The organism is Clostridium beijerinckii (assembly GCF_036699995.1).
Lineage (GTDB): Bacteria > Bacillota > Clostridia > Clostridiales > Clostridiaceae > Clostridium > Clostridium helianthi.
In genome coordinates this window covers 1968083-2083425 of sequence record NZ_CP144906.1, presented here as the reverse complement: position 1 = coordinate 2083425, position 115343 = coordinate 1968083, and the positions used below count along the sequence as shown (strand labels likewise).

Here is a 115343-nt window from a genome sequence, read left to right as displayed (position 1 = left end):
ATCTAGCATTTACTCTTAAATTATTAGATTTACTTTTAGCATTTGCATCTATACATATTATTTGAGTACATATAAGAATTAGTGCTATCAATGAAGTGCATTTACTAGTACCTTTTCGCATAATTAATCACCTTCTAAACTTACTATTTGGTTCTAGTTTACCTTTAAAATTATTTTTTAAACCTAATTTTGATAATTTTCTAGGTTTATTTTTTTATTATTAGTCAATAATTATGGAGTAGATATAGTTTGGAGGAATTTTATGAAATTATTTTATGTCTTTTTAGTGGTCTTATTAATATTTTTTATTCCTATCCCTATTAAATTTAGTATTTACTATTCTACAATAGATTATTATATAAAATTATATGGATTTAATCTTATCTCTAGAAATAAGAAAAGAGCGACACGTATAAAAAAACTCAAAAATTCGCCTTTAATTAAAAATAAGCATAAATTTTTTTCAAAAATTAATAGTAAAATAAATTTCAAGCATCTGATTTCTACTTTAAGTAGTTTAAAATACAAGCCACTGTTAAAAATAAATTTGTCCTTGGACTATTCCCTAAACGATGCTGCAAGAACTGCAATTTTCTATGGAATTATATATAATACAACATCATTAACTTATATTCTCCTTAATTACATTTTTAATATAAAGAGATTTAATTTTAAAATAACCCCTCTATTTGAGGATAAATTTTTACTAAAAATTGAAACTTCAAGTATAATTTTCTTATCACTTGCAAACATTATATATATAATAATTAATTTGTTAAAAAACAATGAGAAACAAGGGAGGTGACCCCTTAGTAAAGGGGATTTATTATGTCAAGTGAACAACATGTCGAAAACTTAATGAAAAGTACTATGGAAAATCTTAAGGATATGATTGATGTAAACACAGTAATAGGGAAAGCTATAGAAACAAAAGATGGAACTTATATCGTTCCAGTTTCAAGATTAAGCTTTGGATTCGCTTCTGGTGGAAGTGAATGTCTAAATTTAAAGCAAAATATCACAAGTACAACATTTCCTTTTGGAGGCGGCTCTGGAGCAGGGGTTTCTGTTAAACCTGTAGCATTCCTAGTTGTTAAACAAGATGGTGTTAGAATGCTACCTGTAGATCAAGATACTACATATGATAGAATTGTAGATACAGTTCCTCAAATCTTAGATATTGTAAAAAGTTTAGTAAAAGATATATGTGGAAAGAATAAAAAATCTGCTACTGTCAATACTACTACTGTTGATAATAATTCCGAAGAATGTTATTGCAGTGATAGCGATAATATTTAAATTGCTCCTAATTTTTAATTCAAGAGAGAAGTAGTTGTTCAATAATACACTATTTCTCTCTCAAATTTAATAAAATAAATGCAAGAAATTTAAAAATAAATTTTATTGTTTTTTAAAATTTCAAATATTAATATATTTATTACTTCCGATAATATATCCTTAAATTTTATTCCTGTCCATGATCTTCCTGAACATCTTCTTGCCCAAATAAATCTAAAGAAGGAAGTTCCTTTAAATCTTTCAATTCAAATTGTCTTAAAAATTCATCTGTTGTTCCATATAAGATTGGTCTACCAGGCACTTCTAGTCTGCCGACCTCTTTTATAAGATCTTTTTCTAAAAGTCTTTGAAGAGCACTCTCTGATTTAACGCCTCTAATTTCGTCAATATCAATTCTTGTTATAGGCTGCTTATAAGCAATTATGGCTAAACTCTCTATAGATGCTTGGGATAAAGATTGTCTTTTGTTTTTCTTTAGAAGCTTCTGTATATAATCTGAATTTTCAGCTTTCGTAACTAACTGGTAACTTCCTTTAATACATATTATTTTTATTCCTCTATTATTATTTTCGTATTCTTCCATCATTTCATGGATGATAATTTCAATAAGTTTATTTTTTTCTTCAAGATGGTTAACCAAATCCTGTAAACTCAATGGTTCTCCACTAGCAAATAACAAAGATTCTATTGCGGATTTTAAAGAATCTTTTTTCTTGTCATCTATAAATGGAATTTGAATCCCTTTATCATTACTCATCATCTGTTCTCCTTTCAATCAATATATTGCTAAAATTTTCGCTTTGATATACTTTGATCATCCTCTGTTTAATCATCTCTAGCAATGCCAAAAATGTCACAACACACTCTAATTTGCATTCACAATTTTCAATAATTTTGTGAAAGCTACTTACCTTCTCTGTTTTTAACTTGTCCATAATATATTCTAACTTATCTTCTATTTTATATTTATCCACATATATTTTTTTCTGAATTATGTTATTTCTATTTTGCTTATTATTGTATATCTCAAGTAAATTATTATATATATTAAACAATTCTATAAGACTTATATTTTTTAATAAATCTTTTTTATCAGTATCATCTCTTTTTTCTTCTATTACCTCTGGTTTCTTTCCATATATCTCGCCAGCACTAGTATATCTGTCTTTTAAAAATACTGAAACCCCTTTTATTTTCCTATAAAGAATAAGTTTTTCTAAAAGCTTTTTCTCATCATCTTCTTCATCATCTTCTTGTTTTTTAAGCTTCGGCAACAAATTCTTAGATTTAATTTCTATTAAGGTAGCCGCTACTACAATAAACTCAGAAGTTATTTCTAAATCCATCTTTTTCATTTCATTAATATAATTCAGATACTGATTAGTTATTTCATATATTTTCACATTATATATACTCATTTGATTCTTTCTTATTAAATGTAATAGAAGATCAAACGGGCCTTCAAAATCATTAATTTTAATCTTTGGAAGTTCCATATATATCTTTTTTACCTCCATTATGAATTATACTTAAATTATAACTTTAAATCTAAATAATAAGTACTATAATATATAATAACAAGTAATAACACCTAAAACAAGAATCATTAATTTATATATATGTTGCATTTCACAATGCACATTTCACAATTCATAATTACGGCTAAAATTCTTGCAATATTTTTAGAATTATAATGAAGAATTATTTCTGCAATATATATACTTTGAATAATAAATTTACGCTTGAAATTTTAGTAAGTTAAACATTTCATTTAGTAGCAATATATAGAGACTTATTAAAAATATACATATCATAAAAATACAAAACAAGCATAGCTAAATAAATTTAATTAAATTTATTCTTCAACTATGCTTGAATTATTTCTTATTTATAGTTTTACAAGAAAAATATAAAATTCATAATATTTTTTTATTGAGGCTATACACCTTTTTCGAATAAGTTTTTAATATTATATTTTATATTGTCAATTATATTGCCTTTCTTGACATCTCTATCGCAATATATATCTACCTCTCCTACTTTTTCGCTACCCAAATAAACTTCACATTTTCCAACTATATCTCCTGCTTTGTATTCTTTTTTTAGCTCATCTATAACAATTTTTTTCTCTAAATCCTTATTGTCACCCTTAGGAAGTATGACATTTAAGTCATCTTTAGCCATTGCCATAAAGAACTTATCTGTTTGTTCATCCATATATACTTTATCTATTTCTTCATCTTTAGATACAAGCTTTTTGCCTTCATACTTTGAAAATCCATAATTAAGTAAAACACCTGCATCACGATTTCTTATTTTATAAGTTGGTGCTCCCATTATTACAGATAGCATTCTTACTCCATTTCTTGTTGCTGTAGCGCTAATGCAGTATTTAGCTTCATCCGTAAATCCAGTTTTTAACCCGTCACAACCTTCAAAAAATCTAACTAATTTGTTGTGGTTTACTAGTTCTATTGGAGATTTTCTTCCTTCTGATATATTATCCATATAAGTTCCTGTATATTTTAAAACCTTTGGATGTTTCAATAACTCTTTTGACATTATTGCTATATCTTTTGCAGTAGACATATGTCCATCTGCTGGTAATCCATTACAGTTTTTGAATGTTGTATTAACCATTCCAAGTTCCTGCGCTCTTTTGTTCATCATATTAACAAAATCTTGCTCTGTACCTCCAAGATATTCTGCAAGTGCAACTGCCGCATCATTTCCAGAAGCTATCGCTACACCTTTCAAAAGTTCTTCAACAGTTCTTATTTCTCCAGTGTCTAAAAGCATTGTACTTCCGCCCATTTTCTTAGCATTTTCACTACAAGTTACTTTATCATCTAATTTAATTTTTCCGCTATCTACGCCCTCCATTGTTATCAACATAGTCATAATTTTTGTTACAGATGCTGGTGCAAATTTTTCATCTGCATTCTTTTCATAAAGTATTTTGCCGCTCATTGGTTCCATTAATAAAGCTGATCTTGCTTCAATATTAGTTCCATCTGATTTTACTTTTTCATCCGTATCTACAGCTTTGGCTAAGTTAATTGGTAAAAGTAATAAAGTAAAAATAAATATCAAAGTAAAAGATATAATTCTTTTTGCATTATTTTTCATAGTTACTGCCTCCTTTCAGAATTAGTGTTACCATAAGAAGAAATAATATAACAAGTAATTCTAATTTTCTTAACAATATGACAATATTTTTAACTTATGCATAACTACCGAAATAAAGGGTATAAATATATTTAATAAAAAACTTCTAGTAACTTTAAATTACTAGAAGTTTTTTACTATTTATCAAATTTTATATCGCCTAATAATGCAGCAAAAGGATTATCATTAAATTCTTCTGCTTCTTTCTTCATTTTCTTCATATAATTATTCACTTCTCTTTTATCAATCTTTCCATTTTTCTCAAATCTCTTCTTAAATTGAGAAGCTTTTTCTCTAAAATTGCAGTTACTGCCAGGGCATACGTATATTGCTCCCTCACCATTTCCTCTTAGCTCTAGTTTCTTCTTACACTCAGGACATCTAGCATTAGTTACTCTAGCCACACTTTCCCTATAACCGCACTCTCTGTCCTGACAAACATTCATTATCCCATTCTTTCCTTTGACTTCTAACAAATATTTGCCGCAGTTAGGACACTTCTTTCCGGTTTTATTATCATGAACGAATTTACTATTTGTACATTTAACATCTTCAACTAATGCAACTGAATAATTTTTCATTTCTTTTACAAATGAGTGATCATCTCTTTTTCCTTTAGCTATTTCATCTAACTGACTCTCCCATTTGGCTGTTAAAAGTGGCGATTTCAAATCCTTTGGAACGAGTTCTATCAATTGTTTTCCTTTTGACGTAGGAATTATTTCCTTACCTCTTTTTTCTATAACAAAAGAATTAAATAACTTTTCAATAATATCTGCTCTAGTAGCAACTGTACCAAGTCCACCAGTCTCACCTAAAGTTTTTGCAGCTTCTTTACTAACGTTTATATATTTATGAGGGTTCTCCATAGCTGATAAAAGTGTAGCCTCTGTAAATCTAGCAGGTGGTTTTGTTTCACCTTTCTTTATATTAACACTATCTACCTTAATACTATCCCCTTTGGATACTGTGGGAAGCACTTGCTCTTTTATTTCTTCATCATCATTATCTTCCTCTAATTTATCATAAAGCTTTTTCCAACCTTTGGCCTTAATAACTTTTCCTTTCGCAACAAGCTTTTCTCCTTCAACCTCTGCTTCTACTGTAGTTTGAATATATTCAAATGGTGGAAGCATAACACTTAAAAACCTTTTGACTACTAAGTCATAGATTTTTCTCTCTTCAGATGATAAAGCTGATAAATTAGGCTTTTCTTCTGTTGGGATAATAGCATGGTGATCACTTACCTTGGAATTATCTACAAATCCTTTATGACCATTTATTTTACTCCTAAGCAGTTCTTCTGCCGCAGTCCTATATTCACCAATAGATATTGCCTTCAATCTTTCAGGAATAGTAGCTACAATATCTGTTGTAATATATCTAGAATCTGTTCTTGGATAAGTTAATATTTTATAATTTTCATAAAGCCTTTGCATTATATTTAATGTCTGTTTTGCAGAATATCCCCATATTTTATTCGCATCCCTTTGTAATTCAGTTAAATCATAGAGGGCAGGAGAAAACTTTTTCTTATTTGTTTCGCTTACATTAACTATTTTTCCATCTGAATTTCTTAGTTTAGAAGCCACTTTACTTGCATATTCTTCATCAAAAATTCTTGAATTATTATCTTTATTAATCCATGATAAAGTAAATCCTTTAGTTTTTCCTTCTAAAGTATAATAAGCTTTAGGTTTAAAATTTCGTATTTCTTCTTCCCTTGATACAATCATAGCTAGTGTCGGTGATTGAACCCTTCCTGCTGATAATTGTGCATTATATTTACATGTTAATGCTCTTGTCACATTAAGTCCCACAAGCCAATCTGCTTCTGCTCTACATACTGCTGCCTTATAAAGATTTTCGTAAGCTTCACCAGGCTTTAAATTTCTAAACCCGTCTAAAATAGCTTTTTCAGTTTGAGACGAAATCCACAATCTCTTTAATGGTTTCTTAACTCCTGACTTTTCTAATATCCAGCGTGCTACCAGTTCTCCTTCCCTTCCAGCATCTGTAGCGATTACGATATCACTAACATCATTTCTCAATAGTTGTTTTTTTACTTCATTATATTGTCTTCCTGTCTTTTTTAACACCGTAAGTTTCATATGTTTTGGAAGCATTGGGAGTGTTTCCATTTTCCACTCTTTATATTTATTATCATATCCTTCAGGATCCATAAGCCCAACTAAATGTCCCATTGCCCAAGTCACTATATATTTACTACCTTCTATATATGAACCTTTATTTTGGTTACACTTAAGAACTTTTGCCAAATCTCTCCCCACTGATGGTTTTTCTGCTAATACTAATGTTTTACTCATTTTTTCTCCTTGTCGATAAAAAATCCAATAATAAAAATTTATTTCTCATCATTGCTTATTTTCTATACCTAATTTTATTTTAATAAATATTTTTTTATTTTAACGTATCAAATTATCTTTTCTTCATATTTTTCATCTATTATACTATTTTTTATTAAATTTTAATCAATCTTAAATATACATTCTGATATTAATTATTTCCATTCTAGTCTTAATAAATTAACAACATACTTTGTATACTAAAATTCAAATGTAAATTCGTTATTTCAAAATATATCCTTCTTCAATTAATCATATTTATTTTACAAATTTTAAGACATCTTATAATTCATTTAATCATTATAGTTATATGATGATTAGTATGATTTTAAATTACTTTACCATTATACAACGTTTTTCTAGATAATCCTATTATTTTGAATCAACTATTCTCGGCTTAGTCATTTTTAAGTTAATTATTTAACTTATAATTTGTTTTAAAGTAAAAACTCAATTCTATTCACACATATTTATGTATATATTTAAATATACTAACTTAATTTCATTATAAATTTATATAATAATAACTTTAATGTTCATTAATAAAGGAGGTTTTTATGGGAACTCAAAGATGGATTGCCAATGTAGATAATATAAATTACACTATAGAATATTCTAAAAATTTTTTAAGAAAGACCCTACTAGTAAATAACATTCCTGTAAAACTTCAAAGCTCTAAAACTTTTGGAGTTACACGCGAGACTACATTTAAATTGGGAAGTAAAACTGCCATTCTGGTAAGTATAGATAACAATTGTGATATTGCTATTAATGGTACATACTTAGATTCAGGAGAAAAATATGTACAAGTAAAATACATGCCTGGCTGGAATTTTATATTTTTAGGCTTAATTTTACTTATCTTTATACTCTCTTACGATAGTATATGTTCTGCGCTCTTTACTTTAGCAGGTTTTTATTTTCTTATAAGAGTAAGTATAGAACCATCTTTAAATACAAGGCAGCGACTTCTCATTTGCTCATTCATAACATTTTCCATGCATTTGTTTTTTTGGGGTGTTTTATTTGTACTAATTTCTATTTTGTAATATTTTCTTGTAAAAGTATTATAAAATAGAATATTATTTTTTATAATATCTATACTAAATTTACCACAATTAATTTTTCTTAATGTAGATATACTATATATATAATAAGTTAAAGGAGATGATTTTGTGGACAATAATAATAATAAAGATTATTCAGAAAGTAATTTTTTAAGAAATGGCAACAAAACTCAAAATCAATATGCTAAAAGTAGTTACAACACAACAATAAAAAAACCTGGAAGAAATGAAAGTGGAATTGAAGCTGAAAAAAGAGGATTTTAATTTCTGAACCAAATTAACATATTAATAATAAATTTTCCCTAAAAATTTATTATACTTTTTATCTAAAATAGGAGAAGTTTCCTATAGTTAAAATTCTTATAACTATAAGAAACTTCTTTTATTCAATAAGTACTTGAAAATATATAATTCTAATTTAAATCATTTATAAATATTATACTCATCTAATAATCCTAAGATTCTTTTTACGGCATGCTTTGCATCCTTAGGTAATCTTTCCATAGCTTGTTCCCTTTGGCTTTCATCACTAATTTGAGCTATTTGAATAACTCTTTGTTGAAGTCCCGGCACCTTGTTTAATTCAGATACAGCTTTATTAAATTTATTAGCAAAGTCAGGATCTTGTTGCATTCTCTGTTGAACATTGATGATTAATTGATAAGGATTCATTAAATTTTCCTCCCATAAAACCTTCTTTCTTCATAATATATATTATTCTGAAATACTTTAAATGTTCATGAGAAATTTTTAAATAAAATATTTATAAAAATTTAATCTTAATTTTATTGGTTTTTCTTCATATATAAGCTACTCCAATTGACTTTAATTTGTTCTTTATTCTACGATATTTTTCATTATTAATAATTCCTATGCCATTGCTAGGGATGATAACATTAAGTCCAATCTTAACTGCACTTCTTGCAGTCTTAAAAATACATTCATTATTATCAACTCCAACCAACTCTATTTTACTTACTTCATTCTTTTTCATGAATTTCACTAAATTACTATTTCTAAAAGCACTTGCAAATTGTTTTTCAAAATAATTTTGCGATACTATCTTAATCCTCTTATCTAATTTGGCCCCTTTAGTTCCTACAAGACCGTATCCAAAAAATTTCTTATAAAAAAAATTATTAGGAAGTACACTAGCAATATAAATTACTATATCTTTATTTCTCTGATAAAATATAATTTTCTTATTTATATTATTAATAAGATTATCTACATCTTCAAAATTAAATCTCTCTTTATTACGCTGTTCACCAATAAAATCTTCTTGAGCATCAATAATTAAAAGTGCTTTTTTCATCTATCTCCTCATCTTCCACATAAATCATATTATCTTTTCAAAATCTCTTATGTAAATTCTAAACCTCACTTTATTTTATTATTATCATAAGTATTTAATTACTTATTTAAGTATAAATAATAATAAACACAAAAATAAGAATATTGAGTTATTCTTTAGAATTCTAGATAAATATAACAAGAGGCTTCATATAAATGAAGCCTCGCTATGTCCTTATTACTTAATTATATAATGGATGTTTATCACATAAAGTTTCTATTCTAGTTTTAAGAGCTGATAAATCTCCATCTCTATTCTCTATTGCCTCTGATATAACTGATGCAATTTCAGCCATATCATCCTTTACAAAACCTCTAGTTGTTATCGCTGCTGTACCAATTCTGATTCCTGAAGTTACAAATGGACTTCTTGTTTCATTAGGTACCGTGTTTTTATTAACAGTTATTCCAACTGAATCTAATAAAGCTTCCGCTTCTTTTCCTGTTATATCTTTGTTATTTAAATCAACTAAGAATACATGGTTATCTGTTCCACCTGATACAATTTTAAAACCTCTAGCTATTAATTGTGCTGCAAGTTCTTTACAATTTTCAACTACATTTTCTCCATATGTTTTAAAACTTGGGTCTAATGCTTCTTTAAAACACACAGCCTTAGCAGCTATAATATGTTCTAAAGGACCTCCTTGTATTCCAGGAAATATGTTTTTATTTAATACTTGAGCATATTTCTCTTTACAAAGTATTAACCCACCTCTTGGACCTCTTAAAGTCTTATGAGTTGTTGTTGTTACAAAATCAGAATATGGCACTGGTGATGGATGAATACCTGCAGCAACAAGTCCTGCAATATGAGCCATATCTACCATTAGTAATGCACCAACTTCATCAGCTATTTCTCTAAACTTTGGAAAATCTAAAATTCTTGCATATGCACTTGCACCAGCAACTATAAGCTTTGGCTTATGTTCAATAGCAAGCTTTCTTACATTTTCATAGTCAATCATCTCAGTTTCTTTATCAACTCCATAAGATACAAAGTTAAACAATTTTCCTGAAAAGTTAACTGGAGAACCATGAGTTAAGTGCCCACCATGGCTCAAATCCATACCCAATACAGTATCTCCTGGTTCTAATACCGCAAAATATACAGCCATATTTGCTTGTGAACCTGAATGAGGTTGAACATTAGCATGCTCTGCACCAAATAATTCCTTAGCTCTATCAATTGCAATTTGTTCTATTTCATCTACAACGTGACATCCTCCATAGTATCTTTTATTTGGATATCCCTCAGCATATTTATTAGTTAAATAAGAACCCATAGCTTCCATAACAGCTGGACTTACAATATTTTCTGAAGCTATTAATTCTATTCCTTTTTGTTGCCTAACTAGCTCTTTCTCAATTAAATCATAAATTTCTTTATCTTCTCTTTGTATATTTTCAAAATTCATCTTAATAAATCACCCCAATATATTTTTGTTCCCTAACGGGCACGAGAAATCACTTTAACATAGTATAAAATATGTACAAGAGTTTCACTTATATTCAAATTATATGTTTTCTTACTAAATTTATCAACTATTTTTTATATTTTTATATTGCCTTTAGTAGAATTTGTTATATTTTATATTATCTTATAGATTCAGTCTACTATATTAATATGCTTAACTTCCAATGATTTTATCCTCTGATAACATATAATCTTTCATTATTAAATATTATATAACTTACTCCTATAAGAATTATTTATTATGTGCTATAATTCATTTGTTATAAAAAATATATTGGAGAAAAAATTATGGACTTAAATAAATTACTTAAAGTATCTACATTGGCCGGAAAAATAATGCTAGAAAGTGGCGCTGAAACTTATAGAGTCGAAGAAACTATTAGTAGAATATGTACTGCCTTTGGTGCTCATACAGTTGATAGTTTTGTAATACCGACAGGGATAATGGTAACAGTAACTTATTATGATGAGGTTGCTACTCTTGTTCAAAGAATCATTTCCAGAGGTGTTGATTTACATAAAGTAGATTTAGTTAACGATCTTTCTAGAAAAATACAAACAGAAACTATTGATATGAATGAATTTAATAAGGAACTTACAAACATATCCAATAGCCATAGGTACTCTAACTTAACCACTTTATTATGGTCTGCTCTTAGTGCAGGATGCTTTAGCATTATGTTTGGTGGAAACCTTAAGGATTTTATTTCTGCAAGCATAATAGGAGCAGTAATAAAAATCATTGTTGTGATATGTCAAAAATTAAACATAAACGAATTTTTCACTAATTCTTTAAGTGGAGGATTATGTGCTTTTTTAGCTATAGCGTTCATAAAATTAAATTTATCTAATAATTTAGATAAAACTATTATAGGTTCTATTATGCTTCTTGTTCCTGGACTCACAATTACTAATGCAATTAGAGATACTATAGCCGGTGACTTTTTATCTGGTATAACAAAAGCCTCTGAAGCATTTTTAGTTGCGGTTTCTATAGCTGTTGGAACTGGAGCAGTTTTAAGCCTATTTATAAATAACTTAGGTTAATTCTAACCACAATCATGAGCTAATAAAATATATTTCATTTTTTATCATAATATTTAGGAGGTTTTATGCTAACACAAATTGCAGTCTCGTTTTTAGCATCCTTAGGCTTTGGAATAATTTTTAATATAAAAGGAAAGAATTTAATATTTGCATCTATAGGTGGCGCTATAAGTTGGTTTTCTTATCTGTATTTAAAAGAAAATTATGTAGGCGATATCTTATCATTGTTTATATCTTCAATACTATTTAGTATATATTCAGAAATTTGTGCAAGGCTTTTAAAAACTCCTGTAACCACCTTGGTAATTTGTGCGCTTATTCCGCTAGTTCCTGGTTCTGGAATGTATTACACAATGTACGAAACAATAAGTGGCAATATAAGCCGTGCAGTAGAATTAGGATTAAATACATTAGCTAGTGCTGGAACATTGGCATTAGGAGTAATATTTGTCTCTACTATAACAAAACAAGTTACAAATTTAAAAAAAGTTAAAGAAAAATTACTAGAAAAATAATTTAATTTAATTATTTTTCTAGTAATTTTTTAATCGCTTTTATCTCTTCTCTTAAATCATTTAAGGATAATTCCAAATGGTTTATCTTACTATCCATGTCATCTTCTGAATTTTTCTTCTTAATATCATTTGTTGATTTATTAGATTTATTTTTGCTTGAGGTAGTATTTTGCGAAGTACTACAAAACGTATTACTTACATTATAATTTTTAGGATCAAAGTATCTTCCTGGTCCTCCTTGGAAGTATTGCTGTTGGGCATTATATGTCTCTATTACTTGACCAACTAACTGTAACCAATTTCCTAATGCATTTTGAACATTGAACGGAAGCCTTCCTGATAATATATTTCCTAATATCTCTCCTATAAGAATAAATAGCTGTGGATCTACATCTTGAAATCCGTTTGGAATATCTCTACATTCTGAATTTTCAAACTCATCCTCTATGTTATCTCCATTGTCATTTTTACCGCAACTACTATATCCACATGCTCTCGCTAGATTCTCAAAATCATTCCATCCCTTAAATTCCATAGTTTCCTCTAGATTATAATTGCTTTTTATCATTATATTATTTATTTTTAGCAATGTTCCTATGATACAAATAGCAAGTAATTTTAACTACATAATTTACCCAGTTGTATTTAACAAAGATTTATAAACCTAATCTTCTTTCAAGCTCCAAAATTCCATCTTTAACTTCCTCTATAGGAAGATTACCTTCCGTTAATTCATCGTAATCTTTTTCTTTAAGTCTATTGTAAAATTTAATTCCTTCTAAGATAATGCTACCATCATTATGAGTCTTTCTAAGAATGTAAAATAAGGTATCCTCTGCTCTATCAAGCTTATTGGTCAGTTCATATATTCTAAAGATTTTCTTGTCTAAGTCTAAGGAAAGTTCATAATTAATTAATTCATCCGCTACTTCTGCTGCTTCATAAAGATATTTCTCATTTATCTCATCATCTTCAGTATAAGCTTTATAAAAACCTTCTAATGATTTTTCATAATATTGAATTTTGGCACTTTCATTATTTTCCTTATCACTAATTAGTCCTTGAAGTTTCATAAGACTTCCAAATGCTATAAATTTTTCTGCATTATAATGCGTTTCTTTACCTATAAAACTTTCTATACTACTGAAAGAAAATATGTCTATAGTTCCTATATCGATTCCTACGAGAGCCTTAAGTTTTTTATTTATTTTTTCTTTAGCTTCTCCTATATCACCATTTACTATATCCTTTCTTACTTCTTCATTTGTTAATGTTAAAGTATTTTCTATCTCTTTCATATAATCATTCTTTATCATTGAGTTACACCTCATCTTTTAAATTATCAGTTAAATTTGTATATTCCTAAAATATAAATACCTTTGCATTTAATCATTATACTCATAAAAATTTATAAAATATTAGATTTTCTAATACATCACATTTTTATATATTTCTCATACAATATAATATAAAAAGAATCTCTTACAACTAAATTATACGGAGAAAAACTTGATAAACTTATGATAGTATGGAGGTAATTTATGAATATTATTTGTGAAAATGAACATGATTATGATTGCTACGATACTCGTCCTAGCTGCAATTATTCCGACAATCGTCCTAGCTACACTTATTCTGACAATCGCCCTAGTTGCAGATGCTACAATCGTGCTCCAGAACCTGGTAGAGCTTTACTAAATGTTGGTTCTGGTGGAGTTGGACCATTGCCTATAATTTCAACACCATTATCTAGACCTATACCTGTAGCTAGTGTCTCTATAGATACTACTAATATGTGTAATCCTAAAGTGCTTTTAACATTTACTAGCATAATTTCTTTACCTGTAGATATTTTAGTAAATTTAAATTTCACACTAATAAAAACAGTTGGTGATGGAGCTCCTCAACCAATCGGTGGAACATTTACTTTCGCTGAAACAGTTAGTGTCTTAGAATCTGAATCATTTAGTTTTCAATTTTGTGATTGCAATCCAGCTTATGCTAATACAACTTATACAGTTCAACTTGAGCCAACTAGCTTAATTGCTGTAACAGCTGGATTAACTATAACTAATGCAGTATTATCAGCTTTAGCTGTTGAATCTCTATAATTATAGCTAATTATATTAAAGGGAGCTCTTTTGAGAGCTTCCCTTATTTTTATATTTATATATTTTAAACGAAGTTTAATACCCTTAATATTTCTACACCAATTTCTCTTTCCATACCTTTATAAGGATAGCAATGAATATGAATTGCAGGATTAAAATTAAGTTCAATTATTGAGTAATTAGAATTTTCGTCATTAAAATTTTCAAGCATCATGTCAACTCCACAAATTCTTGCGTTGACAGCATCGGCTGCATTTACAGCTATTCTTTTAAACTTTTCAGGAATACTATCAGTATAATCTATACTATCTCCGCCAGTGCTTATGTTTGAATTTTCTCTTAGATAAACAATTTCGTCTTCTTCAGGGATATAATTAAAATCTTTATTTTGTTGCTCTAAAAATAATTCTGCACTTTCATCTAAAATTATCTTTTCAAGTGGTGTTACATAGTGATGGCCTCTTAACGGATCCTGATTCTTTATTTCCACTAGTTCCTTAATAGAACTGACTCCATCCCCTTTAACATTAGCAGGAACTCTATGAAGTATTCCTGCCACTTTACCGTCTATAACTAAAAAACGATATTCTTTTCCCTTAACAAATTCTTCTATGAGGACTGTATTATCATATTTAAATGCGAGTTCAAAAGCCTTTTTAATACTCTCTTCATCGGCACCTTCTTTAAATATGCTTATGCCTATCCCAAAATTTGTTGATTTTGGTTTAATAACAACTGGCTTTTTAGTAAATTCTTTTACTATATTAAAAGACTCATCTATTGAATTTACCTCAATTCCTTTTGGAACTTTAATGCCACTATCAGAAAGAACCTTTTTAGTTACACTCTTATTCTCCATAATTAAAGCAGTTATATAACTATCTTTTGATGTTTTAGTTGCTTGCTTAATATACTCTACTTTATTATTCTTTCTAAGTGATATGAAATTTTCGGATTTATCCAAAACTTCAACTTCTACTCCTCTTTTAATGGCTTCTTTCATTAATATTTGAGTGGATAGCTCTAATTCTTCATATCCTTCCAATTTAAATCTGTTTTTATAAGAATCTTCTTTATATTTCTGTGCTATATCTAAATGGGCATTGATATATCCTTCTTCTTTTACTTTTTTTTCAATTTTATAAGCGTATGTTAGTTGATTATTCTTAATTTTTTCGATCATCAAGTCAATAATTCTTTCTTTGCCAAGATTCAATTTATCATTAATATCTCTTATATTATTTAATATTTCTAATCCCCAAGTCTCTTTGGAAATAAGCTCTCCATCTTTCTTTAATAAAACATCTTTTTGTCCTAGTTTTGAAATTATATTTTGGTTTTCTGTTCCCTCTTCCTGCCATCTATCGTAGTCAGTTTCTTCATTAATTAGCAAAAACAAATTAAATATTTGAAGAAAATAAAGATCATCTAAGCTTATTCCTCCTTTTTCAAAAGGATTAATATCAATACTTCTATATTCTAGATATTGGATTCCATCTTTGCCAAGAGAATTAAAGAAATCACTTGGATCTTTTGGTTTTAGCCTTACACAGCTATATAATTCTTTATGACTTCCTATAAGCTTATCGCTTACAAATCTCCTTAAACTTTCAATATGCTCATCAACAGAATTATAACTAGGATATAGATCTATTTTATTCTTATATCCACACTCACTATTTCTATAAGACAAAGCCCCTTCATTTGAAAAACTATCATGTGCAATTTCCTTAGATGAATTCATACAAGGTCCCATATAGCTTTTGTCAACAACTCCACTTGCTCCTAAAAGATATATAATAATCCACCTATACCTCAAGTAATTTCTTGTAACCTTTAAGTATAAGTTATTTTTAAACTCCTTGTATCCCAATTTCCTATTTTTACTAAATATTCCATTGAAAAGCTTATAAGTGTTCTGTCTTTCATATAAACAGTATAACTTTTTCAAGAAATCATCATCAAAGGAAAAATTATAATGGATCCCACATATAAGCTGTTTTTTGCCCCCATATTTTTTTATTAAATTTTCTCTGTAACGTCTAGCTTCCCTACCTTTTTCATTATCACCATATTCTGCAATTCTAATTTTATCATCGGTAGGTACTATTCCCGGCATAGACTGTGGCCATAAGTATTCATCCTCAGTTTCCATTGCAACAATATCATATAGCACTTTAGAAAAATTATAAGTTTCCTCTATATTTTTAAATGGTGGTGTTATAACTTCTATTTGACTTTCAGCAAAATCTGTAGTTATATATTTGTTTTCCACTTTCTCACCAAACACTGCTGGATGTCTTTTAACTGATAACTCCCCTTTATTATTTACTCTTAAACTTTCTCTTTCTATACCATAATTACCTTTTAATAACTCAAAAGGTGTAAATAATTCTTTAAGTTCATTTAACATTGACTGCCTCCCCATATAAATTTTATCTATATATTTTATTAATTTCTATTTATATTTTCTTTTCACCTCAATTATATATAATATATAAGCTACACTTCCTTTTAGAATACTCGATATAGAAATACTTATCCAAATACCATTTAACCCAAATGGTTTTATTAAAGCTAAAGCCATTGGTATTCGTAGTGCTGTAAATATAACGCTTATAATTGAAGATATTTTAGGTTTTCCTATACCTGTAAATAATCCATTAGATACAGTTTCTGTAGTACTAAATAATTGAGAAAATGCTACTACTTGCAAGTACATATTCGCTATTGCAATTGTTTGCTGATCTTTAACAAATAATTTAACAAATGGTGTACTAAAAAACATGAATATAAATGCCATAAGAAGAGAGTATATAATTCCTATCCTAAGTGCTGTATTATATCCTTCTTTAATTCTTTTATATTTTTTTGCTCCAAAATTTTGACCTGTAAATGCAGCTATCGCACCATGAAGACCACCAATAACCATATATGTAATAGATTCAATTTGAAGTCCTATTTTTTGAGCTGCTATTGCATCTGATCCAAATATAGCTATTATTTTTGCAAGAAATATATTTATTATAGTAAATAAAATTCTTTGTATAGCCATAGGAAATCCTAAAATTATTATTTCCTTTATCTTATTATAATCAATTTTTACACTAAAATTATACCTAAGTGTTCCCGATGATCTAAATAAATATAACAAAAACATTATAATATTAGCAATCATTGTTGCAATTGCTGCTCCTTCAACTCCTAGTTTTACAGCATAAATAAAAATCGGGTCTAATATTATATTTGCAACTACTCCTACAACATTTATATTAAATGCTAATCTATTATTCCCAAAACTCCCCAATATTCTTGCATATAAAAGATTAAAAAATGCAAAAATTATTGTAGGCCCACTGAAAAGTAAAAAATCATATGCACCTTTTTCAACTACGATATCATTAATATTTAAAAAATTTATAAGTGCTCTTCCTAATATTATAAGTATAAATCCAAAAATAAACGACATTGCTGCATTAATTAAAAGGCCTGCATTAATATATTCTTTTATCTCATTCTCTTCTTTTTTACCTATAGCATGCGCAACTTTTATTCCTGTTCCTATAACTACTAATGAATTTATGGAATATCCAAGACCTACAAAAAAGCTTGCTGATCCAACACTTGCGACAGCATTGCTTCCAAGTCCGCCAACCCACAGCATATCAACTAGATTATATGTAAATTGTAGTAATGAACTTCCCATTATTGGTACTGATAATCTTGTTAGAACATTCAGTGTTTTTCCTTTAGTTAAATCAATTTGTTTCATTTCATCTCCGTTTTTATAAATTTTTATTATTTTTAATAAGTACATTATATTTAATATATTATAAAGGTTAACAAAATCGTACTTTCATATTAACTTTTAATTAAAATCTTCATTTTTCTTATCATTTTGTGTACAATCCTCATTTTCTGTAATTAGATTAAGTAAAAACAACACTAATCTATTACAATTATTTGTGTCTAACTTGTACAAGTTCCAAATTCCATCTTTTCTTGCTTTAACCAATCCACAATCTATTAATACCTTCATATGATGAGATAAGGTAGGTTGTGTAAATTTAAAACTCTCTAATATCTCGCACGCACATTTTTCTCCACAAGATAATAAGTCTATTATTTTGAGCCTATTAGGATCTGAAAGTGCCTTTAAAATTCTTCCATTCTTATCATATTTCTTACACACATTTAACTCCTTTTTCAATATTAACCATTTTATTAATCTATGTATATAGTATAGATATTCATCTATGTGTAGTCAAGATTTTTTATTTTATTTTACCTTTCAAACCAGCATTACATATATACCTATCTATTTGATGCCATAACTCTAACTACTATCTTCTGTTGATAAATAGTATATTTTAATCTATAGTTTCCGCAAACATAAATGCTAGTATTATTCTTTTAGCATTTTTCATTAATATATTTTACTTTCTATGGAAACGTTACTTAAATCAAAAGAGCCAAGATTTTATTCCTGGCTCTAGATTTTCTAATCAATATTTTACAATCTTAAAATCATGATTTTGATTTATATAATTTATATAATAAGTTTTACTATTAGTTTCGCCACTCTAAAAGTAAGCTTACAATATAAATTCCTTAATATAACTTATATAAAATTGTTATCCAAAACATTATGTACAAATTTATTTGTTTAATCTACGCATTTACTATTTCTCCACCATTAACATGAATCACTTGCCCTGTGATATATGAGGCACATTGTGACGCTAGAAACACATAAGCTCCAGCACACTCTACTGGCTGACCAGCTCTTCCCAATGGTGTATCCGATCCAAATTTCTCAACCTTTTTTTCATCAAAGCTTGCTGGAATTAATGGTGTCCAGATTGGCCCAGGTGCAATAGCATTTACTCTTATATTAGTTTTTCCTTTTGCTAATGCAGTAGATAAAGATCTTGTTAATGTAACTATAGCACCTTTAGTCATTGAATAATCAATTAATGTTTCATTTCCTTTATATGCAGTTATTGAGGCAGTATTTATTATACATCCGCCTGCTTTCAAATGATTTAATGCTGCCCTTGTCATATAAAATGTTCCATATACGTTTGTCTTAAATGTCTTATCAAATTGCTCGTCACTTATTTGCTTGAAATCCGTACTTTCATATTGAACCGCTGCATTATTAACTAATATATCTATTTTTCCGTATTCTTCAATAGTTTTTTCTAAAACATTATTACAAAAATTAGGATCACTAATATCACCTTTAATTAAGGTACATTTTCTGCCTATATTGTCTATTATTTTTTTTGTTTCTTCTGCATCTTTATTTTCATTATAATAAGCAATCACTATGTCAGCACCTTGATTGGCATATGCTATCGCAACCGCCTTTCCGATTCCACTATCACCTCCAGTAATTATTGCAATCTTATCCTTTAATATGTCTCCTTTTTTATTATAACTTGGATCATCGTATATTGGAGCCGGATTCATTTCATACTCTAGTCCTGGTTGTTCTTTTTGTTCTTGTTTTGGAAAAGATGTTGGAAAATTCATTTTAATTCCTCCTGTTTGTCTTTATTTTTATAAAGACTAGTTTTTCCTATATACTAAAAAATATTTATATGCAAAAATTAAACTTCTAGTAAGTTAGAAATTTAATTTCACTTAACTTACTAGAAGTTTATTTGTAATACCTCTTATTCATCTATTCTCTCGATTGCGAGACCTACAAGTCCTGGTCCTGTATTTACACCAAGCGCTGGACCTATTGTTCCAGCTATTGTACATTCAACTACATTGGGTAAATCTTTTATCAAACAGTATAGATTTTGTACCTTATCAAAACCATTTCCATCTAAAATCCAAGCTTTATATCTACCTTTTTCTAAATACATTTTAAATATACTAGTTAATTTAGATACAGCTTGCTTTGAACCTCTAACTTTAGCCGCCGTTCTATATGTTCCATCTTCTGCTACAGTTATTATTGGCTTTAGATTCAAAAACTCTCCTATTGTTCCTGCCACTTTACCAATCCTTCCCCCTTTTTGAAGATATTCTAAAGTGTCTATTGTAAAAAATAAATCGATCTTCTCTCTGTATGTAGGTAGAATTTCAATTATTTCATTAAATGTTTTACCTTCTCTAATTAACCTTGCAGTTTCTAAAACCATTGCACCTTCTGCCATTGTTAATGTTCTAGAATCAAAAACAAAAGTTTTCAACTCTTCAAATTCCTCACAAATTAATCTTACTGCGTTATATGTTCCAGAAAATGCAGATGAAATAGTTATTATTATTGCATGCGTAAATCCCTCACTAATAACTTCTTTCAAAACGCTTGTTATTTTTTCAATACTTGGTAGTGATGTTTTTGGAATTTCTGTTTTTAATCTATCATACATAAATTGTGGAGTTATATCAATTCTATCCTCGTATTCCTTATCCGCATATATAATTTTAAACGGCAGAAGCCTTATTTTGTTTGCTTCTAATAACTCTATACTTATATCCGATGCACTATCAGTAATTAATGCTATCTTTTCCACTTATTGTTCCTCCTAAATTAATTTTACATTACAATTATTATATCACTCTCCATAAGTTTATCAATCTTTCAAAAATATTTTGAAACTTATACCCTAACTTAAAAAAATCTAATCCTTAAAGCAAAAAAATAAATCGCCTACAGATAATTTTACTGCAACCCAAATAATACTATTTAACTATTACACCAAGAAACCTTGCTAGCTCTACTGCCTGCATAGGCGATACAATAGCATCTTTTAGCTCTCTTCCTGTTAGCGATATGTCTGATATATTATTTTCCCTAAAATCTACTTTTTTAAGAGGAGTATTGGTAAACTCAGAGTTAGCTAAATCGCATCCATTAAATGCAACATAAGTGAAGCCACATTCCAAAAACATACTACTTCTCATATCGCATTCCTGAAATTTTACATTTTTGACTTTTGAATATCCAAAGTTTGAGTACCTGCTAACTGTATCTTTAAAAAAAACGTCTTGTATACTACTATCACTAAAATCAGCTCCTAAAAGCTTGCAATTATTAAATTCTACCCTATGTATACTTCCATTTGAAAAATCAATATTTGATAAATCACAATTTTCAAATATTATATCTGCTAAATCTACATTTCTTAAACAACATTCACTGAACACAACATTTTCAAACTTGCATGCACTAATCTCTATCCTTTCTTCATTTATATATTCTAAACAACTATTTTTAACTAAAGTATTTGTTAAATATTTTTCATTTATGAGTTTCTCTTTAATATTTATATTTTCTTCTAATAAACTCTTTAATCTTGGTCCTGATATTTTTTTAAGTTCCGTCATATATGCTCTCCTTACCCCAAAAATTAATTTTAAATTTTCCTTTATTATAATTCTTATTTTATGAATTGTGTATAATAATTTACTATACGCCATCTTGATTTTATTTTAGTACATATAGAAAAGAGAACTTTAACTAAAGTAAAGCTCTCTTTATTGACGGAAATTAAAATCAAACCAAATTATCATTCTTATACAATTCCTCAACTCGCGCCCAGTCAATTAAATTCCATATGTTTTTAACGTAATCTCCACGTAAATTTTTATATTTCAGATAATACGAGTGCTCCCAAACGTCTATTGTTAGTATTGGAGTAAATCCAAAACTTAGAGGTGTATCCTGATTTGAACTATTTGCAACTTTCAGCTTACCACGTTTATCTTTAACTAGCCAGCCATAGCCTGATCCAAATTTATTTATTGCAGCTTCGCTAACAAGCTTCTTTAACATTTCTAGTGAACCAAAAGTACTGACTATTTCGTTAAGTAGTTTCCCTTCAGGTTCCTTTTTAGGATAAGGGAAAAGAATTGAAAAATATAAATTGTGATTTAATACACCTCCACCTTGATTTATAACATCGCGATAAATTTTTTTAGGTATTTTATTTGGATTTGAAAGTATTTGCTCTAAAGTTTTTCCCTCTGTAAATTTCTCATATCCCTTAAGAACATTATTTAGTTTATCAACATATCCTTGAAGATGTTTAGTATAGTGTACTTTTACAGTTTCTTCATCAATGTATGGTTCTAGTGAATTATACGAATACGTTAATTCAATTTTTTCATATCTCATATTTTTCCTCCAAACTTTAGAGAACAAAATTCATTTTATATTATAGTATGTTTTAATTGAATAAATGTTCACCTAAATAATCAAAGTAAAAATTTGAAATCCTATCAACACACATGAGAAAATCTATAATTCTTTACAGTACAAACTTCTCAATTATTATTTCTCCTTCTTTATTTACATATGCCTTAATATCTTTACTTGAGACATCTAATGTTTTTAATCTTTCTCCAAAACAAAAATCTGTATTGCTATATGCAATTTTTGCAGTTATAATTCCTCCTTGCAACACTTCCAACCTGGTTGTTACCCCCGAAGGACTTCCAGCTATTCCAAGTTTAATATTTCCTCTCGCTGATATAACACCGCCTCTTGCTACTGAATCCTCACGTAAAAGGATAATTAAAATATTGCTTTAATTACTCTTTCTCTATGTCATATTTTCAAAAATCCTTGGTACATTCAATATGCCATAACCCCAATATGGATTTGGAGTAACATCTCCACTTCTCGCCATTGCTCCTTTTGCAAGATATGCTTTAATAGTTTGTGCATACATATTAGGTTCATTTCCATTTACAATCCCCCATTGAAATAGCATAGCACAAACTCCAGATACGACAGCCGCTGATACACTAGTTCCGCTTACTACTGCCGTTGTGTTATTCGGGGCAACCGTTAGTGCATTTATTCCACCTGCTGCAACATCTATTCTATCAGTGTAGGATTCCAAAAAGGCCATACCAGAAAAATCAACAATATTGTTATTATTTTGATTATATGCCGCTACAGTTATAGCGTATATTGAGTTTCCTGGATTTGTTATAGTTCCAAATGGATCTGAAAAACTAAATCTTGTATCTCCAACTGTTAGCCCCTTTTGTGGTATCCAAGCATTAAATCTTCCATTAGAAATATAATTCGCCAGTATTCTGATTCTCCATATACCAGGCTGCAAATTATAAAATCTTATCCTTATCAACTCATCTCCAGTTACTTCTTCTGGAAAATAAAAATTAACTCTAATTGAGGTCTTCTCAAAAATAAAAGTATGATTTATGGTGTAATTAATTATTAAACTCAATATCCCAGAACTTTCCCCTGATGGTGAAACTATTTCAACCGTCATTATGTTAGGCAAATCAGCCCATATTTGCACCCATATATTTTTTTGTTCAGGTGACGCTTCTAACTCCGCAACCCCAGCACCAGGTGATTGCGCTCCAACAATCTGAGTTACTGAACCAGATGTGTGGCCGCCAGCATTCCTCTGATTTCCAGTACCAGTAACTACCGCTATTCCTCCATTGCTTGATATTGCATCTATAAAGTCTTCCAGTATACCTTCTCCCTTATGATTTCCCAAACTACTTCCAAGAGGAAAATATATAACCATTGGTTTGTTGGTCGTTAAAGCATATTCATACACATATTGCAATGCTGCAAAAATAGCAGTTATATTAAACACAGGAATTATTACGTCTGGAAACTGGACCTCATATGAAAAATCTCTTATAAGTTTTACTACTACAAAATTACAGTCTGGTGCAACACCCCTTAAATTCGGATTCTTTCCACTAGCTCCAATTATTCCAGCCATATTCGTCCCATGTCCAATTTCATCTCTGCTTGGAACTATATCATCTGGAGATCCTCCCTCCCTACTTGCTCTTATAGCATCATTTATTTTATTTCTATCAAATAATACCCCAAACGGTACAGATTCCGAACCGTTTTCGGCGTTACTTATCAATGTTTGATCCCAAATATTTTCAATTCTTGTTTCCCCATTAGCATCCATAAACTCTTCGCTAAGATAATCGATACCAGAATCAATAATTGCTACATTTACACCTTTTCCTGTTAAATTTAATTGAGATCCGGTTTGTAAAAAGCTAGCTTGAGATGCATCTACTGGCGAAATATCTTGTAAAGTATAAAATTCTGCAGGAATAACATATACAATTGATGAAATATATGGTTCATTCCCCATATTAATTTCTACATCTTTTTTAACAGATACAATGGCATATCTATCATTGATCACTGTAACATAATAATCTGGTATTTTAGAGATCTCAGCTTCAATATCTCCTTGATACTGTACAACATAATTATCATAATTAATATCATGAAAAATTCTTTCCATCAATATATTTTTTTTCATTTAAACTCCTCCATGTCTCTCTTCGGAATCCTTATGAATGATTTCTATATAGAATATTCTAATGTGTACAATATTCAGTTCTTTTAATTTATACACACTTAACTCCTTTATAATATTTATATTTAATAATATTTATATGTATAATAAATTATTCGTAAAGAATATTTATATAAAAAAATAACATATCAACTTCTGGTTACAGAGTTAATATGTTATTTCCTACTAAATTTAAATTACAATATTTTGTGTTTAATCTTTTCTATACAATCATTGTTGATTTGCCAATCTTTTATAAATTTCTAATCTTTCTTTCGCTTCAGATTCTGTTTTCTCGAATAATTTTTCTGACTCTTCTGGAAATGCTTTAGCAAGAGATGCATATCTTACTTCGCCCATCAAGAAATCTTTGAACTCTCCTTTTGGATCTTTAGAATCTAATATAAATGGATTCTTTTCTCCCTTTAACGCTGGATTATATCTATAAAGATGCCAATATCCACAATCAACTGCCTTTTTTTCTTCTTCTTGAGTATTTGACATTCCTACTTTTATTCCATGATTAATGCATGTAGAATATGCTATTATCAATGATGGACCGTCATATGCTTCTGCTTCTGTTATAGCTTTAATCGTTTGATTCTTATCTGCTCCCATACAAACTTGAGCTACATAAACATATCCATATGTCATGGCCATTCTTCCTAAATCTTTCTTCTTCGTCCTCTTCCCAGATGCAGCAAATTTTGCAATTGCTGCTGTCGGAGTTGATTTTGATGACTGACCACCAGTATTTGAGTAAATTTCTGTATCAAATACTAATATATTTACATTTTCATTCATTGCTATCACTTGATCGAGACCACCATAACCTATATCATAAGCCCAGCCATCGCCTCCAAATATCCACTGTGACCTCTTTACGAAATATTCTCTATCCTTTAATATCTCTGTAGCAATTTCACTATTTTCTTTTTCAAGAGCTTCAACTAGCCTTTTTGCCCTTTCTCTTGTTCCATCCCCAATATCTTTATTATCTAACCACTCTCTAAGTACAGTTTTAGTTTCCTCTGACATATTGCTTTCAAGGGCAATAGCAACATTATTCGCTATTCTCTCTCTTATTGTTTTAACACCTAAATACATTCCATATCCGAACTCAGCATTGTCTTCAAACAATGAATTTGCCCATGCTGGTCCATGACCATGTTCATTAACTGTATATGCCATTTCATATGACCCTGCTGCCCAAATTGATGAGCACCCTGTAGCATTTGCAATCATCATTCTATCACCAAATAATTGTGTCACAAGCCTTGCATATGGAGTTTCACCGCAACCTGCACATGCTCCATTAAACTCAAGTAATGGTCTTTCAAATTGGCTTCCTTTAAGAGTGTATTTATTTAGCGGATTTTTAGGTTTAACTCTTTCCATATAGTAATTCCAAGTTTCAATTTGCTCATGTTGACTATCTTGTGATTTCATTACTAAGGCTTTACCTGGTGCTGGACATACTTGTGCACAATTACCACATCCAGTACAATCAAGCGGAGTAACACCAATTGAGAAATATAACTTTTCATCACCTTTTATTCCTTTTGCATCTAATACTTTTAGACTTTCGGGAGCCTTTTCTTTTTCATCTTCATTTAGCAAGAATGCTCTAATTGTAGCGTGTGGGCATATATATGAACATTGTGTACATTGGATGCAATTTTCTGGTATCCACTCAGGAACATTTACAGCTATTCCTCTCTTTTCATAAGACGTTGTTCCAGACATAAAAGTACCATCTTGTATTCCTGCTTTTACGAAATGGGACACTGGCATTGAATCGCCCTCTAACCTATTCATTGGCCTAGTAATTTCTTTAATAAATTCTGGAAAATTCTCATCAAGCTCAAGTTTATCGTCTAAATCAGTATTCCAACTATAAGGAACCTTAATTTTAGTTATTCCCTCTAACCCTGCATCTATTGCTGCGTGATTCATATTAACAATTTTTTCGCCTTTATTACCATATGATTTAACAACTGCTTCTTTTAAGAATTTAATAGCATCTTCAACTGGAATTATGTTTGCTATTTTAAAGAATACAGCTTGCATTATCATGTTTATTCTTCCTCCAAGGCCAACATCTTGAGCTATTTTAACTGCATTTATTATATAGAATTCTATATGATTTTGAGCAATATACCTTTTTATAGATGCTGGTAATCTCTCATCCAATTCTTCAGGCGTCCAAATTGTATTTAATATAAATTTACCATTCTTTTTTAACCCTCTAATTACATGATATTTATACACATAAGATTGATTATGACACGCAACAAAATCCGGTCTATCAATTGGATATCTAGATTTAATTGGCTTATCACCAAATCTTAAATGTGAAACTGTAAGTCCTCCTGATTTTCTAGAATCGTAATCAAAGTATCCTTGAGCATACATATCTGTATTATCTCCGATAATCTTAATTGCACTTTTATTCGCGCCAACTGTACCATCTGATCCTAAGCCCCAGAATTTGCATGATGTAATTCCATCAGGAGTGGCATCTATATGTTCAAATGTTCTTAAAGATGTATTTGTAACATCATCAATTATTCCAATTGTAAAGTTATTTTTTGGTACATCTAAAAATAGGTTATCATATACAGCAGCAATATGAGCTGGTGTCGGATCTTTTGATCCAAGTCCGAATCTTCCACCAACAACAATCGGAGCATTATCCATTCCAAAAAATGCTCTTGATACATCTAGATAAAGTGGTTCTCCAACTGACCCTGGTTCTTTCGTTCTATCTAAAACTGCAATTTTTCTTACAGTCTTTGGAATAGCCTTCAATAGTTTATCCACTGAAAATGGCCTATATAACCTTACTTTTACAAGACCTACTCTTTGTTTATTATTATTTAGAAAATCTACAGTTTCCTCTATAACATCATTTACTGCCCCCATAGAAATTATAATTCTATCAGCATCATGTGCTCCATAATAATCAAAACAATGATATGATCTACCTGTAAGCCTAGTAATCTCAGTCATATATTGTTCAACAATTTCCGGAACATCATCATAGTATTTATTTACAGCCTCGCGCATTTGAAAGTAAATATCTTGATTCTGAGCAGTTCCTCTTATAACAGGATGATTTGGATTTAAAGCTCTTTTTCTAAATTCATCAAGTGCCTTATAATCTAGTACCTTAACAAGTTCTTCTGGTTCAATTACCTCTATTTTTTGAATTTCATGAGATGTCCTGAATCCATCAAAAAAATTCATAAAAGGTATCCGTGATTTTATAGTAGCTAAATGTGCCACTCCACTTAAATCCATTACTTCTTGAACAGATCCTTCTGCAAGCATTGCAAACCCTGTTTGCCTTGCTGCCATAACATCTTGATGATCTCCAAATATACTTAGTGCCGATGTTGCAAGGGCTCTAGCAGCTACATGTATGACACATGGCAGCAATTCTCCTGCTATTTTATACATATTAGGAATCATTAGTAATAATCCTTGAGATGCTGTATATGTTGTTGTTAATGCACCTGCTTGAAGCGAACCATGCAGTGCACCTGCTGCACCTGCTTCTGACTGCATTTCAACAACTTTTAACGGTTGCCCAAAAATATTTTTTTTCCCTTGTGAAACCCATTCATCCACATGTTCTGCCATTGGTGATGATGGAGTTATCGGAAAAATCACTGCTGCTTCCGAAAATCCATATGACATATATGCAGCAGCTGTGTTACCATCCATAGTTTTCATTTTTCTCATTGTATTTACCTCATTTTCTCTTTGTTTCTATATTGTTAATTATTAATTCTATCTTCATTTATAGTATTACTAAAAGATTTTGATAGTATGTATTTTTCAATGAAGTAATTCCATGTTCTTCAAATGATAGTATAATTTTAGATTAAATAAACAAAAGTTATAATATTCTCACTTATTCGTATGTTTCCAACGGAAATACATGAGAGTATTATAACTTTTAAAATGTTCAAATTTATATTTTTCACATACCACAACTTTCATATTAATAAAAAATAGGTACTAGCTTTTTCTATATTTGTATAAGAATTTAAAGTTTTTACTTGACTGAAAATAAACACATTTTGCATTTCGTTTGATTTTAAATAATGTCTAGGTTCTATACTATCTAATAATAATTATTTTTCCAAAGCTTCCTTCAAAGTATGCCATGCTAAAACTGCACATTTAACTCTTGCTGGCATGTTAGAGATATTTTTAAAGGCCATAGCATCTTCTAATGCATATAATTCTTCATCATCTTTAATTTCTCTTTTAATCATTCCGATAAAAGTTTCTGTAAGCTTTAATGCTTCTTCGATATTTTTACCTTTTATCAAATCTATCATTATTGATGTAGATGCCTGAGATATTGCACATCCTTGCCCTGTGAAAGCTAAATCTTCAATAACACCATTGTTTAATTTAAGTTCTAAAGTAATTTCATCTCCACAGCTAGGATTATGACCTTTTTCCTTAATATCTGGGTGATCTAAGTTTCTCTTATTATGCTTAGAAGTGCTGTGTTCCATAATAAGTTCTGTATAAATAGCATTTAAATCCATCTAAATTACCTCCATTTTAAAAACATTTCATATGTTTTCTTTGTTGCTTCAATTAACTTATCTACATCTTCTTTTGTATTATAAAAGTAGAAACTAGCTCTGCAGGTTGCATTTATACCCATATATCTCATTAATGGCTGAGCACAATGATTGCCTGATCTTATTGCAACACCATGAGAATCAAAAACTGAAGCAACATCATGAGGATGAACTCCCTCTATGTCAAAAGAAATAATTCCACCTCTATGGCTTAAATCCTTAGGCCCATATAGCTTTACATAAGGCATTTCTTGGAATTTTTCAAGAGCATAACTTGTAAGTTCTCTTTCTATTTCATCTATTTTATCCATACCTATATTTTCTAGATAATCAATAGCTGCTGCAAGCCCTACAGCACCTTCAACATTTTGTGTTCCACCTTCAAATTTAGATGGCAATTCCGCAAAGGTTGCTTCCTGCTCATAAACATATTCGATCATATCCCCACCAACTATATATGGTGGCATGATTTCCAAAAGCTCCTTCTTACCATAAACTACACCAATTCCCATTGGACCTAAAAGTTTATGACCTGAAAATACTAAGAAATCCGCATCTAAGTCTCTTACACTTACCTTCATATGTGGTACACTTTGTGATCCATCTACAATTACTTTAGCACCTTTTGAATGAGCATATTCTGTAATTTCTTTAACTGGATTTATAGTTCCAAGTGCATTAGAAACATGGGTTATGCTAACTAGTTTAGTCCTTTCAGTAATCTTATCTTTAATTTCTTCTTCTGGAATTTCTCCGTTTTCATTTACGTACATATATTTTAAGGTTGCTTTTTTAGCTCTAGCTACAATCTGCCATGGAATAAGGTTTGAATGATGCTCAGCAATTGAAATTACAATTTCATCACCTTCATTTATATTATTCATTCCATAAGAAGATGCTATAAGATTAAAGCCTTCTGTTGCATTTTTGGTAAAAATTATTTCTTTTGAAAATTCTGCATCAATGAATCTTCTAATCTTTTCTCTAGCGTTATCATAAGCTTGAGTTGCATCAATACTTAACTTATAAGCACCTCTATGAGGATTTGCATTACTTACTTTATAGTATTTTTCAATAGCTTCTAAAACTTGAACAGGCTTTTGAGTTGTAGCACCGCTATCTAAATAAACTAATCTTTCCCCATTTTCGTTGGCCCTTAAAACAGGGAAATCTTTCAAAAAATCTATATTATTCATTTTTAAGTCCCCTGTCTACTTCTTGTAATATTTCTTCTATAACGTCATTATCACCAATCGAATCTATTATTGGATTAAATGCAGCTCTAACAATAACAATCTTAGCTTCATCATAACTTAATCCTCTGGACATCAAATAAAATAATTTGTTTTCATCAATTCTTCCTGAAGATGCTGCATGTTCTCCTGAAACATCATCTTCTGCACATAATAGCACTGGCATTGCTTTAGCTCTAGCTTCTTTTGAAAGGAGCATACAATATTCATCTTCTGCACCAACACTTTTAGATGCACCAGTTTTAAAATCCAAAGTTCCTTTGAAAGCCTTTCTAGCTTTTCCTTGAAGTGCTCCTTTAACATTTATATTAGAATTACTTCTTTGACCTTTGTGAGTAATAATGTAATTAATGTCTATAAGTTTATCTTTATTTCCTAAATAAATAGAATTTATATTGGCAGCTGATTTATCACCTATTAAATCTCCATGATAATTGTAAATACTATATTGTCCTCCAAGGTCTACTGATATAAAATCAACCTTTCCATCTTCTTCAATATCTGAAACATTAGAATCGAAATGAACGGTATTTTCATTTAAAAAATTCACTTTAGTTAGTTTAATTTCACTATTCTTCTTTGAATATATAGTACAAATTCCATTATGATAACCAGTTGAATCGTCCAAAGATTTATACTTTACTATAATAGAAGCTTTCGAATTTTCTTCTCCAACAATTATTAAATTATCTACTAAGGAGCTATTATCTTTATTCAAATTAAATTCTATAATTATTGGTTCTTCAGTTTTTATATTTCTGCCTATTGTTATTACATAACCTTGGTTGAAACCTTCTTTACCTTCGTTTATTAAATCTTCACTGACTCCATATTGAAATTCTCTATATAGAGGTAATAATTTATCATTTTCTAACTTTTGAATATCAACGCCTTCTAATCTCTTGATTTCAACATTATCAAACTTTTTAATTTCTCCAATATTTAATTCTCCAAGGCTTATATCATTAATATTAACCCAGCTTTTAGTTCTTATTGGAGTTTTATTTAAATTATTAAATTGTATAGCATTCATTTCTCTCACCTACCCTATGCTTCCTTCTAATTCTATGTTGATTAAATTGTTCATTTCTACTGCATATTCTAATGGTAATTCTTTTGAAATAGGTTCTACAAATCCTCTTACTATCATAGATTTAGCTTCATCTTCACTTATTCCTCTAGTCATAAGGTAGAAAATAGAATCATCGCTTATCTTACCTATTTTTGCTTCATGCCCAATTTCAACATCATCATTTAATAAATCAATTACTGGAATAGTATCTGATTTTGATTTATTATCTAACATTAGAGATTCACAGGATACCATAGATTTTGAATTATAGGCATTTGAATTTACCTTTAACACTCCTCTATAAGTAGCTTTTCCGCCATTTCTAGAAATTGATTTTGAGTTTATAGTAGAAGAAGTGTTTGGTGCAGCATGTATAACCTTTGCTCCCGTATCTAAGTTTTGTCCCTTACCTGCAAAAGATACACCTGTAAATTCTGCTCTTGCTCCTTCACCTTTTAATATACTCATAGGATATAACATCGATATTTGTGATCCAAAAGAACCTGATACCCATTCTATTGTTCCATTCTTTTCAACAATTGCTCTCTTAGTGTTTAAGTTAAGCATATTCTTTGACCAGTTTTCTATTGTGCTATATCTTAGTGTTGCTCCTTCTTTTACATATAGCTCAACACAGCCAGCATGTAAATTTGTAACACTATACTTTGGAGCTGAGCAGCCTTCAATGAAGTGAAGTTTTGCTCCTTCATCTACAATAATTAGTGTATGTTCAAATTGTCCTGCTCCAGGTGAATTTAATCTGAAATAAGATTGAAGCGGTATGTCAACATTAACCCCTTTAGGAACATACACAAAAGATCCTCCTGACCAAACTGCCCCATGAAGTGCAACAAATTTATGATCATTAGGTGTAACACACTTCATAAAATATTCTTTAACTAAATCCTCATGTTCTCTTAAAGCTGTTTCCATATCAGTATAAATTACGCCTTGTTTTACTAAATCTTCTTTTATACTGTGATAAACTACTTCTGAGTCATATTGTGCTCCAACTCCAGCAAGTGATTTCTTTTCAGCTTCTGGAATACCTAGTAGATCAAAAGTTTTCTTTATATCCTCAGGCACTTCATCCCAAGAACCAACTAAGCTGCTTTTTGGCCTTACATAGGTTACAATGTTATCCATATCTAACTCATCCAAGGATGGTCCCCATGTTGGTAATTTCAATTTATTATATATTTCTAAAGATCTTAATCTAAAATCTCTCATCCATTTAGCTTCATTTTTCTCTTCTGAAATAGTCTCAATTATATCTTTTGTTAATCCCTTTTCAGATTTAAAACTAAATCTATCTTCATTTTTAACATCATAGATTCCTCTATCCATTTCATCTATATAAGTCTTCTTTTTGTTTTCCATCTTATTTCACCACCTTTATATAGCTACATTTTCTTTAAAAGATTCATATCCTTTTTCTTCAATTTCACTAGCTAAACTTCCATCTCCTGTTTTTACTATTCTTCCATCTACTAATACATGGACATAATCGGGTTTTAAATTTTCTAATATTTTTGTATTATGAGTAATAATTAAAACTCCATTATTTTCATTTGAGAACATTTTAATTCCTTTAGAAACAATTCTTATAGCATCAACATCGAGTCCAGAATCTGATTCATCTAAAATTGCTAACTTTGGATTTAAAGTTAACATTTGTAGTATTTCATTTTTCTTCTTTTCTCCACCTGAAAATCCTACATTTAAATATCTGCTTGCATAGCTTTCATCTATTTTTAATTCCTTCATATTGTTCTTTAAATCTAAGTCAAACTTAAAATGTTTTAGCACATTTCCATCTGTAGTTCTCTTAGCATACTTTAAGAAATTCTCTACAGTTATTCCTGGAATTTCTTCTGGGTATTGAAATGACAAAAACAAACCTTTTTTAGCTCTTTCATCAGTCTTTAATTCATTTATGTTTTCCCCTTCGAATTCTATATCTCCACTCAATCTTTTATATTTAGGATTATTTAAAAGAGCATTGGCTAGAGTAGATTTACCAGCTCCATTGGGTCCCATTATTACGTGAACTTCGCCTTTATTTATTTCAAGATTTAATCCTTTTAAAATCTCTTTATCATCTGCTTCAATTCTTAAATCACACACTTTTAACAAACTCTTATCCATAACAATTCTCCTATCTAACTAATATTTAATTAACTATGTTTTTAACACCTATCTAAACTTCATAAATGCAATTATTATATATAATTTCTTTATATGTATAAATTTTAAAGTGCATTCTAAATACACCTTAATATTAGCACAGGTTTTTTTAATGTGCAATACAAATGCACATTTTATTTTTAACCAATTTACTTTTTTTCATTATAAGGTATAATAAAACTACAGAAGGGATGTGAAAATTTGAACTTATCTAAGTTTTCAGATTATGCTTTTAGAATTTTAATATATTTAGCTAAGAATCAAGATAAAATATGCACTGTAGAAGAATTGGCATCTAACCTTGAAATATCTGAACATCATTTAAAGAAAATCGTTCATCGATTAGGTAAAACTGAATATGTAATATCAACCAAAGGAAGAAATGGCGGCTTAAAACTTGGGATGGAGCCTAAAGACATAAACCTCGGAAAAATATTAATAATTACAGAGGAAAGTATAACTGTATCTGAATGTTTTTCAAGTGCAAAGCATACTTGTTCCACTTCAAAATGTAAATTAAAAGCCATATTATCGTCATCTATTAATTCTTTTGTTGATGAATTTAGCAAATATACTTTAGAGGATATTTTATAGCAAGATAAAGTTTTTTATACTTTATCTTGCTATAATTTTTTATTCAAATTTTATCATTAGAAAAACATATTTTATCTAAAGCCTTATAACAAAAAACATATACTTATAAAAAATCAAGAAAGTAATTAGTTTGTACTGATTTCTAAATTACATAAATCAGTATTTTTTATACACCCATTAAGTGTATACTTATATATAAAAATAAAGGTGTTACAGTTGCTTCCCACTATAACACCTTTTACTTATGAATTGTATTTCTTCTCCAATTCTTCTAATATTAAAATATTATCTTTTTTTATGTGATTATTTATTTCTTCAAAGTCAATACATTCCTTATTTATACCTGTTAATGTGCCTTCGTTTAATTCTCTTTTGGCAAATGTATATACAACTTTATCTTCTTTATCAATATGTCTCTCTAATAAATGCGTATAGGAGATAGCATTAGAAATTACGTCTAAAATAGCTTCTTCATCCCCATCTTTTAGATTTTTAAGTGCAGCTTGAAGTTCACTTATATGTAGCCTTCCAAGATCATGCTCCACAAGCATACCATGCTTAACTATTTTTTCAGCAGTCGGGCCTATTTCTTCAATCATTCTATTAAAAAGCATCACTTCTTCTTTCTTATGATGATGAGAATCAGCAAAATTTCTAATAAAACCGATCATAGAATTAAAATCATCATAACTTATTTTCTCACCTTTGTATAATCTAAAACAAGCTTTTCTTACAACGACCAACATTCTTTTTATATACTTATGTTCTTCCATCATTAAATCTATAGCATCCATATCTTTTCCTCCTATTACATATTTTCATTACAAATAATAGTAATAAATTTAATCATCGTATAACCAAAAATATAGCTGGGTACTATTATTCTTAATTATTAACCCATAAAAATTCTTAATTCTAAGAATCTTATTTTCTTCTTATCACCATTGTATTGTTGCTTTCTTCAACATACTCAAAATCTGAATTAACTGCATTTACAAATTCTTTAACCCATAAACTTCTTAGCTTGTAGAAATAATCAACGTCACCTTCTTCTTTATTCCAAATATCACTATGAACGCATACTCTTCTCTTCCATTCAACGATATCTTCTTCTGCTTTAATTACTTCATTGACTCTATCACATGGCATTCCATCTAAAATATAATCATTGATACTGTCAAAAATTTCACCTGCATTTGTAAGCTCCATTCCCTTTTCTTTAACTTCACTTGCAGCTTTAATTCCTTGGCTAGAATAAATCTCTTCTAATTTTGTAGTAACACCTTTATTATTAATTATAAGTTTTGTTGTCCACGCAGCCATTCTTCCTTCTGCTGAATGAATTTTTCCTTGTAACCATCCATGGATGTTACTTGTATCTATCATCTCTTCTAGTGGAAGATTCGGAGTTGGTTCACCATACTTTTCATTGATTTCTTTACGCAACTCATCTACATTTAAGCCTTCCTCTTTTGCAAGATTTATTATCTCACCTTCTAATTTTTCAAACCATAAAATCTTATTAAATAACCAATAGTGTATCTTTCCTAAAAATAAACTCATATTTTTTCTCCTCCTATAGCAAAAGTATTTAACTAGAAAATAAAACCTTTGTTATTTTTAAACTTAAAACAATTTAAAAATCCATATTTATTTACTTCGAATACTTATTTATATTATGTTTTATTTGTAAATTTATAATACCATATTATTTTATATTTTTACGTAACATATGATACAAATCCATAAAAAAGATATATAAGAAAATCTTATATTTTATCCTTTTTTATAGAAATATTTTTCCTTTCATTTTATTTAGCAGTCAATAAAAGAAGCAGTGGATGTTCTTAACTTCCACTGCTTCCTATACCCTTATATTAACTTACCCTCTTATTTTCCCATAAATCTTATTTTTGTACTGGTTTCTTTATTATTCCTAATATTATTGCACCAACTATTGCCCCAATGACTATTGCTCCTAAGTATTGAAGCGGGTTAGTTACGATTGCAATAACAAATATTCCACCGTGAGGTGCTCTTAATGCACATCCAAATGCCATTGAAAGAGCTCCAGCAACTGCTGAACCGATTATACAAGATGGTAGTACTCTTATTGGATCTGCTGCCGCAAAAGGAATCGCACCTTCTGAGATAAATGATAATCCCATTATATAGTTTACAAGACCTGCTTGCCTGTCTTTTTCAGTAAATTTATTTCTAAATACTGTAGTACATATTGCAATTGCAAGTGGTGGAACCATACCACCAGCCATAACAGCTGCCATTATATCAAAGTTTCCACTAGCAAGTGATGCTGTACCAAAAAGATAAGCTGCTTTGTTAACTGGACCACCCATATCAACTGACATCATACCACCTAAAACAATACCTAAAAGAATCTTACTTGTACCACCCATTGAATTAAGTGCACCAGTGATACCTGTATTTATCGATCCCATAATTGGGTTTATGAATAACATTATAACACCGATTAAAAATGTTCCTAGTAACGGATATAAAAATACTGGCTTTATACCTTCTAAACTGTTTGGTAAACCTGCAAATAACTTCTTAAGACCAACAACTAAATATCCAGCAATGAAACCTGCAAGTAATGCACCTAAGAAACCACCAGAAACTGCTGGAACCTTTGGATCAAATGCGCTTGCAAAAGTAACACCGGCACTAGCTAAAGCACCACCAACAAAACCTACTGAAAGAGCTGGTCTATCTCCAATACTCATTGCAATAAATCCAGCAAGAACCGGTAACATAAATCCAAATGCAGTACCACCAATATTCTTCAAAACTGCAGCTAATGGTGTACCTGTACCAAAACCACTCGGATTAGCAGGATTAAATGTATCAAATAAGAATGCTAAAGCTATTAATATACCACCACCTATTACAAACGGTAACATATGTGATACACCATTCATAAGATGCTTATAAATTTGACGTCCAACTGATTCGTTTGAAACATCTTCACTGCTATCAGCGCCTCCAGCATGATGATATATTGGAGCATTTCCACTTATAGCTTCCTCAATTAATTGAGTTGACTTGTGTATTCCATCTGCAACTTTGGTTTTAATTACTCTCTTACCATCAAATCTAGCCATTTCTACATTTTTATCAGCCGCTATAATTATACATTCTGCATTTGCTATTTCTTCTTTTGTTAAAACGTTTTTAGCGCCGCCAGAACCATTTGTCTCAACTTTTATTGAGACTCCCATATCTTTCCCCTTACTTTCAAGACTTTCAGCCGCCATGTAAGTATGCGCAATCCCTGTTGGACATGCAGTTACTGCTAATACTCTATAACCACTTTTATTCATCTCTATTTCCCCCTTTACCTCTTCAGGAAACTTTTCCATTTCCTTCTTATCTATTAACCTTAAAAACTCTTCTTTATCAGAACAGTTTACTAAGCTTGTTCTAAATGATTCATCCATTAATATAGTAGATAATCTTGCTAATACTTCTAAGTGTAAATTATCATTATTATCTGGTACAGCAATCATGAAGAAAAGATGTGCTGGTTGACCATCTAACGAATCATAATCGACACCCTTTTTACAAATTGCAGCTGCAAGAGATGCTTTCTTTACTGCACTTGTTTTTCCATGTGGAATTGCTATTCCGTCCCCTATCCCGGTTGTACTTAATTCTTCCCTAGCTAATATTGCTTTTTTATATTCTTCTTTATTATTTAAATTCCCAGTTTTGTCCATTAAATCAACTAATTCATTTATGCATTGTTCTTTTGTATTTGGATTAAAATTTAAGTTTATGCCTTGTTTGTGTAATAAATCTACAATCCTCATTGTTAGCCTCCTAAAATTTAAATATATTTTTATGCTTTTGTAAAAATCATAATACTTGTTAAATTACCCTTGTTAAAACTTTAAAATATAATAAGATTCAACTCACACTATAGTAAATTCACTATTAAATTTGCTTTAATAATTCATATACTTGTTCTTTTGTTGCCAATTCTTCTGAGAAAGCACTTGCACTTCCTGTAGCAATTCCCATCTTGAACGCTTCATCTATATTTTTATTTTTCAAATATCCGCATAAGAAACCAGCCACCATTGAATCTCCAGCCCCAACTGAATTTTTAAGTATTCCTTTTGGAACAGCTCTTTTTATAGGTTCTCCATTTTCAGGTAGTAGAATTGCTCCATCCCCTGCCATTGAAATAAGAACATTTTTTGCTCCCATTTCTTGAAGTTTTCTACCATATTTAATTATGTCTTCATCATCTTTTAACTCTACATTAAACATTTCTGCAAGTTCATGATGATTTGGTTTTATCAAAAACGGTTTATATTTTAATACCTTTAACAGCAAATCTTTTGTTGCATCAACTATGAACTCTACACCCTTATCCAATAAGCTGTTCATAATGCTTTCATATATATTATCTGGCACACTATTTGGTATACTTCCTGATAATATTAAATAATCACCTTTTGTTAGATGCGAAAGTTTTTCATGTAAGAGATTTAACTCTTCATCAGTTATTGCAGGTCCAGATCCATTAATTTCTGTTTCTCCATCACTTTTAAGTTTCACGTTTATTCTAGAAAATCCACTTTTTAATTTTATAAAATCACAGTTTACGCCATGGCTTTGTATTTGTCTTAGAATTTCATCTCCAGTAAATCCAGCAACATATCCAAGAGCTGTATTCGCTACCCCTAGATTTTTAAGAACTATGGATACGTTAATTCCTTTACCACCCGCATAAATATTTTCTTCTTCAGTTCTATTTAATGAATCAACTTTAAATGAATCAACTTTAACAATATAATCTAAAGAAGGATTAAGAGTTATTGTATTAATCATTTTTTACCACCTCTATTACATTAGTATCATAACTAATATTATTATCAATTTTTGTTGTTATTAATGTTGAATCTGCTATTGCTCCGAAAGTTATAAAACTAACTTTTTCTAATTTAGATTGATCTGCTAATACATATGATTCTCTGCACATTTTCATTGCTTGAGCTTTAACCATTGCTTCATTCATATCTGGAGTTGTATAACCGCTCTCGTTGCTTACGCCATTTACTCCAAAGAAGCCTTTTGAGAAGTTATATTTTTTTAAATCTTCTACAACGGTGCTTCCTACTATTGCTTCAGTTATAGCTTTAACTTCGCCCCCAACAATAAAAGTCTTAAAACCTCTTTCCAAAAGCTTTTTTGCATGAACTATTCCATTAGTTACAACTATTATTTCGTTGGCTTCAATAAAATCTATTAAGATCTCAGTTGTTGTTCCAGCATCCAAGTAGAGTATATCCCCATCTTCAATTAATGCAGCAGCATGCTTTGCTATTTCAGATTTTTCATCTACATTCAAAGATTGTCTAACATTAACTTTATAGTCGTGCTTGGATGTACTCTCACCTATTGCAATTGCACCTCCATGAATTTTCTTTAAAAGTCCCTCACTATCAAGTGTATTTAGATCTCTTCTAACTGTAGATTCCGAAGCATCCAGTAATTGTACTAAATCAGTAACAGATACTATTCCTTTTACCTTCAACTCCTGAAGAATGATATTAAACCTTTCTTCTGTAAACATTATCATCACTCCTCTGATATAATCATAACTTATATTTCAATAAAAATCAACCATTTTATTTCAAAAAAAATCATTTATTTTCACTTATATTGATTTTTATTGATTGTTTTTATTCGAATTTAAATATTTTATTCTTCTATTGACCGTTTCAAATTATTTAACTTATACAATATTGGTTCTAAAAGTAATCCTTCTCTTACTGGATAATCATAAGAACTACTTTCCTTAATGCAATCTTCAACAAATTTGCATGATTCCTCAACGCTCTTTTCTAATGAATTGTCATCCATAATTAATCCAATCAAAACAGATGTAAAAACATCTCCAGTTCCCGGATACGATCTTTCTATCCTATCTCTAGTTATTAATTTCAAAGAATCATTTTCTCCATTATATACAGTTATTCCAATCTTCTTTTTATTTGCGATAGGTACACTTGTCATTATTACATTTTCACACCCAAAACTGTGTAATTTTCTAGAAAGCACTAATAGCTTCTCTTCACTCACTTCCTCTACAATCTTTTCATCGCATAGAATACATGCTTCCGTAAAGTTAGGTGTAATGATATGCGAGTATCTTATTATCCTTTTTAAGCTATCTGAATATTCCTTATTAAAATTACTATAATATGAACCGTTATCAGCAAAAATAGGATCGAGTACTACTAATGATTTGTTCTTGTTTACAGGTTCTAATAAAAGTAAAGTTTCTTCAATATTATTAGTACTTCCTAAGTATCCAACAAATATACTTTCAAAATTTATGTTCAATTCAATATAGTGTTGAACCGCCTTACTTATATATCCATCCAATCTTTCTATGTTTGGTCTAAAACCTCCAGTATGACTTGTTAATATCATAGTAGGTATCGGACAAACCTCCACCCCCAAAGTTGATAGAATAGGAATTACATTGGTTAAAGCCGCTTTTCCTATTCCGCATAAATCATGTAAAACAGCTGCTCTTTTTATAGGCTTTATCATAGATTTCTCCTCTCTAAAACATTTTTACATTTAGTTTTTTAATTCTTAGTCATATTCAATAGAAATATAACTTCTTTGTAAAAAATTATAGTATTAATACCGAAATCAGGCAAATTAATTACCATATAATTGTATTACATTTGAGCTTTTGCTTTGTTTTTTATTATACTTGTCTAATAATTTTAACCTTTAATAAAAAAATGCTACACCCCTCTGTCTATTAAAGGTCATATAGCATTCCACTGTTATTTTCTATAGAAATTTCAATTCTTTTAACCTGTCAATTAAATTAACCTTATTATCTTTCGCTACCTGCCTTATCTCTAATTCAATCCCTTTCTCATAAAGTTTCTTGAAGCATTCTATATCTTGATTATTTACAGATATAGCACCAGTAATTTGTTTTTTTCCATCCTTATAGCACATTCCTCCAACATTTACAGATTTAATATCAACTCCACCTTCAATCATTCGAAGTACGTCTGCTGGATTAGTAAATAGAAATAAAGTTTTAAAATTTTTATATTTAGGATCCTTATAAGCTTTGATAGCGGTTTCTATTGGTATTACATAAGCTTTAATTCCTTTTAATGCTACTTGAAGCAACAACTGTTTTCTCAAATCATCTTTAGCAACTTCATCACTACACGCCATAATTCTGTTACATCCACTTGCTTTTGACCATATAGTTGCAATCTGTCCATGTATTAATCTGTCATCAATTCTTACAAAGCTAATTTCCATGATTTCAAAACCCCTTCAAATTTTATACTATAAACTATTTTATATTAATTCTATATTTATCATGTACATTTAAGCACAACTGCCCCCAATACTATATTTCATTTTTAAAATTTGTAATTATAATATCATAAAATGTATTCATTTTCAATCAGAATAATTCACTTTCCTTCAAACAGAATCATGATACCCCCACTTAAAGCTCAAGATAAGATTTTCTTTATATTATTATTTATTAAAAAATTAAGCTATAATCATCCTATCTTATTTATATATGTTGAAATTGGATTTCTGAATCCTAGTCCTAATTAATTATTTAACTTGCTAGAATTTTAAATATAGATTTATCTTTGAAGGATTTATGCTTAAAATACTCAATTAAATTCATTATATCCAGTAAAGTACAAATTATAATTTTTATAATAAAAATAGCATATTAAATTAATTTTAATTTAATATGCTAAATTGGTTATATTTTTTACTCAAGTATACTTTCTCATGCTGAATTTTACAAAGTAACACCTTGTTTTAAAATAGCTAACTCTTTAAATTTATTAATTTCATTATTTACATATTTCCCATTAGCCACTTCAATCACATATTTTATAAATTCTTCTGTTACTTCACTTAAAGTTTTATCTTCAACTAAAGTTCCTGCATTAAAATCCATCCAATGTGGCTTTAAATCATATAATGGAGTATTTGTTGATATCTTCATTGTTGGCACAAATGTACCGAATGGTGTTCCTCTACCTGTTGTAAATAAAACCATATGACAACCAGCTGCCGCTAAAGCTGAGGCTGCAACCAAATCATTTCCTGGTCCACTTAAAAGATTTAATCCATTAGTTTTTAAAGTTTCACCATATTTTAATACACCTACAACTGTTGAATCTCCTGATTTTTGTGTACAACCTAAAGATTTATCCTCTAATGTTGTAATTCCACCAGCTTTATTTCCTGGAGAAGGATTTTCATATATAGGCTGGTTATACGCCATGAAATATTCTTTAAAATCATTTATTAAATGTACAGTTTTATCAAAAGTTTCATTATCTTTAGCTCTATTCATAAGAATTGTTTCCGCACCAAACATCTCAGGAACTTCAGTAAGTATTGTTGTTCCACCTTGTGCAACTAAGAAATCCGAAAAACTACCCACAAGAGGATTTGCGGTTATTCCCGAGAACCCATCTGAACCACCGCACTTTAATCCAACTTTTAAATTTGATAGAGATACTGATTCTCTCTTATCATCTTTCATATTTTCATAAAGCTCACGTAATATTTTGGCGCCCTCCTCTATCTCGTTAGAAACTTCCTGTGATACTAAAAATTTAATTCTAGTTGTATCATATTCTCCTAATGACTCAATAAATTCAGCCATTGTATTATTTTCACAACCAAGTCCAAGTACTAACACGCCTCCAGCATTAGGATGCTTTACTAAATTTCCAAGCATAGTTCTTGTATTTGCATGATCATCTCCCAATTGAGAGCATCCATAATTATGTTTAAAAATTTCAACTCCATCGATTCCAACAGGTTTTACATCTTCTTTGAATTTTTCGATTATTCTTTCACCAATTCCATTAACGCACCCAACAGTTGGTACTATCCAAAGTTCATTTCTTATACCAACATTACCATTTGCTCTTTTATATCCATCAAAAGTAAGATTTCTATTTTCTATAGAAACTTGCTTTAGCTGTTGATTAAAATTATATTCCATAATTCCATCCAAATTTGTTTTAATATTATGCGTGTGAATCCATTCTCCTAATGATATATCTTTAATAGCATGTCCTATTGGATATCCATACTTTATTACATTGTCATCAACTTTAAAGTCTGATATAGCTACTTTGTGGCCTCTTTTTATGTCTTCTTTTATTTCTATTTTTTTATTTTCAACTTCTATAATTTCACTTTTAGACAAATCTCTAAGCGCTACTACAACATTGTCTTTTTCATTTATTTTTATAATTTCTTTCATTAATCTCTACCTACTTCCATTAAATTATTGTTCATAACTTTAAATTTAACAGCATATGAATATTCTATAATACTAATTTATAATCTTATTTCTAAATAACTTCTTTTATAGCTTCCTTCATCCCTACTTTTTCAATTATTTCTAAATATCTTGAAACTTCATCAGCTAGGTTAGGAATTTCATTTAAATTACTTCCCCAATTCTTTTCATACGCAAGAACAGAAGTTACAATTTTGTTTAGGCCTTCTTTTGTTCCATCGTATTTTTCCCATAATTTCTTAAATAATTCTAATATATCCTCATCATCAGTTAATTGAATGTCTTTGTCTCCTCTTTTTCCTTTGTAGAATTCTATTAAAGATGCAAGGGAGAATACTAGTTTCTTAGGAAGCGCCCCTTTTCTCTTTAGATATTCAGTCAAACTTGGTAAATCTCTTGTTTTGTATTTAGATAATGAATTTAATGCTATACTCATTAGATAATGCTTTACATATGGATTTTGAAATCTTTCTATAATCGCATCTGCAAATTCTACTAGCTCTTCGTGAGGCAAATCTAAAGTTTCTATAATTTCATCATATATTACATCGTGGACATATCTTCCTATAACCTCATGATCAACCGCTTCCCCTACAGTTTCTAAACCATAAAGATATGCTACCGGAACCATTGCTGTATGAGGCCCATTTAAAATTCTAACTTTTCTTGTTCTATATGGTGTCATATCATCTACAACTTTTACATTAAGTCCAGCTTTTTCTATTGGTAATTCATCTTTTATAGACTGAGGGCCTTCTATTACCCATAAGTGGAATATTTCACCTACATCTACTAAATTATCATCATATCCAAGTTCTTCTCTAACTTCATCAATTGTATCTCTTGGATATCCTGGAACTATTCTATCAACTAAACTACAGCAAAAAGTATTAGCATCATTTATCCAATCCACAAAATCTTGTCCTAAATTCCAAATTTCTGCATACCTTAGCACTATTTCTTTAAGTTTTTCACCATTTCTATCAATAAGCTCACATGGAATTATAATAAAACCTTTACTATTGTCACCATTAAACACCATGAATCTACGGAACAAAAATGCAGTTAACTTACCGGGAAAACTTTTTTGACATCCTTCATTTAACTTATCATTCTCATCAAAAGCAATTCCTGCCTCTGTTGTATTTGACACTATGAACCTTAATTCTGGATTTTCTGCAACTTTTAAATATTCATTATAATCTGTATATGGATTAATTCCTCTACTTATACTATTGATTATTTTATGTGTTTTTATAGCTCTTTTTCCTTGAACTCCTTGAAGATAAAGTGTAAACAAGCCATCTTGTTCATTTAGCATATTAACTAGTCCACCTTCTTGAGGCTGAACGACTACGACACTTCCATTGAAACCTGCTTCTTCATTCATTTTGTCAATTTGCCAATCAACAAATGCTCTTAGGAAATTTCCTTCCCCAAATTGTAGCACTTTTTCAGGGTAAGTCTTAAATTCTTTATATAGTTTCTTGTTCAATTTCATTAGTTATTCCTCCTAAGTTTTTTCATTAAAAATATCTTAAACTAATTTCAATGGACAATTAACAATGCAAATTTTATCATTTTAATATTTGATATACCTCCAATTAGTAATATTAATTTGGATCTATATATTATTAAAGATAAGTAAAAGTTTATTTTAAATATTATTTGAAGTTTATAATTTAGAGATAGAATACACTTAAAATTTAATTATCAAAATAATCCTCTTTACTTATCCTTAAATGTAATTAACATTTTATATGAAGGAAATACTTTTAATAGCGCTAACATTTTCAATTGTTAGAAATATAGTAATATCTGTTTCAGAAAATTCTATCTTTCAACACCTTGTCTCTTTCCTATGAATTCCATCAGTTGATCATAATATGGATAACCTTCCATATCTCCTTGTACCAATGTTGCCATAACTCCAACACCGTTAGCATATTGTCCAATTTCGTTTAGTGATAATTTTTCTAAAAATCCAGCTGCAAAAACATCGCCTGCCCCAGCTGTATCTTGAATTAAATCTGATACATTATATCCTGCGACCTTGACTCCTTCTTTTTTATCTTTTATATAGCATCCTTCTGGCCCTAATTTTACTGCGACTATTTTCGCTTCCTTATTTAAGAAAAAATCTGCTACATCATCTTTTGAACTAGATCATAATCACCTAAAACTTCTTTCCTTCTCATTATTACACCTCAAATTCTTTTTTAATTAATATCTTTATAATAAATATATATACAGGTTTTAGATAATAAAATTATTCTTTAGAATATCAACTAGTTTAAAATTCATAGTATTTTAAACTATTTTTTAGAATATATATTATAATTTCAAACATTTATTTCTTAACAAATCTATTTTGCGCTATCACTATTAATTAAATACACAGTTCTTAAAATGGTTAACTTAAAATATTATTAATAAATTATAGTATGAAAATTATGGGTTTGAAGAATTCTATATTATTTTAAAGTCTATATTACTGATTTTCTGTATTTTTAAGAACTGTGTTATATATTAAATAAGTTTATAGCTTATTTATATATCAAAGCATTTTTCGTTCACGTTAACAATTAGAGGTCGAACAATTGTTAACGTGAACAATTTTAGTTAAAAATTATTTAAGTTATATTTACATTATAGTATCAAATCAAAAAATATGCAATACTTTTTTGTGAACGTTAACAGTTTTTTACAAGTATATATCTTTTTATTTACTCAATATATAAAGATAAAACACTATCAACTTATATTTTGAGAGTTGATAGTGTTTCATTATTCTTAGCTAAATATCAATGATTTATTTATATAATTATTATTCTAATATTCCTTTTTCCCATTTTCCTTCTTGTAAATCTTGAGCAACTTTTCTGTACTTGTCATCTGGTAAGTTGTGTAATATACCTACTACAAGAGCAGCTAAAGCTAAAGCTACTGCTGGATACAATGTCATTGCTCCCTTAATTCCTAACAATGTTTCTGAACTTTGTTGTGCATTTGCAACATATCCAGTCATACCTAATACACTTGCACTAACAAGCGCAGCGATTGATTGAGCTATCTTTCTTGAAAAGTTGAATGCAGCATAAGTCACGCCTTCTTTTCTTATTCCAGTATGCCAATGACCGTAGTCAATTGCATCTGTAACAAATGCCCAAGTTACTCCATTTGGAATAGCTAGTGCTACATATCCTATTGTAACAAGAACTGTGAAAGTAGTAGCATTTGTTGGTATTACAAAGTTTAATCCATTTGCAATAATTCCAATTACTAATCCTGTAATTGCAGTTTTCTTTTTACCAAACTTCTTTACTAAGAATGGAATAGCAAATATACCAATTACAGAACATCCAATCATTATACCATTAACTTTTGGTTGAAGTGCAATATCTCCTAAGTTATATTGGCAGAAGAAAATCATCATTTGGTTGTTAGTATTCATAGCTGATATTGTAAATAATTGCATAAGAATTAAACATAATAATGGTCTGTTTGTAAATACAACTTTAAAATAATCTTTAGCAGATGCCTTTTCTGATTTACCTTCTCTGTTAACTACAACGTGTTCTTTTGTGTTTGCAAAACAGATAAAGAATGAAATAACTCCTATAACAGCCATAACTGCAGCTGCAACTGGATAACCAACTTTTTTATCACTAAACATCATAAGAATAGGTACAAAAGCTACCCCTGTTATTAATTGTGCTCCTAATGAACCAGCTTGTCTAAATGTAGCTAATTGGCTTCTATCCTCTACATCTCTTGTCATAACCGATGCTAATGATCCGTAAGGAACATTAGTGAATGAATATACAAGCCCCCAAATCATATATGTTGCATAACCATATATAATCTTAGATGAAAGCGGCATCTCAGGCATAGTAAAAGTAATAATTGTAAGTAAAGCAAGAATTATACTTGAAATCATCATTACAGGTCTAAACTTTCCTGATTTACCTGCTTTTCTACTATCTATCAATGATCCTGCTAATGGATCCATGAATGCATCGAATATTTTTGTAAATGCAAATATACCACCAACTGCTCCAGCACTAATTCCACATGTATCTATAAAAAACTTTGTAAGATATGATTGACCTAAGTCAAACATAAATCCATTACCAAAATCTCCAAAACCGTAAGAAATTTTCTCTCTTAAACTTAATTTAACGTTTCCATTATTAGCATTAGTTGATGCGTTTTTGTCAACAGAATTTAACATTCCTTTTCCTCCGTATCTTTAATTTAGTTAATTTTTTATTCATTAATCCAATATTATAAATTATCTTTTATTTTACAAATTAGGTTTTGGTACTCATCATCACTTAAATATATTTTTTGTGGATTCATCTCAAAAGTTTTTCCCCAAGATGGGCCGCCTTCATATTTAGGTACAATATGAAGATGAAGATGTTTCATAGTATCAGCAAATGCTCCATAATTTACTTTATCTGGATTAAAGGCTTTATGGATTGCTTTAGCTACCTTTCTAGCGTCATTTATGAAAGCTGCTGCTTCCTCTTCAGTTAAATCCGCAATTTCACTCTTATGTTCCTTATAAACAACATTGCATCTTCCACCATAAGTTTGTTCCTTAAACAAATATACTGTTGATACATCTAAATCACAAATCTTAATCATTAAAGAATCTAAATCTTGATTCTTTGAACAATAAAAACAATTTTCATCAAAACTCATTTATTTACCTCCTTTATTATTGATATATATTTACTTATCATGCAATTAAGAAAATTTAATTGCACGATAATAAATTTCATTATAAAACTACTTTAACAGCTTCCTTCATTCCTACTTTTTCAATTATTTCTAAATATCTTGAAATCTCATCAGCAAGATTAGGAATTTCATTTAAATTGATTCCCCAATTCTTTTCATACCCAAGAACTGAAGTTACAATTTTGTTTAGGCCTTCTTTTGTTCCATCGTATTTTTCCCATAATTTCTTAAATAATTCTAATATATCCTCATCATCAGTTAATTGAATGTCTTCGTCTCCTCTTTTTCCTTTGTAGAATTCTATTAAAGATGCAAGGGAGAATACTAATTTCTTAGGAAGTGTACCTTTTCTCTTTAGATATTCAGTTAAACTTGGTAAATCTCTTGTTTTATATTTAGATAATGAATTTAATGCTATACTCATTAAATAGTGCTTTACATATGGATTTTGAAATCTTTCTATAATCGCATCTGCAAATTCCACTAATTCTTCGTGAGGCAAATCTAAAGTTTCTATAATTTCATCATATATTACATCATGGACATATCTTCCTATAACCTCATGATCAACCGCTTCCCCTACAGTTTCTAAACCATAAAGATATGCTACTGGAACCATTGCTGTATGAGGCCCATTTAAAATTCTAACTTTTCTTGTTCTATATGGTGTCATATCATCTACAACTTTTACATTAAGTCCAGCTTTTTCTATTGGTAATTCATCTTTTATAGACTGAGGACCTTCTATTACCCATAAGTGGAATATTTCACCTACATCTACTAAATTATCATCATATCCAAGCTCTTCTCTAACCTCATCAATTGTATCTCTTGGATATCCTGGCACTATTCTATCAACTAAACTACAACAAAAAGTATTAGCATTGTTTGTCCAATCAATAAAGTCTTGTCCTAAGTTCCATACTTCTGCATATCTTAATACTATTTCTTTAAGTTTTTCACCATTTCTATCAATAAGCTCGCACGGAATTATAATAAATCCCTTACTGTCATCTCCATTAAATGCATTAAATCTGTGATATAAGAATGCTGTTAGCTTACCTGGATAACTTTTTTGACATCCTCCATTTAAAGTATCGTTTTCATCAAATGCAATTCCTGCCTCTGTTGTATTTGACACTATAAATCTTAATTCTGGATTTTCTGCAACTTTTAAATATTCATTATAGTCTCTGTAAGGATTAATTCCCCTACTTATACTATTGATTACTTTATGAGTTTTTGATGCTTGCCCATTTTGAACCCCTTGTAAATATAAAGTGTATAGACAATCTTGATCATTAAGCATGTCCACAAGACCATTTTCTAATGGCTGAACAACTACAACGCTTCCATTGAAATCTGCTTCATCATTCATTTTATCTATTTGCCAATCAACAAAAGCTCTCAAAAAGTTACCTTCTCCAAATTGCAATACTTTTTCTGGATATGTTTTAAATTCTTTATATAATTCCTTATTTAATTTCATAGCTATTCCTCCTAAATCTTCACTTCATCTGTATCTTTGCATTATTGTATGAAAATAAGCATCTCACTTATTTTCATACATAAAAGATTACATATTAAAGTATTTGTCTGCGTTATTATAACTAATGTCAGCTACAATTTGTCCTAAATGTTCAATGTCATTAGGTAACTCGCCATTTTCTACCCATTCTCCAATTACATTGCAAAGTATTCTTCTAAAATATTCATGTCTTGTGTAAGATAAAAAGCTTCTAGAGTCTGTTAACATTCCAACAAATGTGCTTAGCATGCCTAAATTAGCTAAAGTTCTAATTTGATCTTGCATACCAATCTTGTGATCATTAAACCACCAAGCTGATCCAAATTGTATTTTGCCCTTAATTCCGTCTCCTTGGAAGCATCCAAGTAATGTTCCTATTGTAGAATTATCATTTGGATTTAAACTATATATAATAGTCTTAGGTAAAGCTTTTTCACTATTTAATGCATCTAATAACCTTGATAGTGGAATTGCAACTTCTGTGTCATTAAGTGAATCAAATCCTGTATCAGGTCCCAATTTTTCGAACATTACTTTGTTATTATCTCTAACGCAATTCATGTGAAATTGCATTACCCATCCTAGATCGTGATATAATTTTCCAAAGAACTTTAATATATATACTCTTAATTTATTTTCATCTTCAAAAGATACTTGTCCATTTTTAAGTACGTTTGCAAAAATTTCTCTAACTTCTTCTAACGAAGCATTTCCTACTGGAACAAAATCCAATGCATTATCTGATACTCTACATCCAGCTTCATGAAAATATTCCACTCTCTTTTTTAATGCTTCTAAATATTCATCAAAGTTTGAAATTTTAGAACCAACTACTTCTTCTAGTTTGTTAAACCAATCTTTAAATGTTTCTTTATTAACTCCTAGAGCTTTATCAGGTCTAAAAGCTGGTAATACTTTCACATCAAAGCTTTTATCTTCTTTTATTGCTAAATGATATTCTAATGAATCTATAGGATCATCTGTTGTACATATCACTTTTACATTTGATTTCTTTATAAGATTTCTTACTGTAAAATCATCGCTATTTAACAGCTTATTAACTTTTTCCCAAATAGCAGGTGCACTTTTTTCATTTAAAACTTCATCTATTCCAAAGAATCTCTTAAGTTCTAAGTGTGTCCAATGATAAAGTGGATTTCCGATAGCTAATGATATAGTCTTTGCCCAAGCTAAGAACTTTTCATAATCACTTCCATCTCCTGTAATATATTTTTCATCTATGCCCAAAGTTCTCATCTGTCTCCATTTATAATGATCACCATAAAGCCATACTTGAGTTATATTTTCAAACTTTTTGTCTTCTAATATTTCCTTCGGATTAATGTGGCAATGATAATCAATAATTGGCATTTTTTCTGAATAATTATGATATAATTTTTCAGATACTTCGTTGCTTAATAAAAAATTTTCATCCATAAACTTTTTCATATCAAAATCCTCTTTTCTTTTTTGTTCACGTGAACAAAAATACGTGCAAATTCCTGTTCACGTGAACATTTTCTTGTATCTACTTGATAACTTTATTATAATATCATATTTCAAATAACGCAACACTTTTTTGTGAACGTTAACAACTTTTTTTAATAATTAGTGCTTAAATTCACTAATTATTAAAATCCATTATTAAAGTTTTTTTACTGATTTTCTTACTACAAGCTGAGATTGTATATAAACTTTTTCTTTATCTACTTCTTTATTCTTTATAAGATTTAATAAGTTTCTTCCGCCATATTCGCTCATCGCCAAAGAATCCTTCCTCACACTTGTCAATGGAGGAGTTACATAGTTACAAAAGTTGCTATCATCAAACCCTATAATTGAGATATCTTCTGGAACTTTTAACCCAGCTTCAAATATTGCTTTCATAGCCCCTACCCCAATATCATCATTAGCGCAAAATACTGCTGTTGGAACATTCTCTAATTTAAGTAACTTTTTCATATTCTCATATCCACTTTTAAGGTCATATCTACCACTTAAAATATATTCCTCATTAATCGGAATATTATTATCCTCTAACGCTCTTATATATCCTCTTTTTCTATATACTGTTGATTCAAATTCCTTATTTCCTTGCAATAATGCTATTTTCCTATGATTATTCTCTATAAAATAAGTAACTGCATCATAAACTCCTTTTGTATCATCTGACATTATGTTTACTAGTCCTTCATTTTCAATATATCTATTTATAACTACAGTTGGTATATTTTTCTCTAAAATAGTTTGTATAAATTCATCGTCATTTTTACTTTGGCTTACAACGATTATTCCATCAAAATTTCTATTATCAATTAAGTGAGAATATTGATAATCATCTATACCTCTTACAACCAAATTATATTCTTTATCTATGACATTATTAACTCCTCTTATAATTTCATGAAAGAATGTATCTGATGTTCCTTCGCTAATTGATGAAAAAAATACTCCTATAACGTATGATTTTAATAGAACAAGACTCTTAGCACTATAATTTGGTACATAATTCAATTCTTTTGCTAAAGCCATAATTTTAACCTTGGTTTCTTCATTAATATAAGGACTATTATTAAGTGCTCTAGACACCGTTGTATGAGAAACATTCGCTAATTTTGCAATATCTTTTATAGTGACACTCATATTTTCTTTACACTCCTTATTAAGTAAACTTTTTTCACCATATACGATAATCACAGTATATAAAAAAGCTTAATTTACTTCTAGTAATATTTTAATAATTAAAATTTATTTTTGCAACCTATACGATTTTAACTGTTTTTCCTCAATTTATCAATGTTATATTTAATTTTTATATTTAGTTGTTTTCACAGTAATCTTCAATGGTTTGAGCAACTATTTTTGCTTGCACTACTGCTTCTACTACAGTTTTAGCACCAGTAACAACATCTCCTGACGCAAATGTACCTTTTTTAGTCGTATTTCCTTTATCATCAGTTATTAGTAATCCCCACTTATTGGTATTTAATTCTGTTGTGTTTGAAACTATATTAGTTCTAGGGGTTTGACTTACAGCTACAATTATTGAATCACATTTAAAAAACTCTTCCTTTTCTTCAATAACTTTGTTTTGAATTTTTCCATCTGACTCTACTACATTCTCAGTATTAACTAACTTTATTCCATCTTCTGTTATTTCTAATGGCGATTTAAATAATTCAAAATTAATTTTATCTTCCTTAGCTTCTCTTATTTCTTGCTTGGTTGCAGACATTTGATCAAAGCCTTTTCTATATATTATTGTAACATCTTCAACTCCATTTCTTTTTGCACTTCTTGCAGCATCCATAGCTACATTACCAGCTCCAATAACAGCCACTTTATTACCCAACTTATAGTTCTCTGGTGATTTTAGATAATCAATAGCAAAATGTACATTTCCTAAAGTCTCACCTTTAATATTTAATGTTCTTGGATTCCATACTCCTGTGCCAATAAACACTGCTTTATAGCCATCCTCAAACAGTCTATCTAATGTTATTACAGGGCCAATAAGAGTATTAGGCCTAACTTTTACACCAAGCTCCATTAATCTATCTTCAATAGAATCTATTAATTTTTTTGGCAGCCTATATTCTGGGATTCCATACCTTAGTACCCCACCTATCTTCTCATGCGCATCAAAAATAGTAATATTGTATCCTTTCTTAGCTAGTATAAATGCAATAGTAATTCCTGCTGGACCACCACCAATTATAGCAACTCGGTCTTTCTTTTTAGAAACAGCTTTAAACCTTGTTTCTTCTATGTATCTTTGAGATATTTCTTGCTCTATATCATGAAATCTTATTGGTTCCCCTTTAATCCCTCTTATACAATTTCCTTTGCATTGGTCTTCATGAATACATACTAATGAACATACTGCTGAAAGCGGATTATTTTCAAATAATATTTCTCCTGCTTCTTCAATTTTTCCTTCCTTATACATATTTATAATATCAGGTATAGGCGTTTCTACTGGACAATTAAACTTACAAGCTGGCTTCTTACATAGTAAGCATCTATTTGCTTCACAAATCAAATTATCATTATTTATCATATATCTTCCTCCTTATCATCATTTGTATATAAAGTATACTAACTTAATTTAGTACTTATTTCAATAATATATATCAAAAAATATGCTATACTTTTTATCATAAAAGATAGCATATTTTATTGACCCTGTCCTTATATTTCTTTATATTACATAAAGTTTTGCTCAAACATAAATTTATAGTTACTCTATTATTTTTTATATAAATATAAAGTTCCGTTTTTAGGGCTGTATACTAACTTGCCTGTAAAGCCCCTTTTCTTCAATTCTTTTTGAAGACTATACATAAAAAAACCATGGGTAACAATTAAAATATTTTCTGTACCTTCTTTTATGGTTTCACTTAATAATAAATCAACAAACTTCTCAGCTTTCTCTCTTGTAATACTCTTATTTTCTTGTTGAGATTTATGATTGAAATACCATGCTATTCTTCCACCAATTGCCCAAAACCAATACGGAAGCTTTAAATTACTTTTAAATATTGGATCAATAATAGTTTCTCTAATTAGATCATTTTGAATTATATTATCATTATATACATGTTGTGCTGTAGTTATTGCTCTTATAAGAGTACTAGAATAACACTTATCCCAATTTATTCCCATAAGCTCTACATCTTTTCTAATTACACCACTTATATTATAATTTTCTTCCCAAATTTTAAATTCTTTTGATGTCATAAAAAAACTTTTACGGTAATCAACTTTAAAATGTCTAATGAGACCAACATTCATAAAAATCCCTCTTGTCTTTTATTATTCATATAAGAATTATAATGATTTAGGCATTAATCTGCTTAATGATTTCAATTAACATATTAACCCTATTAAATGGAGTAATGAAATATAATCCATCCGCAATATTTTTTAGTTTCTTTCCTATCTCCACAGTAATTTTTACACCGATTTCTTGTGCTTCTTCTTTGCTCATATTTTCCGAAAACATTTGTACATATTTATCTGGTATAGTTACTCCAGGAAGCTCATTATTTAAAAACATTGCGTTTCTATAACTTACAACCGGAAGTAATCCTGCTAAAATCTTTACATTAGTCCTTTCTTTAATCATCTTCAAGAACTCTATAGCATTGTCATCATAGATAGGTTGTGTTAAAAAAAACTTTGCACCTTTTTCTATCTTCTTCATCATTCTATTATATTCTACTTCTTTATTTAAAACATTCAAATTCAAAGCACCGCCTACATAAATACTATCTTCTTTGAATATTTCTTCATTCATGCTTTCTATTAATTCTATTAACCTAAATGAATTTAAGTTAAATACGCTTTTTGTTTCAACTTTACTCGCATCAGATATAGGATCACCAGTAATTGCAAGGATATTTCTTATATTTTCAATATGAGATCCTATTAAACTTGACCTTATTGCATTAGTATTTTTATCTCTACAACAAATATGAGGCATAGCTTCAATTCCTATTTCTCTCTTGATTTTAGATGATATAATAGTCGAATCTGCCCTAACCTTCGACATTGGTGAATCCGGAACTGTTACTAAATCAATATTGTTTTCTTTACATATCTTGGCTCCATCTATAATTCTTGATATATCTGTATCAATTGGTGCCGATAATTCGATAGCTACAACAAACTCACCATTTTCGAGCTTATCTTTAAAAGTATTCTTAGCCTTTTTCTCAAAACTTTTAACTTTTGGCTCAGATTTAGTATTAGCATTCACTACATTAGAATTCTCATTAACTATTTGGGTTAGTTGTTTAATATAGCTTGGATTTGTTCCACAGCATCCCCCTATAATAGAAACTCCATAAGACCTTATTTCATTAACTTTTTTTGCAAAATATAATGGATTGTTTGGATAAACTGTTCTTTCGTGAATTATCTCTGGATAACCTGCATTAGGCAATACTGAAACAATTTCATTTTCTATATCAATTTTTTTAACAATTTCCAATATATGTGCTGGACCAGAACCACAGTTGAACCCAAATGCATCTATATATTTTGTATTTCGTACTTCTTTAATCAATTTAGCTGCACTTAACCCATCTCTTGTAAATCCATCTGGCTTAACAGCAAATTGAGTAAGTATGAAGCTATCAGTGTTCTTGTACTTAATATATTCACTTATTTTTTTTAGGTAATTATAGTTGCTAAAAGTTTCGAATATAAAAATATCTATCCCATTTTCTAAAAAGCAATCTACTATATATTTATATTCTTCTAAAACTTCATTGCTAAATTCATCTAAATTATCTGTTTTAATAGGTCCAATACTTGCACCTATTAAAACAGAAGTATTTCTTGTTACTTCTTTAGCTAAGTTTATTCCTGATTTAATTATGTCCATTAATGTTTCTAACGATACTCCAAGATCATATGTATTAGCAGAAAAAGTATTTGTTCTAATTAGTTTAGCCCCAGCTTCAATATACTCTTTATGTATTCTTTTTATAGTTTCTTTATCATTTAAGTTACCAAATTCGCAATAAGATACATCATTACCTGTTACTTCTGAATAATATGTTCCCATTGCCCCATCACATATTAGTATATTATCTTTTAATAGCTCTTTTATCATTTTTAATCTCCCCAAATCCTTATTAATAATACTTACTAGTAAGTATACTATAATTTTTTATTCTAGTCCTCTTTTTTAATACGATTTTCCTACTGCTAAATTTATTTTTTTTAGCTAAAGTATAAGGCAAATAAAAAGTAGATCTATCTTTGATGATATTCATCTAGATAAATCTACCCTTAAATAACTCATTAATTTTTAACAGTCTTATTAGCTGTATTCTCGTCAGTTTTTGGCACTTGTATAGTCTTATTAGGATCTTCCTGAATTTTTCCTGACGTAGGATTATTTACAATAGTTCCGTTATCTGGACCTATATTAATAGTATTGTCATCCTTTGTAGGACTTGTCACTGGTGTATTTCCCTTGTTATCATTCTCATTTTGTGCTGGGACCTCTGGTTGTAAATTTAATACACCATCATCCTTTTGTTCTTTTTTAGTGTTATCTATAGTTTTCCCTGTACCAATATTAGGTAATGAATCATCAGCTGCTCCTTTTATCTCAGGCTTATCTACAGTTGTTTTTTCAGGTTTTGCATCTGAATTTGAGCTAGTAGCAGGAGTAACGACATCACTATTTTTTTCATCTTTTGCATCCCACTGAGTTACATTTTCTTTATCTTTTATACTTGCAGTAATTTCTTTTACTGGTGCTACATCTATTTTATTCTTTGTACTCTCATCTACCACTAGAGATGCTTCATATCTTCCTAAGCTTATTCCTTTTGTCTTAGCTTCATCAACATCTTCCTTATCACCTTTAACATAAGTAACTTTTTCTGTATTAAAGGTAGATTGAATAACGTCCTTTATATCTTTCTCATAAGCACTGTTATCTTCATTTTTTATAAATGCAAATCCAACCAATACTTCCCTATTAGTATCTAAATATTTTTTTTCTATAAGTTTCTCTTTTATTTTTTGTATTCCTTCATCAAGAGATATACCTTTAACATCAGTAAAATCTATATTCTTTCCATCATTGTTTACACCTTCAACACTAATAATCTTTAATTTACTATCAGCTTCTATCTGTATACTAGGATTGATATCTAAACTAACAACTGCATATGCTGTATCAGATTTCATAGTATGAAAGAAGGTGAATACTATTAAAAACAACGCTGCAATTGCTCCAATTGACTTAATAAAGTTATTATACCTATAAGTCCCACCATTACTAGACTTAATAACATCATCTTCAAAATAAAATATTTTTTGCCCTATTTTCATATCTTTCTTAGGTGCAATCTTTTCCATTATGCCATTATCATTTAAAGCTATGGCATAACTCTTTTTAATTTCCATTATTATTCCCCTATTCATTCTTTTCACCTACTTTCTGATCCAATTTTTTAAAGCACTGAGATTTTTATCAATTATTATTACAACAGAAATTATAAATTTTTTGCTTCTTTTTATTACCTTTTCTGTAACTGAAAACTTCAAAACAATCTTTTTGATTGGTAATCTTTTCTTTAAATACATAAAAGATAAAAATTCCTCATCCTTTGATATTTCTTCTGATAAATTAATTGCATTCTTTCTCGTTGCTTGTTGTTTGGGAGCTTCATTCACCAAATCTTCCAAAGTAAAACCAAACGAACTTATTTCATTCTTTAAGGTAGTTATTTCTTCCAGCAACATGCTATTATCTTCTTTAGGCTCAAAATATTCATCTCTAAAATCCAAACCTTTGTCCACTAATTCGTCCAAAGATGAATGATTATGCTTATTTTCACCTTTTAAGTAATTCTTTATTCTACTTCCAATTACCAATTTTGCAAAAGATAAAAAATGTCCCTTCTCATTATCGTATCTTTCAATTGCCTCATGAAAACCAAGTAATCCAACACTAAGTTCTTCATCATTTTCGCAAGATACATAGCGACCTGTCACATCTGAAATACTTTTTATTATAAAAGGCATATGATTTTCAATAAGTTCATTTATACTTGTGTTCTTATCAACATTTAAATCTATTAAAACACATTCGAGCATGACATACGCTCCCTTCTCCGGTCATTATTATATACAAAAAAAAATATAAGTTTTGGTACTTTTTATTAAACAAATGTAAAACTTTAATTTCTAGGCTTAATTTAACATTTCATAAAAATGCTTTCGTAAAATCTAAACTGATACTTACTATTATATCATGTATTAAATATATTTTTAACTTTGTTGGTTGAAAAATATATTTATAGAACTTTTTTTCTCTTATTAATGTAATTTCTAACACTTTTTTTATTAATTTAACAAAAGATATCATTCACATATTTATATTATTAAAACATAAATTTAATTTTTAATTTAATTACAGTATATTTTACTAAAACAAAAAGGAGCTTAGAGACCGGCGAAGGACACTCTAAGCTCCACATTAGCACTTTACGTACCAACTGCTTATTTAGAATAACATAAATGTTTCAAAATTTCAACACAAATTATAAACTTTATCTATATATGTTAAATTTAAAGTCCTAATATAGATATATATATGTTTTAATAATAAATTTACATTTAAAACTCTAGTAAGCAAAGCGCTCAATTAAGAGTAGAATCTTGAAATTTAATTACAACATATATACTAACACATTCCCCCGTTACCACTACTATTATTATCTCCACCGCAAGCATTCATATTATTAGAATTAGGTTTAACATTTTTATTTGCATATTTTTTCATATAATCAATGACTCTTGACTGCAATTTGTTTAAGCTGTCCAAATATTCATGGTTATTAGGATCTAATTCTACAGCTTTTTTCAAGTAATTAAGCCCACTGTCAAACCATCCCTTTTGAACAGATATAAAACCTTGAAGATAATTCCATTCTGCTGAATTCGCATTATTTATTAAGTTCAATTTTGCTTCAGCTTCAGAAAAGTTTTTATTATCGACTAAATCACGAATTTCTTTATATAGATTACCATTAATAATGAGCTCATATGCCGCACTAAGAGCTAAAACTTTTTGTTTGGTGGTCTCATTTTGATTTTGTGTATATTCTTCCAAAATATCTTTGAATTTATTTTTTATTTCTTCTTCAGAAGCTGTTTTTTCAACGCCTAAAACCTCGTATGGATCCAATTTAATTACACCTCTTTACTCTATCTTCTATTCCACTATTAAATATATTTAATAAAAATTAGTAATATTCTTAGATGCACTTAATTTGGTTCAAAATAACCTAATAGATTTTATTAGTTGGCTACAAATAGTACTTTTTTAAAATTACAGCTCTTATGCTTTCATATTTTATATGTGAAGGTAGTTCTTTTTTTAGTACATTTATCTTATCATATCCATGCTCTTGGCATACATCTATTATTAGCTTTTCATCTTCTTTATTATAAAATTCTTCTAAATTTACATGGAATATATTTTCTCCAAACTCTTTTATATACTCTGTTACATACCCTAGGATAGTTGAAATTGAGACCTCTAATTTTTGAGATACTTCATGTATATTTATATTCTGCTTAAGCATATCTATTGAGATTTGATCATTCTCTCTAGTCTCTCCATCAATTATAACCTTTCTTCTTTTTCTTTCAATCCATTCTACTTCTCTATCATTTTCTGACAAATATTCGGTTACTATATTTATTATCTTTTCTCCATACGAACTTATTTTCTTAGGTCCCATGCCTGTTATATCTTTTAATTCATCTAAAGAAATTGGGTATCTTCCGCTTATTTCCTTTAGAGTATTCATTGTCAGTATTGCTTGTGGTAATGCTCTTTCTTTTTTAGCGAATTCTTTTCTTGCATTGTCTAATCTCTCGTATAATTCTAAGTCTGTTTTAACTTCTAATCTAGATTCTTCATCTTTATTTATACTCTTTTGTTCACCTAACAAACCTTCATCATGATCAGGTATCACAATTTCATGTTCTTCTACAAAATTACGTATTACATCTTCAAATACTTTTCCGTATTTATTATATTTTACTTCTCCAACTCCAGAAACTTTAAGCATTTCATATTTTGATATTGGATAATTTACAGCCATTTCTTTTAATGTAACATCGCCGAATATTATATATGGTGGAACATTGTTTTCCTTTGCCAGTTCTTGTCTTAGATTTCTAAGAATCTCAAAAAGTTCATTGTCTTCACTAGCTTTCTTTTCTACTCTAAACTCTTTTAATTGAACTTTTTCTTGAGACGTTAATACTCTTCTTGATCTATCATTTAAACTCAACACTGGATATGTACCTTCAACCACATTAATATATCCATGAGAGATCAATGTATTAATAAAGTTTTTGAGATCTTCTGCTGAATATTCTTTCATTAATCCATAAGTAGAAAGCTCGTTAAAATGAAATTGAATAACTTTTTTATTTTTAGATCCTCTAAGTACATCTACAAGCATTCCAATTCCAAATTTAACTTTCATCCTGTATATACACGAAAGAACTTTTTGCGCTTCTATTGTCTTATCAACAAACTCTCCTTCACTCAAACAATTACTGCAATTATCACATTGCCCATTATATGTTTCTCCAAAATACTCCAAGACGTATTTTCTATAACAATAATTGCTATATACAAAATCCATCATTTGTTGGAGCTTTCTATATTGATTGTTCTTTCTTTCTACATCTTCTATTGAGTTTTCTATTAAATACTTTTGGACCTGAACATCTTGAGGTGAAAATAATAATACGCATTCACTCTTTTCTCCATCTCTTCCTGCTCTTCCAATCTCTTGATAGTAACTTTCAATATTTCTTGGCATATTATAGTGTACAACATATCTTATATTAGGTTTGTCTATCCCCATTCCAAAAGCATTGGTTGCTATCATAATGTCAGCCCTATCATATATAAAATTTTCTTGATTTTCTTTTCTAGTGCTTTCAGATAATCCCGCATGATAGCAAGTCACATTATACCCTTTCGCTTGCAAAGATTCATATAAATTATTGACTTCTTTCCTAGTTGCAGCATATATAATTCCTGAAACTTCTTTATTGTTTTCTATATATTTATATAAATATTCCTTTTTGTTACCACTTTTAATCACGCTTATAGATAAGTTTTCTCTATCAAAACCTGTTATAAAGACTTTAGGATTATTCAATTTAAGAAGATTTATTATATCTTCTCTCACTTCCTGTGATGCAGTTGCAGTAAATGCTGTTATTATAGGCCTCTTTTGAAGTAAACTTATAAAATGTGATATTTTTCTATAACTTCCCCTAAAGTCATGTCCCCATTGAGAAATACAATGAGCTTCATCTATAGCTATTTGGGAAATATTACATTTGGAAATAAAACTCAAAAATTCAAAAGATTCTAATCTTTCAGGGGCTATATAAAGAATCTTTATTTCACTATTTTCCAGATTGTTTATTACTTCTTTTTCTTCTATAGCACTCAGTGTGCTATTTATTAAAGCGCCTTTTATCCCCATATCCTTTAGCGTATCTACTTGATCTTTCATTAGAGATATTAGAGGTGAAATTACTATTGTTATTCCTTCTAGCATCAGTGCTGGTATCTGATAACAAATTGACTTTCCTCCTCCAGTTGGCATTATAGCAAGTACATCTTCTCCATTTATTATTTTACTTATTATGTCTTCTTGCCCTTTTCTAAATGACTTATATCCATAATATTTCTCCAAATAATTTAAAGCTACATTATCCATTTAATAATACTCCTTAGATTAATACTTCCATTAAACAAGGTAGTCAAAATTGATTTAAAAACCACTTTTAACTACCCTATATATTACTTAGCTAAAATTTCTATTCCAGTCTCAGTTATTAACACTGTATGTTCCCACTGAGCTGATAATTTATCATCGGCTGTATAAATAGTCCATTCATTTTCTTCATCAACAAAAACGTCATAAGTTCCTTGATTAACCATTGGTTCTACGGTAAGAATCATTCCAGGAACAAGCAACATTCCTGTTCCTTTCTCCCCTATATGGGGAACAAATGGATCTTCATGAAATTCATTACCTATTCCATGTCCACCTAATGCTCTTACTATTGTATATCCATTTTTATGAGCATGTTCCTGACAGGCTGCACCTATATCTCCTAAGAATCCCCAAGGTTTTATTGCTTCGATTCCTTTTATCATACATTCTCTGGCTACTTCTACTAATCTTTTGGCTTCTTCACTAACATTGCCAATCATAAACATTCTAGATGCATCCGAATAATATCCATCCAAAATCGTAGAAACATCTACATTTATAATATCTCCATCTTTGATTATAATATTTTCATCTGGGATTCCATGGCATACTTCATTATTTATTGATGTACATACACTCTTTGGGAAACCTTCAAAATTCAATGGTGCTGGAATCGCCCCATGTTCTATAGTATAATCATATACTAATTTATCTATATCAGCAGTGCTCATTCCTGCTTTAATTTTGCTTGAAACCAAGTCTAAAACCCCATCATTAATCTTAGCACTTCTTTTGATTACTTCTATATCTTTTGGACTTTTTATAATATTTCTTGGTGGTACTATATGGCCTTTTCTTTTAAAACTTTCAATTTTTTCATCAAATTCTAAATGACATTTTTTATATTTCAAACCACTGCCACACCAACATTTTTCATTTCTATCTAAGATCATTGTTTTTATAACACCTCTTTATAATACATTATTATTTATTAATATTTTAGTTTTTTGTCATCAAATATTAAGCTATATATATAATACACCTAAACCAATTTAAATGCTCACCTATATTCTATTCTCTGCTAAAATCTTAACATCTTAAGCTTATCTTCCTTTAAGTAATATGGCATTTATAATTTTATAATGAAAAAGACTAGTAATTAATTTACTTTTATTTCCTATATTTAATAAGATTTCATATTCACTATCTATAATACCACTTAATATTATTTATGTTAACATCCTTTAAAATTTTATATTAACATACTTATTTTTTTGCTTTTTCAGCTTTAATGATTTTACCTTTTATAGTTATATTTTTTAACTCTTCTATAACTCTTTTTCCTTTTCCATTTAATATATCAACATATGATACTGAATCCTGGACATCTATTATTCCAATGTCTTCAGACTTAATACCTTCTATTTTACAAATAGCACCAACTATGTCTCCAGGGCGAATTTTCTTTTTTTTGCCTCCATTTAAATAAATCTTTGTTATGTTGCTATTTATATCTTTTGACCTTTGTTCTTTCACTTTCGGTTTACTTTTAAGTGTTTTAATCCCATCTTCTCTTTCTTTTTCAATTGCCTTTTTATCAGGTAAATTATAGACAGGAATTTCAAACCCAATAAACTCTTCAATTTCGTTCAAAAGCTTATCCTTCCCCTTAACGCAGAAGCTTATTGCCTTTCCTTTCTCACCAGCTCTTCCTGTTCTCCCTATTCTATGTACATATGCTTCCTTCTCTACCGGGAGATCGTAATTTATTACATGAGTAATTCCTTTAACATCAATTCCTCTTGAAGCTAGGTCTGTTGATACAAGTATTCTAAAATCACCTGCTCTAAATCTATCCATAATGCTTAATCTTTCATTTTGAAGCATTCCTCCATGTATTTTATTTACAGAGTACCCTTTAGATTTTAACCATTGAAAAACTGTATCTACATTATCTTTAGTTTTCGCAAATATAACAGCTGTCTCAGGTTTCTCCATTATTAAAATATCATTTAGTTTTTCTATTTTTTCTTCATAGTCAATATAATATAAACTATGGTCTATATTTTCGTTAGTGATTTCTTGATTTTTAATACTTATATCTATAGGTTTATTCATATATTTATCACATAATACTTTTATTTCCTCTGGTATTGTTGCTGAAAATAACATAGTAACTTTTTTCTTTGGAAGTCTTCTAATAATACCTTCAACTTGCCCTATAAATCCCATATTAAGCATTTCATCAGCTTCATCTATAACAAAATACCTAATTTTATCTATATTAAGAGTACCTCTATCCAAGTGGTCTATAATTCTTCCCGGAGTTCCAACTACTACGTGCGTCTTCTGTCTTAATTTTCTCTCCTGTTCAGATATAGGCTCTTTACCAAAAATCGAAACAGCTTTTATTCTTTTAAACCTTCCTATATTAGTTATATCTTCGCTTACTTGAACAGCAAGTTCTCTAGTCGGTGTCAATATTAAAATTTGTGGAACATTTTCATTCCAATCTACTTTCTCACATAAAGGAATACCAAAAGCCGCTGTTTTTCCACTTCCTGTTTGTGATTTAACTATGATATCTTTATTCATAAGTATTTCTGGTATAACTTTTTCTTGAACTTTTGATGGAGTTTTATACCCAAGTCCCTCAATTGATTTTAATATTTCATCACTTATGTTAAATTTAGTGAATTTATTGTTCATATATTAAATTTTCACCTCAGTTATCTTATTAAATTATATTAATCATAAATTATATAAATCTTTCTTATTATACCATTCTTATCTAGTTTTCAAACACTATTTATTGGTTTATTTTTTATTTCTGCAATTCAATCTATACTTTAGATTCAATTTTTAATTTCAGAGGTATCTCTTATGCAAAATATAGGTTCCTCATACATTAGATAATATATGACCTGAATTATGTAACTTTAACTAGAAAAATGCACATAATAAGGATATAATTAATTAGCAATATATCTAGAAAAATTATTCAACGATAAAAGGAGAAATTAATGATTAACTCATTTAGTGATTTAAATTTAAATTCAAGTATAATAGAAGGACTACAAAAACAAAACATTAATATACCAACTTCAATTCAAGCCAACTCTATTTTACCTGCTCTTGAGGGTAAAGATATAATTGGTGAAGCCTTTACTGGAAGTGGTAAGACATTGGCTTATCTATTGCCTCTTTTTCATAAAATAGATACATCAAAGAGAGAAATGCAAGGAATAATATTGGCCCCAACACATGAACTTGCTAAGCAAATAGAAGATCAAATTAAGCTTCTTGCTGAGAACTCATCATTTCCTATAACTTCACTATCTATTATTGGTGATGTTAATATAAATAATCAAATAAAGAAACTTAAAGAAATAAAACCTCACATAATTGTTGGGTCAACAGGTAGAATTCTAGATCTAATTCGAAAGAAAAAAATAACTGCTCATACTATAAAAACAATAGTAATTGATGAAGGAGATAATTTATTAGATCCGAAGAGATCTAATATTACTAAAGACATTGTTAAATCAACAATGAGGGATAGACAGCTTATGCTATTTTCAGCATCTATAAAACCTGAAACATTGGAAACTGCAAAGTCTTTAATGAAGGAACCAATAATAATAAAAAGTGAAGATAAGCCTTTAATAAATCCTAATATTGAGCATATGTTTATCATATGTGAAAGACGTGATAAGTTTGAAACCTTAAGAAAAGTTCTTGTGGCTGCGAAACCAGAAAAAGCAATCATCTTTGTTAATAACAATGAGGATATTGAATTAACAACAGCAAAACTTAATTATCATAGTAAAGATTGTTTTGCCATGACCGGAAAGATTTCCAAGGAAGATAGAAAACTTGCAATTGAAAGTTTTAGAACAGGTAAAATAAAAATATTAGTCTCTTCAGATGTCACTGCTCGTGGTCTTGATGTTGCTGATATAACTCATGTTTTCCATTTGGATTTGCCATTGAAATTAAACGAATATCTACATAGATCGGGAAGAACTGCTAGAGGAAACGCTCATGGCACTTCTATATGTATTTTAACTGTTCAACAGCTTAATATAATAAAAAAATACGAGAGAGAATTTAATATACAATTTAAAGAAAAGAAAGTTTTTGGCGGAGTTTTAGAAGATGCTAATTATAACTCTAATACAAAGCAATATGAGCAAAAAAATAAATCTTATAGTAGCAAATTTAACAAATAAAATTTCATTATAATACTTAATAAAGCTTAAGCAAATTAGTATTATGGATACTTATTTTTTCACTTGAATGATTAAAATAAGTATCCTTTCATTTTTATAATTAGCTAAAATCTCTGCATACTCTTTTATATTTAATCTAATTATTCTCTATATAAAAATCAGTTAATTATTAATGTGCCTTCACTTTAATTTATGATTTTCTTCCGCCAATTTTATTAACGCTAATAGTTAATAATAACTTATTATTTTATTAAAGTTTTCTTAAGTAAACAATTACCCAAATTAATCGGTGTTATAATCGGTAGTGATGTAACGGGTATATATGTTCTAAGAAGTTCAATTCATAAATGTTTATCATAAACTTATCATGTATTTATAGAACAATGAACTATGTTATTTAGGACTTATATCCAAAAAAACTCACTAAAATATACACATAATGTTGGAGGAAAATTTTTATGAAAAAGAAAATCATTAGTCTATTGTTAATTGCAGCAGTTAGTTCAACTGCATTAATATCTTGTGGAAAAACTAAAGATTCTGCAAATTTGGATAATGGAAATACAACGGAGCAGTCTTCCACAACATCTACAACTGAACAATCCCCTCAAAGTAATACTAAAATAGTTGGCGAAAATAACAAACCAACTGTGGAAGTTAAACAAATTGCTTCTTTGACTGATTTCAAATATAAAGACAAGAGTGAAATCGAGAAACTTTTAGGAAAAGCTATTAGCGAAGAAGACGATAAAGCTACCTATGAAAAAGATAATTATAGTTTCGAGATAAAATATAAAGATTCAAAGTGTAATGAAATTAAGATAATTCCTAAGTCAGAAATGAAATATCCAGCTGACGGAATTAACATCTTAAAATTAGTAGGAATAAACGCAGATGATTCGGATTCTACAATATCTCCAGCTGGACTTGAATGGAATAATAAATTTGATACATTTAAGATCAATGTAGTTTCTAATAATGAACCAAATGGTAAAATTTCTTATGTAACAATTATTTTATCAGATCCTTCTAAATAAGGATAAGCGGTTGTGAATTTTGTATATAAAATACTACTGGATTAAAATTTAAATCAAATCATATTAAACGTATATTCATGCTTTTTTTACCTAATAAATTACTTTTATTAGTGATTTCCATGAATATACGTTTAACTTTAATTTTCTATCTCTAATTTTTCTATTTTTATAGATGGTATTTTATGCTCTACATCGCTTTCATCTCTAATCACCGAGCTACCTACTTCCCCTATAACCTTAATCTTATCATTCTCTTTTAGTTGGTACGATTTATCATAATCTCCAACTATTCCAACAATTTTTGAATCAGCAGCACAGCATGTCATTATAATCCTTCCTATAATTATTTGATTTTTATTTAAATAATTTTCTTTGCATACAAATCCATGTATCTCTAATTTTTTTCCTATATATTTTTCTGGATTTATTCGTATATCATCAAGCATTGTAGGATTATGTTCGTCAATTCTTATAGTTTCTTCATTGTTTCCTGTGTTGCTCTTTTTAAAATTATACTCAAATTCATGTTCATATAATGACTTTCTATCAATAACACTTGTTTTGTTTTCTAAAATTTCTAAATTCAGCTCCGAATGTTTAAATGTTTGTTGCTTATTAATAGATATGAAGCCTATTATTAAGGCTAGTATTATTGGAAATAATTTTATTTTAATATTCATGCTGCCTTTAGGCGTAAATATATTTTTTATTTGAAAAACAGTAATTATACTTATCATTATTATAGTAATATAAAAATATTTAATCATATTACTACCTATATAAAAACCTATACTTCCAGTAGATATTAAATATATTATAGACAAATCTAGCAAGATAAGAACAATGAACCATAAAAATTCATCAAAATTAAATCTTTTCACTTATTTTCAGCTCCTTTTTATATATTTAAATTACTATCATTAAAGTGCATCTTTATATTCCGCACATCATGAATAAAAAGGAGATTACAAATACAACACCTATTGTACTTATACTTAATTTAAGTACAAAACTTTTTTTAAAGGCTCCAATAATCATAATAAGATTTTTTAAATCAAGCATTGGACCTAAAATTAAAAATGCTGTAACCCCACTAAGTGAGTAGTTAGTTAAAAAACTTTTTCCTACGAATGCATCTACTTCTGAACAAAGAGATAAAAAGAATCCAAGCAACATCATTACAACTATTCCTAAAATCTTATTATTAGAAATAAAATTTATTTCTCCATGAGATACCGCCACTTGAAATACGCTAGATATAAATGTCCCAAGTATCAAGTATCCCATTATATCCAAGAACTCTCTATTTGTATGTTCTATTATTGCTCTTAATTTATTTTGATTTTCCACATATGAATTACATCCACAGTTACAATAGCTATCATTATCTATAAAATCTATTACTAAACCTTTCTTATCTTTTTCAAGCGAATTTACTATCATCCCAATTAAAATTGCAGCTATAAACCCTCCAACTATTCTAAGAAGCACCATAATTTTTTTATCGTAAAATGCATAGTAAGTAGACATTATTACAACAGGGTTAATTATAGGTACAGCAAGCATAAATGTTACTCCAAACCCAACAGGTACACCTTTCTTTATAAGCCTTCTTGTTATAGGAACAATCGCACACTCACAAACCGGAAAAATAAGTCCTATTAAAGCAGCTCCTAGATATCCTAAAATATTTGCTTTAGGTATTATCTTCGCAATAATCCTTTCTGATATACATGTTTGAATTATAGCAGATATGAGGGATCCTATTATGATAAATGGCATTGCCTCAAGAATTATACTTGTAAATATACTTGCAAAATCTCCTATAACTTCAATATATATAAGAGTTGGATATTTATTATATATATATATTGATAGTATTACTACACTTATAATAAAGAAAGCTTTAACCTTCTTCTTATAAAGATTCATACATTTTCCTCATTTCCCTCATATTTTATGTTAGTATTTTTTTTGTAGTTTATCATTTTAATTTTTATTTTTTTTAAATAACCATTGTCCAATACCCTTGCTTCCCTAAGTGTAGAATTTAAAATATACTTATTACTAACTCTTAAAATAAATGCTTTAGGATTTATGTTCTTAACTTTTTTAAAACCTTCATTTAAAATTTCTTTTTTGCAATAATCTATATTATTAATAACAATCATATTGGCGTTTTGTATAAAAGGTATTATGAAGCCTCCCATATTGTCAATATATTGTTTTAATGTCTTGCCATCTGCGACGAAGAATACAGTAGTAATCTTACTACATTCTCTATAAATTCTTTCATTCAATATATCGAATAATTCTTTTAAATCAGAAGTTCCATTATATTCTATTATTATTCTGTTAGGTTTATATTTCTTTATTGAATATATCATTTTTTCTTTAAGATCTTTAATATCTAAAACATCCTGTATCCTTACAAAATTACTTATGCTATTAGAATATACAATTTTTTTTTCTCCTTGTTCTAATTGAAAGACCAGTATTTTTTCTCCATCAACTAAACTTTCTTTTAAAAGTGAATTTATAAATGACGTTTTTCCAGCTCCTAAAAAACCAGTCACAATCTCAATATGTATTTTCATAATTCCACCACCTCTCTACAAAGTTCTAATAATAATTTTTTTTATATTTACCTAATAAATAGCCTTTCTAATTCCTTTTTATTTAACTCACTACCAATTATTGAAACCACTTTCTTATTTGACCATCTGATTTTTCTACTTTTAAATTCATTAGGTACATAATCAAATTGATAATACTCTCCATCGTTTGCCTTAAAAACACCTTTAGCTCTTATTATTCTTCCGAACTTCTCATTAGTTGAAATAAATTCGAATTTTTTTTGGATTTCAAGCATACTTATATTTTCTTCAAGGTCTATAGGGTAACTTTCAAAAATTTCATTTGCACTATGATTTACTTCTCTTCTCATCTGCTTACTTGTGTTAGCGCTAATGCCAGAATTTGCAGCAAAAATTTTTCTTTTTTCATTTATTACATTTGTACTAAGAAAATCATTTCCTTTTAATAAATCCCATGGTTTATATATTATTTTAGCTTTCAAATTTAACTTTCTTATAGAATCTATAGTTGCATCAATCTTTTTGTTATCTACAAGTTGACTTCTGCTTAAAACTATAGTTTTTGCTCTTTTTATTTGATTCTCATAAAATTCTTTGAAATTTTTCAAATACATATCATAATTTCTAATATCAATTAAAGTAAAAATATTTCTAATTTCGAGCTCATGCTGAAACTTCTTTTCTTGGAGAATATTTAATATCTCACTTAATTTTGCTACTCCTGAGGGTTCGATTATTATATTGTTCGGATTATACTTACTTATAACTTCTAAAACAGCTTCTCCAAAGTTTCCAGATACCTGGCAACAAATGCATCCAGAATTTATCTCCTTAATTTCAATATTACTTTCTTTTAATATGTCTCCGTCTATTCCAACTTCTCCGAACTCATTTTCAATAATAACCGTATTATTATCATAAACCTTTTCTGACAACAATTTTTTGATTAGCATTGTCTTTCCAGCACCTAAAAAACCTGAAAATATATCAACTTGAACTTTCATCAAAATTTTCTCCTTCCATTGCAACCATACATTATATTCATATTTTTATTTATACTATAATTGCTCAATATATATGAATAAAATTTATTTACATTTTTTCATAACAAAAGGATCTTTATAATTAATAAAAAGTTATTAATTATAAAGATCCTCGTCATAGCCTAAGCTAAGTGAAATAATTAAATATGTTATATTCCTATTTTATTTAGATATATACTTTAACTTATAGCTATAAATATATCTAGTATTTATAAAGCTCCAAGAAAAATTCAAATATATATGTTGCAATTCACAATGCACATTTCACAATTCACAATTACAGCTATAATTCTTGTAATATTTTTAGAATTATGATGAAGAATCATTTTTGCAATATATATATTTTTTTATTCATATTAACAACAGAATTAATATGGATAGTAGAAGAAATGAGTCGCTCTATCTGTTGTTGCAGTATCTTGAAGAATAAGCCTTTTATGAAGTACTAAATTTCCAAAGCTTGTCCTTTGATTATCTACAATATAAGCATATCCATCTTTGTCCCAACCCATAAAGATATAAACATGAGTATAATTATTTGTAAATACAATATCTCCTGGTTTAATTTGAGAAAAATCATAACTATAAACAAATCCCATATTCTTTAATATGTTCTCTAACTGATATGTATTTGCTGTTGAAGTTGGTATATTAACACCTATTCTTCTTAACGCTTCAGATGTAAAATACACGCAGTTATTACTAGTAATGCCGTCATGTAATGCAACAGCAGTACTATCTACGCTTAATTGATTATTCACATTAGTCATATATTTAAACAATTGATAATTTGTACTTGAATGCGAATAATTAGAGGAAGTATTCACTGTTTCACCGCTAGGATTAACGTATGTATAATTATCTAGCCATACATTCTTAATTAATGAACCATCACTGGAAAATCTATATTTTTTACCGTTTATAACCGTATCCCCTGATGCCATTATGCCTGACGTACCATCCAGATAGTAAATCTTATCATTTAAAGTCAACCATCCATATTGCATTGCTCCTGATCCTGAAAAATAATAATAGCTATTATCTATCTTCACCCATCCAGTTGCCATTGCTCCATTATCATTGAAGAAATATTTAATGCCCTTTATTGTCTGCAATCCTTTTTGCATTTTTCCATCTTTATCAAAATAGTACCAAATTCCAGATATCTGTTTCCAGTCATTCTTTATTACACCGTTCATTCTGTCATAATAGTACCAATTCTTATCCTTATCACTTTCCCAACCATCTTTTACATTACCATCGTCATTGAACTGATATTCCTTACCATCAATAGTTTCAGTTCCTTTAAGCCTGTTTCCATTTCTATCCAAATAGCACCATTTACCCTTTAAAAAATACCATCCCTTATCTAACCTAAACTTATTTCCTTCAACATCGCAATAAGTATAAGTACCATTTACTATTTTTTGAGTTATATTTTTAGGTAATCTCTTTAATTGATTATTTCCTAAATCTAAATAAGTTAATCTAGGTAAATCTCCTAAATAATCAGGAATATCTTCATATATATAGCAAGAATTTAAGTTTAGATACTCTAGATTCTTTAACATCTTTATTTCTTCCGGTATATTATTACCAACTCTTTTATGGCTTAAATCAATTTTTTTGATATTCAAAAAATCTGCTTCTGTTAAGTTGTCCACTTTTTTACCTAACTGCTTGGCTACTTCTTCTGTAAGCCAGTTGTCATTAATTTCAACACTACTCTTTTCTACAACTTCCCCATTAATCCTTGCGTCTTTTGCATAAGTTATTACTGGAATACTATTAATACATAAAAATACTGCTAATATTGCTATTTTTTTTACTTTATTGCGTCGCATCTAATCGTCTCCCTTGATTTTTTTCATATAAATTATACCATTTTAGACGTATAATCTCAAATAATTTTAAAAAAATCAATTTTAGGGAATTTAATAGTATCTGCTTTTTTTTTCATTTATTCTATATAATTTTAAATTATATGGTTTTCTAGAATATTACTTAGATCTATATCTCGAATTGAGTTAACAATTATATCTGCTTTAGATAAATCTTGATTTCCAGAGTTAATATTTTTAAATCCTATACAATTCATTTTAGCATCTTTTGCAGCAAATACTCCATTCCTAGAATCTTCAATAACGACACATTCTTTTGGTGATATTCCCAATTTTTTTGATGTTTCAATATAAATATCTGGTGATGGTTTTCCTCTTTCAACTTCTTCTCCGCTTATAATATATTTAAAGTATTCTTGTAATTTAAACTTTGATACAACTATATCAATTAAATCTTTAGGTGATGATGATGCTATTGCAGCAGGAATATTTCTATTCTTTAATTCTATTAACAATTCTTTGATTCCATCTATTGGCTCTAAATGAGATTCAATAATCTTCATTTTGGTCAATTCTACTTTATAATCTATTATTTCTTGCAATGATTTTTTTATATTATATTTTTCCTTTATATCCGTATACATATATTCATTTGTTGATCCTACGTATTTTTCCAATTCTTTTTCCGAAATATTACAACCTAATTCTCTTATAGTTTGCATATCCACCTCAAAATGAATTGGTTCACTATCAATAATTACTCCATCCATATCAAATATAAATGCTTTCATAAATATACCTCCAAATTAAAATCGCCTTAAAATTTATTTTAATTATTCTCTTTATGCAATTAGATATACTAATATATCAAACCTGTCTATTGTCCATTAAAATTATTTTAATCTCTAAAATCCTATTATAGAGTAAAGATAATATTAGATAATTATATACCTTATATTTTATCCACTTATTCTTTATAATTTTATTTCAACAATATTTATAGTTATATATCTATAATGATCTAAACAATTCCTCAAATGTATCGAATTCAACTTTATCATCAGTAGTTTTATCTTTTTCGTATTCTGTATAAATATATCTAAATGAATTAATGTCACTTAATATCTCATTAAATTCTTCTATTTTCTTTTTAAAAAACTCGCTTGCTTTTTTTAATTTTTCTAAATCATTACAATCAGCTATAGCCTTATTTCCATTTTCCCTGCTTATATTGGCCTCATCGTTATTAAATAATGGATAGTTCCATGAAATCATTCTTTTATATTTATTAGAAGGTCTTAATTTAATATAAAATTCCTTATCCCCTCCAATTGTAAGGATATATTTAGCCTCATACTTACTATCCTCTGCCAATTTTAATAATTTTATTTCTAAACATTCATATTTTGCAATTATCTCGGTTCCTTGTCTAATTTCAAAGCCATTTTTGATAAAATAATTACAAAATTCTTTTTTAATATTTGCTATATATATATGACATATATTACTGCATTCTTCCCATATCTCTTTATCGAGGTTTATTAATTGTTTTAATAATACCATTGCAGTTCTCTTTACATTTTCAATATATTCTTTCTCACTTTTATCTTCCACATATTGCCTTTTTAAGTTTTCTATATCCATAATCAATCCCCTCATTCTGCATAATAAAATTATACAAAAGTTACTAAAATTGCTCCTAAAATGTATCTATATTACTTTACTTTTCATCTCAAAAACTACTTTATACATTTAATTCTGCAATCCTATTAATAGATTATGATTATATTTTTAATTAGTTAAGTAAAAATATAATAATTTAATAGTGTTTTCAAGAGCACTATAATGAGTCCTTTCCATCCCATGAGATGCGTGAACCCCAGGCCCTATCAATGCTCCACGTATATCATTCCCACCTCTTAAAGCGGCTCCTACGTCCGAACCATACATTGGATAGATATCTACAGCGTATTTAAGCTCATTATCCTTTGCAAGATTAATTAGTTTTGTCACCATATTATAATCATATGGCCCTCCTGAATCTTTAGCGCATATTGATACATCATATTCACTACAAGTTAAATCATCCCCAATACATCCCATATCTACCGCTATCATCTCAGCTATATCGCTTGGTATATATGATGCTCCATGTCCAACTTCTTCATAGGTTGAAATTAATATTTTTGTAGTATATTTAGGAACGATTTTTTCTCTATTAAATAATTCCAATAAACCCATTAAACAAGAAACACTACCTTTATCATCAATGAATCTTGACTTTATAAACCCGCTCTCAGTAATTGTTGTTTTAGGATCAATAAATATAAAATCTCCTACACAAATCCCCAACTTTTGAACATCACTTTTTGAATGAACCTCTTCGTCAATTCTTATTTCCATATTTTTCGGATCTCTTGTTTTACTTGAGCTATCCTCAAAAACATGGGCTGCAGGACTTGTGCTTAAGAATGTTCCTGTATATTTCTTTCCTTCCCTTGTTCGTATTGTACAATATTCGCTGTCTAAAGTTGGAACAATTGGTCCTCCAAGTAAAGTGAACTTTATCTTCCCATCTGAAGTTATTGATCTGACCATGGCTCCTAACGTATCTACATGGGCAGATAATCCTAATATTTTTTCATCCGATTTACCCTTTATAGTTATTATTCCACAACCTTTATTGGTAGTTTCAAAACTATATCCTAGTTCTTTAACTATATCTCTTATTTTATCAATTATCTCAAAGCAGAAGCCAGTTGGACTATCAAATTCTAATATCTCCTTTGCAACTCCTAAAACGTATTCTTTATTAACACATAATTTCATAAAATTAAACCTTCCTTCAAAAATTAAAATTTCTCTGTTAATTTCAAAAATGCCTAAACATAAATTCAGACAAAAATTTCATTATATCAATATCCTTAACTCCTATCTATATGACTAATAACATTCTCTTATAAGTAAAATTAGATACAATTCATTAAATCGGATTTCCAAAAGTAATCCTATTTAGCACATTGCATCTAAATTAACTATACTTTTATCATAATTCTTTCTAATTATTACTCAAAATTAATCTTAATTTTTCAATCAAAATATCCATTTCTTCATCGGTTCCTATTGTTATTCTCAAAAAATTATCTATTCTTTCTTTATCAAAATATCTTACTAGTATTCCTTGACATTTCAAATTCTCATAAAGAAACTTTCCAGAAGCATTGTTATGACTAGCAAAGACAAAATTTGATTCTGATTTTAAAACTCTAAAATTTAAATTTTCTAATTCCTTAACTACTTTTTCTCTTGTTTTTATTATTTTCTTAGTTATTTCCTCAAAATATTTACTATCTTGAATAGCTGCTTTAGCTCCAGCTAAAGCCACTCTGTCTATGGTATAAGAATTTATACTATTTTTAATTCTGTTTAATCCCTCTATTAAATCTTTATGACCTAGTGCAAATCCAACTCTTAATCCAGCTAATGAACGTGATTTTGATAATGTTTGAATTACTAAAAGATTATCATATTCATTTATATATTTAACCATTGACTGGCCGCCAAAATCTATATACGCTTCATCAATAATAACTACGCTATCTTTATTAGCTTCAATCAAACTTTTTAATCTTTCTGTATTTATATATTTTCCTGTTGGAGCATTAGGATTTGGTATTATTACTCCACCATTTGTTTGTTTTAATTCTTCCAATGGTATATCAAAATTATCATCTAATTTTACTAATCCATAATTTAAATCAAAAAGTTCAGCATAAACCTTATAGAAAGTGTAACTTATATCTGGAAATAATATTTTTTTGTTCTTTGAAAAAAAAGCCATAAATGAAAACGCCAAAATCTCATCCGAACCATTTCCTATAAATATTTCATTATCATCTAGCCTATAATAATTAGCTATTTCACTTATTAACTCATTACATGTTGGATCTGGATAAAGTTTCAAATCATCATTAACCTCGTTCCTCATGGCTTCTAAAACTTTATCTGATGGTGGATAAGGATTTTCGTTTGTATTTAATTTTATGTACTTTCGATCCTTAGGCTGCTCCCCAGGCACATAAGGCTCTATTTCTCTAACTTTATCATTCCAATATTTACTCATACAACTGCCCCCTAGTATGTTATGTTTTTACTATATTATACCTTAAGTTTAAAATATCTTCTATTACTTTATTGTTATTAATAATTCTTAAAATAAACGAAAGATTTCCAAAATTTTAACATTTTCTTATAATTTATTGGTAAAATAGTTTATAGTAAGGTAGAAATATTGCTATTAAAAACTTTTTTGCTTTATTTAAGTTCAGTATAAAAGGAGTGGTAAATTTAATGAGTAAGTTATTCAAAGGTATTGTTATTGTATTTTGGATATCAATCTTATTTGTTTTTTTTAAGTATCAATTATATAGTGATGGAGTTAATAAGATAATATTTTTTTTAAATACATATGGAAAATTCAGTGCAATTTTATTTTTCATAATTGCATCGCTAAGAATTTTCACACTAATTCCTTGTACAATTTTTATAATTATTGGCGGAATATTATTTAATCCATATGAAGCATTTATTTTAACTGCAACAGCGAATTTATTAAGTGAGATTCTATTATTTTTCTTTGCAAGACTTACGTTTGGAATGAGTTACCAAAATAAAATAGTAAATAAATATCCCAAAATATACAACATGATTAAAAAAAATAATGTGCAACTTCTAGCTTTAGGGGTATCTTCTCCAGTTGTACCCACAGACATTATTTGTTTCTTTTCTGTATTAGCTGAAATTAGCTTTATTAAATATACTTTAACAATATTTTTTGCAGATACACCAATAATTCTACTTTATACATTTTTAGGAATTAGTATAAAGTATTCGTTATATGTATTTGCTGTTATGCTTTTTATTGTCATACTAGTTAATTATTTTAATTTTAAAAAATGGAGTAACCAAGCTAATTAAAATAAAGAGAGCTATTAATTATGTTATTACTTTACATAATTAATAGCTCTCTTTAATATTTGTGAATTTTACAACACTGCTTTCAATATTCAAATATTTCATTCTTTTTTCAATCAAATACCAAAAGTATCTTAAATATCTTATAAATTTATCATATTACAATCTTTTTTTAAATAAAATGAATATATTATACTAAAATAATTTTTAGGAGTTCCATATGATTTTTATATCACCTCTTTTATTAGCTATTTCAACAAATATAGTAACATTATCAGTTTTTTTATCTTATGGAATTAAGAAAATACATTTATCTAAGTCAAATACAATTTTACTTGCAATAGTAACTTCTGTTAGTACATTTGTTTCTATGTATATTGGTAAATTAATTCTGTCCTTAATAGATCCTAAGATCAGTAATATATTTGGTGCTATTCTTTTAAGTTATATTGGTATTTCTTTTATAATTGAATATATTCGCTTAGAAAAAAAACGTCTTGGTTACGATACTTCCTTTTATTATGAAAGTTATTTTAAATATAAAAACATCTTGGATGACCCTTATATTCTAAATTTAAATAAATCTCGTAATATAAGTCTAAAAGAATGTTTAGCTCTTTCTGCTGCAATATCTCTAAACAATATTTGTACAAATTTTGCTGCCAGTATAACAGGTGTTAATCTTAGTATAAGCGTATTTTTAAATTTTATTATTTCCATCTTATTTGTATATATAGGCTATTTTAATCGCGATATTAACCTTTCAAACCTTTTAATTAAATATTCAAATTGTATTTCGGGAAGTGTATTAATCGCTTTTGGAATTTATGAAATTTTTGTTTAATAGCAATATAATAATGCCATGGAGTAATAATACAGAATAACTCCATGGCATTAAAAATTATTTTAAAGTCTATTCTATTCGTATCTAAGTGCTTCTATAGGATCTAGTTCCGCTGCTTTCTTTGCCGGATAATATCCAAAGAATACTCCAATAAACATTGAAAATGAAAAACTTATTAAAATAACCAATGGTGATACCGTAGTTGCATATCCCATGGCTTTTGAACCAATTGCTCCTGCACCTAAACCAAGTAATATTCCTAAAATACCACCAATCGAGCATATTATAATTGATTCAACTATAAATTGCATCTTTATATGACTGCTTTTAGCTCCAAGTGCTTTTCTAGTTCCTATTTCTCTTGTTCTTTCTGTAACAGATACCAGCATTATATTCATAACTCCAATTCCACCAACTACGAGTGAAATTCCCGCAATAGCAGATATAGCCACTGCAACTGTAGTCATCATTGATGTCATTGATTCAAGCATACTTTCCATATTGCTTGCTTGAGCTTCAAACTTTGCATTTTTTGCATAAAGCTTCGATAAGTAGTCTGATAATTCATTAGTAAATGATTGAACATTTACATCATCTTTGGCTTTTATCTGAAATGTCTGATAATTTTTATTAGTTGCTGTCTTCTTTGTTACAGTAACCGGAATATATAAGTCAGTAGTTAAATTTTCATCAGATGTTGTTCTATTTCCTCCTGAAGCTTTATATTTATAAACTCCAACTATTGTGTAGGTATAAATTGCATTTGATGTGTAGACCTTTATATCTTGGTTTATGGGATCTACATTTGTTCCAAATATCTTTGATGCTAATTTATCTGAAACTACTGCAACATCTTTTGCTCCATCAATATCATTTTGTGAAAGGTACCTTCCTTCGGCCATTTCCAAATTCTTAACATCTTTATACCCAACATTTGTACCCACTGTACTTATATTAGCATATGTTGAATCATTCTTAACTTTGCCTGAACTGCCATTTTCCGATACACTTAAAGAACTTATCTCGTCGCTAAAATTTTCTTGTAAATCATTTATCTGTTCCATTGTCATAAGATCAATATCTTTTGCAGTGCTACTTGATTTTCCTTGTCTTCCTGAACCTCCCGGAGGCATTCCTCCTCCACTCGATGCTCTCATAGCGCCTGCACCCGGTACTCCACCTCCACCTGGTGGTGCACCTCCTCCTGGCTGTGCACCTCCACTATTATTTTGTGAATTTTTATTTGAATTTTTCGAGCCTGAATTTTTTGAATTAGAATTATTTGTGCCTTTTGAACTTGAACTATTAGAGTTCGGCGAATTTAATGTACTTGTCATACTACTTTTTTCTTGTACATTAACTGTAATGTTGGTTGCACCCATCGATGACATTGAACTTGTTAAAGAAGAGGTCATTGCATTTCCCACTGAAACAACACCAATTACTGATGCTATCCCTATTATTATTCCGAGCATTGTAAGTAGTGCCCTCATTTTATTAGATTTAAGGCCTGCAACTGCAAGCATTATATTTTCTTTTATAAACATACGTTGTCCTCTTTTGGAAATCTTTTATAATACATATCATTCTTTTTCTCAGATATTATATTTCCATCCTTCAAAGTTATAATTCTTTCTGTTTCCTCCGCAAGTTCGCTATTATGGGTTATAAATACAATAGTTTTACCTTCCTGTTCATGAACCTTATGGAATAAATCCATAACTAACCTTCCAGTTGCTGAATCAAGGGCACCTGTTGGCTCATCCGCAAGTATTATGCTTGGATCATTAGCTAATGCTCTAGCAATAGCTACTCTCTGTTTTTGTCCTCCTGACAGTTCATTTGGTTGATGAGACATTCTATCTTTCATTCCAACAAGATCTAAAAGTTCTTCTGCACGTATTCTCCTATCTTTTTTACTCATTCCATAATAAAGCATTGGCAATTCCACATTCTTCAAAGCTGAACTTCTTGGAATTAGATTATATGTCTGAAATACAAAACCTATTTGTTTATTTCTTACTTCCGATAACCCATTATCAGATATTTCATTAATATTTGTACCATCTAAAATATAGTTCCCAGAAGTTGCTCTATCAAGTGCACCTATAATATTCATTAATGTACTTTTTCCAGATCCAGATGAACCAACTATTGATACAAACTCTCCTTCTTTTACACTAATATCAATTCCTTTTAGAATATTTAATTGATTCGGAGTTCCAATATAGAAGCTTTTTGTAATGTCTTTCATTTCTATTATATTTTTACTCAAAGACACTCACCCCCTACTTTGCTTTTCTAGAATTTATTTCTACTGGATCACCAACTTTATAACTTGTTGGTTCATTAAGTATAATCATTCCATCTGATAGATCAGAACCATCAATTTCAACATTTGCATTTGATTCTATACCTTTAGTTACAGGAATCTCCTTAACGACATATTTTCCACCCTGTTCAACTGCTGCATAAACCTCGTTTTGTCCATTGTTATTAATTACTGCTCCATATGGTACTGAATAAATATCGTCCTTTTCATCTGTGATAATATTTACTACTGAATTCATACCTACTTTCACCTTATCATTTTTACCGGTTAACTGTACCTTAACTGTGAAAGATACATCACTGCTTGTCGTATTACTAGTGCTACTAGTACTAGTACTAGTTTTACCGTTACTACTACTAGTTGTACTTGTACTCGCACTGGCAGTACTAGAAACTGGTTCAACACTTACAACTTCTGCATCAATAATATCAGCCCCTGAAGCATCCGTTGTTATTTGAGCTTTTTGTCCCACTTTTACTTTTGCGACATCTGTTTCATCAACACTCGCATTAACAATTAAATTATCTAAATCCTGAATTACAAATAATGCCCCAGATGCTTGGATACCTACTACGGCATTTACATTAGTTACTGTCCCATCTACAGTCGCTACAACCTGAGCATCTTGCAATTTCTTTTTCTTGTCTTCATATGCAAGCCTATTACTCTTATCATTAGCCGCTGCCTGAGCAGATTCATAAGCTGTTTTTGCTTCAGATAATGCTTGATCAGCATTAACTTTCGCTGCTTCTAATGCAACCGTTGATTTATCGTAAACCCCTTTAGAATTTTCATAATTTGTTTTTGCTGTATTTAGATCTTGCTGAGAAATTTCGCCATTTTGAAACATGACCTTATCATATTCATAAACTTTACTCTTATCTTCCATATCGAGTTTTGCACTATCAACAGCTTTTTCAGCATTTATTATATCAGTTTGTAAATTATTATCATGTAAATATTGCAAATTATCATATTTTTGTTTTGCGCTTGTTAATGATAACTGATTTTTTTGCTCATTTGCATTTAGAGTTTGTTCTGCCTCAGCAAGTTGTTCTTGAAGAGTTGATGTGTCTATTGTTGCAAGCACATCCCCTTTTTTTACTACATCTCCAACTGAAACATTAATTGATGCAACATTATATTCTAAATTTGAATATATATTGGTTGAATCTCCACTCTTTATAGCGCCTGATGAACTAATTGTTGTAGCAATATTTGTTTTCTTAAGAGTTGTATACTTAACGCTGCTTTGTGTTACTTTTGTTTTAGCAAATTTAACCTTATAAATACCTGCTCCTATTGCTAAAACAACTAATATCGCAACTAAACTTATAACTTTCTTTTTAGTCAAAAATTTTTTCTTGCTTGCTTCAGTTGTTTCTATAATTTCTTTATTAGCCAAAGTTTTTTTATTAAATAAAAGCTTCAATTTTAGTAACCCTCTTTCATTTCAATGTACTTTAAATAAGATAAATAGCATTGATTTCTTTTATTTATAAAATCTGCATTCTTGCTATCTAAAGTCAATTTCGCAGCATCGACATCATTTTTTGAAACAAATCCATAATCATATTTTGTTTGCTCAATTTCATATTCTTTTTGTTTCTGGTTTATCACATCATAACTGCTTTTTATTGAATTGTAAGAAGTCATTAAATCATTATATTGTTTCTTAAAGCTTGTCTCAGTACTATTCATTAGCGACTTTAATTTATTATTTGCTTCCTCAACTTTATTATCATAAATATCTTTATTATCATAATCATCTTCAGCATCATCTAAATCATCAATCTCATCGTTTTGAAGTTTTATATCAATATTATTTTCAAGCATTTTGCTTAAATCATCTTCATAATTAATTTTAGGTATAACATCAAAATTTTTATCTATATCATTTTCAAATGTAACTTTACTCTCAGAACTTATTCCAAGTAAGTTGAATAGCTTAAGTTTATCAAGCTCTGCCGTATTCTTTGACGAATTCAAGTCGTCAACTGAAGTATTTCCTTGTAATAATTCAGTATATTTATTTTTAGATATAAAACCACTATCATATTGAAGTTTATATATTTGTTCTTTCTTAGTATTAATATTCACTGTATCTTCTTCTATTTTTTCATTTGGTAAATCAGACAAATAAGTTATGTATGCCTGTTGAGCTGCGTATACTTGATCTTCAATTTCCTTATTATAATCATCCCTAGCTGTTTTAAAAGCATCTCGCTTTGTCGTTAAAGTTGTATCAGCATTATCATAAGCATTTTTCGCATCATAAGCTGCTTTTGCTGTATCGAAAGCTGCTTTGAGAGTTTCCTTTTGAGTTACATCTGTACAATTTTCATAAGCATTTTTTGCCGCTTCATAGTTTGACTCGATATTCTCTTTATCACTATAAGTATCATATGCACTCTTCGCACTATCATAATCATCTAATGCATCATGATATTCCTCTTGTGCTATTTTTAAATTATTCTTCTTAATCTTAATATCTAAATTATTTTCAGTCATGATATCTCTTATGTTTTCTAATGATACTTTAATCGTCCCGCTATCATCAGGCACTTCGTTAATTGTACTATTATCAGTAGTGTCAGCATATGCACTTGGTATATTAATCATTGATATACTACTAGAAACCACTAAAGCTCCAATTAAAAAACTTATAAATGTTTTTCTCAATCTTGTTTCCTCCTCAATTTGTCATTTAGTAATATTATTCTATTTTAAATTTATTTTCTAATTATAATAAAGGATTGTAACATCTCTATTACACATATATAAACAGAATATAAACAAATGTTAAATTCATGTTAAATTTAATAATTATAAATAAAAAATCTAGAGGTGCAATTAACTTTTGTATTTCTTTACAAATGCTAATTGCACCTCTAGATTGCATTTCATGATTTTTGTTATTTTTCTCCATACCATGTTTTTTAGGCTTATGATATAAATCATTGTTAAAATAAACATATTTTTGTTCAATATCAAATAATTATAAATTTATAAGTTAAATCTATATCCAGCTCCCCACACAGTTTCAATATACTCAGGATTACTGCTATCTAACTCAATCTTCTCCCTTATTCTATTAATATGTACAGTCACAGTAGAACTATCTCCTAAAGATTCTTCTCCCCATATCCTGTCTAGCAATGTATCTTTTGAAAATACGATATTAGGGTTTGAAGCTAAGAACATTAAAAGTTCAAATTCCTTGTTAGCAAATTTAACTTCATTTTTCCCTATATAAACTCTTCTTGCTTTAAGTAAAATTTTAATACGCCCAATAGTTATTGAACTTTTTTCATTATCGCTATTTTTTTCAATGGTTGTGAGACGTTCATATCTAGAAATATGTGCATTTACTCTTGCTACAAGTTCGCTTGGACTAAATGGCTTAACAATATAGTCATCAGCACCTATGCCGAGTCCTTGTATTTTATAGATATCTTCTTTTTTAGCAGTTACCATCAAAATGGGTATTTCTTTAACAGCTCTTATCTCCTGACAAACTTTAAATCCGTCCTTTCCTGGCAGCATAACATCTAAAAGTATCAAATCAAATTCTTCATTTAGCGCAAGATCTAGTCCTTTATATCCATCTTGAGCAATTTCTGTTTTAAATCCAGTTATCTCCAGATAATCTCTTTCTAATTCAGCTATACTTTCATCATCTTCTATTATCAATATCTTTTTCATTGACTATCCTCCCTACTTTATAATATATCTCTGTTTTACAATTATCTTTTAGGTAATGTTATTCTTATTGTAAGTCCATCATTATTAAAAGCTTTAATATCTCCATCATGCGCTTCTATTATATGTTTTGCTATAGCTAATCCAAGTCCACTTCCTTCATTAGGCTTTGTTCGTGAAACATCTCCTCTATAAAAACTTAGAAATAACTTTGAAAGCTCTTCATCAGGAACTCCTGAACCATTATCACTAATTTCTAATATTGCAAATTCCTCATCTTCATACAATTTAATTTTTATTTTAACTAAATTCTTCTGCTTATATTTAACACTATTATCCAATATATTCAGAAGAACTCTATTTATTTCATTATAATCGAGTTTCACTAATGTTGAATTCTCACATTTACTTTCAAATGAAATTTCAACGTTTTTTCCATAAAACTCTTTCTTAGCACACCTGTAAAAACTCTCTATATATTCCCTAATGCTTACTAAATCAAATTTAAATGGAAACCTGCCTGTATCTAATTTAGAAAAAAGGAACAGACTATCAACTAATACATCCATATCACAAGCCTTAGTATAAATTGTGTCTAAATACTTTTTTTGTTTTTCAGGAGTATTTGCTACCCCATCACGTAATCCTTCCACATAACCTTTAATTGCAGTTAATGGTGTTCTTAGATCATGGGATATTCCTACCACTAGTTGCTTTCTATCTTCTTCATATTTTAGCTGCATATCGACCGAATGTTTTAATCTTAATCTCATTTCATCAAAATCACCACAAACTTGTCCAAATTCATCATCACTTTCATAATTCATTTCAAAGTCCAGATTTCCGTTTTTTATCTGTTCAGCCCCATAGCTTAAAAGTTCTAAAGGGCGAATCAATTTCTTATAAATCTTACTGGATAGTATAGCATTAGTTATCGTGACAACAATTAGTGAAACTATAATAACTATTATTATATAGCTTATTACCAAAGTTGACATTTCATTTTTTATGTCAATCCTTACAGGTTTATATGATGGATTTATTGCAATAATATTTACTACTTTATTATCCTTAACAAAGCTATTTTTAACTAAGGATATAGAGTTCATCTCTAAAACTAATGAATTAGATTTAAAAAGTACATCATCTCCTATCATCGAAATAGCTTCTTTATCCTTATCTTCAATATTTGATGACACAATTTCCCCATCATATGTTATTATTAGATGATATCCCTTAGGATCAAGAAATTTCTGTAATTGCTCTGGAAATTTATCTAAATCATTTTTATTTTCTATATTTCTCATATCTGGTTTTAAACTTTGTTGAATGAAATAAGCATTCTGATCATGCTCCCTATAACCTTCAAATTTATTTTCATAAGCCTTTGAAAATGGAATATTCATTATAAATGCAATAATAAATATGATAATTACAGGTATAATTAACATGAATATATTTGAAATGGTTAGACGTTTCTTTATTTTCATAATAGTTCCTCAATCAAATTCTTAATAACATATAAACTTGATAAATTTATTTTATCTGGATTCGTCAACAGGGAATAATCCTTTATCCATAAATTACCTTGAACTATTTTGCATTCTTTTATTTCTTCTGTTGGATCTTCATCATAAACTTCTTCCAATTCCTTTGTCTTAGTAAGTACAACAATTCTTCTGCATGCCTCTTCATGTTCATCGTAAATATTAAAAAAGCTGTTATATGAATCGTAGCTTCTAACTGATGTCACTACCTTTAAAAATAAATTATATCTTTCTGCTGCTTCAATTGCTTTTATCAATTCTTTTTTCATACTATCTCTCCATGTGAATCAAAATATTTCTTCAAAACTATAGTTGTTTATATAATAAAAAGGCTAAATATCCCTATCCCTATATTATAGAATTTACTTATAATTTTAACTGTAACTTTACTATATTTAATTTAATTATCTCATAGGGATATATCCTTTTCAATAAAGTTTACTTATATGCTTATCAAGCTTAGCCCAAAATTGGTGTTAACTAAAATATATTTTACCTAAACAATTCATTTTTAAGGCTTTTTATTTCATTTTCCTCCAAGTACCTCCATTTTCCTATCTCCAGATCATTAAGCCTTATGTTCATTATTCTAATTCTTTCAAGTTTAATAACCTTATAACCTAAAGTTCCGCTCATCTTACGGATTTGTTTATTCATCCCCTGAGTTAGTATAATTTTAAATGTATTATCATCTACCCTTTCTACTTGACATGGTCTTGTTTTAACAAATTTATTTTTTTCATGTTCTATGTTTTTCAATTCTTTCAACTGTACTATGGATGAGTCACCTAGATTTTCTTCCCCTAGTCGATTTTCTTTATCTTCTATTTTCTTATATAAACCTAATTTATCACTTATCCTTCTAACACCAGAACCTTTATTTCCTGTAATCTCCACTCCATCAGACATCCTCTTTAAAAATTCATCATCAAAGTTTTTATTTACTTGAACTAAATATTCTTTTTCATGCATATTATCACTTTCTAAAATCCTATTAGCAACTTCACCATCATTAGTCATTAAAATAAGACCTTGCGAGTCTTTATCTAATCTACCAACTGGAAATATGTAGTGTGGATATTTCATATAGGAAATTATATTATCACTAACTTTATTCTCTGCAGTACAAGTAATTCCAACTGGTTTATTCAAGATAATATATACTTTTTCCACTGTAGAAATTGGTTTACCGTCAAATATTATCTCATCTGAATCATTTACCCATTGTCCCTCAACACAATATCTTCCATTTATAATAATTCTCTTTTCTTCAATCAATCTATTTGTTTCCTTTCGAGAACAAATTCCATAGTTACTAAATAATTTATTTATCCTCATTGTTTAAGCTATCCTTTCAAGTTAATAAAATTCAATTGTATATTAATATTAATCAAATATTATACTTTTAACAATAGCAAAAGCTTCTCTTGTATATGTTATAGGGATTAGATACCATACAGTATGACTAGAATAATTACTATAATTTACATATCCATTTTTCTTTGCTAAGATACTGCTTCTAAGAGCATGAAAATCACTTGTTACTATTTCAATATTAAGTTTATCTAGAGGTCTTCCACTATTCTCTTCTATTTTTACTTTTGAAAATTTAAAATTCTCATCCGTATTCCTTGACTTATCCTCAATTATTACTTTTTTCTCGTCAACTCCCCTATCCAATAAATATTTTTTCATTGCATGTGATTCTGGCAGCTTCTCGTCAGATCCTTGTCCTCCTGATAAAACAATGAATCTATAATCATCTTCTTTTATGTATTCTAAAGCTGCATCCAACCTTCCTTGAAGGATTAAACTTGGGTTAGAATTAGTATCAAGTCCTGCTCCCAAAACAATAATATAATCTGCATTCCCCTTATTATATTTAGGATAATTAATTATAAAAATTTCTATTCCTAAAAAAAATATAACCCCTATGCAAATTAGTACTTTTAAAACTTTAAAATACCTATATATAAGCTTATTACTTTCTATTCTCCTCTTAATAAAATGATATATTATTAAAGTAACTCCTAAAATAAAAATAGGAATACTAAATGAGATTTTAGAGCTGCTTATAATATTTATTACTGCAATATATACTATAATAATCATACCAAAGATAATATCCAAAAATTTTTTCATAACATGCACTCCTTCATTAAAATAAAAAATATTCTGCTATAATATTTATGCACGAAAAAAGAGAATAATCTGCTTTTTCATAGTCTTCCAAATTATTCTCTGTATCTTCTTATTATTTTTATTCTATAATTTTAGTATGTTTATCTACTATTATTTAATAATTCTCCTATTTCATCATTAGTGAATTCATATTTAGTATTGCAAAAGTTGCATACTATTTCTTCATTCTTTTTGTCATCATATATCTCTTGAAGAGTTTCCTTTCCAATAGATATTAAGGCTTTTTCAACTCTTTCTCTAGAACAATCACATTTATATTCTGGAGTTAAAGAATCTAATACTTTTAAATCCATTCCATCAAAAATATACTCCAAAATTTCTTCTATTGTTTTTCCTTCACTTATTAATGTAGTTATTGGTGGAATTTCTTCTAATCTATATGTTATAACATCTGCAAGAAGTTCATCTGCACCCGGCATCATTTGCACTATGAATCCACCTGCAGCTTTTATAGATAAATCTCGATCAACTAATACACCAAGTGACACTGCTGATGGTGTTTGCTCTGATACTGTGAAATAATATGCAAAATCTTCTGCTATTTCTCCAGTTTGTATTGGCACTTGTCCAATATATGGATCTCTAAGTCCTAAATCCTTTATTACATATAAAATACCATCTGTTCCAATAGCTCCTCCAACATCTAATTTTCCTTTTTCATTAAGAGGCATATCAACATATGGATTTCCAATAAATCCTTTAACAGATGCATCACTATGTGCTGTTACTGTTATTCCGTTTATTTCTCCATTGCCATTTATTTTTAAAGTTACAACTTCTTTTTCACTTTTTAGTGTAGTTCCTATAAGTGTACCTGCAGTTAACATTCTCCCTAAAGCTGCTGAGGCTACAGGTGTACATTCATGTATTTTACTACCCTCATTTACTAAATTCGTAGTGATTCCTGCTATTATTCTAACCATTCCATTTTTAGCGGTTGCTCTAACTATTTTATCTTCCATTGTTATCTCATCTCCTATTTCATATCTTATTTACTTACTATGTAAAGTATTCTTTCACTATTTTCATTTACTTCCTCATCAGAATATCCTGAAAACTTATTTATTATTCTAAAGTTACATTTTTTTAATATATCTTCTATATAGCTTTCTTTATAAGCTCTCTCAAAATGCTCTTCTTCAAATTTTTTATATAATTCATTTTCGGTTTTTACGAAGAATGTTAAAAACATATTTAATACATCATCTTCAAATGAATTTTCCCATGTATAAAAAATTTCTTCAGAACTGTAAGTGTATATATTATTTCCGAGAACGGTAGAAAGTTTATAATACGAATTTATATCAAAAATAAATATACCATTTTCCTTTAAATGTTCATATACATTTGAGAAATAATCAAGCAAATCTTCATCCTCTGTTATATAATTAGTTGAATCAAGAACAGAAGTTATAAGATCAAACCTTTTATTTAAACTTAACTCACACATATCTTGACAAATTACTTTTGCTTTAATTTTATTCTTTTTAAATTTATCAAAAGCTACATTTAACATATCATCTGACAAATCTACTGCATAAACAGTTTTAAAGTATTTTGCTACATTAATCGAAACATTTCCAGTTCCGCATGCCAAATCCAAATAATCTTCAAATTTTAAATTATTTTCTCTACATATATTTATAATCTTATCTGCAACTTTATCATAATTAATATCCTCATATATTAATTCATCATATATGTTGGCAAACTCTTTATAAGCCATCTGCTTTATCACGCCCTTAACGTAAATTTACTAATTCATCTAATATATTATATCTTAATTATTTACTTAGTCAAATTAGTAAAAATATAGAAGCTTGTCATTTACTTTGGCGCTTTTTTTCTTTTAGCCATTATTCCTCCTATTCTTCCGGTTTCTTCAGAAGATAGTCCTCCCCATCCTTCTTTATTAACTTTATCGATTAAACCAAGTTCTTCTGCAATTTCATACTTAACTTTTTCTCTCATTTTTTCAGCTTCAGTAAGCTCTTTATTTGCTTTAAGCTTTGCTTTTATTGTCTTTTTTACAGATTTATTACCCATTCTTTATCCCTACCAATCTTAATAATTAGTTTTTTATTGATATTTCTTTACTTATAAAGAAATAAAAAAATTCTAAGTTGCTTAAATTACACTATAAAAATAAATTGTAAAGTTTATCTTTTCATCCAATATTATTTCCTTCTATCACTTTACTATTCTATAAAAATATATTTTTACAGAAATTACATTTAATTTATAATATTTTATAAGATTTGTACTACGTAATAGATACTAATAATTATTTCAACTTCTTGCATATATATGCATAAATATACACATTATTTCATATCTCCCCTAATTAATGGAATAAATAATTGTTTATGAATAGTTTTTTTCAACTTATTTTGCTCATTGACTTGATATTTATTCAATATTTAACTATAGTAATTGTATATATAAAAATATTAATAAATAAATTTAGGAGGGATTATTGTGTATAATGTTGCAATAGTTGGGGCTACTGGAAATGTAGGAAGAAAATTTTTAGAAATTTTAGAAGAAAGAAATTTTCCAGTAAATAATTTATATCTTTTCGCATCAAAAAGATCTGAAGGTAGTACTTTACCATTTAAAGGAAAGGATTATGTTGTTGAGGAAACTTGTGAAAAGAATATAAAAGATAAAAAAATAGATTATGCACTATTTTCAGCCGGTGGAGATGCTAGTAAAGAATTTGCACCTGTTTTTGCACAGTATGGGGCTGTAGTAATTGATAATAGTAGCGCTTGGAGAATGGATCCTGAGGTACCACTTGTAGTGCCAGAAGTTAATCCAGAAGATATCAAACTTCATAAAGGAATAATTGCAAATCCAAATTGCTCAACAATTCAAGCTATGCCAATCATGAAGGCTTTACATGATAAATATGGAATTAAAAGAATTGTATACTCTACTTATCAAGCTGTATCTGGAGCTGGTATCCAAGGTATAAGAGATTTAGAGGATGGTGTTAAAGGGGTTGCACCTAAGAAATTCCCTTATCCTATTGCTGGTAATGTTTTACCTCATATAGATGTATTTTTAGAAGATGGTTACACAAAAGAAGAAGAAAAGATGATTAAAGAAACTAGAAAAATTCTACACGAGCCAGATTTAAGAGTAACAGCAACTACAGCTAGAGTTCCAGTACTTAACGGACATAGTGAAAGTATTAATGTTGAACTTAATTCTGAATTTGATGTAAAAGATATTTTTGAATTACTAGGAAACACTCAAGGTGTAACTGTATATGATAAAGTAGACGAATTAAAATATCCAACTGCTCTTGAAGTTTCAGGAAAAGACGACGTTTATGTTGGAAGAATCAGAAGAGATTTTAGTGTGGATAATGGTTTAAATCTATGGGTTGTTGGTGATAACATAAGAAAAGGTGCAGCACTTAATGCTATTCAAATTGCTGAAATAATGATAAAAGATAATAAATAGTTCTTAGTAATTAAGTTGGAGGAATCTGAATGTCAATATTTCAAGGCTCAGCTGTAGCTATAGTTACGCCATTTAATGAAAATGGAGTAAACTTCGAATCACTTAAAAATTTACTAGAATGGCACGTTAAAGAAGGTACTGATGCCATTGTAATTTGTGGTACTACAGGTGAAGCTACTACGATGACAGAAAAAGAGAAAAAAGATACAATTAAATTTACAGTTGATGTAATAAACAAAAGAATTCCTGTAATTGCAGGGACCGGCTCAAACAATACTGCTGCTGCTATTTCAATGAGTAAATATGCAGAAAGTGTTGGAGTAGATGGACTTCTTGTTATTACACCATATTACAATAAAACTACTCAAAATGGTTTGATAAAACATTTTAAAGCTATAAATGATGAAGTTAATACTCCTATTGTACTTTATAACGTACCGAGTAGGACAGGTGTTAATATTGCACCTAAAACTTTAGCTAAGATTGCTGAATTAGGCAATGTTGTTGCTATAAAAGAAGCTAGCGGAAATATCAGCCAAATACTTCAAATGAAGGAACTTTGCAGAGATTCTATAGATATTTATTCTGGTAATGATGATCAAATTGTATCTATAATGTCCATTGGAGGTATAGGTGTAATTTCAGTTTTAGCTAATATAATTCCAAATAAAGTTCATGAAATAGCTGAAAAATGTTTATCTAATAATTTTAAAGAAGCTTTAGATATTCAATTAGACACTTTATCTTTAGCAAATACTTTATTTTTAGAAACAAATCCAATCCCAGTTAAAACAGCCATGAACCTTATGGGCCTAGATGTTGGACCTTTAAGACTTCCACTTTGTGAAATGGATAGTAACAATGAGGAAATACTAAAAGCTGCTTTGCTAGATTATAAATTGATATAAGGTGATAATATGATAAAAATAGTATTAAATGGTTGCTCAGGTAAGATGGGTAAGATGATTACAGAGTGCGCTGATAAATTTAAGAACTTAGAGATTGTTGCTGGAATTGATAAATTTCCAAGTAATGCTCCATATCCTATCTTTGAAAGCACTAAGGATTTAAATATCGAATATGATGTTTTATTAGATTTTTCAAGAGCTGATGCTCTTCATAGTCTATTGGAAATAACAGAAAAAACTAACAAACCATTAGTAATATGCTCAACTGGATTTACACAAGAAGACTTAGCTTTAATAGATGAAAAGAGTAGTACTCTTAAACTATTTAGATCAGGCAACATGTCTTTTGGTATTAATTTAATTAATTCTCTTTTAAAGAAAGTAACTCCTCTACTCTATGGAAACTATGATATTGAAATAATTGAAAAGCATCATAATCAAAAGGTAGATGCTCCAAGTGGAACTGCAATTATGCTTGCTGATTCCATAAAAAATTCTATAGAAGATACAACAAAGTACATCTATGGAAGAGAAGGAAATTCAAAAAGAGAAGAAAATGAAATTGGTATACATGCAGTTAGAGGCGGTGGTATAATTGGAGACCACGATGTTATTTTTGCTGGAACTGGTGAAGTAATAGAATTAACTCATAAAGCAATTTCAAGAGAAGTTTTTGCAGTTGGTGCTCTAAAAGCGTGTGAATATATGGCTTCTGTAACTAATCCTGGATTATATGACATGAGTGATGTTATAGGAATTCAATAAATTAGTTACTAATTAAAATAAATAAATGTACTATAGTTTCTAGGAATTTAGATGGATGATTCTAAGAATAATAACCATCTAAATTCCACTGAAACATATTATAAATGCTTATATTACTTATTTTAAGTGATATAAGCATTTATAATATTACATCTCCTTGTATTATTAAATATTTTATTAAAGGGAATCAATAGAATTTAGATAATTCTGTTCATTCATCTTGCATCTCCACCCTAATATTCCCACTTATTTTTCTTTATATCAACATGATTACTATTTTTAAAGGATACACCTTCTTCTAATAGCAGGAATCGTTGGTCATCCCACCCTGGTACCAATCTTCCAGCATGATTTACCACACGATGACATGGATATTGCCCATAAAATTCTGCCTGACTAAGAATCTTCCCAACAAGCCGTGCATTTTTGTCTCTGCCAATAAGGCAGGCAATTTGTCCGTATGTAGCCACTTTCCCTTCAGGGATTTCTTCTACAACTGAAAGTACTTCATAAATTAATTGTTCATTCATTATCTTTTTCATACATTCACCCTTTATAATAATCCGGTACTGTCAAAGTTTTTTATCTAACTAAGGCAGCAACCCTTTAATTTTTCTTATTTTTTATATAAATAACTTGCCACCCCCAAAAAGTTAAGATATTTTATACTTGCAAAACAAAAACACTGAACTAAAAAAGGAGGCAAGCTATTACCATGATTAATAAGTTTCTTCTTGAAACTGTAATTTATCTTATTGAAATTATAAAGTATCTCATGACTTTGCTGGTTGGCAAAAACTTGCTTAAAAGCATTTCGGACGAACCTGTTAAGAAAGAATACCGAAAGCTTCAAGTAGATGATCAACCAATCTTTGATGTTCCCGAAAAACTTAACTATAAGCTTCTAATAGCTGAATATGAGTTTAAGCACGGCAAAGAATTTGCTCCTGTGAAACCTCGCAAAAACAAAGCGTTAGCTCCTAAGGATGTTATCTGTCCTAAGTGTGGTGCTCCACATACCTATCTTTACGATAATAACGGAGGCCGAGGACAATATCTTTGCAAAGTCTGTGATACCACATTCAATCCTAAAAATTACTATCAGAAATCCATAGTGTTAAGATGTCCTCACTGCAGTAAAACACTTGAAAGAATCAAGGCGCGTAAGGATTTCTACGTTTATAAGTGTAAGAATGATAATTGCTCTTTTTACCAAAATAATCTTAAATCAATGACAAAATCTGAAAAACAAGATTTTAAGAAGAATCCTGGTAAGTTCAAAGTTAGATACATATTTAGAGATTTCACTTTTGACTTTAAGCCACTTTCTAAAGAAAGTCCGGTAAAATCAAAGGTTTCTCTTCCAAACATTATGATTTCTTCTTACACCTTAGGACTCATTCTAACTTACTACGTTAACTACGGTTTATCTTCCAGAAAGACAGCTGCATTGCTTAAAGATATTCATGATATTAAAATATCTCATCAAGCAATTTTAAACTATGTTAATGCCGTTTCAATTGTAGTTAAGCCATTTATAGATAACTACGATTATAAACTTTCTGACTCTTTCTGCGGCGATGAAACCTACATAAAAGTTAACGGTAAGTGGAACTATATTTTCTTCTTTTTTGATGCTGTTAAAAAGATTATTCTATCTTACAGAGTATCACCACATAGAGATACCGAAACGGCTGTAAAAGCCATCGATGATGTTCTAAGTAAGTTAAAAGAAATACCTGAAGATCTTAATCTTATAACTGATGGTAACCCTATATATCTTCTTGCACAGCACTTCTTTGCAAGCCATAGTATAAAATTCGATGTTACTCAAGTTATAGGCTTAACCAATAAAGATGAAGTTTCAAAAGAATATAGGCCATTGAAGCAAATTATTGAACGTCTTAACCGAACCTTTAAAGGCAATTATAGAGCTACTACTGGCTTCGGAAGTCCTAACGGGTCGGTTGCATTTGTAACTATGTTTGTGGCATACTTTAACTTTCTAAGACCACATTCTGCCCTTGAAGGCAAAACTCCTGTAATCCTTGAAGAGTTAGAGTCAATGTCCAACATGCCTACTAGATGGTGCAAATTTATTGAACTATCTCAAGACTTTGTTCTAAATAACTGTACAATAACTGCCTAATGATCTAAAGCAGTTGGTGAAACGCACCCTTGACACGCCCACAAAGATAAATGGTAAAATATCTCAATAGGCGGGTCTATTAGTCATGTTCAAAATTATCATTCACCCGTCCTTAACTGCCTAAGACCATTTATCTTTAGGTGTGTCAAGGGCAACTAGCAAACATAATTTAACATTAAATGGTAGTTGGATTGATTTTTCATATATTTTTTACACTACCAATAATCCTTGCTTGAAGACATTGCGATATTTTGCACCATATCTTAATATTTAATCTTCTGTTTTGATGATATAATACTAACAAAAAAATAAATATTATGTCAACGTAACACAGTGAAGAGCAGTTATAGTGAATCCCCTGCTAAATTTACTTAAGCCTATTTCGGATAGTTATTAAGTTTTTCTTTATTTAGCAAGCTCCCATGCTCGGCACACCATGAAGAAAAAAGCACCTGTAAAAACAGATGCTTTCATATCTATATCTTTATAAGTATTTTTAATACATTGACTATTCTTTAATATAAGAGCAACAGTAATCTGCCACTTCTTTTATTATTAGACTGAATTTAGAGTTTGCAGGTACTATAAAAGTATCTCCTTCTTTGTATGTAACAAATTTATCTGAACCTGGTAATTTTACATCCATCGCCCCTCCTAGGATCTCCATCGCCTCTTTGTCTCCAGTTCCAAATTCGTAATCCCCAGGTAACATTATCCCCAAAGTTTTTCTTTCACCATCTTCAAATATAATGGTTCTGCTAGTTACCTTTCCATCAAAATACACATTTGCTTTTTTAACTGCTGTTACATTTTTAAATTCACCCATTGTGACGCCCCCTATATATTTTTATTTATATAAAGACTTTTTAAAAATAAAAAGTTAGTAATATTTACTCCTCATTATTTCTAAAATTCTTTAATTAGCAATTTGGAAAATTCAATTTTAAAAATCTCTCAAATCTGTCAAATGCCTCTTTTAAAATTTCATCACTATAGCAATATGAAATTCTCATATATCCTTCCCCTAAATCACCAAAGGCTGTACCTGGTACACAAGCAAGCTTTCCTTCATTCAATAACTTTTCACAAAACTCTTCAGAAGACATATTGAACTTTTTAATTGAAGGAAATATATAAAAGGCTCCCTTAGGTTCTGCAACCTCCAAATTAAGATCCCTTAATCTATTCAAGCAGTAGTCTTTTCTTCTTTCAAAAGTTTTTCTCATATTTTCTACATCATCTAAAGATTTTTTTAGCCCTTCAAGAACTCCATATTGTGCAATAGAAGGTGCACACGAAACACCATATTGATGTACTTTCATTATTTCTTTCATGTACTGTTCACAGCACGCAACATAACCTATTCTAAGCCCTGTCATAGAAAATATTTTGGAAAACCCACTTACATATATAACTTTATCTTTTATTTCTCTTGCCTGCGCTATTGAATAATAATCATCAAAAATTATGGACGAATACATTTCATCTGTTATTACTATGATATCCTTATTTTTTATCAATTCAACAAGTTCATTTCTTTGCTCTTTAGATAAAATTGCCCCTGTAGGATTTGATGGAAATGACAGCATTAATACCTTAATATTTTCACTCTCTAATTTTTCTTTAATTTTATCTACATCTAATGTGAAATCTTCATTTAGAGGATAAGTTACTACATCTGCTCCTATCATTATAGAGATATTTTCATAGGCCGGATAAGCAGGCCCAGGTATTAATATTTTATCTCCTGAATTCATAATAGCAAATAATACTGAATATAACCCTTCACTTCCACCAACTGTTATGCATATTTCATCTTTACTATATTCAATATCAAATGTTTTTAAGTAATTGCAGATTTCTTCTCTAAGTTCGTCAACACCTGCATTTGATGTATAAACTGTTTTATTATCTCTTATAGCCTGAATCATAGCCTCCGATATATCTATTGGCACAGGAAAATCTGGCTGCCCAATGGTTAGTGATATTGCTCCTTCAACTTTCTTAACTTTCTCGGCAAATCTTCTTATTCCTGAGATTTGTATTTTCTCTACTTGTTTATTCATAATTTATGCGCCCCCGTTTTGCAATATAAACTTATTTTACCTCATTACTAAAATTGATTCAAACTATTTGTGTTTTTTTACTTATTCCCCTTTTAATTGCGTTCAATCTTTATTATAATAAGGATGATTGCGAAAATAATGGAAAGGGTGATATAATGTCATATAATTTAACGGATCCTTATGAAATTGCTAGATTTATTAAGGAATCAAAAAAATCTACTCCAGTAAAAGTCTATGTTAATGGAGATTTAAGCAATGCTGAAATGAATGATGTAGAGTGGTACGGTTCTAACGGATTTTATATACTAATGGGAGAATCTGATTCTATAACTAAAATAGTTTTAGATAATAAACATCTTATAAAACACTTTAGAATAGAAAATGATAGAAGAAATTCTGCTATTCCAATGCTAGATTTGCTTGAAGTTGATGCTAGAATTGAGCCAGGTGCTATCATTAGAGATAAGGTTACTATTGGTAAAAATGCAGTTATAATGATGGGTGCAGTAATAAACATTGGAGCTGAAATCGGAGATGGAACTATGGTCGATATGAATGCTGTAGTTGGTGCTCGTGGACAATTAGGTAAGAATGTTCACTTAGGTGCTGGTGCTGTTGTTGCTGGAGTATTAGAGCCACCAAGCAAAGAACCATGCATGATTGGAGATAATGCCTTAATTGGTGCTAATTCTGTAATCCTTGAAGGCGTTAAGATAGGTGCAGGTAGTGTTGTAGCTGCTGGTTCTGTTGTTACAGAAGATGTTCCAGACAACGTTGTTGTAGCTGGTTCACCTGCTAAGATAATCAAGGCAGTAGATGACAAGACAAAAGATAAAACTCAAATATTAGATGATTTAAGAAAGTAATTATTTTCTATTAGAAATTTAAAATTACATAATATATTATAGAGAAAGTAACTATCAGATGTATAAAATTAACACACTAGTTATTTCTCATAATTAAATAAAAGGTTTCAATAAATCTATATTAATTGAAACCTTTTTATTTACCAGAAAAAATACTATATTTTATATTACATAATGCTTATAGCTTTTTCGAATTTAGAATTAGAATATTTATTTTAGCTAAATAAACAATTCTATACTGCGCCCTCTTCTCCAGTGCTCTCTTCCTTATTAGCTCTCTCCATTTTTGAGATTGATACCTCATATGCAATCTTTTTCACAACTTCATTGTCAGATACCTTTTTTTGATATTCTCTGCTTTGAAGTCTTCCCCATACCTTAATATTATCTCCAACATTTAAAGTTTGACAGAATCTTGAGTTCCTTCCCCATGCAATAGTTGGGATGTAATCTGATTTATTATAAGCTCTATTTACAGCAAGTAATACATCAGCAATCTCACGCCCAAATGGTGTAGTCCTATAAATAGGCTCCTTACATATATACCCATCTAAAAATATTTCATTTGGATTTTTACTTCTTTCTATACATGGTTCAATGTTTCTTGCAAAAACAGTAAGTATTAGCTTGTTAGATCCATCAATAAATTTGTTATAAGATCTAAGTTGACCTTCAACAATTATTTCTACACCCTCATCAAGCTTTATGTCACTTAGTAATCTTTCTGAAACAGTGATATTTAATTTATCCACTGAATCACTTAATCTCATTACATCTAAATCAAAAGTGTAGAAACCCTCCCCATACATTTCATGACTAAACTCTAATCCAGATGTTACCTTGCCTTCAAGGTAAATTTTGTTATTTAACATCAAATTATCCATTGTAATCCCTCTCTCCATCGGAAATTATTTTATTTTGTGTAATATATGCTCCCACTAGCATATATTACCATTATAATACAAAAACTAGTTTATTTTCAATAAATATTAATTATTTTTATCCGATGACTAATTGCCCTTAATAAATCACAATTTTAAAAATAGTAGTAAGTGGCACTAGTCCCTGGACATTATGACCCTTGGGGTTATAAGTTCAGCTAAGATTCAGCCCCAGCTGAATCAAGTTTCACTTTATGTTGAATTCCTTGATTGTCTACGCTATAATTATCTGGATATATCATTTGACCTACTGATTTAAACTCATATCCTTTATCCTTTAGTTCTTTAATAATTCTATCTAAATTATTTGGAGTATACTTTGCATTATTATGAAAAAGAAGTATAGATCCTGGTTTAACGTTTTTCATAACTCTGTTATATTCAGTTTCTTCGGATACCTCTTTCCAATCTACAGAATCAACACTCCATTGAATTGGCACATATCCTAAGTTTCTTACTTTTGAAAAAGCCTCTTTATTATAATCTCCACTTGGGAACCTAAATAACTTAGGTCTTTCACCTGTATATTTTTCAATTGTATCATTAGTTTTTTCTATCTCCTCTTTCATTCTATCTGCTCCTATTTTAGTAAACATAGGATGTTTGTAGCTATGATTTCCTATTTCATGCCCCCTCTCCTTTATTGCCTTAAGCTTCTCCACATTGTCCTCGCTATAATTTACCCATCCTCCCATTATGAAGAATGTTCCTTTTATATTATATTTGTCCAATATGTCTAATATTACATTCAAATTATCTTTTTCTGCCCAATTTATATCAAATGTTAAACTAACAACTTTTTCGCTAGTATCAACACAATATATAGGATCTTCCTCATGAATATTCCCCATTGCCTGTGTTGCTTTGCTAATACCTATTGATATAAACACTAAAAAGATAATCAAAAATATGTCAATGCCGATTCTCTTTTTCTTCCACGTCACCTTCCATGCTCCTTTTAACTTTATATTTTATATTTAAACTATATGCATTACATATTTTTTTATGCTATTAAGTAAACTTAAACTTATAAATTATACTATACTCCTATTCACTAAAAAAAAATTTGTGTTATAATAAAAGGAGATTTTCATCAATTATGGAGGTAATTATGTACGAAAGTTCATCAGAATTAGCAGAAAATAAGTTATTAATGTTATATGTTTTAAAATCAATAAAAAATCCTATATCAAATACTCAGCTTACTGAAATAATTCTTGAAAATAACTTTATTAATTATTTTACATTCCAGCAATATTTATCAGAGCTTGAGGAATCTAAATTCGTTGAATATCATGATGTGAATGATAAAAAATTATTGATATTAACAGAAAAAGGAGATAATGTTCTCTCTTTATTTAAAGATAGAATATCCCCTTCAAAAATGTCTACTATTAATGACTATATAAAAGAAAAAATAGAGTCTATAAAAAAGGAATTAACTATACACTCTGATTACACATTAGGTGCAAACGATAGTTTTATCGTTAACCTTAAAGCTGTAGAAAACGACTCGTTATTAATGGAATTAAAATTATCAGTTCCATCTAAAAATCAAGCTACTTCAATTTGTGCTAAATGGAAAGAAAATCCTTCTGAGATTTATACCAATATAATAAGTTTATTAATTAATTAAAGTTACTTTTATCGATTTAAGACATAATCAAAAAAATAACAGTTCCATCTGCCACGCCTATTTTCCACCATTGGAAGCTCGACTCGCATGCGCTCACTGAGTAAGCGATTCACACCAAATCATAGATTTGGGTTCTCTGTTCATCAGCAGATTGCCCTAATAGCCCGCTATGAGCCCATTCTACTTCCTTGCCTGATGAAAAATAATCATGGTATTTTGGACTTGTTATTTTCTTTCATATGTCTAAGTTAAAGTCATACCATTGGGTTCATTTCCTATTGGTATGGTTTTTATTCTCATATCTTTCATATCTATTATCTTCAGTACTCCATTCAAAAAATCTCCAACAAATATGTTATCTCTAGATTTTACTATTCCTCTAGGCATTCCGCCAATATTAATTTTTTCCTCTTCTTTAAGTTCATTTAAATTTACTATACTTATGGAGCCATCACATAAATTAGAAACATATAGGAAGTTGTCTTCTTCAAATAAATCTACTGGAGAGTGTCCAACTTGAATTTTATTTATTAATTCAAGAGTATTTAAATCTATTATTCCAATACTACCATTTTTATCATGCCCAAGATAACTCATGCATACGTATAAGTATTTTTTATTTTGTGATACGTTTATCTTTGCAGGAGTATTTTCCACTTTAATTCGTTTTATCTCCTTATTATTTATATAGTCAATTATAGATATGCTGTCATCTCCCATATTACTTATAAAAACTGAATTTCTATCTTCTAATAATGTGATATTATGAGGAAATCTTCCTGTTGGTATTTCGAAATTAATCCTCTCATTTAGCAAATCGTATATTATTAAAGAGTCAGATTCTCCACATGAAACATAAGCAATGTCATTATAAGCCACTATATCATTTGGATGCGCTCCTACATATATATTGCCTTCTTCTTTAAAACTATTAAAATCTATCAACGATATGCTATTATTATAGTTATTCGCAACTAATAGCTTATTTTTATATAATGATAATCCATGAGGGCCAAATGGACCTTCACCAATAGATAAAACTATATTTTGAGTATTTAGATTCTCAGTGTTTATTTTATTTAAACTATCTGAACCAGTATTGCATAAAACAATATAACTCACTCCATCCCCCCCTTTTAAGATAATCATTCTACTATCTATAATATATTCCGAATATATATTATTGGTACAACTTATTAACTTCATTATCTTTATTTATTGACAAATTTCTTGTATAATAAAGGGAGGTTAACTAATTACATTTTCAAAGTGAGTAATTTTTGCGAATTCTTATAGCTGCTTACTTTTCATGTATATAGTTATATTTTATCTTAAGGAGTGTGTGGAATGTTTTCATATAAAACAACTGGTGTTTGTTCATCTACTATAAATCTTGAAATTGAGAATAATATTCTTAAAGATGTTGAATTTGTTGGAGGATGTGCTGGAAACTTATTAGGCATTGGACAATTAGTTAAAGGTATGCCTGTGGATGATATAATAAAAAGATTAGGCGGAATAGATTGCAGAAATAAAGGAACATCTTGTCCTGATCAGCTATCAAAAGCACTATTAGCTTGGAAGAAAGAAAATTCTATAAACTAAAAAATAGACTATAAAGTTCTAGCAATAATTTATTCAATTTTGCTAACATAAAAACCATGCATAAGTAAAGAAAATCTTCTTTTTTATGCATGGTTTTTACATTTTATTAAACTTCAATCTGTACTATTTTTATTGCAAGTAATCTTCTCTCTCCCCTGATAGTAATGACAAAGTACTTGTTATTTCCTCAATTACATCTTTATAACTTAGATATATTTGAATTTTTATAGCACTATAATCTTCGCTTATCTCTTCTACTTTTCCATAAAGATATTTACCTTTATCTATTAAATTCTTTAATATTAAATTATTGTCTTTTGGAACATACCCCATTACAAATCCTTCAGTTGTTATAACTTCAATCGCATTTTTATCATATTCATTATCAAAATCTCTTTTTAAATATACCATATCATCTTCTAATAATTTATGGTATATTTCACTCATATCAAAATAGCTTGTTCCAGCAATATTTACACTGGTTAAATATATATCTTTAACATGAGCATCAATATGCATATTCTCATCTATTTCAACATATTTCTTATTCTTTTTGCTACTTGATTTAATTAAAAGTGAATTTAACACTCTTCGTACATCACTAACAATCTCTGTGCTAATAGCGTCCTTAATAGTTTCTTTATCCAATGAATCAAACTCTTCTTTAAATCTTTGAAGATTTGCAGCCGCTTGAATTCTAGTCTCAATTAAAGGTGATTTTAGCGCCTGAAAGTTAATATCCTTATATTCATCTATAAAATCTTCATATTGTGCATATTTTATAATTATAAAGAAACAAATTTGTGCTATATCCTCATAAAGTAGATTTTCTATTTTTAATTCATCTTGTCCGCTTAGTATTTCGGTCATTGGTAATTTTTTTAATCCTAATTTAAAAGCACATTTTTTTATAGCCTTATTCCCAATGGAAAATGCATATTTATATAAAAGTGCATTAGTGTAATCTCTTTTTATAATTAATTCAAATTCACTTTTCTTTAATTTATACTTCGTTCTATCTGCACAACTTATTAGTACACTACTTTCAATTTCTATATTTGGAACTTCATTGGCAATTACATTGTGCCACAACTCTTTTTTGCAAATTTTTTTACAATTATCTATTATTTCTTTATAATCATTATTTAATTTATACGAATTTGAATTTCCTTTATTCTTATATTCATCAATAATAATAGCTTCTATTGAATATAAAATTGAAATTACAGCATATAACGAATATATGCCACCACCTATATTATCAATAATTTCTAATAACTTATTGCAAACTTTTGCTGAATTCTTAATATCATCCAAACTATAGTCCGAAAGCAATGTACTGAAAGATTTTGAAAAAACTTCAATCTCTCCTTCAGAAAATTTTGTATCCTCCAAGTAGCTCAAAAGATCTAATGAAAGCATAGTGTAAGATAATAATTCTGTAATCCCAACACTATTATCACTACCTTCTTCTATCATCCATTTTTTTATCTCATAAGTTGTAGGAGTAAGATTCATTATACAAAATATCTTTCCATATCCTTTAGATTTCTTTGAAATTTCAAAAATTATATTATTACAACTTCCGATATACTCACAAGCCTTGATTGTATAGAAAATATATTCATTATGAATAGAAAACACATTTAATATATCCTTCAAGTTTTTAATACTGCATATAGGCGAAAGTAGTATCCCTAGTTTCACCTCTTCTGAATATGAACTCTCTTTAAGCAGATTATTTACTCTCTTGCTCATTGCTTGCAATATCTCTTTATTACTCTCCATCGAGTCTTTGAAGATTTTAATCAAGTTTTCATAATAACCGATAATTGGATTTAATGTAATATAATCATGGACACTTGATAATTTTCCTTCATCCAAAGCATAATTATATAGATGTCCCACTAGCTCACTAGCCAGCCTATTCTTTTCATAATCCTGAAGTTTACGAACTTTGTTCGTAATAATCTTAAATTCCCTTCTTCCAGCCACTTCAAAGTCTTGATAGCTATATAGTGTATCTGGATTTCTATCACGAAATTCTTTTAAATCATAATAGATTGAGTTCTTATTCTTAATGTCGTTTTCTATTTCTCTCTTAACCATATAACTTTCACTACTCCTTTTAATCAAAATTCCGAAGCTCGCCTCGGAATTTTTTGATTTATATTCTTTTATACTAATTCAGAAAATATTTATGTGCCCCAACTCTACTTATTAGGAAACTTATTTCTTATAATTTTTCTCATATCTCCAATCATGTATAATGATCCACTAACTACAATTAAATCCTCTTCCTTAGCTTCTTTTAATGCTAAAGAAAAAGCATCCTCATAACTTTCTAATGCAATAGTATTTGAATTATAGTTTAATATTTCCTCTTTCAAATCTTCACTAAGTTCAGCTCTTTCACTATGTGGTGTAAGTGCATAAACTTTTTCAGCTAATGGTGTTATTTCATGTACCATTTCTTTTACTTGCTTATCCGCTAAAATACCAAGCAACAAATATAATTTATTGTATTTAAAATACTTTTCTATATTTTTTCTAAGAGCTTTGATTCCATCTATATTGTGTGCCCCATCAATTACTATCGTAGGCTTCTTTTTTAAGACCTCGAGTCTTCCTATCCATACAACTTCCTGTAAGGCTTTCTCAATTAAGCTTGTATTTAATTCTATTTTTTCATTCTCGCATAGCACCTCTACTGCGCTTAAAGCAACTCCCAAATTTAATATTTGATGTTCTCCAAGCAAAGGAAATTTAATCTTATATATATTTTTAATACTTTTAACAACTACATTTTGATAAAAGTCATCATAATTGATATCAACCAATTTTCCATTTTCCTTATTCACAAAATATACTTTTGAGTTTTTTTCTTCCGCTATTTTTAATATTACTTCTTCAGCCTCTTTTTTTTGAGGATAGAGTACAACTGGTACATTTTCTTTGATAATTCCGGCTTTTTCTTTTGCAATATCTTTTAAATTATCACCTAATATATTTATATGATCTAAACTTACTGATGTTATTACACTAACCTTAGGTGTTAGTACATTGGTAGAATCTAATCTTCCGCCAAGACCGACTTCAATTACTCCATAATCTATTTTTTCTCTATAAAAATACAAAAACATTAAAGCAGTTATAATTTCAAACTCAGTAGGATGTTCATATCCTTCTTCAATTACTTTATTAACCACTAATTTAATTTCTTCTACTAAGTCTACTAATGATTTCTTGCTAATATTACTGCCATTTATCTGAATTCTTTCTTCAAATTCTTCTAAATATGGGGATGTATACATTCCTACTTTATATCCCATTCCAATTAATATTTTTGATATCATAGCTGTAGTTGATCCCTTGCCATTAGTCCCTGCAATATGGATAAGTTTGAGTTTTTCATGTGGATTTCCAAGTAACTCTAAAATTCTAAAAGTTCTTTCAAGTCCATAATTAGATCCAAACTTCCCCACGCTTGTAATATAATCCATTGCGTCTTTATAAGTCATGCTCATTTTTCTTACCTCTTTGTCTTTTATGTTTTTCTATAAATGCAAATTCTAAATAGTATGTATTTACTTTACATTATATCTTAATTCTAGTGAAATGACTAATTAAAAGCTAAACAAAAACATCTCTGAACTAAATTTATTCTATAATTCTTCAAGAGCAAAATCGAATGCAACTGTGGTTAAGATCCGTATTGTGGCTTTGCGCCTTTTTTATAATATTTATGATCTTCTTTTACACCAATTTCTAAACTTATCAAATTCACTCCATAATAGAGATATTAATATACTAGCCAATAAAATAGATAATATAATCAATACAGAATTCGTAACTGAAATTTCAATTTCCCAAAACAATATTACTAACTTTATCCCAGTAAAAATTAATATACATCCAACTCCATATTTCATGAACTTGAACATATTATTCATCTTTTCTAATATATAGTACATACTTCTAAGTCCTAAAATTGCAAAAATATTAGAGGTATAAACTATGAAAGTATCCGTTGTTATTGAAAAAATAGCTGGGATTGAATCTATTGCAAAAATAATATCTGAAAATTCTATTATTAAAAGTACTATAAAAAGAGGTGTAGCATAAATAATCTTATTCTGCCTAACAAAAAATTTATTTCCATGTAAAACATTTGTTATAGGCATTATTCTTCTTAATATCTTAACTGCCAAGTTATCATGAAATTGAATATTATCATCTTCCCTAAGAAATATTTTTGCACCACTAAGCAGCAATAATACTCCAAATATAGATAATATAAAACTAAATTTATTCACTATAGCTACGCCAAGTAAAATGAAAATCAGCCTTAACACCATAGCTCCTATAACACCATATAGAAGTATCCTTTCCTGGTATTCTTCCTGTATTCTAAAACTTGAAAATATCATTAGAAATAAGAATAAATTATCTAAACTTAACGACATCTCTACTATGTAACCACCAAAGTATTCTATTGCTGATGTTTCACCTCTTGTGTAATATATAATAATATTAAATAAGATTGATAAGGATATCCAAAAAATTAAGTTAAGTAAATGCCTTCTCGTTTTCAAAATTCAAACCCTCCATATATATTATTCTAGAATTATATATATTAATAATCCTCCTATTATATCCTTACCTTGCAAAAATTTTTAACTTTTTATCTTACTAACTATATGATAATTAAAATTATTGTGCAGTTAATAATTCAATGCATGTTTGGTTATATACTCTAATCCCCCTTATCTTTGAATTTATATAAATTTTAAAGAAATAAAAAGATATTACTAAGTTCCAAGGAACTTAGTAATATCTTTTACTGAATTTCATTAAAATTATTTTAAAGCTTCAATTCTTACTTTAACAGCTTCTAACATTTCAACATACTTAACTCTCTTTTCTTTTTCAGCATCAACAACTGCTGCTGGAGCTTTAGCAACGAAACCTTGATTTCCTAACTTTTTGTCTATTCTATCAATTTCTCCTTCTAGTTTCTTTGCTTCTTTATTTAATCTATCTAATTCCTTATCTTTATCTACAAGATCAAGTAGTGGCATGAATAATTCTCCACCTTTAACAACTAAAGATACAGCATTTGCAGGAACATTAGCCTTATCACTTATAAATTCTACTTCTGATGCAGACGCTAGCTTTTCAATGTATGCTACACCTGAGTTAAATGCTTTTTTAGCATCTTCAGCTATATAGCAGATTACTTTTGCCTTTCTTGATGGTGGTACGTTCATTTCAGCTCTAACATTTCTTAAACCTTTTATAGCTTCAATTACAAATGCCATATCATCTTCTGCTTCTTTATTTACTAAAGCTTCATCAAATTCAGGCCAAGCCGAAGTTGTTATTGTTTCTTCATCACTTAAGTGAGTGAAGATTTCTTCTGTTATAAATGGCATAGCTGGATGTAGTAATTTTAATCCTGTAATTAAAACCGTATTTAATACGTTATAAACTATTCCCTTAGCCTTTTCATCATCACCATAAAATACAGGTTTAACAAGTTCTATATACCAATCACAGAACTCAGTCCACATAAAGTCATAAACTTTTTGCATAGCAATTCCAAGTTCATATTTTTCCATGTTTTCTGTTACTTCTTTTATTAAAGTATTCATTTCTGATAATATCCACTTATCAGCTAAAGAATATTCTTTGCAGTCTTTATATCTGTTCATCACTTCTTTATCAAGGTTCATCATTACAAATCTTGAAGCATTCCAAATCTTATTTGCAAAGTTTCTTGATGATTCAACTCTTTCAGGGTAATATCTCATATCATTTCCTGGAGCATTACCAGTAGCTATCATAAATCTTAAAGCATCAGCACCATAAGTTTCAATTACTTCTAGCGGATCAACACCATTTCCTAATGATTTACTCATCTTTCTACCTTGAGAATCTCTAATTAAACCATGAATAAGCACTGTATTAAATGGAGTTTCTCCCATGCAGTGAAGTCCTGAGAATATCATTCTTGCAACCCAGAAGAAGATAATATCATGTCCTGTAACTAATGTACTTGTTGGATAGAAGTATTCTAAGTCTTCTGTTTTGTTTGGCCAGCCAAGTGTTGAGAATGGCCATAATGCTGAAGAGAACCATGTATCAAGTACATCATTATCTTGCTTAATATTAGAGCTTCCACATTTAGTACATGATTTTGGTGCATCTTCAAGTACCATCATTTCTCCGCAATCTTGACAATAGTATACTGGAATTCTATGTCCCCACCATAATTGTCTTGAAATACACCAGTCTTGGATATTTTCCATCCAGTTGAAGTATATCTTATCAAATCTTTCAGGAACAAATTTAGTTTTGCCATTCTTAACTACTTCTACCGCTGGCTTTGCAAGACTTTCCATTTTAACATACCATTGTTTTGAGATTATAGGTTCTACTGTAGTTCCGCATCTATCATGAGTTCCAACATTATGAGCGTGATCCTTTACCTTAACTAAAAGACCTGCTTCTTCTAAATCCTTAACTATGGCTTTTCTTGCTTCATATCTATCTAGACCTTTATATTTACCACCTTTTTCGTTGATAATTCCCTTATCATCCATTACTCTTATGATTTCTAAGTTATGTCTTTTACCAACTTCAAAGTCGTTAGGATCATGGGCTGGAGTCATCTTAACTGCACCAGTTCCAAATTCTAAGTCAACATAATCGTCTCCAACTATAGGAATTTCTCTGTTTACAAGTGGTAATATTACAGTTTTTCCGATTAAATTCTTATATCTTTCATCATTAGGATTAACAGCAACACCGCTATCTCCAAGTAAAGTTTCAGGTCTTGTTGTTGCAATTTCAAGAACTCCTGATCCATCAGCTAATGGATAGTTAATGTGCCAGAAATGACCTGCTTGTTCTTCATATTCAATTTCTGCATCTGATAAAGCTGTTTGGCAGTGAGTACACCAGTTAGTAATTCTATTTCCTTGATAAATTAAACCTTCATTATAAAGCTTAACAAATACATGTTTTACAGCTGCACTAAGATTTTCATCCATTGTAAATGCTTCTCTTGTAAAGTCTGCAGATACTCCAAGCTTTTTAACTTGGTTTCTTATTGTAGCTCTATACTTGTCACTCCATTCCCAAACTTTTTCAAGGAATGCTTCTCTTCCCATTTCTTTCTTATCATAACCTTGTTCTGCTAACTGATTTGCAACTTTAACTTCTGTCGCAATTGACGCATGGTCTTCTCCAGGTAACCATAATGTACAATATCCTTGCATTCTCTTAAATCTGATAAGCATATCTTGAAGAGTATCGTCAAATGCATGCCCTAAGTGAAGCTGCCCAGTTATATTTGGTGGCGGCATGATTATTGTATATGGTTTTTTATTCTTATCGATTACTGGAGTAAAGTATCCCTTCTCCTCCCAATTTTTATAGATCCTATCTTCAAATTCTTTTGGATCATATGTAGTTGATATATTTTTTATTTCTTCTGACATTTTAATTCCTCCAAACTTAGTTAAACTAACAATTAACTTGTTAACTTTTTATATTCTAAACAATAAATATTGTAAAGAATATTTATTCCTAAGAATATATATTCTTTAGAATATGCACTGCAATTGCTGTGTCTTAATAAATCAAAGCTGACTCCCATTCATTCACTTTGGACTTTCGAATAAACGAATATAAAATATCTACAATGAAAGTTCCAAGAACAAAATATAAAATTTTGATTCTCAACGCAAAAAGAGCCCTCATCACAAAAGGACGAAAGCTCGCGGTACCACCTTTATTTCCACATATACAGAATTACTGCATTAATGGACTCTTAATTTAAATAACGATTCAGATAAACCGTCTTTAGCTACTATTATTTCACTAAAGAAGCTCAAAAGCTACCTTCAAAATTTCTTGCATAAGGGTTTTCAGCGCCTCCCTCTCTCTTCCTAGTTCTTCTAAGTCTATAATTTAGTTCAAAGAATTGTACTCCTCAACTCGTCTGAGTGAGCTTTCTTATCCTACGAATTTAGCCAAAAGAACTGTACTCCTCAATTTTTCATGAGTTTCCTTTTAATGCTTAAAAATTTTTACTCCTCTTTTTCATTGCTTTTATATATTATATTATTACTTTAACTCACATAAACTTAATGATTAACTTTAAACTGTTAATCATGAAATTTGAACTCTCACTTATGATATCTTATAGTATAATTTTTGTCAATAATAGTTTTCCAGTACTTTTTCTATGATAGTCTGCCTTATAATACTTTTTTAAGAACATTATAAGTTTTACCCTCTTTAACCCGCATTATTCCTATAAATATTTATATATGTTCCTATGTATATAGAAACATATTTTCCTATATACATAGATAAATTTAATCATATATTACTTTAAAACTATATTTCTATAAATAATTGTTCATATAAATATAGTTTCATTTTTATTGGATTTGAATAAAATAACTATTTAGAATGATATTTAGCATGTCTATCTGTAGCATCTCTCTACAGCTTCTAATAATCTATCTAATGCCTCTTCAAGTACCCTTGTTGGACATGCTAAGTTTATTCTCTCAAACCCTTTCCCCTCATCGCCAAAAACATAACCTTCATCTAGGAAAAACATTGCTTCTGTTGTCATAAATTTTTCCAATGCTTTATGATCCTTCTCCAATGTTCTAAAATCTAGCCATTGCAAATAAGTTCCTTCTAGGTTTATTATATTAACCTCAGGAATATTACTTTTAAAAAAGTCTTTAACGACTTTTCTATTCTTATTTATAATCTGTATAAGTTCCTCAAGCCATTGCTCGCATTCATTATAAGCAATTTCACATGCTTTATATCCAAAAATATTAAGGCCTAAATTTCCTATAGACTTTCTACGTTCAAACCTGACTTTATCTCTTATTTTTTTATTTTTAATAATAATGTTAGAAACTTGAAGACCTGCTAAGTTAAAAGTCTTGCTTGGTGCTGTACAAATAACTGAATTATTCGCAAACTCCTCAGATATATTTGCAAAAACTGTATGTTTAAACCCAGGCATTATTAGATCAAAATGAATTTCATCGGATACTACAATAACATTATTCTCACTGCATATTCTACCAATATTTTTTAACTCATCTTCACTCCAAACACGTCCGACTGGATTATGTGGATTACATAAAATTAGTAGTTTGGTATCCTCTAATTTGGCCTTCTCTTCGAAATCTTCAAAATTTATTTCATAATGATCTTCATTAAGTATTAATTCACTTTTTATTATCTTTCTATTATTATCTGTAATTGCTTTATAAAACGGATAATATACTGGAGTCATCACTAAAACATTATCTTCCTCTTTAGTAAGCGCTCTAACAATTGTATATAGTGCTGGCACAACACCTGAGAACTCAGTAATCCATTCTTTATCTATATTCCATCTATGTCTTCTTTCCATCCAATTACATACTGCTTTATAATACTTATCAGTAGCTTCTGTGTATCCCATAATACTGGAATCTATATACTCTTTAAGTCCATCAATAATTTCTGGTGGATTTTTAAATTCCATATCTGCAACAGAAAAAGGTACTATAGATTCACTAACATCATTATTAATTTTTCTCATCAAATTCCACTTACTTGCACCTACATTATTTCGAGATACTAGTGTTTCAAAGTCATACTTCATTACAAATACCCTCCTTAATAATTTTTATTTTCGCGTGTGCTTATTCATGCAATTCTAATGGCAGACCATCTGGATCACTAAAAAAAGTAAATTTTCTATTTGTATATTCATCTATTCTAATTGGCTCTGTTTCAATTCCTTTTTCATTTAACTCCCTTATTACTTCCTCGATATCTTTTACATGGAAAGCTAAATGCCTCAGGCCACATGCTTCTGGATATGATGGTCTCTTAGGCGCACTTGGCATAGAAAAAAGTTCAATTTCACTATTTCCTATCTTTAAATCTAGCTTATATGAATCTCTATCTTTCCTATAATTCTCTCGTATTATTTTAAATCCTAATATATTTACATAAAAGTTTTTTGACACTTCATAATTAGATGCAATTATCGCAATATGATGTATATGATTTATATCCATAAAATTCTCCTTTTTCAACACTAAATAATATAAAATTATATATTTATGTTTTATAAAAAACAAGATATAAAATTATAGGGATGATTATAAAATAATCATCCCTAATATTGTGAAAATATTATTATTTATTAAGTACTTACATTACTTTACCAGGTAATACTGCATCTAATATACCGATAACCAAAGCAGCTATAATTGCTCCAAGGATAGATACTGCCATAGTTGGAACAAAAAATTGAGCCACATATAATATTATTGCTGCTATGAAAAATCCTTTTAGACCTCTTCCGAAAGGTGATGCATCGACACCCATAAACGCTTCTACTAGATAATCTATTACACTTATTACCACCGCTGCTATTAAAAATGACCACATTCCTGTAATAGTAAAGCCAGGTGTTAAGAAAGATGTTATACCTAAAACTACAACTGTTAAAACCAATCTTACAATCCATCCACCTATACTTCTGTTATTAGAACCCTCTTTTGCTGAATGTTCTTTATCATGTACCATAAATAATTACCTCCTTAAATTAAAAAATTAATTTTATTTGGGTGTAATTATATTGTTCCCACCTTATAAAAATATATTATATTTTTTATATGTAATATTAATTAGTATATAAATGATACTTCCAATACTGTATAAATAATCAAATTAAACAAATTTTCCTTGCTCAGGCTTTGCAATTTCATAAAAATTATCTATGAGATATTTTAGATGCTCCCTAAGTTCGCTCCCTTCCATAGGTTTTCCATGACTTGGAATCGCCAAATTGGGTTTTAACTCCCAAAGTAATTTTACAGATTCTTCTGCTTTCTTCCAGTCTGTAGTTAGATATTTAGGCGGACCATCTATGTGTTCTCTTTGAGTTAAGACAGACATTATAGATTCTTGTTTCACTGTTGCAAAAGCATCGCCAACAATAAGGACTCTATTTTTCTCATTGAATAATGAAATATGCCCTTCTGAATGTCCTGGTGTATGAATATATGTCCATCCATCCAATCCAGGTACACTATAATCCTTAGGAAGCGGAACTGCATATTTTCCTAAATCAATACTTGTATGAGGAAAAGTCCTTGATATTTTTGCCACCAATCCTTCATCTACAGTAGGATCTGCTAATGGATAATCCTTTTTCCCAGTTATATACGGAATTTCAAGCTCATGAATATATACTGGAACATCGTAATACTCCGCCAATTTAATAACAGAACCAACATGATCAAAATGTCCATGAGTAAGAATTATAGCTTCTGGCGAGCTTCCTTTTCCAAATTTATTTTCTGCACATTTAATAATATACTCAGCTGAATTCTCAAGTCCAGTGTCTACAATCACCCACTTACTATCACTACTGCTTATAATGCACGAATTAACAATAGTAAATTGCAAAACTAATATATCTGAAGTAATTTGCAATGATCTTTCAGTAATTTCCGCTAAAAATTCTACCATTTTATTTCCCATATATTTTCCCTCCAGTTTTTAATTAAAATTATGATATATTTAGTCTTTGTATCTGTTATGATTTTATACAGTAGCAGAGATATTTAGAATCTTCTTACAACCATCTTTAGACGCATTAGCAAAATAAAATAACTAAGTTTACTCTAAAAAATTTTCAAATTTCTAGGATTCATTTCTTAAAGTTATGCTTAATATTTCTGGCATATTAAATAATCTTATACCAGGTTTACTATGTCCCATTCCTCTACTTACAATAAGCTTTTTCATATCTATTGCATAAATTCCACTTTTATACTTGGGGAAAAATTTTCTTTCTGGAGAAAGTATTCCACCTATAAATGGTAATCTGATCATTCCTCCATGAACATGTCCTGATAAAACTAAATCTATATCAAATTTTGTATATGCTTTAAAATATAGCGGATTGTGAGCTAATAATATATTATATTCTTCGGAATCGCACCTTTTCAATACTTTTCCAATTACTTCTTCTATATTTGACGGCCTATTTCTTGTTTTATAAAATGAAAGAGGGATATTTATTCCATAAATATTAAGACAACTACCCTTTTCTTCAATAGTGATTTTTTCATCATTTAATATAGTTATATTAAA

At 29.1% G+C, this 115343-nt stretch carries 103 protein-coding genes and 1 pseudogene (2 of these 104 running past the window's edge); 19 read left to right on the top strand and 85 right to left on the bottom strand.

Translation table 11 applies throughout. The features are described 5' to 3' along the window. Nucleotides 1-121: the beginning of a D-alanyl-D-alanine carboxypeptidase family protein gene (locus PZA12_RS09730; protein WP_078117029.1), read on the bottom strand. The gene continues 734 nt to the left of window position 1, outside the view; the window shows 121 of its 855 coding nt (coding positions 1-121); the start codon lies at nt 119-121; the stop codon falls past the left edge of the window. A gap of 141 nt (nt 122-262) precedes the next feature. Between PZA12_RS09730 and PZA12_RS09725 the strand changes: the two genes are divergently transcribed. Both PZA12_RS09725 and ytfJ read left to right on the top strand, forming a co-directional pair. Further along, nucleotides 263-805 (top strand): DUF2953 domain-containing protein, encoded by a 543-nt coding sequence (locus PZA12_RS09725; RefSeq protein WP_103698310.1) that lies wholly within the window; start codon nt 263-265, stop codon nt 803-805. A gap of 23 nt (nt 806-828) precedes the next feature. Next, nucleotides 829-1299: a GerW family sporulation protein gene (ytfJ, locus tag PZA12_RS09720; protein WP_077840855.1), complete on the top strand. Its 471-nt coding sequence runs from the start codon at nt 829-831 to the stop codon at nt 1297-1299. A 166-nt stretch (nt 1300-1465) separates the two neighbouring features. On the opposite strand, the gene scpB is transcribed toward ytfJ, so the two are convergent. From scpB to PZA12_RS09700, 4 genes are all read right to left on the bottom strand, one after another. After that, nucleotides 1466-2056, bottom strand: coding sequence for an SMC-Scp complex subunit ScpB (gene scpB / locus PZA12_RS09715; protein WP_078117031.1), 591 nt, complete (start codon nt 2054-2056; stop codon nt 1466-1468). Beyond that, nucleotides 2049-2795 carry a segregation/condensation protein A gene (locus PZA12_RS09710; RefSeq protein WP_077840853.1) on the bottom strand — a complete coding sequence of 249 codons (747 nt, stop codon included), beginning with the start codon at nt 2793-2795 and terminating at the stop codon, nt 2049-2051. The genes scpB and PZA12_RS09710 overlap by 8 nt, the downstream gene beginning before the upstream one ends. 442 nt (nt 2796-3237) lie before the next feature. Continuing rightward, on the bottom strand, nt 3238-4428 hold the full coding sequence (locus PZA12_RS09705) for a D-alanyl-D-alanine carboxypeptidase family protein (protein WP_103698309.1): 1191 nt from the start codon (nt 4426-4428) through the stop codon (nt 3238-3240). Nucleotides 4429-4604: 176 nt separating this feature from the next. Beyond that, nucleotides 4605-6794 (bottom strand): DNA topoisomerase III, encoded by a 2190-nt coding sequence (locus tag PZA12_RS09700; RefSeq protein ID WP_103698308.1) that lies wholly within the window; start codon nt 6792-6794, stop codon nt 4605-4607. Nucleotides 6795-7390: 596 nt separating this feature from the next. Here PZA12_RS09700 and PZA12_RS09695 point away from each other — a divergent pair. Next, nucleotides 7391-7882 carry a hypothetical protein gene (locus PZA12_RS09695; protein WP_077855285.1) on the top strand — a complete coding sequence of 164 codons (492 nt, stop codon included), beginning with the start codon at nt 7391-7393 and terminating at the stop codon, nt 7880-7882. 126 nt (nt 7883-8008) lie between these two features. After that, nucleotides 8009-8164, top strand: a complete 156-nt coding sequence (locus PZA12_RS09690) for a hypothetical protein (protein WP_011969194.1) — start codon at nt 8009-8011, stop codon at nt 8162-8164. A 159-nt stretch (nt 8165-8323) separates the two neighbouring features. Here PZA12_RS09690 and PZA12_RS09685 read toward each other — a convergent pair whose 3' ends face one another. From PZA12_RS09685 to glyA, 3 genes are all read right to left on the bottom strand, one after another. Next, on the bottom strand, nt 8324-8572 hold the full coding sequence (locus PZA12_RS09685) for a hypothetical protein (RefSeq protein WP_078117034.1): 249 nt from the start codon (nt 8570-8572) through the stop codon (nt 8324-8326). 127 nt (nt 8573-8699) lie between these two features. Further along, nucleotides 8700-9215 carry an isochorismatase family cysteine hydrolase gene (locus PZA12_RS09680; RefSeq protein WP_078117035.1) on the bottom strand — a complete coding sequence of 172 codons (516 nt, stop codon included), beginning with the start codon at nt 9213-9215 and terminating at the stop codon, nt 8700-8702. 220 nt (nt 9216-9435) lie between these two features. Continuing rightward, a complete protein-coding gene (glyA, locus tag PZA12_RS09675) occupies nt 9436-10671 on the bottom strand; it encodes a serine hydroxymethyltransferase (protein WP_103698307.1) in 1236 nt (411 codons plus the stop codon). Nucleotides 10672-11018: 347 nt separating this feature from the next. Between glyA and PZA12_RS09670 the strand changes: the two genes are divergently transcribed. Together PZA12_RS09670 and PZA12_RS09665 are read left to right on the top strand one after the other, a co-directional pair. After that, a complete protein-coding gene (locus PZA12_RS09670) occupies nt 11019-11777 on the top strand; it encodes a threonine/serine ThrE exporter family protein (protein ID WP_077839022.1) in 759 nt (252 codons plus the stop codon). A gap of 65 nt (nt 11778-11842) precedes the next feature. Then, nucleotides 11843-12292 (top strand): threonine/serine exporter family protein, encoded by a 450-nt coding sequence (locus PZA12_RS09665; RefSeq protein WP_077839021.1) that lies wholly within the window; start codon nt 11843-11845, stop codon nt 12290-12292. A gap of 10 nt (nt 12293-12302) precedes the next feature. On the opposite strand, the gene PZA12_RS09660 is transcribed toward PZA12_RS09665, so the two are convergent. Both PZA12_RS09660 and PZA12_RS09655 read right to left on the bottom strand, forming a co-directional pair. Further along, nucleotides 12303-12827 (bottom strand): hypothetical protein, encoded by a 525-nt coding sequence (locus PZA12_RS09660; RefSeq protein WP_181005996.1) that lies wholly within the window; start codon nt 12825-12827, stop codon nt 12303-12305. 121 nt (nt 12828-12948) lie between these two features. Further along, nucleotides 12949-13608 carry a DUF6483 family protein gene (locus PZA12_RS09655; protein WP_078117037.1) on the bottom strand — a complete coding sequence of 220 codons (660 nt, stop codon included), beginning with the start codon at nt 13606-13608 and terminating at the stop codon, nt 12949-12951. 225 nt (nt 13609-13833) lie between these two features. On the opposite strand from PZA12_RS09655, the gene PZA12_RS09650 reads away from it, so the two are divergent. Next, entirely contained in the window at nt 13834-14403 is a 570-nt protein-coding gene (locus PZA12_RS09650) for a DUF4489 domain-containing protein (RefSeq protein ID WP_103698305.1), read from the top strand. Between the two features lie 64 nt (nt 14404-14467). Here PZA12_RS09650 and gshAB read toward each other — a convergent pair whose 3' ends face one another. The 15 genes from gshAB to sufC all read right to left on the bottom strand — a co-directional run bounded on the left by gshAB (nt 14468) and on the right by sufC (nt 33820). Then, nucleotides 14468-16816 carry a bifunctional glutamate--cysteine ligase GshA/glutathione synthetase GshB gene (gene gshAB / locus PZA12_RS09645; RefSeq protein WP_103698304.1) on the bottom strand — a complete coding sequence of 783 codons (2349 nt, stop codon included), beginning with the start codon at nt 16814-16816 and terminating at the stop codon, nt 14468-14470. A gap of 45 nt (nt 16817-16861) precedes the next feature. Then, on the bottom strand, nt 16862-18175 hold the full coding sequence (locus PZA12_RS09640; RefSeq protein ID WP_103698303.1) for an MATE family efflux transporter: 1314 nt from the start codon (nt 18173-18175) through the stop codon (nt 16862-16864). Between the two features lie 96 nt (nt 18176-18271). Then, nucleotides 18272-18595: an ArsR/SmtB family transcription factor gene (locus tag PZA12_RS09635; RefSeq protein WP_103698302.1), complete on the bottom strand. Its 324-nt coding sequence runs from the start codon at nt 18593-18595 to the stop codon at nt 18272-18274. A gap of 479 nt (nt 18596-19074) precedes the next feature. Beyond that, entirely contained in the window at nt 19075-19941 is an 867-nt protein-coding gene (locus PZA12_RS09630) for an SDR family oxidoreductase (protein ID WP_103698301.1), read from the bottom strand. 143 nt (nt 19942-20084) lie between these two features. After that, nucleotides 20085-20936 (bottom strand): DegV family protein, encoded by an 852-nt coding sequence (locus PZA12_RS09625; protein ID WP_103698300.1) that lies wholly within the window; start codon nt 20934-20936, stop codon nt 20085-20087. A 169-nt stretch (nt 20937-21105) separates the two neighbouring features. Beyond that, nucleotides 21106-21750 (bottom strand): pentapeptide repeat-containing protein, encoded by a 645-nt coding sequence (locus PZA12_RS09620; RefSeq protein ID WP_103698299.1) that lies wholly within the window; start codon nt 21748-21750, stop codon nt 21106-21108. A gap of 169 nt (nt 21751-21919) precedes the next feature. Continuing rightward, nucleotides 21920-22540, bottom strand: a complete 621-nt coding sequence (locus tag PZA12_RS09615) for a superoxide dismutase (protein WP_077839011.1) — start codon at nt 22538-22540, stop codon at nt 21920-21922. Nucleotides 22541-22673: 133 nt separating this feature from the next. Then, nucleotides 22674-22835, bottom strand: a complete 162-nt coding sequence (locus PZA12_RS09610) for a hypothetical protein (RefSeq protein WP_242964589.1) — start codon at nt 22833-22835, stop codon at nt 22674-22676. A 132-nt stretch (nt 22836-22967) separates the two neighbouring features. Then, entirely contained in the window at nt 22968-24704 is a 1737-nt protein-coding gene (locus PZA12_RS09605) for a S8 family peptidase (RefSeq protein ID WP_103698298.1), read from the bottom strand. A 267-nt stretch (nt 24705-24971) separates the two neighbouring features. Then, nucleotides 24972-28487 (bottom strand): pyruvate:ferredoxin (flavodoxin) oxidoreductase, encoded by a 3516-nt coding sequence (gene nifJ, locus PZA12_RS09600; protein WP_078117046.1) that lies wholly within the window; start codon nt 28485-28487, stop codon nt 24972-24974. Between the two features lie 395 nt (nt 28488-28882). Next, on the bottom strand, nt 28883-29308 hold the full coding sequence (sufU, locus tag PZA12_RS09595) for a Fe-S cluster assembly sulfur transfer protein SufU (RefSeq protein ID WP_077839008.1): 426 nt from the start codon (nt 29306-29308) through the stop codon (nt 28883-28885). Between the two features lie 5 nt (nt 29309-29313). Continuing rightward, nucleotides 29314-30543: a cysteine desulfurase gene (locus PZA12_RS09590; RefSeq protein WP_078117047.1), complete on the bottom strand. Its 1230-nt coding sequence runs from the start codon at nt 30541-30543 to the stop codon at nt 29314-29316. Then, complete coding sequence (gene sufD / locus PZA12_RS09585) at nt 30536-31633, bottom strand: Fe-S cluster assembly protein SufD (RefSeq protein WP_031275876.1); 1098 nt, start codon at nt 31631-31633, stop codon at nt 30536-30538. Before sufD ends, PZA12_RS09590 begins: the two co-directional genes overlap by 8 nt. A 9-nt stretch (nt 31634-31642) precedes the next feature. After that, entirely contained in the window at nt 31643-33052 is a 1410-nt protein-coding gene (sufB, locus tag PZA12_RS09580; protein ID WP_103698297.1) for a Fe-S cluster assembly protein SufB, read from the bottom strand. A gap of 15 nt (nt 33053-33067) precedes the next feature. Then, a complete protein-coding gene (gene sufC / locus PZA12_RS09575; protein WP_023975079.1) occupies nt 33068-33820 on the bottom strand; it encodes a Fe-S cluster assembly ATPase SufC in 753 nt (250 codons plus the stop codon). 240 nt (nt 33821-34060) lie between these two features. Here sufC and PZA12_RS09570 point away from each other — a divergent pair, with 240 nt between their 5' ends. After that, nucleotides 34061-34453 carry an RrF2 family transcriptional regulator gene (locus PZA12_RS09570; protein WP_017209651.1) on the top strand — a complete coding sequence of 131 codons (393 nt, stop codon included), beginning with the start codon at nt 34061-34063 and terminating at the stop codon, nt 34451-34453. Between the two features lie 242 nt (nt 34454-34695). Here the strand turns inward: PZA12_RS09570 and PZA12_RS09565 are convergent, their stop codons facing one another. From PZA12_RS09565 to PZA12_RS09450, 24 genes and pseudogenes are all read right to left on the bottom strand, one after another. Further along, nucleotides 34696-35247 carry a hemerythrin domain-containing protein gene (locus tag PZA12_RS09565; RefSeq protein WP_023975080.1) on the bottom strand — a complete coding sequence of 184 codons (552 nt, stop codon included), beginning with the start codon at nt 35245-35247 and terminating at the stop codon, nt 34696-34698. 130 nt (nt 35248-35377) lie between these two features. Next, on the bottom strand, nt 35378-36016 hold the full coding sequence (locus tag PZA12_RS09560; protein ID WP_103698296.1) for a hypothetical protein: 639 nt from the start codon (nt 36014-36016) through the stop codon (nt 35378-35380). A 344-nt stretch (nt 36017-36360) separates the two neighbouring features. After that, a complete protein-coding gene (locus PZA12_RS09555; RefSeq protein WP_078117050.1) occupies nt 36361-38283 on the bottom strand; it encodes a PTS fructose transporter subunit IIABC in 1923 nt (640 codons plus the stop codon). 124 nt (nt 38284-38407) lie between these two features. After that, the gene (pfkB, locus tag PZA12_RS09550; RefSeq protein ID WP_077839001.1) at nt 38408-39310 is read right to left on the bottom strand and encodes a 1-phosphofructokinase; all 903 of its coding nucleotides are present in this window, start codon (nt 39308-39310) and stop codon (nt 38408-38410) included. Continuing rightward, nucleotides 39303-40055 carry a DeoR/GlpR family DNA-binding transcription regulator gene (locus tag PZA12_RS09545; RefSeq protein WP_077868397.1) on the bottom strand — a complete coding sequence of 251 codons (753 nt, stop codon included), beginning with the start codon at nt 40053-40055 and terminating at the stop codon, nt 39303-39305. Before PZA12_RS09545 ends, pfkB begins: the two co-directional genes overlap by 8 nt. Nucleotides 40056-40183: 128 nt before the next feature. Then, the gene (locus PZA12_RS09540) at nt 40184-41041 is read right to left on the bottom strand and encodes a pyridoxamine kinase (RefSeq protein WP_103698295.1); all 858 of its coding nucleotides are present in this window, start codon (nt 41039-41041) and stop codon (nt 40184-40186) included. A gap of 252 nt (nt 41042-41293) precedes the next feature. Next, nucleotides 41294-41785: a mannose/fructose/sorbose PTS transporter subunit IIB gene (locus PZA12_RS09535; protein ID WP_077838998.1), complete on the bottom strand. Its 492-nt coding sequence runs from the start codon at nt 41783-41785 to the stop codon at nt 41294-41296. A gap of 505 nt (nt 41786-42290) precedes the next feature. After that, entirely contained in the window at nt 42291-43778 is a 1488-nt protein-coding gene (locus PZA12_RS09530; protein WP_103698294.1) for a UxaA family hydrolase, read from the bottom strand. 91 nt (nt 43779-43869) lie between these two features. Continuing rightward, nucleotides 43870-45318 (bottom strand): tagaturonate reductase, encoded by a 1449-nt coding sequence (locus tag PZA12_RS09525; protein ID WP_173713457.1) that lies wholly within the window; start codon nt 45316-45318, stop codon nt 43870-43872. Nucleotides 45319-45650: 332 nt separating this feature from the next. After that, nucleotides 45651-45938, bottom strand: a pseudogene (locus PZA12_RS09520) (carbohydrate kinase family protein); the annotation flags it as partial. Nucleotides 45939-46644: 706 nt separating this feature from the next. Further along, nucleotides 46645-48051, bottom strand: coding sequence for a glycoside-pentoside-hexuronide (GPH):cation symporter (locus PZA12_RS09515; RefSeq protein WP_078117055.1), 1407 nt, complete (start codon nt 48049-48051; stop codon nt 46645-46647). A gap of 53 nt (nt 48052-48104) precedes the next feature. Continuing rightward, nucleotides 48105-48527 carry an HIT family protein gene (locus PZA12_RS09510; protein ID WP_078117056.1) on the bottom strand — a complete coding sequence of 141 codons (423 nt, stop codon included), beginning with the start codon at nt 48525-48527 and terminating at the stop codon, nt 48105-48107. A gap of 79 nt (nt 48528-48606) precedes the next feature. Continuing rightward, nucleotides 48607-50055, bottom strand: coding sequence for a tagaturonate reductase (locus PZA12_RS09505; RefSeq protein WP_078117057.1), 1449 nt, complete (start codon nt 50053-50055; stop codon nt 48607-48609). An 87-nt stretch (nt 50056-50142) separates the two neighbouring features. Next, the gene (gene uxaC, locus PZA12_RS09500) at nt 50143-51543 is read right to left on the bottom strand and encodes a glucuronate isomerase (protein ID WP_078117058.1); all 1401 of its coding nucleotides are present in this window, start codon (nt 51541-51543) and stop codon (nt 50143-50145) included. Nucleotides 51544-51738: 195 nt separating this feature from the next. Further along, nucleotides 51739-52737: a LacI family DNA-binding transcriptional regulator gene (locus tag PZA12_RS09495; RefSeq protein WP_078117059.1), complete on the bottom strand. Its 999-nt coding sequence runs from the start codon at nt 52735-52737 to the stop codon at nt 51739-51741. A 175-nt stretch (nt 52738-52912) separates the two neighbouring features. Continuing rightward, nucleotides 52913-54154, bottom strand: a complete 1242-nt coding sequence (locus PZA12_RS09490) for an NAD(P)-dependent oxidoreductase (RefSeq protein ID WP_078117060.1) — start codon at nt 54152-54154, stop codon at nt 52913-52915. Between the two features lie 188 nt (nt 54155-54342). Beyond that, a complete protein-coding gene (locus PZA12_RS09485; protein ID WP_078117061.1) occupies nt 54343-54888 on the bottom strand; it encodes a histidine phosphatase family protein in 546 nt (181 codons plus the stop codon). A gap of 46 nt (nt 54889-54934) precedes the next feature. Beyond that, a complete protein-coding gene (locus tag PZA12_RS09480) occupies nt 54935-56716 on the bottom strand; it encodes a bifunctional homocysteine S-methyltransferase/methylenetetrahydrofolate reductase (protein WP_078117062.1) in 1782 nt (593 codons plus the stop codon). A 191-nt stretch (nt 56717-56907) separates the two neighbouring features. Beyond that, nucleotides 56908-58044: an anti-sigma-I factor RsgI family protein gene (locus tag PZA12_RS09475; protein ID WP_078117063.1), complete on the bottom strand. Its 1137-nt coding sequence runs from the start codon at nt 58042-58044 to the stop codon at nt 56908-56910. Between the two features lie 9 nt (nt 58045-58053). After that, the gene (gene sigI, locus PZA12_RS09470; RefSeq protein ID WP_026887261.1) at nt 58054-58719 is read right to left on the bottom strand and encodes an RNA polymerase sigma factor SigI; all 666 of its coding nucleotides are present in this window, start codon (nt 58717-58719) and stop codon (nt 58054-58056) included. A 589-nt stretch (nt 58720-59308) separates the two neighbouring features. Further along, nucleotides 59309-59812 carry a J domain-containing protein gene (locus tag PZA12_RS09465; RefSeq protein ID WP_077845120.1) on the bottom strand — a complete coding sequence of 168 codons (504 nt, stop codon included), beginning with the start codon at nt 59810-59812 and terminating at the stop codon, nt 59309-59311. A gap of 121 nt (nt 59813-59933) precedes the next feature. Beyond that, the gene (gene recQ, locus PZA12_RS09460) at nt 59934-62384 is read right to left on the bottom strand and encodes a DNA helicase RecQ (protein ID WP_078117064.1); all 2451 of its coding nucleotides are present in this window, start codon (nt 62382-62384) and stop codon (nt 59934-59936) included. 83 nt (nt 62385-62467) lie between these two features. Beyond that, entirely contained in the window at nt 62468-63337 is an 870-nt protein-coding gene (locus PZA12_RS09455) for a methionyl aminopeptidase (RefSeq protein ID WP_078117065.1), read from the bottom strand. Nucleotides 63338-63650: 313 nt separating this feature from the next. Beyond that, entirely contained in the window at nt 63651-65093 is a 1443-nt protein-coding gene (locus PZA12_RS09450) for a DEAD/DEAH box helicase (RefSeq protein ID WP_078117066.1), read from the bottom strand. Between the two features lie 314 nt (nt 65094-65407). Here PZA12_RS09450 and PZA12_RS09445 point away from each other — a divergent pair, with 314 nt between their 5' ends. Together PZA12_RS09445 and PZA12_RS09440 are read left to right on the top strand one after the other, a co-directional pair. After that, nucleotides 65408-66616: a DEAD/DEAH box helicase gene (locus tag PZA12_RS09445; RefSeq protein WP_078117067.1), complete on the top strand. Its 1209-nt coding sequence runs from the start codon at nt 65408-65410 to the stop codon at nt 66614-66616. Nucleotides 66617-67074: 458 nt separating this feature from the next. Next, a complete protein-coding gene (locus PZA12_RS09440) occupies nt 67075-67653 on the top strand; it encodes a hypothetical protein (protein ID WP_078117068.1) in 579 nt (192 codons plus the stop codon). A gap of 137 nt (nt 67654-67790) precedes the next feature. Here the strand turns inward: PZA12_RS09440 and PZA12_RS09435 are convergent, their stop codons facing one another. From PZA12_RS09435 to hisC, 9 genes are all read right to left on the bottom strand, one after another. Continuing rightward, the gene (locus tag PZA12_RS09435) at nt 67791-68534 is read right to left on the bottom strand and encodes a hypothetical protein (protein WP_078117069.1); all 744 of its coding nucleotides are present in this window, start codon (nt 68532-68534) and stop codon (nt 67791-67793) included. Between the two features lie 52 nt (nt 68535-68586). Beyond that, nucleotides 68587-69585, bottom strand: a complete 999-nt coding sequence (locus PZA12_RS09430) for a permease (RefSeq protein ID WP_077837033.1) — start codon at nt 69583-69585, stop codon at nt 68587-68589. Then, entirely contained in the window at nt 69582-70250 is a 669-nt protein-coding gene (locus PZA12_RS09425; protein ID WP_078117070.1) for a GTP-binding protein, read from the bottom strand. Before PZA12_RS09425 ends, PZA12_RS09430 begins: the two co-directional genes overlap by 4 nt. A 47-nt stretch (nt 70251-70297) precedes the next feature. After that, nucleotides 70298-71254, bottom strand: a complete 957-nt coding sequence (locus tag PZA12_RS09420) for a GTP-binding protein (RefSeq protein WP_078117071.1) — start codon at nt 71252-71254, stop codon at nt 70298-70300. A gap of 407 nt (nt 71255-71661) precedes the next feature. Then, a complete protein-coding gene (locus tag PZA12_RS09415; RefSeq protein WP_078117072.1) occupies nt 71662-73137 on the bottom strand; it encodes a leucine-rich repeat domain-containing protein in 1476 nt (491 codons plus the stop codon). 131 nt (nt 73138-73268) lie between these two features. Further along, the gene (locus PZA12_RS09410; RefSeq protein WP_078117073.1) at nt 73269-73925 is read right to left on the bottom strand and encodes an HAD family hydrolase; all 657 of its coding nucleotides are present in this window, start codon (nt 73923-73925) and stop codon (nt 73269-73271) included. Between the two features lie 220 nt (nt 73926-74145). Then, on the bottom strand, nt 74146-74778 hold the full coding sequence (locus PZA12_RS09405) for a hypothetical protein (protein WP_078117074.1): 633 nt from the start codon (nt 74776-74778) through the stop codon (nt 74146-74148). A 147-nt stretch (nt 74779-74925) separates the two neighbouring features. Further along, nucleotides 74926-75963 carry a M42 family metallopeptidase gene (locus tag PZA12_RS09400; RefSeq protein WP_078117075.1) on the bottom strand — a complete coding sequence of 346 codons (1038 nt, stop codon included), beginning with the start codon at nt 75961-75963 and terminating at the stop codon, nt 74926-74928. Nucleotides 75964-76192: 229 nt separating this feature from the next. Beyond that, nucleotides 76193-77257: a histidinol-phosphate transaminase gene (gene hisC, locus PZA12_RS09395; protein WP_078117076.1), complete on the bottom strand. Its 1065-nt coding sequence runs from the start codon at nt 77255-77257 to the stop codon at nt 76193-76195. A 227-nt stretch (nt 77258-77484) separates the two neighbouring features. Between hisC and PZA12_RS09390 the strand changes: the two genes are divergently transcribed. Then, on the top strand, nt 77485-78111 hold the full coding sequence (locus tag PZA12_RS09390; protein ID WP_041895826.1) for a VTT domain-containing protein: 627 nt from the start codon (nt 77485-77487) through the stop codon (nt 78109-78111). A gap of 217 nt (nt 78112-78328) precedes the next feature. Next, the gene (locus PZA12_RS09385; protein WP_078117077.1) at nt 78329-78952 is read left to right on the top strand and encodes a manganese efflux pump; all 624 of its coding nucleotides are present in this window, start codon (nt 78329-78331) and stop codon (nt 78950-78952) included. 74 nt (nt 78953-79026) lie between these two features. On the opposite strand, the gene PZA12_RS09380 is transcribed toward PZA12_RS09385, so the two are convergent. The 12 genes from PZA12_RS09380 to PZA12_RS09325 all read right to left on the bottom strand — a co-directional run bounded on the left by PZA12_RS09380 (nt 79027) and on the right by PZA12_RS09325 (nt 90781). After that, complete coding sequence (locus tag PZA12_RS09380; RefSeq protein ID WP_078117078.1) at nt 79027-80499, bottom strand: ABC transporter permease; 1473 nt, start codon at nt 80497-80499, stop codon at nt 79027-79029. Beyond that, the gene (locus PZA12_RS09375; RefSeq protein WP_078117079.1) at nt 80490-81227 is read right to left on the bottom strand and encodes an ABC transporter ATP-binding protein; all 738 of its coding nucleotides are present in this window, start codon (nt 81225-81227) and stop codon (nt 80490-80492) included. Before PZA12_RS09375 ends, PZA12_RS09380 begins: the two co-directional genes overlap by 10 nt. A 13-nt stretch (nt 81228-81240) precedes the next feature. Further along, nucleotides 81241-82716, bottom strand: coding sequence for an efflux RND transporter periplasmic adaptor subunit (locus PZA12_RS09370; protein ID WP_078117080.1), 1476 nt, complete (start codon nt 82714-82716; stop codon nt 81241-81243). Nucleotides 82717-82718: 2 nt separating this feature from the next. Then, a complete protein-coding gene (locus PZA12_RS09365; protein WP_078117081.1) occupies nt 82719-83966 on the bottom strand; it encodes a TolC family protein in 1248 nt (415 codons plus the stop codon). Between the two features lie 324 nt (nt 83967-84290). Further along, on the bottom strand, nt 84291-84989 hold the full coding sequence (locus tag PZA12_RS09360; RefSeq protein ID WP_017212993.1) for a response regulator transcription factor: 699 nt from the start codon (nt 84987-84989) through the stop codon (nt 84291-84293). A 41-nt stretch (nt 84990-85030) separates the two neighbouring features. Next, nucleotides 85031-86476 carry a sensor histidine kinase gene (locus PZA12_RS09355; RefSeq protein ID WP_078117082.1) on the bottom strand — a complete coding sequence of 482 codons (1446 nt, stop codon included), beginning with the start codon at nt 86474-86476 and terminating at the stop codon, nt 85031-85033. Continuing rightward, complete coding sequence (locus PZA12_RS09350; RefSeq protein ID WP_078117083.1) at nt 86473-86802, bottom strand: hypothetical protein; 330 nt, start codon at nt 86800-86802, stop codon at nt 86473-86475. The genes PZA12_RS09355 and PZA12_RS09350 overlap by 4 nt, the downstream gene beginning before the upstream one ends. A gap of 223 nt (nt 86803-87025) precedes the next feature. Beyond that, nucleotides 87026-87871 (bottom strand): RNA pseudouridine synthase, encoded by an 846-nt coding sequence (locus PZA12_RS09345; protein WP_078117084.1) that lies wholly within the window; start codon nt 87869-87871, stop codon nt 87026-87028. Nucleotides 87872-87919: 48 nt separating this feature from the next. Further along, nucleotides 87920-88675 (bottom strand): YdcF family protein, encoded by a 756-nt coding sequence (locus tag PZA12_RS09340; RefSeq protein WP_078117085.1) that lies wholly within the window; start codon nt 88673-88675, stop codon nt 87920-87922. Between the two features lie 140 nt (nt 88676-88815). Beyond that, the gene (gene hslO, locus PZA12_RS09335; protein WP_077837051.1) at nt 88816-89697 is read right to left on the bottom strand and encodes an Hsp33 family molecular chaperone HslO; all 882 of its coding nucleotides are present in this window, start codon (nt 89695-89697) and stop codon (nt 88816-88818) included. 26 nt (nt 89698-89723) lie between these two features. Continuing rightward, entirely contained in the window at nt 89724-90461 is a 738-nt protein-coding gene (locus tag PZA12_RS09330) for a class I SAM-dependent DNA methyltransferase (protein ID WP_077837052.1), read from the bottom strand. A 101-nt stretch (nt 90462-90562) separates the two neighbouring features. Next, nucleotides 90563-90781, bottom strand: coding sequence for a small, acid-soluble spore protein, alpha/beta type (locus PZA12_RS09325; RefSeq protein ID WP_077837053.1), 219 nt, complete (start codon nt 90779-90781; stop codon nt 90563-90565). 432 nt (nt 90782-91213) lie between these two features. On the opposite strand from PZA12_RS09325, the gene PZA12_RS09320 reads away from it, so the two are divergent. The 3 genes from PZA12_RS09320 to dapB are packed head-to-tail and all read left to right on the top strand — an operon-like array spanning nt 91214 to nt 93879. After that, a complete protein-coding gene (locus tag PZA12_RS09320; RefSeq protein WP_041895813.1) occupies nt 91214-92206 on the top strand; it encodes an aspartate-semialdehyde dehydrogenase in 993 nt (330 codons plus the stop codon). Nucleotides 92207-92235: 29 nt separating this feature from the next. After that, a complete protein-coding gene (gene dapA, locus PZA12_RS09315) occupies nt 92236-93114 on the top strand; it encodes a 4-hydroxy-tetrahydrodipicolinate synthase (protein WP_078117086.1) in 879 nt (292 codons plus the stop codon). A 9-nt stretch (nt 93115-93123) separates the two neighbouring features. Then, nucleotides 93124-93879 (top strand): 4-hydroxy-tetrahydrodipicolinate reductase, encoded by a 756-nt coding sequence (dapB, locus tag PZA12_RS09310; protein ID WP_078117087.1) that lies wholly within the window; start codon nt 93124-93126, stop codon nt 93877-93879. Between the two features lie 233 nt (nt 93880-94112). Here the strand turns inward: dapB and PZA12_RS09305 are convergent, their stop codons facing one another. Next, complete coding sequence (locus PZA12_RS09305; RefSeq protein ID WP_078117088.1) at nt 94113-94421, bottom strand: MGMT family protein; 309 nt, start codon at nt 94419-94421, stop codon at nt 94113-94115. Between the two features lie 173 nt (nt 94422-94594). Between PZA12_RS09305 and PZA12_RS09300 the strand changes: the two genes are divergently transcribed. Beyond that, nucleotides 94595-96028 (top strand): DDE-type integrase/transposase/recombinase, encoded by a 1434-nt coding sequence (locus tag PZA12_RS09300; RefSeq protein WP_168983577.1) that lies wholly within the window; start codon nt 94595-94597, stop codon nt 96026-96028. Between the two features lie 508 nt (nt 96029-96536). On the opposite strand, the gene PZA12_RS09295 is transcribed toward PZA12_RS09300, so the two are convergent. Then, on the bottom strand, nt 96537-96854 hold the full coding sequence (locus PZA12_RS09295) for a pyrimidine/purine nucleoside phosphorylase (RefSeq protein WP_078117089.1): 318 nt from the start codon (nt 96852-96854) through the stop codon (nt 96537-96539). Between the two features lie 94 nt (nt 96855-96948). After that, the gene (locus PZA12_RS09290) at nt 96949-98094 is read right to left on the bottom strand and encodes a pyridoxal phosphate-dependent aminotransferase (protein ID WP_078117090.1); all 1146 of its coding nucleotides are present in this window, start codon (nt 98092-98094) and stop codon (nt 96949-96951) included. A 155-nt stretch (nt 98095-98249) separates the two neighbouring features. Here PZA12_RS09290 and dapD point away from each other — a divergent pair, with 155 nt between their 5' ends. After that, nucleotides 98250-98960: a 2,3,4,5-tetrahydropyridine-2,6-dicarboxylate N-acetyltransferase gene (gene dapD / locus PZA12_RS09285; protein WP_011969114.1), complete on the top strand. Its 711-nt coding sequence runs from the start codon at nt 98250-98252 to the stop codon at nt 98958-98960. Between the two features lie 233 nt (nt 98961-99193). Here dapD and PZA12_RS09280 read toward each other — a convergent pair whose 3' ends face one another. Together PZA12_RS09280 and PZA12_RS09275 are read right to left on the bottom strand one after the other, a co-directional pair. Further along, nucleotides 99194-99844: a single-stranded DNA-binding protein gene (locus tag PZA12_RS09280; protein WP_078117091.1), complete on the bottom strand. Its 651-nt coding sequence runs from the start codon at nt 99842-99844 to the stop codon at nt 99194-99196. A 215-nt stretch (nt 99845-100059) separates the two neighbouring features. Then, on the bottom strand, nt 100060-100845 hold the full coding sequence (locus tag PZA12_RS09275; RefSeq protein ID WP_078117092.1) for a polysaccharide deacetylase family protein: 786 nt from the start codon (nt 100843-100845) through the stop codon (nt 100060-100062). Between the two features lie 167 nt (nt 100846-101012). Here PZA12_RS09275 and PZA12_RS09270 point away from each other — a divergent pair, with 167 nt between their 5' ends. Next, nucleotides 101013-101537: a DUF4364 family protein gene (locus tag PZA12_RS09270; protein WP_011969111.1), complete on the top strand. Its 525-nt coding sequence runs from the start codon at nt 101013-101015 to the stop codon at nt 101535-101537. Between the two features lie 243 nt (nt 101538-101780). Here PZA12_RS09270 and PZA12_RS09265 read toward each other — a convergent pair whose 3' ends face one another. Next, nucleotides 101781-102659, bottom strand: coding sequence for a YncE family protein (locus PZA12_RS09265; protein ID WP_171983667.1), 879 nt, complete (start codon nt 102657-102659; stop codon nt 101781-101783). Between the two features lie 225 nt (nt 102660-102884). Between PZA12_RS09265 and PZA12_RS09260 the strand changes: the two genes are divergently transcribed. Then, on the top strand, nt 102885-103142 hold the full coding sequence (locus PZA12_RS09260; RefSeq protein WP_077829205.1) for a TIGR03905 family TSCPD domain-containing protein: 258 nt from the start codon (nt 102885-102887) through the stop codon (nt 103140-103142). A 129-nt stretch (nt 103143-103271) separates the two neighbouring features. On the opposite strand, the gene PZA12_RS09255 is transcribed toward PZA12_RS09260, so the two are convergent. The 9 genes from PZA12_RS09255 to PZA12_RS09215 form a co-directional block, all read right to left on the bottom strand. Next, entirely contained in the window at nt 103272-105251 is a 1980-nt protein-coding gene (locus tag PZA12_RS09255) for an HIRAN domain-containing protein (RefSeq protein ID WP_103698889.1), read from the bottom strand. A 104-nt stretch (nt 105252-105355) separates the two neighbouring features. After that, nucleotides 105356-106669, bottom strand: coding sequence for a bifunctional folylpolyglutamate synthase/dihydrofolate synthase (locus PZA12_RS09250; protein ID WP_078117095.1), 1314 nt, complete (start codon nt 106667-106669; stop codon nt 105356-105358). A gap of 216 nt (nt 106670-106885) precedes the next feature. After that, the gene (locus PZA12_RS09245) at nt 106886-107737 is read right to left on the bottom strand and encodes a TerC/Alx family metal homeostasis membrane protein (protein WP_078117096.1); all 852 of its coding nucleotides are present in this window, start codon (nt 107735-107737) and stop codon (nt 106886-106888) included. 264 nt (nt 107738-108001) lie between these two features. Further along, entirely contained in the window at nt 108002-110647 is a 2646-nt protein-coding gene (locus PZA12_RS09240; RefSeq protein ID WP_078117097.1) for a valine--tRNA ligase, read from the bottom strand. 995 nt (nt 110648-111642) lie between these two features. Further along, nucleotides 111643-112833, bottom strand: coding sequence for a MalY/PatB family protein (locus PZA12_RS09235; RefSeq protein WP_078117098.1), 1191 nt, complete (start codon nt 112831-112833; stop codon nt 111643-111645). Nucleotides 112834-112873: 40 nt separating this feature from the next. Further along, complete coding sequence (locus tag PZA12_RS09230; protein WP_077843247.1) at nt 112874-113254, bottom strand: VOC family protein; 381 nt, start codon at nt 113252-113254, stop codon at nt 112874-112876. Between the two features lie 136 nt (nt 113255-113390). Next, the gene (locus PZA12_RS09225) at nt 113391-113768 is read right to left on the bottom strand and encodes a phage holin family protein (protein ID WP_077837067.1); all 378 of its coding nucleotides are present in this window, start codon (nt 113766-113768) and stop codon (nt 113391-113393) included. A 144-nt stretch (nt 113769-113912) separates the two neighbouring features. Continuing rightward, the gene (locus PZA12_RS09220) at nt 113913-114728 is read right to left on the bottom strand and encodes an MBL fold metallo-hydrolase (RefSeq protein ID WP_103698888.1); all 816 of its coding nucleotides are present in this window, start codon (nt 114726-114728) and stop codon (nt 113913-113915) included. A 162-nt stretch (nt 114729-114890) separates the two neighbouring features. Beyond that, nucleotides 114891-115343 carry the 3' portion of a metallophosphoesterase gene (locus PZA12_RS09215; RefSeq protein ID WP_078117099.1) on the bottom strand. Its footprint extends 396 nt past the window's final position, so only the last 453 of its 849 coding nucleotides appear in the window; its start codon lies off the right edge, out of view; it ends in the stop codon at nt 114891-114893.

Coding starts and splice junctions, on each gene's coding strand:
- PZA12_RS09725 (WP_103698310.1), top strand. CDS start 263: ATGAAATTATTTTATGTCTTTTTAGTGGTCTTATTAATATTTTTTATT.
- ytfJ (WP_077840855.1), top strand. CDS start 829: ATGTCAAGTGAACAACATGTCGAAAACTTAATGAAAAGTACTATGGAA.
- scpB (WP_078117031.1), bottom strand. CDS start 2,056: ATGAGTAATGATAAAGGGATTCAAATTCCATTTATAGATGACAAGAAA.
- PZA12_RS09710 (WP_077840853.1), bottom strand. CDS start 2,795: ATGGAACTTCCAAAGATTAAAATTAATGATTTTGAAGGCCCGTTTGAT.
- PZA12_RS09705 (WP_103698309.1), bottom strand. CDS start 4,428: ATGAAAAATAATGCAAAAAGAATTATATCTTTTACTTTGATATTTATT.
- PZA12_RS09700 (WP_103698308.1), bottom strand. CDS start 6,794: ATGAGTAAAACATTAGTATTAGCAGAAAAACCATCAGTGGGGAGAGAT.
- PZA12_RS09695 (WP_077855285.1), top strand. CDS start 7,391: ATGGGAACTCAAAGATGGATTGCCAATGTAGATAATATAAATTACACT.
- PZA12_RS09685 (WP_078117034.1), bottom strand. CDS start 8,572: ATGAATCCTTATCAATTAATCATCAATGTTCAACAGAGAATGCAACAA.
- PZA12_RS09680 (WP_078117035.1), bottom strand. CDS start 9,215: ATGAAAAAAGCACTTTTAATTATTGATGCTCAAGAAGATTTTATTGGT.
- glyA (WP_103698307.1), bottom strand. CDS start 10,671: ATGAATTTTGAAAATATACAAAGAGAAGATAAAGAAATTTATGATTTA.
- PZA12_RS09670 (WP_077839022.1), top strand. CDS start 11,019: ATGGACTTAAATAAATTACTTAAAGTATCTACATTGGCCGGAAAAATA.
- PZA12_RS09665 (WP_077839021.1), top strand. CDS start 11,843: ATGCTAACACAAATTGCAGTCTCGTTTTTAGCATCCTTAGGCTTTGGA.
- PZA12_RS09660 (WP_181005996.1), bottom strand. CDS start 12,827: ATGGAATTTAAGGGATGGAATGATTTTGAGAATCTAGCGAGAGCATGT.
- PZA12_RS09655 (WP_078117037.1), bottom strand. CDS start 13,608: ATGATAAAGAATGATTATATGAAAGAGATAGAAAATACTTTAACATTA.
- PZA12_RS09650 (WP_103698305.1), top strand. CDS start 13,834: ATGAATATTATTTGTGAAAATGAACATGATTATGATTGCTACGATACT.
- gshAB (WP_103698304.1), bottom strand. CDS start 16,816: ATGTTAAATGAACTTAAAGAATTATTTACACCTTTTGAGTTATTAAAA.
- PZA12_RS09640 (WP_103698303.1), bottom strand. CDS start 18,175: ATGAAACAAATTGATTTAACTAAAGGAAAAACACTGAATGTTCTAACA.
- PZA12_RS09630 (WP_103698301.1), bottom strand. CDS start 19,941: ATGAATTTTCCAACATCTTTTCCAAAACAAGAACAAAAAGAACAACCA.
- PZA12_RS09620 (WP_103698299.1), bottom strand. CDS start 21,750: ATGACGGAACTTAAAAAAATATCAGGACCAAGATTAAAGAGTTTATTA.
- PZA12_RS09615 (WP_077839011.1), bottom strand. CDS start 22,540: ATGAGATATGAAAAAATTGAATTAACGTATTCGTATAATTCACTAGAA.
- PZA12_RS09605 (WP_103698298.1), bottom strand. CDS start 24,704: ATGAAAAAAAATATATTGATGGAAAGAATTTTTCATGATATTAATTAT.
- nifJ (WP_078117046.1), bottom strand. CDS start 28,487: ATGAGAAAAATGAAAACTATGGATGGTAACACAGCTGCTGCATATATG.
- sufU (WP_077839008.1), bottom strand. CDS start 29,308: ATGGATTTAAATGCTATTTATACAGAACTTATTATGGAACACAGCACT.
- PZA12_RS09590 (WP_078117047.1), bottom strand. CDS start 30,543: ATGAATAATATAGATTTTTTGAAAGATTTCCCTGTTTTAAGGGCCAAC.
- sufD (WP_031275876.1), bottom strand. CDS start 31,633: ATGAATGCTATACAATTTAATAATTTAAATAAAACTCCAATAAGAACT.
- sufB (WP_103698297.1), bottom strand. CDS start 33,052: ATGGAAAACAAAAAGAAGACTTATATAGATGAAATGGATAGAGGAATC.
- sufC (WP_023975079.1), bottom strand. CDS start 33,820: ATGGATAAGAGTTTGTTAAAAGTGTGTGATTTAAGAATTGAAGCAGAT.
- PZA12_RS09565 (WP_023975080.1), bottom strand. CDS start 35,247: ATGGATGCTATAGATTTAATGATGGAAGAACATAAGTATATAAAAAGA.
- PZA12_RS09560 (WP_103698296.1), bottom strand. CDS start 36,016: ATGAGTTTATTTTTAGGAAAGATACACTATTGGTTATTTAATAAGATT.
- PZA12_RS09555 (WP_078117050.1), bottom strand. CDS start 38,283: ATGAGGATTGTAGATTTATTACACAAACAAGGCATAAACTTAAATTTT.
- pfkB (WP_077839001.1), bottom strand. CDS start 39,310: ATGATTAATACAATAACTCTTAATCCTTCTTTAGATTATATTGTTAAA.
- PZA12_RS09545 (WP_077868397.1), bottom strand. CDS start 40,055: ATGTTTACAGAAGAAAGGTTTAATATCATTCTTCAGGAGTTGAAGGTA.
- PZA12_RS09540 (WP_103698295.1), bottom strand. CDS start 41,041: ATGATAAAGCCTATAAAAAGAGCAGCTGTTTTACATGATTTATGCGGA.
- PZA12_RS09535 (WP_077838998.1), bottom strand. CDS start 41,785: ATGGAAATTAGCTTTGTAAGAATTGATGACAGATTAATACATGGACAG.
- PZA12_RS09530 (WP_103698294.1), bottom strand. CDS start 43,778: ATGAAAGAAATTATAAAAATAAATGAAAAAGACAATGTTGTAGTAGCG.
- PZA12_RS09525 (WP_173713457.1), bottom strand. CDS start 45,318: ATGAAATTGAACAAGAAACTATATAAAGAATTTAAGACTTACCCTGAA.
- PZA12_RS09515 (WP_078117055.1), bottom strand. CDS start 48,051: ATGTTAAATTCTGTTGACAAAAACGCATCAACTAATGCTAATAATGGA.
- PZA12_RS09510 (WP_078117056.1), bottom strand. CDS start 48,527: ATGAGTTTTGATGAAAATTGTTTTTATTGTTCAAAGAATCAAGATTTA.
- PZA12_RS09505 (WP_078117057.1), bottom strand. CDS start 50,055: ATGAAATTAAATAAGGAATTATATAAAGAATTTAAAACATATCCAGAA.
- uxaC (WP_078117058.1), bottom strand. CDS start 51,543: ATGAAAAAGTTTATGGATGAAAATTTTTTATTAAGCAACGAAGTATCT.
- PZA12_RS09495 (WP_078117059.1), bottom strand. CDS start 52,737: ATGAGTGTCACTATAAAAGATATTGCAAAATTAGCGAATGTTTCTCAT.
- PZA12_RS09490 (WP_078117060.1), bottom strand. CDS start 54,154: ATGATAAATAATGATAATTTGATTTGTGAAGCAAATAGATGCTTACTA.
- PZA12_RS09485 (WP_078117061.1), bottom strand. CDS start 54,888: ATGAATGTTGGTCTCATTAGACATTTTAAAGTTGATTACCGTAAAAGT.
- PZA12_RS09480 (WP_078117062.1), bottom strand. CDS start 56,716: ATGATAAAAGAGCTATTAAAAGATAATATACTAATATGTGATGGGGCA.
- PZA12_RS09475 (WP_078117063.1), bottom strand. CDS start 58,044: ATGAATAGGGGAATAATAATGGAAATTAAAAAGAGTTATGCCATAGCT.
- sigI (WP_026887261.1), bottom strand. CDS start 58,719: ATGCTCGAATGTGTTTTAATAGATTTAAATGTTGATAAGAACACAAGT.
- recQ (WP_078117064.1), bottom strand. CDS start 62,384: ATGGATAATGTAGCTTTAAATTATTTGGAGAAATATTATGGATATAAG.
- PZA12_RS09455 (WP_078117065.1), bottom strand. CDS start 63,337: ATGATCTTAGATAGAAATGAAAAATGTTGGTGTGGCAGTGGTTTGAAA.
- PZA12_RS09450 (WP_078117066.1), bottom strand. CDS start 65,093: ATGAACAATAAATTCACTAAATTTAACATAAGTGATGAAATATTAAAA.
- PZA12_RS09445 (WP_078117067.1), top strand. CDS start 65,408: ATGATTAACTCATTTAGTGATTTAAATTTAAATTCAAGTATAATAGAA.
- PZA12_RS09440 (WP_078117068.1), top strand. CDS start 67,075: ATGAAAAAGAAAATCATTAGTCTATTGTTAATTGCAGCAGTTAGTTCA.
- PZA12_RS09430 (WP_077837033.1), bottom strand. CDS start 69,585: ATGAATCTTTATAAGAAGAAGGTTAAAGCTTTCTTTATTATAAGTGTA.
- PZA12_RS09425 (WP_078117070.1), bottom strand. CDS start 70,250: ATGAAAATACATATTGAGATTGTGACTGGTTTTTTAGGAGCTGGAAAA.
- PZA12_RS09420 (WP_078117071.1), bottom strand. CDS start 71,254: ATGAAAGTTCAAGTTGATATATTTTCAGGTTTTTTAGGTGCTGGAAAG.
- PZA12_RS09415 (WP_078117072.1), bottom strand. CDS start 73,137: ATGCGACGCAATAAAGTAAAAAAAATAGCAATATTAGCAGTATTTTTA.
- PZA12_RS09410 (WP_078117073.1), bottom strand. CDS start 73,925: ATGAAAGCATTTATATTTGATATGGATGGAGTAATTATTGATAGTGAA.
- PZA12_RS09405 (WP_078117074.1), bottom strand. CDS start 74,778: ATGGATATAGAAAACTTAAAAAGGCAATATGTGGAAGATAAAAGTGAG.
- PZA12_RS09400 (WP_078117075.1), bottom strand. CDS start 75,963: ATGAAATTATGTGTTAATAAAGAATACGTTTTAGGAGTTGCAAAGGAG.
- hisC (WP_078117076.1), bottom strand. CDS start 77,257: ATGAGTAAATATTGGAATGATAAAGTTAGAGAAATAGAGCCTTATGTG.
- PZA12_RS09390 (WP_041895826.1), top strand. CDS start 77,485: ATGAGTAAGTTATTCAAAGGTATTGTTATTGTATTTTGGATATCAATC.
- PZA12_RS09385 (WP_078117077.1), top strand. CDS start 78,329: ATGATTTTTATATCACCTCTTTTATTAGCTATTTCAACAAATATAGTA.
- PZA12_RS09380 (WP_078117078.1), bottom strand. CDS start 80,499: ATGTTTATAAAAGAAAATATAATGCTTGCAGTTGCAGGCCTTAAATCT.
- PZA12_RS09360 (WP_017212993.1), bottom strand. CDS start 84,989: ATGAAAAAGATATTGATAATAGAAGATGATGAAAGTATAGCTGAATTA.
- PZA12_RS09355 (WP_078117082.1), bottom strand. CDS start 86,476: ATGAAAATAAAGAAACGTCTAACCATTTCAAATATATTCATGTTAATT.
- PZA12_RS09350 (WP_078117083.1), bottom strand. CDS start 86,802: ATGAAAAAAGAATTGATAAAAGCAATTGAAGCAGCAGAAAGATATAAT.
- PZA12_RS09345 (WP_078117084.1), bottom strand. CDS start 87,871: ATGAGGATAAATAAATTATTTAGTAACTATGGAATTTGTTCTCGAAAG.
- PZA12_RS09340 (WP_078117085.1), bottom strand. CDS start 88,675: ATGAAAAAATTTTTGGATATTATCTTTGGTATGATTATTATAGTATAT.
- hslO (WP_077837051.1), bottom strand. CDS start 89,697: ATGGAAGATAAAATAGTTAGAGCAACCGCTAAAAATGGAATGGTTAGA.
- PZA12_RS09330 (WP_077837052.1), bottom strand. CDS start 90,461: ATGGCTTATAAAGAGTTTGCCAACATATATGATGAATTAATATATGAG.
- PZA12_RS09325 (WP_077837053.1), bottom strand. CDS start 90,781: ATGGGTAATAAATCTGTAAAAAAGACAATAAAAGCAAAGCTTAAAGCA.
- dapA (WP_078117086.1), top strand. CDS start 92,236: ATGTCAATATTTCAAGGCTCAGCTGTAGCTATAGTTACGCCATTTAAT.
- dapB (WP_078117087.1), top strand. CDS start 93,124: ATGATAAAAATAGTATTAAATGGTTGCTCAGGTAAGATGGGTAAGATG.
- PZA12_RS09305 (WP_078117088.1), bottom strand. CDS start 94,421: ATGAAAAAGATAATGAATGAACAATTAATTTATGAAGTACTTTCAGTT.
- PZA12_RS09300 (WP_168983577.1), top strand. CDS start 94,595: ATGATTAATAAGTTTCTTCTTGAAACTGTAATTTATCTTATTGAAATT.
- PZA12_RS09295 (WP_078117089.1), bottom strand. CDS start 96,854: ATGGGTGAATTTAAAAATGTAACAGCAGTTAAAAAAGCAAATGTGTAT.
- PZA12_RS09290 (WP_078117090.1), bottom strand. CDS start 98,094: ATGAATAAACAAGTAGAGAAAATACAAATCTCAGGAATAAGAAGATTT.
- dapD (WP_011969114.1), top strand. CDS start 98,250: ATGTCATATAATTTAACGGATCCTTATGAAATTGCTAGATTTATTAAG.
- PZA12_RS09280 (WP_078117091.1), bottom strand. CDS start 99,844: ATGGATAATTTGATGTTAAATAACAAAATTTACCTTGAAGGCAAGGTA.
- PZA12_RS09270 (WP_011969111.1), top strand. CDS start 101,013: ATGTACGAAAGTTCATCAGAATTAGCAGAAAATAAGTTATTAATGTTA.
- PZA12_RS09260 (WP_077829205.1), top strand. CDS start 102,885: ATGTTTTCATATAAAACAACTGGTGTTTGTTCATCTACTATAAATCTT.
- PZA12_RS09255 (WP_103698889.1), bottom strand. CDS start 105,251: ATGGTTAAGAGAGAAATAGAAAACGACATTAAGAATAAGAACTCAATC.
- PZA12_RS09250 (WP_078117095.1), bottom strand. CDS start 106,669: ATGAGCATGACTTATAAAGACGCAATGGATTATATTACAAGCGTGGGG.
- PZA12_RS09240 (WP_078117097.1), bottom strand. CDS start 110,647: ATGTCAGAAGAAATAAAAAATATATCAACTACATATGATCCAAAAGAA.
- PZA12_RS09235 (WP_078117098.1), bottom strand. CDS start 112,833: ATGAAGTATGACTTTGAAACACTAGTATCTCGAAATAATGTAGGTGCA.
- PZA12_RS09230 (WP_077843247.1), bottom strand. CDS start 113,254: ATGGATATAAATCATATACATCATATTGCGATAATTGCATCTAATTAT.
- PZA12_RS09225 (WP_077837067.1), bottom strand. CDS start 113,768: ATGGTACATGATAAAGAACATTCAGCAAAAGAGGGTTCTAATAACAGA.
- PZA12_RS09220 (WP_103698888.1), bottom strand. CDS start 114,728: ATGGGAAATAAAATGGTAGAATTTTTAGCGGAAATTACTGAAAGATCA.